General features: G+C 66.6%; 82 protein-coding genes and 1 pseudogene (1 of these 83 running past the window's edge). 50 read left to right on the forward strand and 33 right to left on the reverse strand.

Going from position 1 to position 84,380, the window contains the following annotated elements:
* On the reverse strand, positions 1 to 690 hold the 5' portion of the coding sequence (locus GRS48_RS11590; protein ID WP_159486652.1) for a PPC domain-containing protein. The gene continues 1,077 nt to the left of window position 1, outside the view; the window shows 690 of its 1,767 coding nt (coding positions 1–690); its start codon is at positions 688 to 690; the stop codon falls past the left edge of the window.
* 393 nt (positions 691 to 1,083) lie between these two features.
* Between GRS48_RS11590 and GRS48_RS15115 the strand changes: the two genes are divergently transcribed.
* The gene (locus GRS48_RS15115) at positions 1,084 to 2,082 is read left to right on the forward strand and encodes a DUF4397 domain-containing protein (protein ID WP_235028059.1); all 999 of its coding nucleotides are present in this window, start codon (positions 1,084 to 1,086) and stop codon (positions 2,080 to 2,082) included.
* A 14-nt stretch (positions 2,083 to 2,096) separates the two neighbouring features.
* Here GRS48_RS15115 and GRS48_RS11600 read toward each other — a convergent pair whose 3' ends face one another.
* The 4 genes from GRS48_RS11600 to GRS48_RS15120 all read right to left on the reverse strand — a co-directional run bounded on the left by GRS48_RS11600 (position 2,097) and on the right by GRS48_RS15120 (position 6,792).
* Positions 2,097 to 3,554, reverse strand: a complete 1,458-nt coding sequence (locus tag GRS48_RS11600; protein ID WP_159486654.1) for an alkaline phosphatase family protein — start codon at positions 3,552 to 3,554, stop codon at positions 2,097 to 2,099.
* Positions 3,555 to 3,594: 40 nt separating this feature from the next.
* Positions 3,595 to 4,980, reverse strand: coding sequence for an alkaline phosphatase family protein (locus GRS48_RS11605; protein WP_321168420.1), 1,386 nt, complete (start codon positions 4,978 to 4,980; stop codon positions 3,595 to 3,597).
* A 121-nt stretch (positions 4,981 to 5,101) separates the two neighbouring features.
* Positions 5,102 to 6,385 (reverse strand): UDP-glucose/GDP-mannose dehydrogenase family protein, encoded by a 1,284-nt coding sequence (locus tag GRS48_RS11610; RefSeq protein ID WP_159486656.1) that lies wholly within the window; start codon positions 6,383 to 6,385, stop codon positions 5,102 to 5,104.
* Between the two features lie 260 nt (positions 6,386 to 6,645).
* Entirely contained in the window at positions 6,646 to 6,792 is a 147-nt protein-coding gene (locus GRS48_RS15120) for a hypothetical protein (RefSeq protein ID WP_200840265.1), read from the reverse strand.
* Positions 6,793 to 7,137: 345 nt separating this feature from the next.
* Between GRS48_RS15120 and GRS48_RS11615 the strand changes: the two genes are divergently transcribed.
* Positions 7,138 to 7,779, forward strand: coding sequence for a helix-turn-helix domain-containing protein (locus GRS48_RS11615; RefSeq protein WP_159486658.1), 642 nt, complete (start codon positions 7,138 to 7,140; stop codon positions 7,777 to 7,779).
* Between the two features lie 30 nt (positions 7,780 to 7,809).
* On the opposite strand, the gene GRS48_RS11620 is transcribed toward GRS48_RS11615, so the two are convergent.
* Positions 7,810 to 7,989 carry a hypothetical protein gene (locus GRS48_RS11620; protein WP_159486660.1) on the reverse strand — a complete coding sequence of 60 codons (180 nt, stop codon included), beginning with the start codon at positions 7,987 to 7,989 and terminating at the stop codon, positions 7,810 to 7,812.
* A gap of 211 nt (positions 7,990 to 8,200) precedes the next feature.
* Here GRS48_RS11620 and glmU point away from each other — a divergent pair, with 211 nt between their 5' ends.
* The 5 genes from glmU to GRS48_RS15330 all read left to right on the forward strand — a co-directional run bounded on the left by glmU (position 8,201) and on the right by GRS48_RS15330 (position 13,940).
* Positions 8,201 to 9,385, forward strand: coding sequence for a bifunctional sugar-1-phosphate nucleotidylyltransferase/acetyltransferase (gene glmU, locus GRS48_RS11625; protein ID WP_159486662.1), 1,185 nt, complete (start codon positions 8,201 to 8,203; stop codon positions 9,383 to 9,385).
* A gap of 152 nt (positions 9,386 to 9,537) precedes the next feature.
* Positions 9,538 to 9,852 (forward strand): winged helix-turn-helix domain-containing protein, encoded by a 315-nt coding sequence (locus GRS48_RS11630; RefSeq protein ID WP_159486664.1) that lies wholly within the window; start codon positions 9,538 to 9,540, stop codon positions 9,850 to 9,852.
* Positions 9,849 to 11,204 (forward strand): hypothetical protein, encoded by a 1,356-nt coding sequence (locus GRS48_RS11635; protein WP_159486666.1) that lies wholly within the window; start codon positions 9,849 to 9,851, stop codon positions 11,202 to 11,204. The genes GRS48_RS11630 and GRS48_RS11635 overlap by 4 nt, the downstream gene beginning before the upstream one ends.
* Before the next feature lie 205 nt (positions 11,205 to 11,409).
* On the forward strand, positions 11,410 to 13,320 hold the full coding sequence (locus GRS48_RS15390) for a phosphotransferase (RefSeq protein WP_159486668.1): 1,911 nt from the start codon (positions 11,410 to 11,412) through the stop codon (positions 13,318 to 13,320).
* A 110-nt stretch (positions 13,321 to 13,430) separates the two neighbouring features.
* Positions 13,431 to 13,940 (forward strand): acyltransferase, encoded by a 510-nt coding sequence (locus GRS48_RS15330; protein ID WP_159486670.1) that lies wholly within the window; start codon positions 13,431 to 13,433, stop codon positions 13,938 to 13,940.
* Here the strand turns inward: GRS48_RS15330 and GRS48_RS11650 are convergent.
* Positions 13,928 to 14,947: a Gfo/Idh/MocA family protein gene (locus GRS48_RS11650; RefSeq protein WP_159486672.1), complete on the reverse strand. Its 1,020-nt coding sequence runs from the start codon at positions 14,945 to 14,947 to the stop codon at positions 13,928 to 13,930. The genes GRS48_RS15330 and GRS48_RS11650 overlap by 13 nt on opposite strands.
* Positions 14,944 to 16,041 (reverse strand): DegT/DnrJ/EryC1/StrS aminotransferase family protein, encoded by a 1,098-nt coding sequence (locus tag GRS48_RS11655; protein WP_159486674.1) that lies wholly within the window; start codon positions 16,039 to 16,041, stop codon positions 14,944 to 14,946. The genes GRS48_RS11650 and GRS48_RS11655 overlap by 4 nt, the downstream gene beginning before the upstream one ends.
* Before the next feature lie 349 nt (positions 16,042 to 16,390).
* Between GRS48_RS11655 and aglF the strand changes: the two genes are divergently transcribed.
* The 3 genes from aglF (at position 16,391) to GRS48_RS15335 (ending at position 17,795) form a co-directional block, all read left to right on the forward strand.
* Positions 16,391 to 17,149, forward strand: a complete 759-nt coding sequence (gene aglF / locus GRS48_RS11660; protein ID WP_159486676.1) for a UTP--glucose-1-phosphate uridylyltransferase AglF — start codon at positions 16,391 to 16,393, stop codon at positions 17,147 to 17,149.
* A 146-nt stretch (positions 17,150 to 17,295) separates the two neighbouring features.
* A complete protein-coding gene (locus GRS48_RS11665) occupies positions 17,296 to 17,595 on the forward strand; it encodes a HalOD1 output domain-containing protein (protein WP_235028064.1) in 300 nt (99 codons plus the stop codon).
* A gap of 77 nt (positions 17,596 to 17,672) precedes the next feature.
* Positions 17,673 to 17,795: a hypothetical protein gene (locus GRS48_RS15335; RefSeq protein WP_255473106.1), complete on the forward strand. Its 123-nt coding sequence runs from the start codon at positions 17,673 to 17,675 to the stop codon at positions 17,793 to 17,795.
* Between the two features lie 315 nt (positions 17,796 to 18,110).
* On the opposite strand, the gene GRS48_RS11670 is transcribed toward GRS48_RS15335, so the two are convergent.
* Complete coding sequence (locus tag GRS48_RS11670; protein ID WP_321168421.1) at positions 18,111 to 18,392, reverse strand: winged helix-turn-helix domain-containing protein; 282 nt, start codon at positions 18,390 to 18,392, stop codon at positions 18,111 to 18,113.
* Between the two features lie 9 nt (positions 18,393 to 18,401).
* Positions 18,402 to 18,947 carry a hypothetical protein gene (locus GRS48_RS11675; protein WP_159486680.1) on the reverse strand — a complete coding sequence of 182 codons (546 nt, stop codon included), beginning with the start codon at positions 18,945 to 18,947 and terminating at the stop codon, positions 18,402 to 18,404.
* A gap of 214 nt (positions 18,948 to 19,161) precedes the next feature.
* Between GRS48_RS11675 and GRS48_RS11680 the strand changes: the two genes are divergently transcribed.
* The 3 genes from GRS48_RS11680 to GRS48_RS11690 all read left to right on the forward strand — a co-directional run bounded on the left by GRS48_RS11680 (position 19,162) and on the right by GRS48_RS11690 (position 22,025).
* Positions 19,162 to 19,758, forward strand: a complete 597-nt coding sequence (locus GRS48_RS11680; protein WP_159486681.1) for a metal-dependent hydrolase — start codon at positions 19,162 to 19,164, stop codon at positions 19,756 to 19,758.
* A 243-nt stretch (positions 19,759 to 20,001) separates the two neighbouring features.
* Positions 20,002 to 21,078 carry a DegT/DnrJ/EryC1/StrS aminotransferase family protein gene (locus GRS48_RS11685; protein WP_159486683.1) on the forward strand — a complete coding sequence of 359 codons (1,077 nt, stop codon included), beginning with the start codon at positions 20,002 to 20,004 and terminating at the stop codon, positions 21,076 to 21,078.
* Positions 21,075 to 22,025 (forward strand): Gfo/Idh/MocA family protein, encoded by a 951-nt coding sequence (locus GRS48_RS11690; protein WP_159486685.1) that lies wholly within the window; start codon positions 21,075 to 21,077, stop codon positions 22,023 to 22,025. Before GRS48_RS11685 ends, GRS48_RS11690 begins: the two co-directional genes overlap by 4 nt.
* Positions 22,026 to 22,210: 185 nt before the next feature.
* On the opposite strand, the gene GRS48_RS11695 is transcribed toward GRS48_RS11690, so the two are convergent.
* The 3 genes from GRS48_RS11695 to GRS48_RS11705 form a co-directional block, all read right to left on the reverse strand.
* Entirely contained in the window at positions 22,211 to 25,297 is a 3,087-nt protein-coding gene (locus GRS48_RS11695) for a hypothetical protein (protein ID WP_159486687.1), read from the reverse strand.
* A 445-nt stretch (positions 25,298 to 25,742) separates the two neighbouring features.
* Positions 25,743 to 26,753, reverse strand: a complete 1,011-nt coding sequence (locus GRS48_RS11700; RefSeq protein WP_159486689.1) for a GNAT family N-acetyltransferase — start codon at positions 26,751 to 26,753, stop codon at positions 25,743 to 25,745.
* Entirely contained in the window at positions 26,750 to 28,390 is a 1,641-nt protein-coding gene (locus GRS48_RS11705) for an alkaline phosphatase family protein (RefSeq protein WP_159486691.1), read from the reverse strand. Before GRS48_RS11705 ends, GRS48_RS11700 begins: the two co-directional genes overlap by 4 nt.
* A 160-nt stretch (positions 28,391 to 28,550) precedes the next feature.
* Here GRS48_RS11705 and GRS48_RS11710 point away from each other — a divergent pair, with 160 nt between their 5' ends.
* The gene (locus tag GRS48_RS11710; RefSeq protein ID WP_159486693.1) at positions 28,551 to 29,648 is read left to right on the forward strand and encodes a GNAT family N-acetyltransferase; all 1,098 of its coding nucleotides are present in this window, start codon (positions 28,551 to 28,553) and stop codon (positions 29,646 to 29,648) included.
* A gap of 46 nt (positions 29,649 to 29,694) precedes the next feature.
* On the opposite strand, the gene GRS48_RS11715 is transcribed toward GRS48_RS11710, so the two are convergent.
* Positions 29,695 to 30,627 (reverse strand): polysaccharide deacetylase family protein, encoded by a 933-nt coding sequence (locus GRS48_RS11715; protein ID WP_200840266.1) that lies wholly within the window; start codon positions 30,625 to 30,627, stop codon positions 29,695 to 29,697.
* Between the two features lie 493 nt (positions 30,628 to 31,120).
* Here GRS48_RS11715 and GRS48_RS11720 point away from each other — a divergent pair, with 493 nt between their 5' ends.
* The 8 genes from GRS48_RS11720 (at position 31,121) to GRS48_RS11755 (ending at position 39,110) form a co-directional block, all read left to right on the forward strand.
* Positions 31,121 to 31,714: an acyltransferase gene (locus tag GRS48_RS11720; RefSeq protein ID WP_159486695.1), complete on the forward strand. Its 594-nt coding sequence runs from the start codon at positions 31,121 to 31,123 to the stop codon at positions 31,712 to 31,714.
* Positions 31,711 to 33,090, forward strand: coding sequence for a nucleotide sugar dehydrogenase (locus tag GRS48_RS11725; protein ID WP_159486697.1), 1,380 nt, complete (start codon positions 31,711 to 31,713; stop codon positions 33,088 to 33,090). Before GRS48_RS11720 ends, GRS48_RS11725 begins: the two co-directional genes overlap by 4 nt.
* Positions 33,080 to 33,850 carry a hypothetical protein gene (locus GRS48_RS11730; RefSeq protein ID WP_159486699.1) on the forward strand — a complete coding sequence of 257 codons (771 nt, stop codon included), beginning with the start codon at positions 33,080 to 33,082 and terminating at the stop codon, positions 33,848 to 33,850. The genes GRS48_RS11725 and GRS48_RS11730 overlap by 11 nt, the downstream gene beginning before the upstream one ends.
* A gap of 37 nt (positions 33,851 to 33,887) precedes the next feature.
* Positions 33,888 to 34,859: a polysaccharide deacetylase family protein gene (locus GRS48_RS11735; RefSeq protein ID WP_200840267.1), complete on the forward strand. Its 972-nt coding sequence runs from the start codon at positions 33,888 to 33,890 to the stop codon at positions 34,857 to 34,859.
* 40 nt (positions 34,860 to 34,899) lie between these two features.
* A complete protein-coding gene (locus GRS48_RS11740) occupies positions 34,900 to 35,904 on the forward strand; it encodes a GNAT family N-acetyltransferase (RefSeq protein ID WP_159486701.1) in 1,005 nt (334 codons plus the stop codon).
* 3 nt (positions 35,905 to 35,907) lie between these two features.
* Positions 35,908 to 36,849: a glycosyltransferase family 4 protein gene (locus GRS48_RS15395; protein ID WP_321168423.1), complete on the forward strand. Its 942-nt coding sequence runs from the start codon at positions 35,908 to 35,910 to the stop codon at positions 36,847 to 36,849.
* Positions 36,850 to 37,028: 179 nt separating this feature from the next.
* Complete coding sequence (locus tag GRS48_RS11750; RefSeq protein WP_159486703.1) at positions 37,029 to 37,985, forward strand: NAD-dependent epimerase/dehydratase family protein; 957 nt, start codon at positions 37,029 to 37,031, stop codon at positions 37,983 to 37,985.
* A gap of 12 nt (positions 37,986 to 37,997) precedes the next feature.
* Positions 37,998 to 39,110 carry a DegT/DnrJ/EryC1/StrS family aminotransferase gene (locus GRS48_RS11755; RefSeq protein WP_159486705.1) on the forward strand — a complete coding sequence of 371 codons (1,113 nt, stop codon included), beginning with the start codon at positions 37,998 to 38,000 and terminating at the stop codon, positions 39,108 to 39,110.
* A 96-nt stretch (positions 39,111 to 39,206) separates the two neighbouring features.
* On the opposite strand, the gene GRS48_RS11760 is transcribed toward GRS48_RS11755, so the two are convergent.
* The 3 genes from GRS48_RS11760 to GRS48_RS15340 form a co-directional block, all read right to left on the reverse strand.
* The gene (locus tag GRS48_RS11760; RefSeq protein WP_159486707.1) at positions 39,207 to 40,076 is read right to left on the reverse strand and encodes a hypothetical protein; all 870 of its coding nucleotides are present in this window, start codon (positions 40,074 to 40,076) and stop codon (positions 39,207 to 39,209) included.
* 57 nt (positions 40,077 to 40,133) lie between these two features.
* The gene (locus GRS48_RS11765) at positions 40,134 to 40,970 is read right to left on the reverse strand and encodes a 3-keto-5-aminohexanoate cleavage protein (RefSeq protein WP_159486710.1); all 837 of its coding nucleotides are present in this window, start codon (positions 40,968 to 40,970) and stop codon (positions 40,134 to 40,136) included.
* 96 nt (positions 40,971 to 41,066) lie between these two features.
* The gene (locus GRS48_RS15340) at positions 41,067 to 41,198 is read right to left on the reverse strand and encodes a hypothetical protein (RefSeq protein WP_255473107.1); all 132 of its coding nucleotides are present in this window, start codon (positions 41,196 to 41,198) and stop codon (positions 41,067 to 41,069) included.
* Between the two features lie 450 nt (positions 41,199 to 41,648).
* Between GRS48_RS15340 and GRS48_RS11775 the strand changes: the two genes are divergently transcribed.
* Together GRS48_RS11775 and glmS are read left to right on the forward strand one after the other, a co-directional pair.
* Positions 41,649 to 42,233, forward strand: a complete 585-nt coding sequence (locus GRS48_RS11775) for a hypothetical protein (RefSeq protein ID WP_159486714.1) — start codon at positions 41,649 to 41,651, stop codon at positions 42,231 to 42,233.
* Positions 42,234 to 42,438: 205 nt separating this feature from the next.
* Entirely contained in the window at positions 42,439 to 44,271 is a 1,833-nt protein-coding gene (gene glmS / locus GRS48_RS11780) for a glutamine--fructose-6-phosphate transaminase (isomerizing) (RefSeq protein WP_159486716.1), read from the forward strand.
* Positions 44,272 to 44,661: 390 nt separating this feature from the next.
* On the opposite strand, the gene GRS48_RS11785 is transcribed toward glmS, so the two are convergent.
* Positions 44,662 to 44,949 carry a HalOD1 output domain-containing protein gene (locus tag GRS48_RS11785; RefSeq protein WP_159486718.1) on the reverse strand — a complete coding sequence of 96 codons (288 nt, stop codon included), beginning with the start codon at positions 44,947 to 44,949 and terminating at the stop codon, positions 44,662 to 44,664.
* Between the two features lie 369 nt (positions 44,950 to 45,318).
* Positions 45,319 to 46,500 carry an alpha-D-ribose 1-methylphosphonate 5-triphosphate diphosphatase gene (locus GRS48_RS11790; protein WP_159486720.1) on the reverse strand — a complete coding sequence of 394 codons (1,182 nt, stop codon included), beginning with the start codon at positions 46,498 to 46,500 and terminating at the stop codon, positions 45,319 to 45,321.
* Positions 46,501 to 46,724: 224 nt separating this feature from the next.
* Between GRS48_RS11790 and GRS48_RS11795 the strand changes: the two genes are divergently transcribed.
* From GRS48_RS11795 to GRS48_RS11810, 4 genes are all read left to right on the forward strand, one after another.
* Positions 46,725 to 47,693: a phosphoadenosine phosphosulfate reductase family protein gene (locus GRS48_RS11795; protein ID WP_321168424.1), complete on the forward strand. Its 969-nt coding sequence runs from the start codon at positions 46,725 to 46,727 to the stop codon at positions 47,691 to 47,693.
* A gap of 152 nt (positions 47,694 to 47,845) precedes the next feature.
* On the forward strand, positions 47,846 to 48,184 hold the full coding sequence (locus GRS48_RS11800; protein ID WP_159486722.1) for a hypothetical protein: 339 nt from the start codon (positions 47,846 to 47,848) through the stop codon (positions 48,182 to 48,184).
* 154 nt (positions 48,185 to 48,338) lie between these two features.
* Positions 48,339 to 48,971: a phosphoribosyltransferase gene (locus GRS48_RS11805; protein ID WP_159486724.1), complete on the forward strand. Its 633-nt coding sequence runs from the start codon at positions 48,339 to 48,341 to the stop codon at positions 48,969 to 48,971.
* Positions 48,972 to 49,404: 433 nt separating this feature from the next.
* The gene (locus GRS48_RS11810) at positions 49,405 to 50,325 is read left to right on the forward strand and encodes a glycosyltransferase (RefSeq protein ID WP_321168425.1); all 921 of its coding nucleotides are present in this window, start codon (positions 49,405 to 49,407) and stop codon (positions 50,323 to 50,325) included.
* A 75-nt stretch (positions 50,326 to 50,400) separates the two neighbouring features.
* Here the strand turns inward: GRS48_RS11810 and GRS48_RS11815 are convergent, their stop codons facing one another.
* Positions 50,401 to 51,585, reverse strand: a complete 1,185-nt coding sequence (locus GRS48_RS11815) for a hypothetical protein (protein ID WP_159486726.1) — start codon at positions 51,583 to 51,585, stop codon at positions 50,401 to 50,403.
* A 253-nt stretch (positions 51,586 to 51,838) separates the two neighbouring features.
* Here GRS48_RS11815 and GRS48_RS11820 point away from each other — a divergent pair, with 253 nt between their 5' ends.
* Entirely contained in the window at positions 51,839 to 52,021 is a 183-nt protein-coding gene (locus GRS48_RS11820; protein WP_159486728.1) for a hypothetical protein, read from the forward strand.
* On the opposite strand, the gene GRS48_RS11825 is transcribed toward GRS48_RS11820, so the two are convergent.
* Positions 51,991 to 53,601, reverse strand: a complete 1,611-nt coding sequence (locus tag GRS48_RS11825) for a DASS family sodium-coupled anion symporter (protein WP_321168426.1) — start codon at positions 53,599 to 53,601, stop codon at positions 51,991 to 51,993. The genes GRS48_RS11820 and GRS48_RS11825 overlap by 31 nt on opposite strands.
* Positions 53,602 to 53,724: 123 nt before the next feature.
* Here GRS48_RS11825 and GRS48_RS11830 point away from each other — a divergent pair, with 123 nt between their 5' ends.
* Positions 53,725 to 56,418, forward strand: coding sequence for an HAD-IC family P-type ATPase (locus GRS48_RS11830; RefSeq protein WP_159486730.1), 2,694 nt, complete (start codon positions 53,725 to 53,727; stop codon positions 56,416 to 56,418).
* A gap of 68 nt (positions 56,419 to 56,486) precedes the next feature.
* Entirely contained in the window at positions 56,487 to 56,921 is a 435-nt protein-coding gene (locus tag GRS48_RS11835) for a universal stress protein (protein WP_159486732.1), read from the forward strand.
* 3 nt (positions 56,922 to 56,924) lie between these two features.
* Here GRS48_RS11835 and GRS48_RS11840 read toward each other — a convergent pair whose 3' ends face one another.
* The gene (locus GRS48_RS11840; RefSeq protein WP_159486734.1) at positions 56,925 to 57,374 is read right to left on the reverse strand and encodes a DUF2267 domain-containing protein; all 450 of its coding nucleotides are present in this window, start codon (positions 57,372 to 57,374) and stop codon (positions 56,925 to 56,927) included.
* Between the two features lie 253 nt (positions 57,375 to 57,627).
* On the opposite strand from GRS48_RS11840, the gene GRS48_RS11845 reads away from it, so the two are divergent.
* Positions 57,628 to 58,035: a helix-turn-helix domain-containing protein gene (locus GRS48_RS11845; protein ID WP_159486736.1), complete on the forward strand. Its 408-nt coding sequence runs from the start codon at positions 57,628 to 57,630 to the stop codon at positions 58,033 to 58,035.
* Between the two features lie 30 nt (positions 58,036 to 58,065).
* Here the strand turns inward: GRS48_RS11845 and GRS48_RS11850 are convergent, their stop codons facing one another.
* The 5 genes from GRS48_RS11850 to GRS48_RS11865 form a co-directional block, all read right to left on the reverse strand.
* Complete coding sequence (locus GRS48_RS11850) at positions 58,066 to 58,485, reverse strand: universal stress protein (RefSeq protein ID WP_159486738.1); 420 nt, start codon at positions 58,483 to 58,485, stop codon at positions 58,066 to 58,068.
* A 346-nt stretch (positions 58,486 to 58,831) separates the two neighbouring features.
* Positions 58,832 to 58,975 carry a hypothetical protein gene (locus tag GRS48_RS15125; protein ID WP_200840269.1) on the reverse strand — a complete coding sequence of 48 codons (144 nt, stop codon included), beginning with the start codon at positions 58,973 to 58,975 and terminating at the stop codon, positions 58,832 to 58,834.
* Between the two features lie 116 nt (positions 58,976 to 59,091).
* Positions 59,092 to 59,550: an acyl-CoA dehydrogenase gene (locus GRS48_RS11855; protein WP_159486740.1), complete on the reverse strand. Its 459-nt coding sequence runs from the start codon at positions 59,548 to 59,550 to the stop codon at positions 59,092 to 59,094.
* Positions 59,547 to 60,542, reverse strand: a complete 996-nt coding sequence (locus tag GRS48_RS11860) for a ParA family protein (RefSeq protein ID WP_159486742.1) — start codon at positions 60,540 to 60,542, stop codon at positions 59,547 to 59,549. Before GRS48_RS11860 ends, GRS48_RS11855 begins: the two co-directional genes overlap by 4 nt.
* Positions 60,543 to 60,856: 314 nt before the next feature.
* Positions 60,857 to 62,149 carry an FAD/NAD(P)-binding protein gene (locus GRS48_RS11865; protein WP_159486744.1) on the reverse strand — a complete coding sequence of 431 codons (1,293 nt, stop codon included), beginning with the start codon at positions 62,147 to 62,149 and terminating at the stop codon, positions 60,857 to 60,859.
* 103 nt (positions 62,150 to 62,252) lie between these two features.
* Between GRS48_RS11865 and GRS48_RS11870 the strand changes: the two genes are divergently transcribed.
* The 5 genes from GRS48_RS11870 (at position 62,253) to GRS48_RS11890 (ending at position 65,999) form a co-directional block, all read left to right on the forward strand.
* On the forward strand, positions 62,253 to 63,524 hold the full coding sequence (locus GRS48_RS11870; protein ID WP_159486746.1) for a GTP-binding protein: 1,272 nt from the start codon (positions 62,253 to 62,255) through the stop codon (positions 63,522 to 63,524).
* A gap of 248 nt (positions 63,525 to 63,772) precedes the next feature.
* Positions 63,773 to 64,030, forward strand: a complete 258-nt coding sequence (locus GRS48_RS11875) for a hypothetical protein (protein WP_159486748.1) — start codon at positions 63,773 to 63,775, stop codon at positions 64,028 to 64,030.
* On the forward strand, positions 64,027 to 64,245 hold the full coding sequence (locus GRS48_RS15440) for a 30S ribosomal protein S14 (RefSeq protein WP_394351202.1): 219 nt from the start codon (positions 64,027 to 64,029) through the stop codon (positions 64,243 to 64,245). The genes GRS48_RS11875 and GRS48_RS15440 overlap by 4 nt, the downstream gene beginning before the upstream one ends.
* A 308-nt stretch (positions 64,246 to 64,553) precedes the next feature.
* A complete protein-coding gene (locus GRS48_RS11885) occupies positions 64,554 to 64,787 on the forward strand; it encodes a hypothetical protein (RefSeq protein ID WP_159486750.1) in 234 nt (77 codons plus the stop codon).
* Between the two features lie 63 nt (positions 64,788 to 64,850).
* A complete protein-coding gene (locus GRS48_RS11890; protein ID WP_159486752.1) occupies positions 64,851 to 65,999 on the forward strand; it encodes an MBL fold metallo-hydrolase in 1,149 nt (382 codons plus the stop codon).
* A 337-nt stretch (positions 66,000 to 66,336) separates the two neighbouring features.
* Here GRS48_RS11890 and GRS48_RS11895 read toward each other — a convergent pair whose 3' ends face one another.
* On the reverse strand, positions 66,337 to 67,146 hold the full coding sequence (locus tag GRS48_RS11895) for a mechanosensitive ion channel domain-containing protein (RefSeq protein WP_321168427.1): 810 nt from the start codon (positions 67,144 to 67,146) through the stop codon (positions 66,337 to 66,339).
* On the reverse strand, positions 67,143 to 68,138 hold the full coding sequence (locus tag GRS48_RS11900; RefSeq protein WP_159486754.1) for a hypothetical protein: 996 nt from the start codon (positions 68,136 to 68,138) through the stop codon (positions 67,143 to 67,145). Before GRS48_RS11900 ends, GRS48_RS11895 begins: the two co-directional genes overlap by 4 nt.
* Before the next feature lie 271 nt (positions 68,139 to 68,409).
* On the opposite strand from GRS48_RS11900, the gene GRS48_RS15350 reads away from it, so the two are divergent.
* The 8 genes from GRS48_RS15350 to GRS48_RS11935 all read left to right on the forward strand — a co-directional run bounded on the left by GRS48_RS15350 (position 68,410) and on the right by GRS48_RS11935 (position 75,268).
* On the forward strand, positions 68,410 to 68,535 hold the full coding sequence (locus tag GRS48_RS15350; RefSeq protein ID WP_255473113.1) for a hypothetical protein: 126 nt from the start codon (positions 68,410 to 68,412) through the stop codon (positions 68,533 to 68,535).
* A 10-nt stretch (positions 68,536 to 68,545) separates the two neighbouring features.
* Complete coding sequence (locus GRS48_RS11905; RefSeq protein WP_159486756.1) at positions 68,546 to 69,367, forward strand: hypothetical protein; 822 nt, start codon at positions 68,546 to 68,548, stop codon at positions 69,365 to 69,367.
* The gene (locus GRS48_RS11910) at positions 69,364 to 69,879 is read left to right on the forward strand and encodes a hypothetical protein (RefSeq protein ID WP_159486758.1); all 516 of its coding nucleotides are present in this window, start codon (positions 69,364 to 69,366) and stop codon (positions 69,877 to 69,879) included. Before GRS48_RS11905 ends, GRS48_RS11910 begins: the two co-directional genes overlap by 4 nt.
* 535 nt (positions 69,880 to 70,414) lie before the next feature.
* On the forward strand, positions 70,415 to 71,287 hold the full coding sequence (locus GRS48_RS11915) for a hypothetical protein (protein WP_159486760.1): 873 nt from the start codon (positions 70,415 to 70,417) through the stop codon (positions 71,285 to 71,287).
* On the forward strand, positions 71,287 to 72,006 hold the full coding sequence (locus GRS48_RS11920; RefSeq protein ID WP_159486762.1) for a hypothetical protein: 720 nt from the start codon (positions 71,287 to 71,289) through the stop codon (positions 72,004 to 72,006). The genes GRS48_RS11915 and GRS48_RS11920 overlap by 1 nt, the downstream gene beginning before the upstream one ends.
* A 37-nt stretch (positions 72,007 to 72,043) precedes the next feature.
* On the forward strand, positions 72,044 to 72,913 hold the full coding sequence (locus GRS48_RS11925) for an ABC transporter ATP-binding protein (protein WP_159486764.1): 870 nt from the start codon (positions 72,044 to 72,046) through the stop codon (positions 72,911 to 72,913).
* Positions 72,910 to 74,523, forward strand: coding sequence for a hypothetical protein (locus GRS48_RS11930; protein ID WP_159486766.1), 1,614 nt, complete (start codon positions 72,910 to 72,912; stop codon positions 74,521 to 74,523). Before GRS48_RS11925 ends, GRS48_RS11930 begins: the two co-directional genes overlap by 4 nt.
* A 181-nt stretch (positions 74,524 to 74,704) precedes the next feature.
* On the forward strand, positions 74,705 to 75,268 hold the full coding sequence (locus tag GRS48_RS11935; protein WP_159486768.1) for an OsmC family protein: 564 nt from the start codon (positions 74,705 to 74,707) through the stop codon (positions 75,266 to 75,268).
* Between the two features lie 197 nt (positions 75,269 to 75,465).
* Here GRS48_RS11935 and GRS48_RS11940 read toward each other — a convergent pair whose 3' ends face one another.
* Positions 75,466 to 75,831, reverse strand: a complete 366-nt coding sequence (locus GRS48_RS11940) for a hypothetical protein (protein WP_200840270.1) — start codon at positions 75,829 to 75,831, stop codon at positions 75,466 to 75,468.
* A 452-nt stretch (positions 75,832 to 76,283) separates the two neighbouring features.
* On the opposite strand from GRS48_RS11940, the gene GRS48_RS11945 reads away from it, so the two are divergent.
* Positions 76,284 to 76,805, forward strand: coding sequence for a small multi-drug export protein (locus GRS48_RS11945; protein WP_159486772.1), 522 nt, complete (start codon positions 76,284 to 76,286; stop codon positions 76,803 to 76,805).
* A gap of 99 nt (positions 76,806 to 76,904) precedes the next feature.
* Here GRS48_RS11945 and GRS48_RS11950 read toward each other — a convergent pair whose 3' ends face one another.
* From GRS48_RS11950 to GRS48_RS11960, 3 genes are all read right to left on the reverse strand, one after another.
* The gene (locus GRS48_RS11950; RefSeq protein WP_159486774.1) at positions 76,905 to 78,491 is read right to left on the reverse strand and encodes an acetolactate synthase large subunit; all 1,587 of its coding nucleotides are present in this window, start codon (positions 78,489 to 78,491) and stop codon (positions 76,905 to 76,907) included.
* A complete protein-coding gene (locus GRS48_RS11955) occupies positions 78,488 to 79,888 on the reverse strand; it encodes an NAD-dependent succinate-semialdehyde dehydrogenase (RefSeq protein ID WP_159486776.1) in 1,401 nt (466 codons plus the stop codon). Before GRS48_RS11955 ends, GRS48_RS11950 begins: the two co-directional genes overlap by 4 nt.
* Before the next feature lie 485 nt (positions 79,889 to 80,373).
* Positions 80,374 to 82,311, reverse strand: coding sequence for an ABC transporter ATP-binding protein (locus GRS48_RS11960; RefSeq protein WP_159486778.1), 1,938 nt, complete (start codon positions 82,309 to 82,311; stop codon positions 80,374 to 80,376).
* Positions 82,312 to 82,668: 357 nt separating this feature from the next.
* Between GRS48_RS11960 and GRS48_RS11965 the strand changes: the two genes are divergently transcribed.
* From GRS48_RS11965 to GRS48_RS11980, 4 genes and pseudogenes are all read left to right on the forward strand, one after another.
* On the forward strand, positions 82,669 to 82,971 hold the full coding sequence (locus GRS48_RS11965) for a hypothetical protein (protein ID WP_159486780.1): 303 nt from the start codon (positions 82,669 to 82,671) through the stop codon (positions 82,969 to 82,971).
* Positions 82,972 to 83,484: a hypothetical protein gene (locus tag GRS48_RS11970; protein ID WP_159486782.1), complete on the forward strand. Its 513-nt coding sequence runs from the start codon at positions 82,972 to 82,974 to the stop codon at positions 83,482 to 83,484.
* A 66-nt stretch (positions 83,485 to 83,550) separates the two neighbouring features.
* Positions 83,551 to 83,781, forward strand: a complete 231-nt coding sequence (locus GRS48_RS11975; RefSeq protein WP_159486784.1) for a hypothetical protein — start codon at positions 83,551 to 83,553, stop codon at positions 83,779 to 83,781.
* Between the two features lie 49 nt (positions 83,782 to 83,830).
* Positions 83,831 to 84,380, forward strand: a pseudogene (locus GRS48_RS11980) (RNA-guided endonuclease TnpB family protein); the annotation flags it as partial.

An 84,380-nucleotide genomic window follows, 5' to 3' on the forward strand; every position in this document is an offset into this window, starting at 1 on the left:
CCCCTCGTTACCGTTCTCCTCGTTCGGATCGTCATCATCGACGGCGACTTCGACAGCGTCCATCGATATTTCCACGTAGGTGCCGGCGTTCCCCTCGAACCCGTACGTGTCGTAGGCGTGCCACTCACTGATGTATCCGGTCGGATCGTCGGGCGTGAGTTCGCCGACGACCGTTTGGCCGCATTCGATGGGGAGCTGGTCGAACTCGACGTCACATTCGACGGCGAGCTCGTACTCGAAGCGGTCGTCCTCGCCCCAACTCGTCGCCAGTATCGTGTACGTCCCAGATTCGGGGAGGCTCGTCACGACGAGGTGAGCGTTCACACCGAAACCGCTGTCGTCGTCCTCGCCGAGGACCGCGCCGTCCGGGCCGAGCAGGTAGAGATAGGGATCGCCCGGTGGATCGTCCGGATCGACGTCTTCGACGTCGCCTTCGGGCGGGAGCGCAGTCATGGATATGGCGACGAGACCGCCCTCCTCCGCCTCGAACTCGTACTCGTCGTGGAAGTGTGCGTCGCTCCGGAACCCCGTCGCGTCGTCCTCGGTGAGCGCTCCGAGAACCGTTTCACCGCACGTTATCGTGTCGACGTCGGCGGATTCGTCGTCAGTCTCCCCGTCGTTCTCCTCGTCAGGTTCGTCCTCCTGGGCGGCCCCGGCCCCGGTCAGCAACGCACCGCCGGAGAGGACCATCCCCGCCTCGAGAACGCGCCGCCGGGTAAACGGAAGCGACGACCCCGGTATCCCTTTCGGTCGCTGACTCGATCGTTCGGATCGCTCGTTACCCGCCCGTTCCGGCTGCTGTCCCGACTGTCGCGGTCGTCTCGTCATTTCGACCTCCCGTTCGCGTTCGTCTGACTTCGTTAATGGCTCCGCCCGCAACGGTAGCCCGGTCAACATCAATGGTAACGTTACTCATGAATCATCGTGTGTTCCGTAAGCCGGGTTGAACGACCCACGTCGTCGAAACGGACCGCGCCTCCCTTCGATTCAGTACCGAGGATCGGTCACTAGGGGACAAGTAAATCAACGCAAACCCAAACATATGGAAAGAACTGCTTTGTATTGGTTGGATAACTGCCACGTATGGTTCGGATGCCGACCTCGAGACGGCGGTTCGTTGGTACCCTCGCGGGAGTAACCGTGATCGCGGCGGCGGGCTGTGCTGACGACCCGGACGAGGAACTCCCCGAGGACGACGGCCTCGACGAGGAGACGCCGGACGAGGAGGAAACGCCCGACGAAGAGGAAACTCCGGACGACGAAGAGACGCCGGACGAAGAAGAGACGCCGGACGACGAGGACGAGGGTGAGACCCTCGTTCGGGCGGTTCACGCGTCGCCGGACGCGCCGAACGTCGACGTGTACGTGGACGACGACCCCGTCCTAGAGGACGTCCCGTTCCGAACGGTCAGCGACTACCTCACCGTCCCGGGCGGGAGCTACGACGTGATGATCACCGCCGCGGACGATCCGGACACCGTCGTGTTCGAGGAGGAGGTCACCGTCGACGACGGCACGGCGACGTCGCTCGTCGCGCTGGGTGAACTCGAGGCCGACACGTTCGAGGTGGTGACGATCAGCGACGACGCCTCGGACGTCGGTGCGGACGACGCTCGGATCAAGGCGGTTCACGCGTCGCCGGACGCCCCCGACGTGGACATCGCGGTTCGGACGGAAGCGAACGGGGGCGGCGATGAGGACGACGGTGAGAACGACGACAACGACGAAAACGGGAACGACGGTGAGGACGGGAACGGCGATGAGAACGATGACGAGGGGAACGGGGACGACGGTGAGGACGATGACGAGAACGGGGACGAGGGTGAGGACGACGACGAGAGCGGAGACCTCCTCTTTACCGACCTCGTGTTCGGAACCGCGAGCGAGGACACGACCGTGCCGGCCGGATCGTACACGCTCGACGTGTTACCAGCCGGCGAGTCCGACGTCGTTGCCTCCTTCGACGTCGACCTCGACAGTGGGACCGCGTACACGGCTTTCGCGATGGGGTACCTCGACCCGGACTCGGCGGCGGCCGACGAACCGTTCGACCTGACGATCGCCGTCGACGCCGAGCCGTAGGCGCTTCGTCCCCCCTACGGCGCTTCGACGCTGTCAGCGAACAACGACGTTCGTACGCGACCGTCCATGTCGTCCGGGACCGGTGCGCCGCGTAACGACAACAACGTCGGGGCGAGGTCGAGTATCGACAGGTCGTCGACGGTCCCCGTACGAAACGACGGTCCGATGGCGGCGAAGATCCCCCGCCTCGTGTTGACGCCGCTCCAGTTCGGGTCGACGGTGGGGAACACCTCGTCGCTTCCGAGCCCTTCCCGGACGTTCACGTGGTCGGACTTCTCGATCACGATGTCCGGTCCGCTCTCGACGTACGGCCCGTGGTACACCTCTTCGCCACGATGCACGGCGCTCGCGACCGGTCGACCGAGGGGATCGCGGAGCGACCCGAACGCTTCCATGAGCTCCTCACGAACCCGTTCGTACCGGGGGCTTTCGGGGTCGACGATCAGGTACACCGGCCCCTGGGCGCTGCCGACGGCCACAGATGCGTCCCAGTCGATCGCTTCGTGTTTGCTTCCCCCGAGCTCGCCGCTTTCGTTCGGCAGCCGGTTCAGGAACCACTGAGGCGCGAACCGCTCCGCGACGCCGCGGAGATCGGTTATCGGGACGACGTCGTCGGCACGGATGAGAACCCGTTTCAATCGATCGGCGTTGATCCCGGCGGAGTAGAGCGTGTCGGCGACCGCGCTGTCGTACTGTAGATAGCCCTGGCGCTCTAACCACGCGTTGACGTTGAACACGGTTTCTATCGGCGCGTGACCGTGGTCGCTCATCAACACGAGATCGACATCGGCGTCGAGCAGCGCCGACAGGTGGTCGTCGACGATCTCCCACCCACGCTTGGTGTCCGCGCCGTCCCAGAGGTGGTGGTGGAGGGAGTTGAGGTAGAACGTCGTCACTTGCAGAAAGGAGAGGTCGTACTCCTCGAACAGTTGCCGAGCCACGCGAAACCGGAGGTCGATCAGGTCGAGGACCTCCTCGTACGCCTCGGGGTTGCCGTCGTGAAGCATTCCACGCTTCCGCACCCGGTAGTCGAACTCCTCGTTCAGTCGGCGCTCGAGCGACGGGGGAGTCGCGTAGCCCTCGTTGTGTCCGTCCGGGGGGCCGGCGATCAGGAACTCACCGACGTCCTTCGGCGGGTACGTCGTCGGAACGTTTATGACGCCGACACGGTCCTGTTCGGCGAGGATCTCCCAGTACTCCGTCTGCTCGTGATACCGCTCCCGCGGGAGGTACACTCGGCGGTTCCGCACGTCGACGTTCTGCCACCAGTAGATCCCCAACTTGCCGGGGTTCTTCCCGGTCGCGTACGCCTTCCAGTTCGGCGAGGTCACGGGCGGTAACACGGACTGCAACTCGCCGTGGATCCCTCCGTCGACGATCCGGCGAAGCGCCGGGAGGTCACCGCGTTCCATCCAGGGACCGATCAGATCGAACGTCGCACCGTCGAGTCCGACGACAACGGTTGGAGGCATGTCTATCATAACCATACCCGCTGGTTTCATTATGCGGACCTTACCGCCGGTCCGTTCCTCGTCGCTCCAGCAGGCTCGCTCCGTCGAAGGTAACGGTCCCCCTAGGGACGTCGAGCAGGTCGAGCAGCGTGGGGGCGATGTCGTATAGATCCGCGCCGTCTGCGACGATCCGGTCGTCATCGGTGATCAGACACGCGTTCGAGAACTTGTGCATCCCGTTTCGTGGCCCGCTGGTGAACACCGCGTCCTTCCGCCCGAACCCCGACTTGAGGTCGAACCCGTCCTCGGGGACGACGACGACGTCGGGCGCGATGTCCGTGGTCGGCCCGTCGAACACCTCCTCGCCCTTATAAACCGTCGCACAGACGGGGGAGCCGTCCGGACCCGTCAACGCCTCGAGGTCCGCGATGAGTCGGCTCCGAACCGCCTCGTACGCGGCCGCCCCGTCGACGTCGACGAAGAACCGACCGGGAATGAGCGAGTACACCTCGGTCTCGTCGCCGAGGTCGCCGATCCCGTCCGGATCGTCGGTCCCGTAGGTCAGGTACCCCTGCCGGGCGAGCCATTCGTTGCAGCTCACCTCGTACACGAGGTCGGTGAACCCGTGATCGGAGGCGATTACGAGCGTCGTGTCGTCGTCCAGTCGGTCGTACAGTCGCCCCACGTACCGGTCGAGGGTCCGATAGAACTCGAGGAACCCTTCGGTCTCGGGTCGGTCGTTCGCGTAGTCCCCGAACAGGAAGTGATTGACCCGATCGGTCGTCATGAACACCCCGAAGAACAGGTCCCAGTCGTCCTCGGCGAGGTAGTGGTCGAACGTCCGATACCGGGCTTCGAGCGTCTCCCGCGCGTTCTCGAGGAAGGCGTCGGTGTCGTCGCCGTGTCCGAGGCTCGTGTCGACGTCGATCGCGTAGCCGTATCGGTCGAGGACGTCGGCGACGGCGGGGTCGCTGGAGGCGTCCCGGATCGACGGCGAGAGGAACCCCGACACCATCCGCTGGACGTCACGCTGTGGCGGGAACGTTACCGGAACGTTCAGCACCGTCGCGGCCTTTCCCGCGCGCGTTACGTGATCCCAGACGCGGTCGGCGCGGACGTCCTTCCCGGTCGGGATGTACGTCTCGTCGCTCCCGACCGCCCGGTCCTGGAAGCCGTACACGCCGGTCTTCCCCGGGTTGACTCCCGTCGTGAGACACGGCCAACACGCGCTCGACTCCGGCGGCACGACGCTCGACAGCCGCGAGAGCGTTCCGCCCTCGGCGATCCGGTGGAGGTTCTCGAACACGTCGGGATGGTCGACGACGAGGTCGTACGGGACTCCGTCGAGACCGAGGAAGACGACGCGTGGGTCGTCGTCGCTGTCGCCGTCGTCGCCATCGCCGCCATCCTGGCCCGTACCGCCGCGGAGCCGGTCGAACAGGCTCACGACCGCCCCCCACGAGGATCGCCCGGCTCTGGGACCCTGCCTACGCGGCGAACCGTTCGACGGACGCGGCGAACCGTCCGACGGACGCTGCGAACCGTTCGACGGACGCGCCGAACCGGCGTCACGCCGGCCATGTCAACCCCTCGTAAACGATCCCGTCGCGCCGTTCGATCACCCGTCGACCGTCGACGACGACCGGCCGGTCCATGCGGTCGAACGCGTCGTCGAGGGCGGCGAACTCGTCCCACCCGGTCACCACGACGGCTCCGTCCGCACGGTCGAGCGCCGCGGCGGCCGAGTCGGCGTACGTCACCTCGGGCAGCAGCTCCCGCATCGGCTCGGTCGCGACCGGGTCGTAGGCGACGACGTCGGCTCCCCGTGCGCGGAGTCCGCGTATCACGGGGATCGCACGGGAGTTCCGGACGTCGTCCGTCCCCGGCTTGAACGCGAGCCCGAGCACCGCGATCCGATCGTCGGCGACGTCGCCGTGCGCCTCCAGAAGCGACAGGAGCCGCTCCGGCTGCCGGTCGTTCACCTCGACCGCCGCCCGTAGCAGCGGCGCGTCGTATCCCTCCGCGTCGGCGGCCGCGATCAGCGCCGAGAGGTCCTTCGGGAAACAGGACCCGCCCCAACCCACCCCGGACCGGAGGAAGCGCTCGCTCACCCGGTCGTCGAGCCCCACCGCCGCGAGGACGGCGTACGCGTCGAGCCCGAACTCCTTACAGACGTTCCCGATCTCGTTCGCCAGCGACACCTTCGCGGCGAGGACCGCGTTGTTCGCGTACTTCACCATCATCGCCGTTTCGGGGTCGACGTCGACGATCGGAACGCGCTCGCCGTCCCGCAGTCGGTCGTACACCGACGCGAGGGTCTCGGTCGCCCAGGCCGACTCCGTCCCGAAAACCAGCTTGTCCGGCGAGAGGAAGTCGTCGACGGCGGTCCCCTCGCGGAGGAACTCGGGATTGGTTGCCAGCTCGACCGCGTCCCCGGCGCGGTCGTCGAGGATCGACCGGAGGCGATCGATCTCGGGCGGCGGGACCGTGCTCTTGACGACGACGAGCCGGCGGTCATCGACGTCGGCGAGCGCGTCGGCGGCGGCTCGCGTGGCGTCGGCGATCGGGGCCACGTCGACGCTTCCGTCGGGGGCGGAGGGGGTCCCGACGGCGAGGAAGACGACGTCGGCGTCGGCGACCGCGTCCGAACGTGTGGTGGCCCGGAGACGGTCGCCCGCGTGCGTCTCGACCAACTCGTCGAGCCCCGGCTCGTGAGCGGGAACCGATCCGGCGTTGATCGTCTCGACGACAGACTCGTCGATGTCGACGGCGGTGACTCGGTGTCCGAGATCGGCGAGACACGCCGCGAGCGTGGTTCCCACGTAGCCGCTCCCGACGACCGCGACCGTCATCCATTCCTCCCCGGACGTTTCGTCCGGAGCCGGGGACGTGACGGGGACCGTTTCCTCCCGCGAGGACGCAACCGATGACGTACCATCGGTTCCCGCTCGGCGGACTGCGTACATTGTTATACGTCGCCAACCGACCGAGGTTCTGACGACGTGACCGTCTCGATGTCGAGGTGTGTCGACGCGGTGGACGGTCGATTTGCGACCGACTGACCGATGCAGTCAGTGAAACGCTCGACCGACGGATCCCTCCGGAGACGGAACTACCCCGTTGGCTCTGCGGCTTCCCCGTCGATCAGGTTCGCGTGCGCCATGCAGTGGTGGCAGCCGTACACCTCGCTCTCGTTGTTCCCGAACACTCGCGTAAAGTTCGACGTGACGAACGACCCACATCTGTTACAGTCTGGCATGGATATGTGTCCACTCCGGGAGAGGGGTTACGTGTTGTACCTCGCGCTCGAACCCGTTTAAGCGCTCACGCCGACGAGGCTGCTCCCAGGGTGTCGATGAGGCTGATACCGGGGCTTTGACGGGAGTCGATCGAGGTGTCGACGGGGCTGGTTCCGAGTCGATCCGAGGCGCCGACGGGGCTGGTTCCGGGATCTCCGCGTGCCACGTCGTCGGGGGCTCGTGTGCGCCGCCGTCAGTGCACTGATCCGGTCCATAAATGCCGTATCGGCCAGTCACGGTACGGCTACCGACGGTATCTCGGATATAACAAGATAGGTCGCTGGTGTGGGGCGGAACATCCCTACATGACGGTCTGTACCAAGCTCACCGTCGCGGTCGACGACTTCCTGCTCCCACGGGTCCTCACGACACGGCCCGAAGTCAGGGTCGAACTCGAACGGATGGTCCCGTTCGGCGAAGGGATCAGCCCGTTCCTCTGGGTGTCGTCGACCGACGCGGGGTGGCTTCGGGAGACCGTCGATGCCGATCCGACGGCGGCGGGCATCTCGCGGCTCGATCCGGTCGACGGCGGCTCCCTGATCGCCGTCGGCTGGAACCGGGAGGCCGTCCCGGTGGCTTGCTCGATCACCGGACCGGGGGCGACGTGTCTCCGCGGGGTCGGACGCGCCGACGGTTGGAGCCTCGTCGTTCGGTTCGAGAGCCGCGACCGGCTCGGATCGTGTCATCGATACTGGGCCGAACGCGGCTTGGACGTCACGATAGAGCGTCTCCACGAAGGGGTTCGAACGACGGACCACGGGGCGGCCGCGGCGCTCACGAGCTGTCAACGCGAGACGCTCCGTGCCGCCCTCGACGCCGGCTACTTCGAGGTCCCTCGCCGGACCACCCTCCAGGAGCTGTCGAGCGAACTCGGCGTTTCGGACACCGCGACGTCCCAGCGGATCCGACGCGGGCTCCGCGAGCTCGTGGCTACCGAGGTCATCTGATGCCAGCCCGACGGGGGCAGCCTCCGCGACTCACCGCCAGGAGGCGAGCGAGACGTACGTCCCCTGCTTCGCCGTAAGCCACTCGGTAAGTCGTTGGGACTCGGTCGGGTCGGTCGGGTGAAGCGTACACTCGTCCGGGCCGTCGTCGTACTTCACGATCGTCGCCTCGATCGACGACTCGTGTTCCCTGGGTTCCCCGGTCGGGTTCATGGCTTATCAAGGGTGACGCCCATTCCCCTGTTTGTAATACGTTTCCTAACGCCCGACCGAAACCGCCGACCGTGGGACTATCGTCGTGAGGCCACCGTCGTACGTCGTCGTCGCGAGACTACCGTCGTGAGGCGGTCGGTGCGGGATCGGGTACACAATCGGGCGATGTAGCCGGTGTATACTAAACAACTGGGTTCGGGAACGGTGGGGCATGCAGGTCGTCATCCTCGCGGCGGGACAGGGCACACGAATGGGGCCGCTCACCGCGGCGCACCCGAAGCCGATGCTCCCGGTTGCCGGCCAGCCGTTGGTGGCTGGCGTGGCCGACGCGGCGATCGACGCCGGTGCCACCGAACTCGTCGTGACCGTCGGCTACCAGGGCTCGTCGATCGAGGAGTACCTCGGTTCCGAACGCCGCGGGGTCCCCGTCGCGTACGCGGAGCAGTCTGAACAGGTCGGGACGGCCGACGCCGTCGCGGCCGCGGCCGAGCGCATCGACGGCCCCTTCGCCGTACTGAACGGGGACACCTTATACGACGCGGCCGACTTGGCGGAGCTCTTCTCGGGCGTCCCGCGTATCGGGACGTATCGGGTCGACGACCCGACGTCGTACGGCGTCGTCCTCACCGACAACGGGATCGTCACGGGGATCGTGGAGAAGCCGGAGGATCCCCCGTCGCGGACGATCAACGCGGGGGCGTACACCTTTCCCGCGGACGCGGTCGACCTACTCGACGTCCCCGTGACCGAGCGGGGGGAGCGAGAACTGACCGACGTCCTCGACCGCCTGATCGACCAGCGATCGGTCCGCACCGTCCCCTTCACCGAGTGGATGGACGTCGGCCACCCGTGGGAGCTGCTCGAGGCGAACGAGCGACGGCTGCAGGCGATCGAGTCCCGTCAGGAGGGATCCGTTCACCCGAACGCGACGATCGAGGGGCCGGTCGTCGTCGAGGAGGGCGCCACCGTCGGCTCCGGGGTGGTGATCGAGGGACCGGCGCTCCTCGGTGCGGACAGCTCCATCGGCCCGAACGCGTACCTCCGCGGCCCGGTGGCGATCGGTCCCGGGGCGCACGTGGGCCACGCCGTCGAGGTCAAACGGAGCGTTCTCATGGCCGATGCGAGCGTCGGCCACCTCTCGTACGTCGGCGACAGCGTGCTCGGCCGGGGGGTCAACTTCGGTGCCGGAACGAACGTCGCGAACCTCAGGCACGACGGTGCCCCGGTGAGCGTCTCGGTCGGGGAGCGACGCGTCTCGACGGGGCGGCGCAAGTTCGGAGTCGTCGCCGGGCCGGACTCGAAAACAGGGATCGATACCAGCTTGAACGCGGGCGTGACGCTCGCCGCCGGGTCCAGGACAGCTCCCGGCGAGGCCGTGTTCTCGGACGTCGAGTGACCGGTAGCCACCGCCAACGGTAGTGACCGCCTACGTTCGATTAATTGTCTTTACGCACGTATGGGTGTAATCCCTTTCTCACCCGCCGGTAACACGGGGATAACGCCGGTATCGACTGTATAGTAAAGTCGTCCCCTCGGATCCTTCCGGTAATGGATCCCGACTGGGACGCGATCGGCTACGTCATTAGCTCGAAGTACCGGATCGCCGTCTGTGAGCGACTCGAAGGGGGTCCCTCTACGCCGACAGAGATCGCCGATCGAAAGGGCATGTCGATCACGCACGTCTCCCGGGCGCTTCGGAACCTCGAGGAGCGCTCGCTCGTCGAGCTCCTGGTCCCGGACGACCAGCGAAAACAACGGATATACGACCTCACCGAGCGCGGATCGGGCGTGTGGGGGGACATCCTTCGGACGGGGCTCGTCGAGACGGAGGCGATCCGCGCCGATCCGACCGACGGGCAATGAACCGACGGGAGGTGTTGTATCGTACCGGAGCCGGGCTCACCGCGACCGCCTTCGCGGGCTGTGGCGACGACGCCGAGAACTCGTCGCCGTCGACGCCGGCCCGGTCGACCCCGAACCCCCCGACAGAGCCGGAGGTGTTCGACCGGTTCGAGCGCGTCATCGACGTCACCGACCGTGGGGCGGACCCGTCGGGCGAGGACTCGCTGTTGTCCACGCTCGTCGACATCGATCCGGACGGGACGCTCGTTTACCTCCCCGAGGGACGGTACCGAATAGACGACTCGTGGTCCGTCGAGGGGTTCGAGCGCTTCGGGATCTACGGCCCGGAGGCGACGATCGTCCCGGATCCGGGAACCGACGCCCAGCTGTTCCAGCTCGACGGCCGCGACCGCGGAGAGGAGCTCCACCTCGAGGGGATCTCGTTCGATTACTCGAAGGACGGAGCGAGCGGTCGGATGTTCAACGCACAGGCCAGGGATGGCCTCCTCGTTCGTGACGTCTCCGCGGAGGGAACCGTCGACCGTGGGCCGAGCCTCGCTCGCGTCGACGTGACGACCGCCGACGGATCCGGCCTCGTCGACGAGCTTCGACTCCCGGACGGCGCGGAAGCGGGTACCGGGATAACCGGCTGTTACGTCGGCAACAACAGCCGCGGTTCGATCACGTTCAAGAACTGTCAAATATCTGGGTTTCCTGACAACGGGCTGTACGCAGACCCGCCCATGGGACGGATCGTCGTCGACGGCGGCTCGTTCCAGAACTCCGGGATCGCGAACGTACGGGTACGCGGTGGGTCGCTCGTCCAGAACGTCTACGTTCGCTGTGACGACCGACATCGGGAGTTCGACAACATGCGTGGGATCCGCTTGACGGATTACGAACCCCAACCCGACTCGGAGCCCGCGGTCGTCCGGAACTGCTACGTCGACATGCTCGACGCCACGTACAGTGACGGTGCCATCGAGCTTTCCTCCCAGCTCGCGAGGGGGATCGTTCGATCGACGACGGTCCGGGTCGACGCGGACGACGTGATCGCGGTCCGTGCGAAGTCGCCGTCGAGCGCTTTCCTCAAGGCGGGCGTCGACACGTCGCTGCAGGTCTCGGATCTCGTCGTCCGTGGCGACGCGACCGGGCTCGAAGCGATCCGCGTCGTCGAACGCGACGGCAGCCACCTCGACCGGATCGACGTTCGCCAGCCTGCTCGGGGCCGCGACGGCGTTGAGTTCCGCCGGTGTGTCGACGGGTCCCTCACGGACGCCCGCGTCGAGGTCGGCGGCCGCCCGCTCGTGCTCACGGAAAGCGACGTCGTGCGACGGAACGTCGATCTGTCGTTCCCGACCGACATGGTGTGAGGGTGGGCGCCGTGATGTGCCGGTGTGTGCCGGTGTGCCGATGGAAAATTGATGTACCGGTGTGCGACGACGTGTCGATGGACAACTGACGCGCCGATGTGCGCCGGCGCGTCGGCGCGGGCCCGTCAGGCTCGGTAGGGGACGGCTAACTAACGCGCCGGCAGCCGGGAACCCGACAATGAGCCGGCCTGTCGATGCCGATCCCGTGAGCGGACCCGATACGCGCCGCTTCGTCGACGAGCCCTCCGCGGTCCGCGACGGGGTCCCGAGCTGGACGTCCGTTGAGCGCGAGCCCCGCGGAATCGATGCCGAAACCCTCGACGCGCTCGCGGACGAGCTGGCGACGCGACCGATGCGTGCGGTGCTCGCCGACGCGTTCCCGGACGGCGGACGGGACGAACGGAACGCGCTGTTCGTCGACCCGGCCGGCGCGTGGCGGATCCCCGTCAGCTCGCACCTCCGCGGGCGGTGTCTCGACGTCAACACGGGCGTCGGCACGCGGGCGCTGCTGCTCGCCGAGGTGGTCGACTCCGTCGACGCCGCCGGGACGAGCCCCGAGGCGCTTCGGTTCCTCGCGGCCCGTGACGACTACGCGTGTCACGACCGCGTCACGCCCATCCACGCCGACCTCCGGACCCTGCCGGAGCCGACGGAACCGTACGACGTCGTCGTCGCCGACCTCCGTGGACGACACCGACCGGACTCGCTCGGAGACGCCGTCGACGCCCTCGCCGAACCGCTGGCGGCCGACGGCTCGTTGCTGCTCCTGATCGACGGCCCGACACGGTCCGCCGGCGTCACGACCGCCGCGGGACTGGGGACGCCCTTGGACGACTCGCCCTCGCCGGTCGATGCGACGCGGCAACTGCTGTCCGGGGTCATCGACCCCATCGACCGGGACCGGTTCCCGTCGGTCGATCGATACGCGATGGTTCCGGACGCCGTCGACCCCTCGTTCGTCCTCCGGGTCGGCGACACGGCGGCAACCGACCGACTGATCGCGGCCGGTGAGGGCGGCTCGCTCGGCGATCGGCTCGCGACGCGGACAGCGTCGCTCGCCGGACGACTCGGGGTGTTGGACCGGCTCTGGCCGGGGTTCCTCCTGGCCTGTTCACGCGACGGGACGCCAGGAGGTTCGGAGGCCACGGGCCGTGCTCGCCAGAATCCGGACCAGGACCGACACCCCGTCAGCGAGGGGTTGCTCACCCGCGGTGGCGGTCGATCGACCGTCCTCGTCGACGACGGCGCGGGCGGGCTCGACTCGGTCGTGAAGGTCCCCCACCGGCGCGCGCACGCGGAGTTCGCGTTCGACGAGTTTCGAACGACTCAGGCGCTTAGCGGGGATGACCCCGGATCCACGGGCGTTTCGGGTACGATCCCGTCCGGGACGCTGAGCATGACGTGGTTCGGGCCCACGTACGCCGAACGCCCCGCGCCGGGGACGCCGCTCTCGTCGTTCGTCAGCGCCGATCCGGACCGGTTCCGCTCCGTCCTCGAGCTCGGGATCGATTGGCTGATCCGTCTCCAACGCCCCCGCGCCACCTCCGTCGCGCCGCGCTCGCCAGACGCGGTGCGAGACGAGCTGTCGCTCCCCGAGATCGGTCTCGGCCCGCCGCCGGTCGAGAGCCCGATACGGCTGTTTCGCGCCCCGTGCCACGGCGACTTCCACCCGAAGAACGTGTTCGTCGATCCCGCCGGCGGGGCCGACGGCCCGGTCACCGCGGTCATCGACTGGGAGCTGGGCGGGCTCGACGACGACCCGATCGCGGACCCGGCGTTCTTCTGTCTCCAGACCGCCCGGCTCGCGTTCGGCGGGCTCGAAGCCGGCCTCGAGGCCGCGTTCACGTCGCCCGGCCCGCACGCGGACGCCGTCAGCGACTCGATATCGCGATACTGTGCCGCGATGGGGATCGACCGATCGACGTTCCTCCTCTACCTGCCGAGCGTGTGGATCCGCCGGCTCCGTCGGTGTTTAGAGCGCGGCGCGACGGCGAGCTACAGCGGCCGCGGCGTACGCCGTGCGGCGGACGTTCGGCTGCTGTGGGACCGCCACGATGAGATCGTCGCCACGCTCGGCGAGCCCGACGCAGGTGGGGCGTCGTCGTCGCAGTCGTAAGGCCCGATGCGATCGGGGCGTCGTCGACGCAGCCGTAAGGACCCGTCACGGCCTCTCCTCCGACCCGGTAGGAGGGGTATACCTTAGTGTCGACCGATGGTGTCGCCTCCATGAGCACGAACGGCTCCGAGTTACCGCGAGCGATCCGGGAGACTGATGTCGGCGAGGGGACGACGATCGCCCCGTTCAGCGTGATCGACGACTGCGAGTTCGGCCGCGACTGTCAGGTGTGGCGGTTCGTCAACTGTTACGGCGCGACCGTCGGCGACGAGGTGATGATCGGGTCGTTCGTCGAGATCCAGTCGGACGTCGTCGTCGGCGACCGGACCCGGATCCAGTCGCACGCGTTCGTCCCGTCCCTCTCGGAGATCGGCGACGACGTCTTCGTCAGTCACGGCGCGAAGTTCGTCAACGACGTCTACCCGCCGAGCGGCGACCCCGACCGCTGGGAGCCCACGGTCGTACACGACGGGGCGGCGATCGGGACGAACGCGACGCTCCTCCCGGTCGAGATCGGTGAAAACGCCCTCGTCGGTGCCGGCGCGGTCGTTACCGACGACGTCCCGCCGGACGCCATCGTCGCGGGCAATCCGGCGGAGATCGTCGGCTACCGCGACTGAATCGCGTCGTCGACGACGGGCGGATCGAGGTCGACGGTGTTACCGGTGGCGTCCGACCGCTGTGCGGACTCGAGCACTTCGACGGCCCGCGCGCCGACGGAACCGGGCGCGTGCAGCGTCGCCTCCCCGCGGGAGGCGGCGAGGAACTCCTCGACCTCGGCCCTGAGCGGCTCCCGCGACGGAGCCTCGTGGACCTGCTTCCCCTCCTCGAGCGATCGGAGCGTCCCCTCGCGCTCGACGACCCGACTGTCGTACACCTCGAGCACGTTGTCCTGCAGGTAGTCGATGTACGCCGACTTCTCGGATCCCACGACCACGAGGTCACGACGCTTCCCGAACACCGGGACCTGCCAGGACTCCCTGATGACGCTCGTCGCCCCGTCGTACTCCAACACGATCGTCGCGGTCTCGTCGACGTCCTCGCGGACGACGGCGTCCAGCGAGCAGTAGACGCGGTTCGGTTCCTCGCCCATGAGATACGAGGAGACGTCGACGTCGTGGACCGCGAGCGAGTACAGCGCGCCGGTCGTCGACCGGGGGACGCGGAACGAGAACCGGCTCGTCGTCAGGTACTTTATCCGGCCGAGTTCGCCCCTGTCGATCCGCCGTTTCAGCTCGCGCAGCGCCGGATGGTGCCGGAAGATGTGGCCGACCGCGAGCGTCCCGTCGTGTTCGTCGGCGACCGAGACGATGTCCCACGCGGCGTCGCTCTCGAGCGCCAGCGGCTTCTCCACCAACACGTCGACCCCCGAGCGCAGGAGGTACGTCGCGATCTCGTGATGCGTCGGCGACGGCGTCGAGATGGTCGCGGCGTCGACGCCCAAGTCGGGGAGCTGCTCGTAGCTCGTCGTCCCCTGGGCTCCGTACCGGTCGGCGAGCTCGGTGAGCCGCGCCTCGTCGACGTCACACAGCGTGAGCTCGTCGATGACCCCGTCCTCGGCCAGCTCCGCGGCGACGCGGGCGTGGTTGCTCCCCCAGTAGCCGGTGCCGATCACGGCGTAGTTCATTCGAGATACCCCGCGATCGCCTCACACACCGTGTCCACCTCGTCGTCCTCGATCCGTGGGTGCATCGGCAGCGACACGATGCGGTCGACGAGCCGCTCGGTCACCGGCAGCGTGTCGGGGTCCGTGCGGTCCTCGACGGCCGGGTGTCGGTGTGCGGGCGTCTCGTAGTGGATCCCGGTTCCGATGCCCCGGTCGTCCAGGTGTTCCCGGAGGCCGTCGCGGTCGTCCGTTTGGACCACGTAGAGGTGGTACACGTGGAACGCGTCGTCCGGCTCCGTCGGCGTTTCCACGCCGTCGACGTCGGCGAGACGCTCCGTGTAGCGCTGTGCCGCGGCGTTTCGCCGCTCGTTCCAGTCTCGGACCCGTTCGAGCTGGTCGATCCCGACGGCGGCGTTCGTCTCGTCCAGCCGGTAGTTCAGCCCGAGGTGCAGGTGGGTCCCGGCGTCGTCGCGACCGTGGTTACGGAGCTCGCGCATCTCGCGGGCGAGGTCCGGGTCGTCGGTCGTCACCATCCCGCCGTCGCCGGCGACGGTCATGTTCTTCGAAGGGTAGAAGCTGAACGCTCCGGCGTCGCCGGCGGCCCCCGCCACGTCCTCGCCCCGATCCCCGAAGTGCGCCTGGCAGGCGTCCTCGAGGACGAACAGGTCGTGCTCGTCCGCGATCGACCGGATCGCCCCCATCTCCGCGAGGCAGCCGTAGATGTGGACCGGGATCACGGCCGCCGGGTTCTCCGCGTCCGCGGCGGCGTCCGCGAGGGAATCGGGGTCCATCGTGTACGTTTCGGAGTCGACGTCGACGAACACGGGGTTCGCGCCGAGCGACAGGACGGGGCTCACCGTCGCGAAGAAGGTATGGCCCGGCACGAACACGTCGTCGCCCGGGCCGACGTCGGCCGCCTGTAACGCGAGTCGGAGCGCCGCGGTCCCGCTCGACACGCCGACGGCGTGATCGACGCCACACTCCTCCGCGAAGGCCGACTCGAACCGTTCGACGACCGGCCCCTTCACGTATCGGCCGCCCCGGAGCACGTCCTCAACGGCTTCGATCGCGTCCTCGCTGACGCGGATGTCGGTAAAATCGACGGTATCTGGCATCGTTCGAGCCTCCCGCCTCGAACTGTTTGTAATGCGTCGGGTACCGGCCCCCGAGCGCCGCGAAGCGGTCTCCGAGTCGGGGTAGCCGGCTGTTACCGTCCCGAACCGACCGCTATCGGCTCGTTCGGCGACTCACGATCGGCTTCCCGGGCCGTCGGATCGTCCCCATGATCGGGGTCGTGTTCGGGTCGTGGGTCGTGTTCGGGTCGTGGGTCATGCCCGCGTCGTGTCTTCGTCGCGTACGTTCCCGACGATAGCCGTTTGCTACCCCCGAACGATCCCGTGACGCCCGCCCACGGGCGGCGAAGCCGGGGCATAACAAAGCGTCGCGAGGCGGCCCGTTACAGCCATGCAGGCAGTCGTACTCGCCGCCGGCAAGGGAACGCGGCTCCGTCCGCTGACCGAGGAGAAACCGAAAGGCCTCGTCGAGGTGGACGGGAAGCCGATCCTCACGCACTGTTTCGAGCAGCTCGTCGACCTCGAGGCGTCCGAGCTGCTCGTCGTCATCGGCTACCGCGGGGAGGACGTCGTCGATCGGTACGGCGAGGAGTTCCGCGGCGTGCCGATCACGTACGCCACCCAGGAGGAGCAGCTCGGGCTGGCCCACGCGCTCAACACGGTCGAGGAACACGTCGACGACGACTTCATGTTGATGCTCGGGGACAACGTCTTCAGGGCGAACGTCGAGGACGTAGCCCAACGGCAGCGCGAGAGCCGCGTCGACGCGGCGTTCCTCGTCGAGGAGGTGCCGTGGGAGGAGGCGTCGCGATACGGCGTCTGCGCCACGAACGCGTACGGCGAGATCACCGAGGTGATCGAGAAGCCGGACGACCCGCCGTCGAACCTCGTGATGACGGGCTTTTACACGTTCTCGCCGGCGATCTTCCACGCGACGAACCTCGTCCAGCCCTCCGACCGCGGGGAGTACGAGCTCTCCGACGCCATCGACCTCCTCATCCAATCGGGACGCACCATCGACGCGGTCGAACTCGACGGCTGGCGGATCGACGTCGGCTACCCCGAGGACCGCGAGGAGGCCGAACGACGCCTCCAGGAGGCGTCGCCGGCGTCGCCGAGTCCCAGCGTCGGGAACGTCTCCAGCGAGTGACCCGATTCCGGGCCGACCCGTTGACGTGACGGTGACGCTCGATCCGTCGCGGTCCTCGTCGAGATGTAACTTTTCAGCGGGTTGTCTCCTTCACAACGACTTGTGAATGTTTATATAATACGTCGCCCTGTATCCCGACAGACGTGATGAACGCGACACAGCCGGATCACTATATATCGACCGAACCGTCTCCCGACGAAACGAGTTCTCAGTTCACGTTCGACCCAACGAACGGGGACTTCCTCGTCGACGTGGTCACGGCGGTTTCGACGGTCGCGGGCGTCGAACCGACCGAGCTCTCGCCGCCCCTCGCGGAAGTCGTCGACCCGGACGCACTGGCGGCAGTCGTTCAATCGGGCGGCTACGGCACCCAAGTGACGTTCCGCCTCGACGAGTACGTGGTGTCCGTCACCGGTGACGGCCTCATCGACGTATACACTGTGTAACACGATCTCATCCGATAAGCATCTCACTACTGTGGTGATCGACAGGTTTAACATGCTGTTCTTTGCATAGATAGCTGATGTCAGAGTGGTTCTCCGAGGAGGAACTGGACCGTATCGCTCGCTTCGCGCAGTCTCCCGGCTACTCCAGGGACCCGGCGATGTTGCTGCCGGAGGAGACGGAGGACGACGACGCGGCGTGACGTCCGGTCGATCGGCTGTCGTTCAATGACCCAGCATCGTCGCGGATAGCGGTCGCTTTACTGATAAATCCTAGTACGAACGTCAGTTAGTCCCGCACGAACGTCAGTTAACCCCGGACGAACTCCAGTTAACTCCGCTACAAAGGTCAGTTAACTCCGCTACGAAGGCCGGTTTATCCGTACGAACACTATTTAAATACGCTGCGAACGTCGCTCGTCGATGCGAGAGCCATAGGGTGCGCCAGCCAAGCGGTTCGTCGACCGATCGTGGCGTATCCCCTCGATCGATTCGGTGTTCGGGTCCGCCGCCCCTTGCTAATCCTCGAGCAGGCCCTCGTTCTCGATCGTCAGCCAGATCGCCTCGCCGTCGTCGGTGATCCCGTATACGCGGCCTTTCCGGCGGTCCTCGGGAACGAGCAGCTCGACGAACCCCCGGTCACGGAGGCTCGTCAGGGCGTGTGAGACCGCAGCGATGTCGATCCCCTCGTCGTCGGCGATCTGTGAGGGCGTCGACGGCCCCATCGCGAGCCGGCTGAGCACCGTTACGCGGTACTGTGAGCTGATAACGAAGCCGATGTCGTCCCAGTTTTCGGACACGTCAACCCCTCATTCGTCGTGTGCCGGGATGTTCGTTCGCTTTGCGCCCAAGCCGCCGTCCGTGTAGAGGTAGTGTACGACGCTCGTCACCGCCACCAGGAGGAGCCCACCGATCGCGACGTAGATCGGGTCCACGATCGGGACGCTGAGGAATACCGTGATCGCGTACAACAGGAGCCCGGCAACCGAGAGAGAGAAGTAAACGATCGTCCATCGACTGGAGGGTTCTTCGGATTCGAAGTATCGCGCGAGGTGATCGACCCGGTCGGTTGAGCTTACGACCCCGGTGTCGGCGTCATAGTCGACGACTCCCGCCTCCGCGAGCTTCGGGATGTGGGTCTGATATAGCGAGACGTACGTCCGTTTGCGTTGCTGGGAGCTCAACGCGTCCGGCTCGACGCCGTTTTCCCGGGCGGCGAGTTCGTTCGCCAGCTCCTTGAGCTCGATGCCTTCAGGCACCCCCTGAAGCCGCCGCAGGACGAACCGGCGTCGAGTGTTGCTTAGCAGATCGAACGCCGTGTCCTGTGGTAGTGGGTGGGTGTCCTGGTCTGACATTCGAAATCCTGTGTCATCACGACAACGTGTAGGGCATTCTGCAACTATCGGCTTTGTTAGCGATGTGTTTCGCCCCGAGAACGATAGGGTTTATGCCCGCGGTTTCGGTAGTAGCACCATTACAAACGCCCCGTATCGGTGATCGACTGCCGATGCACCCCGCCGCACAGCCCGATCGATACGCTTTCGCTCCGGCCCCTCCGTTTGCTTAAACATGTGGCCATGGGAACATGCGGTTATCGGGTATCTCGCGTTCTCCGTTGGGGTTCACCTCCTCGCCCGTCGCTCGCCGACGGGTCCCGAGGCCATCGTCGTCGTGTTCGCGTCGGTCCTGCCGGACCTCATCGACAAGCCGCTCGCGTGGGAGTTCGGCGTCTTCGCCTCGGGCTACGGGGTCGCCCACTCGGTGTTCTTCGCCGTCCCCCTCGCCGCCCTGGCCGTGGCCATCGGAACCGCTCGGGAACGCTTCGGTGAGGCCGCGGCGTTCGCCGTGGGCTACCTGCTCCACCTCCCGGCGGACCTCGCTCCGGCGTACGTCAGCCGGGGCCACGTCCCGTTCGAGCGCGTCCTGTGGCCGCTGCAGTCGGGTGAGACGGATTATCCCGGTGGCTTCTCGGGAACCTTCGCGGAGTACTTCGCCGGCTACGTCGCCGAGCTCACGTCGAGCGATCCGAGCGGATTCGTCGTCCTGACGTGGGTGCTCATCGCGGGGTGTGCCGCGCTATGGGTGTACGACGGGCTTCCGGGGCTTCGGGAGCCCGCGGCGTACCTGTACGCCGTCGTTCGACGGCCGTCCTCCGACGGTCGGTAACGACGCTTCCTCCCCAACGGTCGTCCTCTGCGTCCTCCGCGTTTCCTGCGACCTCTGCGTTCCCTGCGACCTCTGCGTCCCCGTCCGACGGTAGGTACGTGGTTACACTCGACAACCGATCCATAACAAAGCCCGGATCGCGCTACGCCGGAGACGAGCCTCGGATATCACGATGCATCCACTACACGTACCCAAACGGGCGGTTGTCGGCGGACGATCGCGATCCGCCGGGAGGGCACGACCATGATCCCGATCGCGGACCCCCAGATCGGCGTGCCGGAGTTGAGCGCCCTTCTCGACGTCGCGGAGCGAGGACAGCTCGCTGACGGGCCGCCGGTCCGGACCTTCGAACGCGAGTTCGCGTCGGCGTGCGGCGCTGCTCACGGCGTCGCAACGTCGAACGGGACGACCGCGCTCCACGCGGCGCTGCGAGCGCTCGAGATCGGTCCGGGGGACACGGTCCTGACGACGCCGTTCTCGTTCGTCGCGACCGCGAACGCGATCCGTCTCTGCGGTGCCACCCCGACGTTCGCCGACATCGACCCGGCGACGATGAACCTCGACCCCGACGCCGTTCGGACGACGCTTCGGGACCGCGAGGTGGACGCGATCCTCGCCGTGCACCTGTACGGCCGGCCGGCCCCGATGGACCGGTTGTGTCGGATCGCGGCGGAACACGACGTCCCCGTGATCGAGGACGCCGCACAGGCACACGGGGCACGGTTCCGCGGCGATTCGGTCGGGTCGCTGGGTGACGTCGCCTGCTTCTCGTTTTACCCGACGAAGAACATGACGACCGGCGAGGGCGGGATCGTGCTCACCGACGACGAGCGAGTCGCCGAACGGGCCGAGCGCTTCGTCAACCACGGCCGAACCGACACGTACCTCCACGACACCGTCGGGCACAACTTCCGGCTCACGAGCCTCGGCGCGGCGATCGGGCTCGCACAGCTCGACAGGCTCCACGACTTCGTGGCGGTCCGCCGACGAAACGCCGCCCGCTACGACGACGCCTTGGCCGACCAGCCGGCGATCGACGCGCCCGGCGACCCCGACCACCTGACCCACTCGTACCACCAGTACACCGTTCGTTGTGACCGCCGAGCGGCGCTCCGCGAGCACTTGGAGGCGGAAGGGATCGGGGCGGGGATCTACTACCCGCGACCGATCCACAAACAGCCGGCGTACGCCGACGTCGACGCGGACGCTCCCGCCGCCGAGACGGCGGCCGAGGAGGTGCTCTCCGTGCCCGTTCACCCCGCGCTCGACCGCGCCGAGGTGGGGCGTGTCGCGGACGCCTTGGAGGGGTTCAGTCCATGACGGTCCCGGTCGGCGTGATCGGTGTCGGGAGCATGGGGCGCCATCACGCGCGCGTGTATCGGGAGCTGCCCGACGCCCGTCTCGTCGGCGTCGCGGACGTGAACGCGGAGGCCGCCGAATCGGTCGCGAACGACTACGACACGGTCGTGCTTCCGCGCGAGGAGCTCCTGGAGGCGGCGGAGGCGGTTTCCGTCGTGGTGCCGAGTCGGTTCCACGAGTCGGTGGGGGTCGCGGCCATCGAGGCGGGCGTCCATACGTTGATCGAGAAGCCGATCGCGACGACGCTCGATGAGGCGGCGGCCATCGTTCGCGCAGCCGAAGAGGCGGGGGTCACCTTGCAGGTCGGTCACGTCGAACGGTTCAACCCGGCCGTGCGGACCGTCGCGGACTTCGTTGACGACCTCGATCTCGTCGCGGTCGAGGCGCGGCGGCTCGGTCCGCCGCTGGACGATACCCGAGCGGTCGGCGACGGCGTCGTCCTCGATCTCATGATCCACGACCTCGATATCGTTCGTGCGCTCGTCGACGCCGACGTGACGTCGGTCGGGGCCAGCGCGAGCCCCGAACGGGATTACGTCACCGCGTCGCTCTCGTTCGACAACGACGTCGTCGGGGGGCTCACCGCCAGCCGAGCGACCCAGCGGAAGGTCAGAGAGCTCACTCTGACGGCGCGAGATTGCTTCGTGACCGTCGACTACTTGGACAGCTCCGTGACCATCCATCGGCGGAACCGGCCGTCGTATCTCGTCGACGACGGCGACGTCCGCTATCGGAGCGAACGCGTCGTCGAGCGCCCGATCGTCGAGAACGGGGAACCACTTAAGAAGGAACTCGAGGCGTTCCTCGACGCGATCGCGGAGGGGACGGACCCGATCGTCGACGGGACGGACGGCTACGAGGCGCTCTCGCTGGCGACGCGGGTTAGCGACTCGATCCGGCCGAAATAGCGTGGACACGACTTCACTCCCGGGCGTCGGTCGTGGACTGCCGTTCGAACCGCCCGTTCTCTTTTAAACAATCGGTAGAACGCCGACCCGTGATCTCCGCTGCACGCTTTCTGACCGGCCGGTTCGAGGAGGGGAAGGAGGAGAAGGCGGAGAAGGCGGGGAAGGAGGAGAACGGCCCGGTCGTTCTACCGGCGCCTCCTCGCGACGACGGCCATCGCGACGACGCAGACGAGCGCGACGAGCGCGGCGACCACGCCCAGCCCGTGTACCTCGTCGCTCCCGGTCTCCGTGGCCGGAGTCCCGGTATCCGTCTCCGCGTCCGCTCCCGCGTCGCTCGCGACGGTCACGTCGAGCGTGTAGTCGTTCGCCGCCACCTGGAACGTGCCGTCGGTGTCGAACCGCTGTTCGAACGCGAGGTCGACCTGCTCGCCGGGCTCCACGGTCACCGTTTCGGTGGCCACCACGTCACCCTCGACGGCGAACGCGATCTCTCGGTCGCCGGTGGCGGTCCCGTCGTTCGCGACGGTCGCCTCGATCACGGCGGTGTCGCCGGTGGCGAGGTCGCCGTTCGCGACGCCGAGGTCGACGACCTCGACGTTCGCGGACGGCTCCTCGACGTGCATCGTCCGTTCGCCGACTGCGTCCCCGATATCGGTCCCGTCGATACCGATCGTCAGGTCGCCACGCTCGGTCGGGACCACCTCGATCGACTCGGTGACCGTCTCCCCCGCGGGGGCGGTCACGTCGACCGATCCCTGTTCGTCGCCGTCGACGAGCACGGGGACCGTCGCGGTTCCCTCGTCCGCCCCGTGGTTCCGCACGGTCACGTCCACGGTGACGGGGTGGTCGACGGCCGCGGAGCCGACGTCGATCCCCACGACCGACAGCGCCGCCTCACGCGTACCGACGACGACCGGCGAGAGGTCGTCGGTCTCCGCGGTCACCCGGTGAGCGTCGTCGTCGTCGACGGTCGTCTCGATCGCTTCCCAGCCGTCGGCGGACGTGTCGAGCAGCTCCCAGTCGTCGCCGTAGCGGTACAGCGTGAACTCGCCGATGCCCATGCGCTCCGCGTACTCCCGGTCGACGTCGAATCCGTACGTAACCGACTCGACGTCGGTGTCGGTCCGCAGTTCGACCGCGGACCCGTTTGCGGGAAGCGCCCCGATCGGCGTGTCGATGTCCGGGTATCGGACCGTGGCGGTGAACTCGTCCGCGTCGTCGTCGACTTCGACGGCGACCGTCGACAGCCGAACGTCCTCGTCGGCGTCGATCTCCGCCTCGACGACGTCCCCGGAACCGACGCCGGTCGCCGTGATCCGCGCGATCCCGTCGTCGGCGGACTCGACCGTCGCGTCAACCGTCGATGTCGTCGAGACCCCGCTCGATCCGCCGCTGGACCCGCCGCCGGAGCTACTGCTCGACCCGCCGGAGCCACCACTGGATCCCCCGGCGCTCCCGCTCGACCCTGAGCTCGACCCGCCGGACCCGCTGCTCGACTCCTGGTCGCTTTCGGATTCGTCGGTGTCGTCAGCGTCGTCGGCGTCATCGGGGCCTTCGGATCCCTCTTCGTCTGCATCGTCTGCATCATCAGCATCGTCAGCATCGTCGGCGTCATCGGCGTCATCAGTGTCATCAGACTCCTCGGAGCCCTCCGAGTCGTCGGAGTCGTCGGCATCACCGTTGTCGGTGTCGTCCGCGTCGTCGGACCCGTCCGTATCATCGGCGTTCTCGGACTCATCGGAGTCATCAGCGTCGTCGGAACCGTCCGCGTCATCAGCATCATCAGCATCGTCTGCGTCGTCTGCGTCATCAGCATCGCCTGCGTCATCGGAGTCGTCAGCGTCGTCGGACTCGTCTGTGTCTTCGGCGTCATCGGAGTCCTCGGACTCATCAGAATCACCCGAATCGTCTGCGTCATCGTCGCTTGCGTCCTCGGATTCATCTGCGTCGTCTGCGTCGTCAGCGTCGTCTGTATCGTCGGCATCATCAGCGTCGTCTGTATCGTCGGCATCGTCAGCGCCATCAGACTCATCGGCGTCGTCTGAGCTGTCGGAGTCGTCGGACTCATCGGCGTCGTCGGATCCATCCGTATCATCGGCGTCCTCGGATTCATCCGCATCGTCTGCGTCGTCAGTGTCGTCTGTATCGTCGGCATCGTCTGCGTCATCAGCGTCGTCGGCGTCATCGGATCCCTCCGAATCGTCGGAATCGTCGGCATCACCGCCGTCGTCGTCAGCATCGTCGGACCCACCCGTGTCATCGGCGTCCTCGGAATCATCGGAGTCATCGGAATCATCGGCGTCGTCTGCATCGTCGGCATCGTCAGCGTCGTCGGACTCGTCTGCGTCATCGGAATCATCGGCGTCGTCTGCATCGTCAGCGTCGTCGGACTCGTCTGCGTCATCGGAGTCGTCTGCGTCATCGGAGTCGTCAGCGTCGTCGGACTCGTCTGTGTCTTCGGCGTCCTCGGAGTCCTCGGACTCATCAGCATCGTCAGCGTCGTCGGGCTCCTCGTCGTCTGAGCCGTCGGAGTCATCGGGCTCCTCGGCGTCGTCTGGCGCGCAGTCGCCGCGCCGGATCGTCAGCGGATCGCTCAGGTTGGGCAGCGAGACACGGTCGAAGCTCCCGTCCTCGTTGGCGTCGATCACCTGCCAGTCCGTCACGACGCCGTCCTCGCGCGGGTCGTCGCTCTCGAACCGGGCGTCGTCGTTGAACCGCGGATCGATCGTGATCTCGGCGTCGTCCGTGATCCCGCTGAACACCGCGCCGTCGGTCCGCCCGGTCGACCACACCCAGTGCATCTCGCTCTCCGATCCGTCGTGGATGAACTCGTCCGTCTGGCCGTCGTAGTCGTCGTCCTCGACGACCCACTCGCCGTCCTCGGGCAGCCCGCTCACGTCGAACGAGGCGAACCCGCCGGGCGTCCCGTCCATCCGAGCGTCCTCGTACAGCTCGTCGTGGACGATGACGAGGCTCGTCCCGTCGGGCCCTTCGTGCAGGATCAGGACGCTCGCGTCGTCCTGCTGGTACTCCACGGTCCCGTGTGAACTGTACGTGTACGCGTGCGGCTCGGTTTCGGGCGCACGGTAGTCGTAGAACTCCGCCCCGGTTCTGTCCTCGCTGACCACCGCCTCGATCACGTAGCACTCGCCGTCCTGCTCGACGACGTACTCGTCGTGGTCGTCGCCGACGACGCCACCGGACAGCAGCGCCGCGACGACGAGCGCCCCGAGGAACGCCCCGACCCCCACCTGGATCCACCGACGGTTCATCTGCCACCCCACCTCTCGGGGCTCTCGACGGTTTCCGGAGCTACGACGCCGGTCCGTCGGTGCGTCCTGCCCCGCCGATGCGGGAGGCGTTCCGTGCTCGAACCGCTGTCCGTCCGTGGGGTACGCAAGCGTTGTGTGTTGGCGTCTGTCATGTCTGTGGCCGCGATGTCGGGCGGGTCCGTGCCGATCGCTAACGTCTCGTCTCTCCGTCCGTTCACGCTTTGTTATGGTCGGAAAAAACGACGGCACCGTCCGTAAGGTCCTCCTACAGTCCGTCCCGTTGTCGATCGACGCCGCCGCTCCGCGATCCACTACGGGCCGTGGCACCGATCGGGCGTGTCGATGATACGGCCCCGTTATCGCCCCGAAAGCTGCCCGTATCCGTCGACGGCCCATCCGGGGCCGATGGACCTCTCGACGATCGGATCGATCTCACCGCCCGACTTCAGCCCGAGACGACGTCCCGAACCCGTGAGTAGACGCTCGTCAACGCCCCCATCGCCGGCCCGCTCCGTTCGAGCCCGTAGTACGTCTCCACCTCGGGCGCGAACTTGGACTTGTACTTACACAGGCGACGGTTGTTGGCCCCGACGAGGTCGTACTGGGAGAGCCCTCGATCGATCCCTTCCGTGATGACGTGCCAGTCGACGAGGTCCTGTGCGGGGACCGGCGCGTCGAAGTCCGCGACGCTCTGCCAGCGGTAGACCGTGTCCTCGTCGAACAGGACGACGCCGCCGCCCGCGAACTCCCCGTTCGCGGTACAGACGTACGACTCCATCCGGTCCGGGATCGCTCGCGAGAGGTCGCGGACGAACCCCGGCGTGACGTCGTACGGGACGCCCTGTTCCTCGTGTCGACGCTTCGCCCTTCGCACGACTCGCTCCATCCCCGGACGGCCCTCCGATCGTATCTCGAACGCCTCCTCGTCCGTGTTGCGGACGTTCGACCGGAGATCGCTGCTCGCGGCGGCGAGGATCGTGTCCGGATCCCGGTCGAGGTCGACGTGGTACGTGTACCGCGGCGTGGCCGTGAACCCGTTCCAGAGGAACGGACGCGGGTCGCCGTACCCCGGAGCCGTGCGGACGTTGACGTAGCGTGCGCCGATCTCCTCGTCGACGTGCGACACCGCCTCGCCAACGAACCGACGGTGTCTCCGCTCCCGCGTGCGGCGTTTCATGTTCGGATCGGAGAGCAGCACGGGCCCCAGGTAGGTGATCTTCCGGTTCGGCGGCGGCGAGAAGGCGAGCGTCACGGGCCCCTTCGTCATCGAGAACACCGGGAGCAGTCCGACCGGCTCCTGCCCTTTATACCCGACCAACGGGTGGAGCTCCGTCCCGGTGTGGTCGGCGAACACCGACAACGCGCCGTGCCGGTGGAACGGTGTCGCGTCGGTCGCTCGGTCGACGAGTCCGTCCCACGACGACGGGTCGGTCTCGACGGCGATATCGATGCTCATTCGAGGTACCCCAGGTCCGCCAGCCGGTCCTCTATCGCGGCGTCGTCCGTCGACGTCGTCGCCCCTTGATACTCCGGATACGCGTCCGGTGGTCCGGCGTCGAAGGGAGCGAGTACCTCCCCGTCCATCCGGTCCGACGGGGGGAGGCCGAACGAGGCGAGGACCGTCGGCGCGACGTCGAGCAAGTGCGCGTCGTCGAACTCGCCCGCGTCGATCCCGTCGCCGGCGATCGCGAGCGTCCCGTGGAGCTTGTGGTTCCACGGCTCCCGCGGCGATCCGAACGTCTCCTCCCGCACCGACGCCGTGAGGTACTGGTCGAACGTCGTCGGCACGACCACGATGTCCGGCGCTTCGTCGACGTACGGTCCCTCGAAGACCTCCTCGCGTCGAACGACGTTCTCGAACGCGGGCGTCCCATCGGGGGTTCGAAGCGACGTCAAGAGGTCGATCAGCTCCGACCGGACGGCCTCGTACTCGTCCGGATCGACGATCCCGTCCGGCTCGCGACCGGCGAGGTTGATACGCACCCCCAATTCGATCCGATCGCGCATGTACGCGGTCGACCCCGCGAAGTCGACGTGTTCGCTCGCCGCCTTCACCATCCCGCTCGGCACGACCTTGAGGACGACGCCGTCCAGGCGGAGCCGCCGAAGCGCCGTCCCGATCCGCTGGCTCGTGAGCCCCACGGCCGCCATCGACGAGAGGACCCGTTCCGCCGCCGACGGACCGCCACCCCCGCTAGCGTCGGCGTCACCGTCCGAGGGGTCCGCTCGGATCTCCCGTTTCGAGAGCTCCGACCACGAGGGGAGCTCCGTCTCGGTCGACGTCTCGACGTAGCCGCGGTCCCGCAGGAGGCTGTTCGGCCGGACCTCGTACCCGTCGTACGGACCGATCCCGTGGTCGCTGACGAGCACGACCGTCTCGGGGTCGACCGCCTCGATCGTCTCCTCGATCTCGGCGTCGATGGCGGCGTACACCCGCTCGGTCGCGTCCGCGTCCTCCGGGAACTCGTGAAAGACGGTGTCGGACTGTTGGAACTGAATGAACCCGAAGTCGGGGTCCTCACGCTCGATCAGGAAGCGGAACGCGTCGCCACGCTGGGCGGTCACGGTCTCGTAGCCGTTCACGCGCTCGTCCCGCGTGGCCCCCTCGCTCAGCTGTCGGTTGTACAGGCGGTACTCGCCGATCTCCTCTCGAACCGTATCGAGAAGTCCCTCCGGGTGACAGTCGGGATCGGACGGGGCCGTGTATCCGGGTATCAACGCCCCGTCGAACGTCGCTGGCGGGTGTGTCACCGGCACGTTCACCACGACGCTGCGGAGCCCCTGCTCGGAGAGCAGCTCCCAGAGGGCGTGTTCCCTGACGTCGGTGGCGTTGACGACGTCCCAGTCGTACCCCGTGAACCGGAGGAACCCGTACACGCCGTGCTTTCCGGGGTTCACGCCGGTGTATATCGACGGCCACGCGCTCGGTGTCCACGGCGGGAGCTGTGACTCCAGCGGCCCGCTCGTTCCCTCCGCGATCAGCGACCGCATGGTCGGCGCGGTCCCGGGCGGGAGCCGCGAGAGTACCCCCTCACACAGCGCGTCGACGCCGAACACGAGGGTCCGACCGTCGGGACGGTTGGATTCGGTCATACAGCGAAGCCACCGACGATCCGACCTTAGTTATGCTCCGGATAGCTCCCCCCTCGCCCCGATCCGGGCGTCGACGACGCTCCCGCCGTCATCGGAACCAACGGCGTCGTCCGGCGGTACCCGACCCATAACAAAGCCGGCCCGCTCGGCGCGAAACGGTATGAGCGACGACGAGACGGAGTACACGATCCGGATGTACGAGCCGGGGGACCGTGAGGAGTTCTTGGACCTGTTCGAGACCGTGTTCGGCGGCGGCAGCGAGGAGTGGTTCCGGTGGAAGTACCCCGGGAACCCGTACGTCTCACACGTCCCGATGTTCGTCGCGGAGCACGACGGGGAGCTCGTCGGCGCGCGCCCCTACATGGCGTTCCGGCTCCGGATCGGCGGGGAGACGCCCCTCGGGCTCCAGACCGGGGACACGATGGTCCACCCCGACCATCAGCGCCGGGGCCTGTTCACGCGGATGACTCAACGGTCGTTCGACTACTACGGCGACCTCGACGACCGCGTGCTCACGTTCAGCGTCCCGAACGCGCTGTCGCGCCCAGGGTACCGAAAGCTCGGCTGCCACGAGGTCGGCCCGCTCCCGGCGCACTACCGCCCGGCGAACCCCGGGGCGCTCGCCGGCGGCAAGATCGGTTTGGTCGGCCGCGCGGCCGCCCCAGTCGTCCGACGCCTGCTGGACCGCCGGAGCGCCCGGGCACCGACGCCCGCGGACGTCGACGTGACTCGCCACGACTCGGTGCCCGAACGGGCGCTCGTCGACCTCTACGAGCGCACGATCCCGCGGGAGATCCACGCGCTTCGCGACGAGCGGTTCTACGGGTGGCGGTTCGACCGACCCGACTGGGAGTATCGGACGTACGTCGCCCACCAGGGGGAGGAGCCGGTCGCGGGGGCCGTCGTCGGACGCCAGCAGCGGGGCGGGGCGGACACCGTCGCGATCGCCGACGTCGTTCCGATGGTCGCCGACGACGCGCGGGACCGGGGACTCCGGGGGATCCTCGCCCGCGTCGTCGAGGATCACGCCGACGCGGACGCGATCGTGGCGAGCCGCTCCGTGATCCCCGCCGAACTGCTCTCCGAACACGGGTTCTTCGCCGACGACGCGCCGCCGCTGTCCGCGACGGCGACCCCGACGGTTCTCATCTCCCGCGTCTTCGACGGGACGGACGACCCGCCGTGGACGATCGCCGGACGCGACCTCCGGTCGCTCGAGGACTGGCGGCTGGCGCTCGCCGAACAGAACACGTTCTGAAGCCGGTCGTTCTCGTTGTCCGTCCGCCCGGTCCACGTGTCCGGCGTCACTGCGGGTCCGACGCCGGTACGGTCGGCGTCGTGAGTCGCTTTGCGACGTCCTGCATGGTCTCGATCCGGACGTCGCCGTCGTCCCGTCGCCGGGCGACCGCCTCGAGCACGCGCCGGAGCCGGACGATCTCGGCGTCCCCGACGAGGTTGTTCGGATGTAACCAGAGGTGGAACACGCCGTCCACGTCCGCGAGGGCGTCGAGGCCCCGCTCGACCGCACGGACGATCGGGTCGTCCCAGACGCGCTCGGCGAGGCGACGGGCGGGGCCCTCGAAGCCGTACAGGTACAGCGACGCCGGGACGTCGACCAAGCCGTACTCGTCGACTGACGGCGTCACGATCGGGGGCGTGTCAACGGTCGCACGGGTGATCTTGTGCAGACGGCCGCCGAGTGCGCCGTCGACCGTCGGGGCGGTCCCGCGGTAGCAGTCGAAACCCCACTCCGCGAGCACGTCTCGGTGTCCCACGCTGTTGCGCGGGAACACCACGGACCGCATCGGCGTGTCGACGTCGAGCGCCGCCGCCGCCCGGAGCGACGCCACGAGCTCCGCGCGGGCGACCTGATCGCTCGCGTGTCCGAACTCGACGTGTGAGAACGTGTGGCAGCCGATCTCGTGGTCGACGTCGGCGTTCGCGACCGCCTCGATCAACGACGGTCCGAATCGGAGATCCGGCCGCCCACGCCAGCGGTTCCGCTCGTGTTCGAACCAATCGCCGGCGAGCGGGTGGTCCGCGTGGTGGCCGTCGCAGTCGGCGAGGAACAGGTGTCCGACGACGGCCCACGTGGCGGGGATCTCGTACTCGTCGAGCGCGTCGACGAGCAGCCGCCAGCCGTCACGCCCCGCCTCGACCCGATCGGGGGGCGGGTCGTCGAGGTCGTGGTGCCCCCATCCGAGCTCGGCGTCGATGGAGAGTACGACCGATCCCACCGCTCACCGCCCCCGGTGGTGTCGTTCGTGCGTCGACAGTGTCATACCGGTCGACAGCCGTGTTTCGCCCTTAGTTATACGGTCGTAACCGTCGACGTAGCCGACCGTACCCGGCTGTAACTGCGGGCTGACCGCGCCCGACGGCCTCCCGAGCCGTGCCGCCGACTCGGCTGTCCACGTCGCTTCGGCGTCCTGTCCACGTCGCTTCGGCGTCCTGTCCACGTCGCTTCGGCGTCCTGTCCACGTCGCTTCCGCGTCACCTCCGTGGTGCATCCACGCTCGCCGTCGAGTCCTCGACCCGCTTTACCCGCCAGTCGCACCGCCCGTCCGGTTCACCCGAGAATGGGTCGCATAACAAAGCGGTCCGGACGGTGCTTCTCCGATCGAACCCGCCCGCACGGGACGGGACCTACACCATGTTACCGACGACCTCCGCGACCGCAGATCACGCTCCGGCGAACCGGACCGAACCGACGCGCCCGACGAGGCGTCCATGAGCGAGACGACGACGCTCGACCGATCCGTCCGGATCGGGGAGAACTCCCGGATCGACGACGACGTGACGTTCGAACCCGGGGACGAAGGCATACGGATCGGGTCCGACGCGCGGATCCGCTCCGGCTCGATCCTGTATTCCGACGTCGTCGTCGGCGACGGCCTGACCACCGGTCACGACGCGGTCCTCCGCGAGGGGACCCGGATCGGCGACGAGACGCTCGTCGGGACGAAAAGCGTCATCGACGGACACACCACGATCGGGAACCGCGTCAGCCTCCAGACCGGCGTCTACGTCCCGAGCGAGACGACGATCGGCGACGGGGCGTTCCTCGGCCCGAACGTCGTGTTGACGAACGACCCCTACCCGGTCAGGACCGCCGTCGAGCTGGAGGGGCCGACGATCGAGGCCGACGCCTCGATCGGCGCGAACGCCACGGTGCTCCCGGGCGTCACCGTCGGCGAGGGGGCGTTCGTCGCCGCCGGCGCGGTCGTCACCGAGGACGTCCCCGCGCGGACGCTCGCGCTCGGCGCGCCCGCCAGACACCGACCGCTTCCCGACAGGCTCACCGGGGGGAACGACCTGCCATGACCGGACCCTACGGTGCCGAAACGGACCGCGAGTCGCTTCGGGCCGCGATCCGGAACGGCGAGGTCCCCGTGGCCGTCTACGGGCTCGGGAAGATGGGGCTCCCGCTGGCGGCCGTGTTCGCGGACGTGACCGGCAACGTGATCGGCGCGGACATCGACGAGTCCGTCGTCGAGTCGATCGGCCGCGGGGAGTGTCACGTCGGCGGCGAGCCCGGCCTCCCGGAGCTCGTCGCCCAGACGGTCGCGGACGGGTCGCTGGAGACGGTCGCCGACCCGACGGTCGCCGCCGACCGGGCCGCCGTCCACGTCGTCATCGTCCCGACCCTTCTGACGGCCGGCCGGCGGCCGGACCTGAGCGCGGTCGAGGCCGTGATCGACGACGTGGCGACCGGGCTCGACCCGGGCGACCTGGTCTGTATCGAGTCGACGGTGCCGCCCCGGACGTGCGTCGACGAGGTCGTTCCGCGGCTCGCCGAGCGAAGCGCGGTCGACGAGGGCTCCTTCGGCGTCGCGTTCTGTCCGGAGCGGACCGCGAGCGGGCGCGCGCTCAGGGACATCCGTGAGGCGTACCCGAAGGTCGTGGGCGGGGTGGACGCCGACAGCACCCGGGCCGCCGCCGCGCTGTACGACGAGGTGACGCGAAACGAGGTGATCGAGGTGTCGGACGCGACGACCGCGGAGGCGATGAAGGTGTTCAGCGGCGTCTACCGCGACGTCAACATCGCCCTGGCGAACGAGTTCGCGCGATACGCCGACGACCTCGGGATCGACGTTCGCGAGGCGATCGACGCCGCCAACAGCCAACCGCTCGCGAACGTCCTCTCGCCCGGCCCGGGGGTGGGCGGCCACTGTATCCCGGTGTACCCGCACTTCCTGATCGACCACTTCGAGACCTCCAGCCCGCTGATACGGATCGCGCGCGCGGTCAACGACGGGATGCCGTCGTTCACCGTCGAACGGGTCCGCGACGCGCTGTACGACGCCGGCGTTCCGGTCGAAGAAGCGACGGTACTCGTTCTCGGGGCGACGTACCGGCCGGGGGTCAAGGAGCTGCGGAACAGCCCGTCCGACCGGATCGCCGAGCTGTTCTCGCGGTACGGGGCGTCGGTGTACTGGTCCGATCCGCTGATCGACGACCCCGACGCGATCCCGGGCGAGCGCCTGCCGCTCGCCGACGTCGCCGACGCGGATCCGGACGCCATCGTCGTCGCCACGCCACACGAGCCGTTCGTCGAGCTGGACTGGTCGGCGATCCCGCCGACGATCGTCGTCGACTGTCACGACGCGTTGGACCTCGCGGACACCCATCACGTCGAGTACACGATCGGGAGCCCGATCGGTGGCCCAGCCGGAAGGAGACGGATCGATGCCGCGTGACTTCACTCAGGGCGCGTACGCGGCCCTGCTCGACGCGGCGCTCGACGAGGGGTACGAGTTCCTCACCGTCAGGGACTACCTCCGGCGGACCGACCTCCCCGATCGGTTCCTCATCGTCCGGCACGACGTCGACCGGAAGCCGGGGAACGCGCTCTCGCTGGCCCGGATCGAGACGCTCCGGGGCGTCGAGACGACCTACTACGTTCGGACGGTCGACAGCGCGTGGGACCCGGCGATCGTCCGCCGGCTCGCCGAGCTGGGCCACGAGGTCGGCTACCACTACGAGGACCTCGATCGCGCGGACGGGGACCCGCGCGGCGCGCGCGAGTCGTTCGCTTCGAACCTCGCTCGCGTCCGGCGGCTCGTCGACGTCGACACCGTCTGTATGCACGGGAATCCCCTGACGTCACACGACAACCGCGACCTGTGGAACACCGCCGACCTCGACGCGTTCGGGCTGCTCGGCGAGGCGTACCTCTCGATGGACTTCACCGACGTGACGTACTTCTCGGACACCGGGCGTACGTGGGAGGACGGCGTCCTGAAGGTGAAAGACCACACGATGGGTGAGGGGGAAAAGCGGGTCTCGGCGACGTCGACGTGGGACCTGATCGGGCTGCTCCGCGGCGGCGAGGTCGATCGAGCGTGCCTCCTCGTCCACCCGGAACGCTGGACGGGGTCGTACCCCGAGTACCTCTCTCAGCGGACGAAGGACCTGGCGGTGAACGTCGCCAAGCACGGGATCCAGGCCGTCAGATGACCCGCCCTCTCACCGACGCCGAGCGGGGTGATCCCCGATGAGCGACCCGTTCGGGCCGGAGGTCGCGGACGCGGAGACCCGCCGTCGCGAGCAGATCCCGGGCGACGGCTCGTTCGCGCTCTGTCTCACGCACGACGTCGATCGGCCGTACAAGACGTATCAGTCCCTGTACTACGCCGTGACGGAGCGGGACCCGTCACACCTCAAGTCGCTCGCCCCCGGCCACAACCCGTACTGGTCGTTCGACCGGATCATGCGGCTGGAGGCGGATCTCGGGGTCCGGTCGGCGTTCTACTTCCTCGACGAACAGCACCTGTTCACGGACCGCCCGCGCCGCGAGATCGCGAGCCCGAGGGCGTGGTCGCTGTACACGGGGCGGTACGACGTCACCGACCCGCGTATCATCCGGGTGATCCGCGAGTTGGACGCCGGCGGGTGGGAGGTCGGCCTGCACGGCTCGTACCGGTCGTACCGGAGCCGTGACCGGCTCCGCGAGGAGAAGCGGACGCTCGAGTCGGTGCTCGGGCACGACGTCGCCGGGGTTCGGCAGCACCACCTCAACCTCTCGGTCCCGGAGACGTGGCGACACCACGCCGCGTTGGGGCTCTCGTACGACGCGAGCCCGGGCTCGTCCAGCCGCGTCGGGTTCGATCACGGCTACGGCGTTCGCCGCCCGTTCGACGACGCGTTCGCCGTCTTCCCGCTGACGGCGATGGAGCTCGCGCTCCCGATCGAGTCCGACCCGGACCGGGCGTGGGAGGTCTGCGATCGGCTGCTCAGGGAGGCCCGCGAGGAGGCGGCGGTGATGACCGTGCTCTGGCACCCGCGGTTCTTCTGTGCCGACACCCCCAACCACGAACCGATCTATCGACGGCTGATCGAGCGGGCCCAAGCGCTCGGTGCGTGGGTCGGCCCGCCGGGCGAGCTGTACGCCTCGCTCGATCACCCCGGCTCGCCGAACGAGGTCGCCGCCGACGGCGGGACGACACCCGGCGACCCCGGACGGTAAGCTCGGGTTTACAAAGCCGGTGTGTGCATACGTCCGACCGATGAGATTGGAACGGCTGTCGCTCGCGGAGTGGGAGAACGCCCTTCCGGAGACGGGGATCGAGGTGTTTCACGATCCGGACGCGCTGTCCGTCCTCGACGACCACGCGTCGGGGGACCTCGTCCTCCTCGGTGGGTTCAAAGGTGACCGCGCGACCGCGTTGCTCCCGCTTTTCGTCCGTGACATGGCGCTCGGCCGGGTAGTCACGTCCCCGCCGCCCGGCTTCGGCGTTCCGGGGCTCGGTCCGGTGTTGATGCCCGCGAGCCCGAAACGACGCAAACAGGAACAGGTCAACCGAACGTTCACCGAGAAGGTCGTCGACGAGCTCGACCTGGACGGGGCGCGTACCCTGTTCAAGATGACGTGCCAGCCCGGGTTCACCGACCCGCGCCCGTTCGTCTGGGACGGGTTCGACCTCGGGACCCGGTTCACCTATCGGATCGACCTGTCGACGACCACCCCGGACGAACAGCTGTCGGCCGCGAGCAAGAGCCTCCGCCGAGAGATCGGCGACGCCGAGGAGCTCGACGTCGACGTGACCCGCGGGGGGCTTCCGGCCGCGAAGCTCGTCTTCGAGGAGGCGCGGGCCCGATACGAACAACAGGGCGAGTCGTTCCCGATGACGTGGGCGTACGTCAGGGACCTCTTCACTGCGCTCGGCGACGACGCCCGAACGTACGCCGTCCGCTCGCCGGAGGGGGAGTTCCTCACCGGGGTGACCGCGCTGTACTCGCCGGACGCCGCGTACTTCTGGCAGGGGGGCGCGCGCACCGTCCACGAGGGGGTCGCGGTCAACAGCAACCTTCACTGGGAGATCCTCCGGGACGTCGTCACGGACCCGCCGACGGAAACCGTCACGGCCTACGACCTGTACGGTGCCAACACCGAGCGGCTCTGTCGCTACAAGAGCAAGTTCGGCGCGGAACTCGTCCCCTATCACGTGATCGATACGGGCGGGCTCCGAATGCGCCTCGCCGAACGGGCCTACAACGCGATGAGGGGATGACGCGTGCGGGTACTCAGCCTCGTCACCAACGACCGGGCCCGGTTCTATCGGCAACAGACCGCCGGCCTCCGGGACCGTGGCCACGTCGTCGACACCCTCGCCGTCCCGGGGTCCCGGGACGAGTCGGGCGACTCGGTCGACCACCGTCCGATGTCGGCGTACCTCAAGTACTACCCGCGGGCGGTCCGGGAGGCGTTCCGCGGGTACGACCTCGTCCACGCCAACTACGGGCTCACCGCCCCGCCGGCCGTCGTCCAACCCTCGTGTCCGGTCGTGCTCTCGCTGTGGGGCAGCGACCTCATGGGCGAGTACGGCTGGCTCTCGCGGGCGTGTTCCCGAGCCGCCGAGGAGGTGGTCGTCATGTCCGAGGAGATGGCCGGCTACCTCGACGGCGACTGTCACGTCGTTCCCCACGGGATCGACCTCCGTCGGTTCCGTCCGCTCCCCGCGGACGCGGCCCGCCGCGAGCTCGGCTGGCGCGACGACGCCGCCCACGTCCTGTTCCCGTATCCGTCATCCCGTGGCGTGAAGGACTTCCCACGCGCTCGGGGGATCGTCGACGACGTCGCCGCGGCCGACGAACTCGACCGGCCGGTGGAGATCCACACGGTGTCGGGCGTTCCCCACGACCGGATGCCCTGGTACATGAACGCGGCCGACGCGCTGTTGTTGACCTCGAAGCGGGAGGGATCGCCGAACTCGGTGAAGGAGGCGTTGGCCTGTGACCTCCCGGTGGTGTCGACCGACGTCGGCGACGTCCGGTCGCGGCTCCGCGGCGTGACGCCCTCGGCCGTCAGCGACGACGACGCCGAGCTGGTCGCGGCGTTGACTCGGATCCTGCACGCCGGCGAGCGGTCCGACGGGCGCGAATCGATCGCTCACCTCGGCCTCGAACACCAACTCACGCGGATCGAGCGGATCTATCGGTCGGCGCTCGACGCCTGAGGATCCCGGTCGACGATCGATGCCTGAGGATTCGGTCGGCGATCGATGCCTGATGGTACGGGCCATCGATCGAGGCGTGAAGCGTTCCCACCGTCTCGGAACGCTTCTTTTTCGCCCAACGACGCCCGCTGCTTCCGTAATCCGTCCATTACAAAACCCGCCTAGTCTCTCCGGACGGTATGGACGAGGTTACACCGCCGGCCGCGCCGTTCTCCGATCGTCGTGTCCTGGTAACGGGCGGGGCCGGGTTCATCGGTCACCACCTCGTCTCCGCGCTCGTGCCGGACAACGACGTTCGGGTCCTCGATAACTGCTCGACCGGGGACCCGGACACGGTCCCGCCGGAGGCGACGCTCGTTCGCGGGGACGTCACCGACGCCGAGGCCGTTCGCCGCGCGATGGACGGCGTCGACGTGGTGTTCCACCAGGCCGCCGTCGTCAGCGTGCAACGCGCGGCCGAGCAGCCCCACCACGCCCATCGAGTCAACGTCGACGGTACGCTGACGGTGCTCGAGGCCGCTCGCGACGAGGACGCACGCGCGGTCGTCGCGTCGAGCGCGGCCGTCTACGGCTCGCCGGACACGGTCCCCGTCGCCGAGGACGACCGGCTCATGCCCCGATCGACGTACGGCGTCGACAAGCTCGCGGCCGATTCGTACGCCCGCGTGTACAGCTCCACTTACGACGTGCCGACCGTCGCGTTGCGCTACTTCAACGTGTACGGACCGGGACAGCGAGGGCCGTACAGCGGCGTCGTCGACGCCTTCCTCGGGCGCGCGGCCGCCGGCGAGCCGCTCGTGATCCATGGGGACGGCGAACAGACGCGGGATTTCGTTCACGTGTACGACGTCGTCCGCGCCAACCTCGCGGCCGCGACCACGGACCACACCGGCCGCGCGTTCAACGTCGGCACCGGCGAGAGCGTCACGATACGCGAGCTGGCCGACGTGATCCGATCGGTCCTCGACGCCCCCGTCGACCTCCGATACGAGGAGCCGCGAACGGGCGACGTCAGACACAGCCGGGCGGCGACGGCCCGGCTGTTGGGCCTGCTCGACGTCCGTCCCCGCGTCGGGCTCGAGGCGGGCCTCGAACAGCTCGCGGCACATCGACGCCACGTGTCCCTTCAGGGGTGAATCACGTCCGACATGGACACGACACCGGTCGCGGGAACGCCACAGGTCCGTCTCCGATGGCTTCTCGACCCGTCGCCGTCGCGCCCCGCCTGGCTCGACGACGACGAGTGGATCCCGCGCGGGGAACGGCGGCTGTACAGCCGGGTAAAACACGGGCTGTACACCGTCCTCGAGTCGATGGAGCGGACCGGGACGGTGCTGCTTCCGGCGTACGTCCCCGGCGGGGTCACCTGGGCGGCGCTCGCGGCCGGCCACGACGTCCGGTACTATCCGGTTCGTGAGGACCTGTCACTCCCGGCGGACGCGGTCGCCGACCGCATCGCCGAGACGGACGCGGTCGCCGTCGTGTTCGTCCACTACTTCGGCTTCGTCGACGACGCGTTCACCGACCTCGTCGGCGCGGCGCGGGACCACGACGCGCTCGTGATCGAGGACTGCGCCCGGGGGCTCTTCGCGCGGGACCCGGACCACGGGCTGCTCGGGTCGACGGGGGACGTCGCGCTCTTCTGTCTGCACAAGACGCTGCCGACCCCGAACGGTGGGTTGACGGTCTCACGTGCCGGTACTCCGCCGGCCCCACACTACGACTTAGCGGAGTGGGACACGGTCCCGCGCGCGGCCGCCAAGGCGACCGCACACGGGCTCGGGCTCCGGATGTCGTCGTCGCCGGTGGTGAAGCGGCCGAACGACCGGCAGCCGAACGCGGTGTCGCCCGAGGGGTCACGCCCCGGGATCGGATCGGTCTCGCGCCGCGCGCTCTCGCGGTGTGACCCACGGGAGATCCGCACCGCCAGGCAGAGTCGGTATCGGGTGCTTCGAAACCTGCTTTCGGACAACGAGGCCGTCGACGTCGTCTCGCCGCCGGCGAGTGACGTGTCGGTCCCGTTCGGCGTGGCCGCGTTGGCCGAGTCGGACGAGGCCCGCCGGGCGTATCTCCACCGACTGTATCAGTGTGGACTCCCCTGTGAAGTGCTCACGTGGCCGCCGGTGTACCGGCACGAGGCCGCGATGGCCGATAAGGGGGCCGAAACCCTCCGCTCGCGGCTGTTCGTTCTGCCGACGCATCAACAGCTCGACCCGGGCGACGTCGGACGGATGGCGGCGTGCCTCCGCGATTCTCGGTGACCGTCATCCACACGGCTGATCGTCGTTTACACGTCCGGAGCGTCGCCACGTCCGGGCCATGCGCGCGGTTCCGGACCGTCGCTCCGCCCGGAACGTTTACTCCGCAGACGAGTCGTCGACGAACGCCAGGTCCGGATGTCCGGCGTACGGCTCGGGAACGCTCGCACCGCCCTCGACGTAGGCGGCGATCGCCTCCCGGGCGTCGACCCACTGGACGTGTCTCCGGAGGATCACGACCGGGAGGGTGTCGACGTCGAGGACCTTCGCCAACGCGAGCCGGTTCCGTCCGTCCGCGTAGAGGAGCTCGCCGTCGCGACCGACGTCTACGGCGACTTCGTCGTTGAGTATCCGGGCGGGAAGCGTCCCGCGGGCGCGCTCGAGCGGGTCGTCGACGTTCGACGCGGCCAGCTCGCGCTGTGTGAGGAACCCGTTGTCCCGAACCGACATCGCGAGACGGTCCAGCCGGGAGCATCGACGCTCGAACGCCGCGCGGGAGCGACAGCCCCACGGCTCCTCGCCGTCCTCGATCTCGGAGACCACGCGGTCGAAGAACGCCGTGTCCTCCCACGGTCGACCCTCCTGGAACCGCGCCTCGAACGCTCGGTAGACGTCGGCGTCCACGAAGGCGATCCGGCTACGGTCCCAGTCGCCGTCCATCACGCTTCCCGCCCGCCGGAAGCGCGGCAGGCCGGTCGGCTTCGAGACGTGCGTGATCGCGTCCGGGTCGACGCGATACACCTCGAAAGGGTCGATCGGGGCACGGTGAGCGCGGTTGTGTCGCCATCGGACCGCCCGCACGTACCGCTCCGCGTACATCCCCCGACAGGCTTGTAGCGGCCGTTCGAGGACGGGGATCGCGTTCAGGAGGGCACGACCCGCGCCGCGGACGATCGAATCGATCCGGTCGCCGACTCCGGATGCGCGTTCGGGTTCGTCGGCGTCGCGTGGGGCTCCCCGCGGAAGCACCACCGGACCGTCCGTCGACTCGTGGGGTCGATGCTCCCCGCTCGACCGGGACATCGGCTACCGCATACCCAACATCTCGCGTGCGTCGTCGGGCGTCGCGAGATCCGCGTCGAGCCGATCGATGATGGCGGCCGACCGCTCGACGAGCTGTGCGTTGCTTCGAACCGGCTCCCCGCGGCGGTAGTAGAGGTTGTCCTCCATGCCGACGCGAACGTGGCCGCCGAGGATCGGCGACAGCGTCGTCAGGGGGAGCTGGTGGCGTCCCGTCGCGAGCAGGTTGAACTCGCTGTTCTCAGGCAGGTTCCGAACCATGTTCATCACGTTCTCCGGCGACGGGATCGAGAAGGTCCCGCTCCCGAAGATGATGTTGATGTAGTACGGCTCCTCCAACAGGCCGGTCTCGATGAGTCGATACACCTCGTTTAAGTGTCCGTTATTGAACACCTCGAGCTCGGGTTTGATCCCTTGCTCTTTCATCTCCCGGGCGAGCAGTTCGATATTGTGCCGGTTGTGTTCGGTAATAATGTGTTGCCCGCGGTTGAACGGTCCCATGTCGAGCGAGGCCATCTCCGGCGTCGGGTCGGTTCTGATCCCCTCGATCCGTTCCTCCATGGTGCTTTGCCCGCCGGTCGTGTTCTGGATGATGATGTCGTCACAGCGGTCGCGGATCGCGTCGTTGACCTCCTGTAGCCGGCGGGCGTTGTTCTCGCCGTGTTCGTCCCGTCCGTGGACGTGGACGATCGCGGCACCGAGTTCCTCACATTCACGCACCTGTTCGGCGATCTCGTCCGGCTGTTCCGGGAGGTTCGGGTTCGCGTCCTTCCCGTGGACCCCCCCGGTCGTCGCAACCGTCAGTATGACCTTTTTGCCGTCGACGTACTCCTGATAGCTCATGTTCGGTCCCCGGTTCTACCCGGAGTCTCCGGATACGAACGGGCATGATTGCTTTGTATTACTCCGACTACTCCGTGTATCCGGCTCATACCGCGGTCAGTCATCGTCCGCCTCGATGGCCGTCGAGCTCTCGACCATCGACCGGTACACCTCACAGTCGGCGTCGTGACTGAACTCGAACCGGTCGTTACAGACGTCCGCACGCATCGGTGAGACGAACTCGTTCATCACCGTGCAGTACGGGCGTTCGTGATCGAAAGTGTGTTCTTCGTCGCTGGACCGGTACTCGAGACGTGGACACGTCATAGGATGATCCGACCCCTGCAGGACACTTTGTAACCCGACCGCTACGGCGGTCCCGATCGTCGGTCGAAACCCCGAAACCGGTACAGTTCCACACGCTACGTCCCGGTTCGAGCCGACGTCGTCGGTAGTCGACGCGTTCTACACGGCGGTAGAAATACCCTACCGATAATAGCACGTTAACTAACCTGTACCTTTATCTACCGTCACGGTAGAAAGAGACTAGTTAGGGAGACGAAATGATTCGAAACACATGGGGACGGACGACGACACACGGGACCGACGCTGATACCGCAACCAAGACCTCCGTTTGTCCCGGGGTGGGGGCTGTCTCGTCCCGACGGCCGACGGCGGCTCACGACACTTCCCCGAGCGATGAGTAGCGCCGAGACGGAGTCCCGAGCGCGGACGGACGTCGAGGACGACGGGCCCGAGCAAGGACCGAGCGTGCCGTCGGCGCCGTCGACGGAACTCACCCAGCCGAGCCTCTCGCTCGACGTCGTCTTCGACGTTCTGAAGAACCAGCGTCGGCGACACGTCATGTCGGTTCTCGAGGAGGGTGACGGATCGACGACGCTGAGCGACCTCGCGGAGCACATCGCCGGGATCGAGAACGACAAGCCGCCACACTCGCTGAACGCCCAGGAACGCAAACGGGTGTATGTCGGTCTCTACCAGTGTCACCTCCCCAAGATGGACGACGCGGAGGCGATCGTCTTCGACCAGAACCGCGGCACCGTCGAGCGCGGCCCGAAGGCCGACGTCTTCCACACCTACCTCGAACGCGACATCGAACCGGAGCGCTGCTGGTACCGGTACTACGGTGCGATCGCGGGGGCGAGCTGTCTCGCGCTCGCGGCCGCTCTCGTCTCCGGCGTCCCGTCGCCGGCCGTCGTCTTCGTCGGGTCGATGATCGCGATCGGTGGGCTCGCGGTCCACCACGCACGCTGTCAGCCGTAGCCGTCGGCTCACGGCACGTCAGCGAGTCCTTACTATACGTGTCACACGGTAGTCAGCCGCATAACAAAGCCGCCAACCGGGATGTGATCGGAGTAGTCTACCCCCGGCGTTTCCCCGGGGCGACGGTGAACACGTATGTACATGGATCGAACCCCCGTGAGCCCATACCGGTGCTCGCGGATCACTCCGACGGAGGCCCGCTGAGATGTGCGGGATCATTGCACGTATCGGCGAGAACGGCGCAGTCGACGAGCTGATGACCGGCCTCAGGAACCTGGAGTATCGCGGCTACGACTCCGCCGGCATCGCCGTCGCGAACGAACACGGGATCGAGGTCCGCAAGCGTGAGGGGGAGACCGACGCGCTCCACGCGCTCCTGTCCGAGAGCCCGATCGACGGCCCGATCGGGATCGGTCACACGCGATGGAGCACCCACGGACGGCCGTCGGACGCGAACGCCCATCCCCACACCGACGACGACGGCCGGGTCGCAGTCGTGCACAACGGTATCATCCGGAACCACGACCGCCTGCGGAACGAGCTGGTCGCGCGCGGCCACGAGTTCGAGAGCGAGACCGACACCGAGGTCGTCCCCCACCTCGTCGCCGCCTCCCTCGACGAGGGGTTGGACCCCGAGGACGCGTTCCGTGCCGCGATCGAGCGGCTGGAGGGGAGCTACGCGATCGCGATGATCGCCGAGGGTTACGACGCCGTCTACGCGGCGCGAAGCGGGTCCCCATTGGTGATCGGCCTCGACGACGACGCCACGTACCTCGCGAGCGACGTGCCGGCGTTCCTGGAGTTCACGGAACAGGTCGTCTACCTCGAGGACGACGACGTCGTGGTCATCACCGACGACGGCTACCGCGTGACCGACCTCGACGGGGCCGCGCTCGACCGATCCAGCGAGGTGGTCGACTGGGCCGCCGGCGACGCACAGAAGGGTGCGTACAACCACTTCATGCGGAAGGAGATCGACGAACAGCCCGTGGCGCTCAGGCAGGCGATCGAGGGCCGCATCGACGACGACGACCGCGTCGACCTCTCTGTGTTCCCGAACGGGGAGCTCGCCGAGATCGACGACGTGGTGTTCGTCGCGTGCGGCACCTCTTATCACGCCGCGATGTACGGGAGCCGACTGCTCCGGCGTCGGGGGATCCGCTCGACGGTGGCGCGGGCCAACGAGTTCGCTTACGACCCCCTGCCGGTCGACGAGGGGACGCTCATCGTCGCCGTCACCCAGAGCGGGGAGACGGCCGACACCCTCGCGTCGCTCCGGGCGGCCGTCGGCACCGACGCGCGGACGCTCGCGGTGACGAACGTCGTCGGATCGACCGCCGCCCGCGAGGCCGACGAGACGCTGTTCATCCGGGCGGGGCCGGAGATCGGGGTGGCCGCGACCAAGACGTTCTCCTCGCAGGTGGCGGCGCTCGCGCTGCTCGCGGAGCGGATCGCCGACGAGCAGGAAGCCGTGCCGTTGCCCGTCGCCGACGGCGGTCTCGATCGGTCTCAGCTCCTCGCGGACCTCCGTCGGCTTCCCGACGCGATCGAGTCGGTCGTCGCCTCGGACGATGCGCTGCGGCTGGCCGAGCGGTACCGCGACGCCGACTCGTACTTCTTCATCGGTCGCGGCGTCGGCTATCCCGTGGCGTTGGAGGGCGCGCTGAAGTTCAAGGAGATCACGTACGACCACGCCGAAGGGTTCGCCGCCGGGCAGCTCAAACACGGCCCGCTCGCGCTCGTGACGAGTAACACGGTCGTCATCGCGACGTTCACGGGCCGGAACGACGAGCAGACGATCCACAACGTCCAGGAGGCGAAGAGCCGCGGTGCGCCGGTTATCGGGATCGGCCCGGAGTCGTCCACGGCCGCCCGCGAGGCGGTCGACGAGTACCTCTCCGTTCCGGACGTCGTGCCGGAGCTCGCCGGCGTCCTCGCGAACGCACACCTCCAACTGCTCGCGTACCACGCCGCGGAGCTCCGCGACCGGGCGATCGACAAGCCTCGGAACCTGGCGAAGAGCGTCACCGTCGAATAGCGTCCCGAGGCGACCGGATCGTCCCCGTAGTCCCGGCTCCGTTCTTCTCGTCGTTTCGAGCTCCGTTCTTCCCGTCGTTTCGAGTTCCGTTTCCCGGTAATCCGACCTCCATTTCCCGGCGATCCGGGCTCCGTTTCCCAGTACCCCGGTCTCCAGTACGTCGGACCGACGGCCCGATCCGAACGCTTCGTTGCTCCCGTAGTCGATCCCTGTATTCCCACTCTCACGCACTGCAGCGGCGGGTAACGGACGTATAACGAAGTCCGAACCGGTCATCGAAACGGATACCCATCGATCCGACACGTCGTCGGTTTACCATCCCCCCCCTTACCCGACGCGACGGTCGATCGATGGGGCGTTTATCATCCGCCGAGCCTCGCCGATACGGCGCTACGCCCGAGCTTCGTCGACGGTGACCGTTCCCGATCCCGTGACCACGACCTCGTAGCGGGCGTATCGGAAGGAGACGACGATCCGGTCGATCGCCGTCGTCGGTGCGGTCGTCGTCGCACCGCTCCGGACCAGCTCGTCGAGCGCGTCGGGGTCGACGGATCGGGAAAGCGGCGGGAGCGCCGTAACGGAGCGCTCGTCGATCGATGCGACCGTTTCGATGACCGCGACGCTCGGGGACACCTCGTCCCAGTCGTATCGTTCCGAGGCGTCCGGGGACCCCGTCATTCCACCGCCGCCCCGGAGCCCCTCAGCCGCCCGACCGCCGTCCGAGCCACCGCTCGGGTCGTCGTCATGTCAGTTCGACTGCCCGTTCGGCCCGGCCGTCGCGTCGGCGAGTGTCGGTACGCGGTTGCGGGATTCATTATAGTCAGATCGAACGGCTCCATCCGTATATATACGTCGAGATACAGTCACGAAACGCGTCGACATCGATGGAGTAGGCCCCGCTGTGAGCCTCCTCGTCGCCCCTCATCGTCCGTTACCGCCGACCCGGTCCTCTTCCCGTTCACCACCGTCCGTCCTCTGTCGGCGTCCGTCGTCCTCTGTCAGCATCTGTCATTCTCTACCTGCGCCCGTTTCCGTTCGTCCCCACGCTCACGCGGCGGTCCGCCGACGAGGTCGTTCGACGGCCGACTTCCCACCATCGGTACGGACGACCTCCCGTCCGCCGACGTACACCCGATCCACCGTCGGCACCGGATCGGGGTCGACGACGAGCACGTCCGCCCTCGCACCCCGTTCGAGCCGGCCACGGTCGGGGAGGTTGACGGCGGCCGCCGGATTGGCGGTCACCCGCGCCACGCGGTCAGCCAGCGGCTCGCCCGTGTTCACGAACGGGGCCGCGAGCAGCGACGGGGGGTGGTAGTCGGCGCTGAGGACGCCGACGACTTCGGCGTCGATGGCCTCCCGCGCGCTCAGGTTGTCCCAGAGGCTCCCGCCACGAACGAGGTTCGGGGCCCCCATCACCGTCGTGAGCCCGCGCTCTGTCGCCCGCTCGGCCGCCGCCAGCGAGAGGGGGAACTCGCTGATCGTCGTCCCCAACTCGGCCATCCGATCGACCGTTCGCGGGTCCTCGTCGTCGTGCGACGCCAGCGGGATCCCCGACGCCGACACGAGCCGGGCGACCCGTTCGGCGGTCGTGTCCAACGTCTCCCCGGCCGTGTCGCATCGGTCGTTCGCAAGCTCGTCGACGTCTTCCCTCGAGAGATCGCGCTCGCCCATGTAGTGGTCACGGAACGACTCGTCGTCGAACTGGCCGTCGCCCGGTTGGTGGTGCATCATCGACAGGAGGTCGATCGACAGCTCCGCGTCGATCGCCTCGACGGCGTCGACGCTCTCCGGGGAGAGCTCACACCGGGCGTGGAGGCGGTTGTCGATCAGCGTCGATTCCGCCCGTTCGATCGCCCGGCTCAGTTCGATCGCCTCCGACAGGGTTCGGTTCTCCGCCGGCGTCTCCTCGAACGCCACGGCGTGGAACTTGGTCGTCACGCCGTTGAAGGCGTTGACCCGATCCGCCGTCGTCACCGCCAGGTCCGCGTCGACCCGTGCGCCCGACCGCGGGTACCGGTGGCGCTCGATGTCGTCCCCGTGGAGGTCGATCAACCCGGGCATCACGACCCGCCCGTCGGCGTCGACCGTCGCCGAACGGGAGAGCGTCCGGTCCGGGGTTCGGCCGATCTCCGCGATCCGCTCGCCGGTGATCACGACCCGCCCGTCCTCGATGACGCCGTCGGGGGTGACGACGCGTCCGTTCCGGATCTCGACGATCCCCGTCATCGCCACACCGAGCCGCTCGTGGTCGGGTGGGTCGCGTCGCTGTCCGCGGCGGCTCCCCGGTCGACGGCGAGTGGGTCATGGAGACGGACCGGTTCGTGTCGGAACATAGACCGTACCGTTTCGATCCGTTTTACTTAGTTACGGACCGACTCCGGTCCTCCCGGTCGCTTCGCACACGGAGTAAGCGGCTGCTACTAAAGATCCCGAAGCGGGAACGACGACCCGTGTCAGACCCTTTCCCCGATTACGTCGACGTAGATTACGAGGACGGTTCCGGTGCGGCGCCCGACGACTACGGGACGCTCGAAGAGAAGACGATGCGTGCGACCGACTGCGTCGGAGACGCCCTCGAACAGTACCGCGCCCCGGCGCTGATGTGGACCGGCGGGAAGGACTCCACGCTCGCGCTGTACGTCGCCATGCAGGTGGCGGAGGAGCGCGGGCTCGAGGTCCCTCCGGTCCTGTTCATCGACCACCTCCAGCACTTCCCCGAGGTCCGTCAGTTCGTCGAGCGTTGGACCGACCGCTGGGACCTCGACCTCCGCGTGGTCAGTAACGAGGACTTCGCGTCCGTCGTCGAGGCGCGCGGGGCCGAGCCCGGCGACGCGATCCCGGTCGACGCGTTGAACGAGCGGAACCGCAGGCACGTTCGCGACGTCTTGGAGTACGAGGAGGAGACGTTCCCGTTCCTGCTCGACACGTACGTCGGGAACCACCTCCTCAAAACCGTCGCGCTCAACGACGCGCTGGAGGCCGGCGGCTTCGACGCCGTGATCTCCGGCGTGCGGTGGGACGAACAGGCCGCCCGAGCCGACGAGACGTTCTTCTCGCCGCGCCACGACCCCGACCTGTACCCGCCACACGATCGGGTCCATCCGATCCTCCAGTTCACGGAACGCGACGTGTGGAACGCGTTCTTCCGTTACGTGCTCCCGGACACGGTTCCCGGGTATCCGGTCGATCACGTCCCGCGGTCGACGGCGGACCTTCCGGAGGGGATCGCCGCGGACGAGCTGCCGATCTCGCCGAAGTACTTCGAGGGGTTCCGGTCGCTCGGGAGCGAGGTCTCGACCGAGAGCTCGGGGGACACGCCGGCGTGGCTCCAGGACCTCGAGGGAACGACCGAGCGGGCGGGTCGCGCGCAGGACAAGGAGGACCTGATGGGGCGGCTCCGGGATCTCGGCTACATGTGACGCGCCGCCGTCGTCGATTCGAACCGCCGTCTTAGGAACTCGATACCCTGCGGTACCGGCTCCATACTTTTGCCCCTCCTGTCGATGTGTCGCTACATGTACGGATCGACCGGCCGATCGCCGGAGAGCGTGTTCGCACCGACGGTGGTCCAGTGACCGATCGCAACGAACCGCTCGCCGTCGACGACGCACTCGCGTTGCTCGCGGCGTCGCGACGCCGGGCACTGATCGGCTCGCTGATGGACGCCGACGACCCGCGGATCCACGTCGACGACCTGATCGACGACCTGATCGACGACCTGTCCGCTGACCCGAGGATCTCCGTCGACGATCGGGACCGGTTCTGCACGGAGCTGTATCACCGACACCTGCCGAAGCTCTGCTCGGAGGGAGTCATCGACTTCGACCGCGACGCCGGTGTCGTTCGGTACCGGTCCGATCCGACCGTCGAGGACCTCGCCGAGTTCCTCGCCGAGGAGCTGGAACGGTGACAGCCCCTACCGGGCGGCCACGCCCGCCGAACGATTCAATGGAGCGGCCGCCGAACGATTCAATGGGTTGGCTGCCGAACGATTCAATGGACTGGCCGCCGAACGGGTGGGTCGACGGTGTCAACTGACCCGGCCCGAACGGAGCTCAGACGTCATGTTTACCGATCGAACCGACGCCGGTCACCGGCTCGCCGACGTGCTCGACGGCCACGACATCGACGCCGATATCGTCCTCGCGATCCCCCGCGGCGGGCTGCCGGTCGGCCGCGCCGTCGCGGATCGGTTACGGATCCCGCTCGACGTCGTCGCGGCACGGAAGATCGGGGCACCGTGGAACCCCGAGCTCGCCGTCGGCGCCGTCGCCAGCGACGGCGCCGTCTGGCTCAACGACTCGCTGATCGACTCGTTCGGCGTCTCGGACGCCGACGTCGAGGCGGGGATCGCGCGGGAGCGCGAGGCCGCCCGCGAGAAGGTCGACCGATATCGTGCGGGACGGCCGCCGCTTGACCTCCGCGGGAAGACGGTGATCGTCGTCGACGACGGCGTCGCGACCGGTGCGACGATGATCGCGTGTCTCAGACAGGTCCGATCCGGTGGTGCAGCGCGTGTCGTCGCCGCCGTGCCGGTCGCGCCGCCGGACACGATCGAACGGCTCCGGCCCGAGGCCGACGACGTGATCTCCGCGGAGACGCCGCCACACTTCCGGGCGGTGGGACAGTTCTACCGCTCCTTCGAACAGATCCCCGACGAGCGGGCGGCCGCGTACCTCTCCGTCGACGAGGAGTGACGTCGCGATGCGACACGCCCGTCCGCTCAACATTTATAAGCGACGCCGTCCGTCTCGCCGAGGCCTCCGTTCCGTTTATAAGCTCATGGCGGCTCGGTGGCCCGTCGCCCAGAGCGTTTCCCCCTGCTGTGACGGACCGGTTCGTGGTCGGTGCCCGGGGCCAACGCTCCCCTGCCCATCGCAACCGGCCCATAACAATGCCGTCTCGACGGACACCCTCTCCGTACGCGACGTGCCGCCACGCGCCGGCCGATCGCACATCCATGGTCACCCATCTCCCACGAACGTTACTGAGTCGCGCCGGACGCTCCCCGATCGAACGGCGAGATCGCCCGGTGGGCGCCGTTCCGGTGCCCGATCGGTTCCCCGATCGACACGGGCGGGTATCGAACGAACGCCGCCGAACGCCTGTCCGAGCTAGTGGGGTAGCGGAGTGCGAATTCTGACGCTCGTAACGAACGACCACGCCGGATTCTTCCGCCAACAGGTCACGGGCATTCGAGCGCGTGGACACACGGTCGACGTGCTCGCCGTCCCCGGCTACTCGAAGGAGGTCGACCGGACGGTACTGACGCACGCCCGATACTGCCTTCGGTCGATCGGTGCTGCCCTCGGGCCGTACGACCTCGTCCACGCGAACTACGGGCTCACCGCGCCGCCGGCCGTGATCCAACCACGCCACCCCGTCGTCCTCACGTTGTGGGGATCGGACCTGATGGGGAAGTACGGGTCGGTGAGCCGACTCTGTTCGCGCTTCGTCGACGAGGTGGTCGTGATGTCCGCGGAGATGGCCGTTCAGTGTGACCGGGACTGTCACGTCATCCCGCACGGCATCGACGTCGACCTGTTCCGCCCGCTTCCACGGGAGACGGCGAGGCGGGAGCTCGAGTGGGACGACGAGCGACACCACGTGCTCTTTCCGTACGACCAGTCACGCGAGGTGAAGGACTTCCCCCGGGCCTCACGGATCGTCGATCGGCTCGGAACGGAGCTAGACGATCCGGTCGATCTACACAGCGTGTCGGGCATCGCTCACCGACGAATGCCGCTGTACATGAACGCGGCGGACGTCCTGCTGTTGACATCCAAGCGCGAAGGGATGCCGAACTCGGTGAAGGAGGCGCTGGCGTGTAATCTCCCCGTCGTCGCGACGGCGGTCTCCGATCTCCCGGCGTTGCTCGCCGACGTGTCCCACTCGACCACCGCCGAGACGGACGACGCGCTCGCGGATGCAGTTCAGGAAGTCCTGCTGTCGGGCGAGCGCTCGAACGGACGCTCGGCGATCGACAGTCTCGCCATCGACACGCAGATAGACAAACTCGAGCGCGTGTACCGGTCGGCTATCGACGAGTAGTCCGTTTCCGGAGGCGAATGACGCCGCCGTCCTCACGGATGTCTCTCCAACCGACGTCCTCCGAGATGCCCCCGTTCACTCGTCGACGAAGGGTGAAAGGATGGCCTTCGCGAGCTCGAGGGCGTGCGGAATCGGATCGGTGGGCTCCAGGTTCGATCGCGTGTTCGGGGAGATCAGATCCGACAGAACTGCGGGGGTTGCCGCGGGACGCCCTATCGCGTGCTGGAGGTCACCGGACAGCGGCCAGTGGTACCGACTCGGAGTGAAGGTGTATCTCGGGAGCTTCCCCGTGTGCATGTACTGAAGGAGCCCTTCCGGGAAGTTCAGTCCGGATTCGATGCCGAGGTCGAGCGAGCCCCATAGCTTGGGGTTGAGTTCGATGAGGTGTGGCGTCCCGCGGTCGTCGCGCTTGAACTCGACCATCGCCGGCCCGTTCCATTCGAGCGAGTCGAGAACCGTCGTTCCGATCGCCGCGAGTCGGCTGTCCCGATCCGACACCGCACACGCACTGATCCCTCCGGAGGCGGGGTACTCCCTGATCCGTGTATGTGAGTATCCTCCCGCACATCGCCCGTCCAGATACAGCGCGAAGAACCCACACCCCTCGCCACGGAGATATTCCTGTACGAGGGGATCGTCCCCGTAACGGTCCCGATATCGGCGGACAGTGCGCCGAAGCTCGCCGGTCGAGTCCGGATACTCGACGAACCGAGGTGCCGATTCGGTCGGCGCCTTCACCACGACGGGGAACTCGGAGCCCGGAAGCCTGTCAAGGTCCGCGTCCGCCGTCGCGCGGATCGTCTCCGGTACAGGCACGTCGAGGCGTTTGGCCAGGGAGTACGTCTCCCACTTCTCCTGTGCCGTCCGCATCGCCTCCCGTCCCGGTAAGACGACGTCCACAGCCGGCGTGAGCTCGGACCGATGGTTCGCGAGCGTGTTCGTCGTCCAGCCACCGACTGGGAGCAGGTAGTCGTAGTCGTGTCCGTCGATCACCGTAGTGAGGTCCGCGACGTACGCTGCAGGGTCGCTCCTGTCGATGTGGTGTTCCTGGTCCACGTAGCGCGAGACGCCGGCCATCGACGTACGGTACGATGATATGACGCCCGTACTCGTCGTAAGCGGGGCGATAGACCGTACGACTGCGAGCGATTTTTTCATAATACCGTCGGTTACCAGGACATCCATTACACAGCGTCTGGCGCCCGAGCCACTAAAGTAATCTTTACGTTGCCAACTCGCCCGCCGAGTAGGCTTCATCATTCCTCATACACGCCCGGTTGGGGCTCTGCTCCCGATCGAGGGGGAACGGGAACGCGCCGAACCAAGTCTCCGTAGGCGAACGGATCGCATCCGGTCGGAGCTGTACGCCGACCGTACCGCCACAACACACCGGCGTTCAGTCGAGCGATCGAAACCTGGTGGCTGGTCACCCGAACCGAGGCGATAAGCCACCCTCCTCAACGAGCGACCGAAGGGTGCGAGTAAGATGAGGATATCGCGCCCTCAGAACGCTTTGTACACCCTCTGCCGTCGATCCGTCGGCGACCTCGTCGCCGATCCGAGTGTCGCCGACCTGAATGTCGCCGACCTGACTGTCGCCGACCTGACTGTCGCCGACCTGACTGTCGCCGATCCGAGCGTCGCCACGCAGGCCGCGGCGTTCGGTCACCAGAACACGATCGGGAGCCAGAGGTAGGTCGCCGCGGTGGCCAGCAGGACCCCGAGGACGTTGAGCCGGACGCCGACCCGCGCCATCTGTGGCACGGTCATGTAGCCGCTCCCGAAGACGATCGCGTTCGGGGGCGTCGCGACGGGAAGCATGAACGCGTACGACGCCGTGAGGGCCGTGACCGCCATCAACGACAGCGGCGACACCCCGAGCGCGTATCCGACCCCGACCATGATCGGCAGGAACACCGAGGCCGTGGCTGTGTTCGAGTTCACCTCGGTTAGGAAGACGACCACGGTCCCCACCAACAGGAGCACGCCGAGGAGCCCGACCCCGCCCACCGCGAGGACGCGTTCGGCGATCCACCGGTCTAACCCACTTGCCTGGAAGGCGGCGGCGATCGAGAACCCCGCACCGAGCAGGATCAACACGCCCCACGGGAGCCGCGACGTCGTCTCCCAGTCGAGGAGGACCGTCCCCTCCTCGCGGTCGACGGGGACGACGAAAAGCAGGACCGCGCCGACGATCGCGATGACGGTGTCGGTCACGGCCGGGACGACCGGCTCCAGCAGGAACGGCCGGGTGACCCAGCCGACGACGACGAGCCCGAACACGGCCAACGTCCGGCGTTCCCCCCTGCTCATCGCCCCCAGCGCGTCGAGCCGTGCACGGATCAGGTCCCGACCGCCCTCGATCGTCTTCGCTTCCGGGGGGACGGTGGTCACCAACAACGCCCACGCCACGAGGAGGAACACCGTCGAGACGGGCAGCGCGAACAGCATCCAGTCGAGGAACCCGATCCGGACGTCGAGCGCCGAGGCCGCGACGCCGGCGAGGATCGCGTTCGGCGGGCTCCCGATCAGCGTCGCCGCGCCGCCGATGGACGCGCCGTACGCGATCCCGAGCATCACCGCGATCCCGAAGTTCGTCGACGGCAACGTCGAGGGGTCGACGTCGACGGCACGGACGAGGTCCGCGTTCGAATCCGGGACCGCCTCGCCGCCGTCGCTTCGTGCCCTGCCGTCACCGCTCCGTCCCTCGCCGTCATCGCTCCGTCCCTCGCCGTCATCGCTCCATACCTCGCCGTCGCTGTCCGCTTTCTCTCCCGTCAGCGCCGAGAGCTGGGCGATCACGGCGGTGCCGATCGGGACCATCATCATCGCGGTCGCGGTGTTCGAGATCCACATCGAGAGGAAGCCGGTCGCGACCATGAACCCGAGCACCAGCCGCCTCGAACCGAACCCGACGACGTCGATGACCACGAGCGCGAGCCGCTCGTGGAGGTTCCATCGCTCGACCGACAGCGCGAGCAGGAACCCGCCGAGCAGTAGGAACACGATCGGGTCGGCGTACGGGGTGGTCGCCCCGGCGACGGTCAACACGCCAGCGAGCGGGAACAAGACGATCGGCAACAGCGCGGTGACGGGTATCGGGACGGCCTCGGTCATCCACCAGATAGCGATCCACAGCGTCCCCGCCAAGACGGCCGCGGCCTCGGGCGGCATCGCGATCGGCGTGAACAGGTACTGGACGGCGAACACCGCTGGTCCGAGGACCAACCCACTCCGTTCGCGCGTGATCGTCGCGGGCACGGTCGATGCACTCACCTCGGACACTACTCGCCCCGATGCCAAATATGTTGTTCCACCGACATTCGTTGTCGTGTACGACGGTTGCTCCGCCTCGTCCCCTCGTTTTTTGGTGACACGTGCCGATGGATCGAACGGCCAATGGCGGAACGGACGTGGCACGACGTCCCGATCGAGGACGTGTTCGACGGACTCGACACGGACCGCGACGGGCTCGCGTCCGCGGCGGTCGACGAACGGCTCGCGATACATGGCCCGAACGCGATCGCGAAAGGCGAGACGACGAGCCCCCTCCGGATCCTGATCCACCAGTTCACCAGCCCGCTCATCTACGTTCTGCTCGTCGCCCTCGTCGTCACGGTCGCGATCGACCACCTCACGGACGCGATCGTGATCGCCGCGGTCCTCGTGATCAACGCCACGATCGGCTTCGTTCAGGAGTACCGCGCCGAGAACGCGATGGCGGCGCTGGCGAGCCTCGTCGCGCCGAAAGCGCGGGTCCGTCGCGACGGGACGGTTCGGGAGGTCGACGGGTCGTCGCTGGTCCCCGGCGACGTCGTCCTCCTCGAGTCCGGGGACCTCGTCCCAGCGGACGTCCGGCTCGTCGAGACGAACGCGCTCCGGATCGACAACGCGATCCTGACGGGGGAGTCGGTTCCCGTCTCGCTCGACGCCGCTCCGATCGGGACCGACGCCCCGGTCGGCGACCGGCGGAACACGGCCTACATGGGGACCTCCGTCGTCTCCGGGCGCGCGGTCGGCGTCGTCGTTGCGACCGGCGGGGACACCCAGATCGGGGCGATCGCCGGCGAGATGCGACGTACGGAACGGGCGGCGACCCCGCTGCAAACCCGTATGCACCGGTTCGGGAACGCGATCAGCGTCGGGATCCTCGGTGCCGGCCTCCTCGTTTTCCTGATCGGGCTCTCACAGGGGCTTGCCGTCGGCGACGTCTTCCTGTTGGCCGTGGCGCTCGCCGTCTCAGCCATTCCCGAGGGGCTCCCGGTCGTGATGACGGTCGCGCTGGCGGTCAGCGTGCGACGGATGGCCGGGCGGAACGCGATCATCCGGCGGCTGCCGGCGGTCGAGACCCTCGGGTCGTGTAGCGTCATCGTGTCGGACAAGACCGGGACGATCACCGAGAACCGCATGGCGGTCACGCGTGTGTGGACCGTAGACGGCCTCACGGAGGTGACCGGAACCGCCCCGTCGTCGGCCGGCGAGTTCCGGCGTGACGGCGAGTCAGTGTCGGTCGAGGCCGGCACCCCGCTGTACGAGGCCGTCCTCGCGGGCACCCTCGCCAACGAGGCGTCGCTCGGCACCGGTCCCGACGGCGACGTCGAGAGCGTCGGCGACCCGACGGAGACGGCGCTCCTGATCGCGGGACGAAAAGCAGGGATCGACCGTGAGGCCCTCCTCGAACTCCATCCGCAGGTCGGGAGCGTCCCGTTCGAGTCGGACCGCCGGTACGCCGCGTCGGCCCACCGGTTCGACGGGGCCGTCACGACGTACTTCAAGGGGGCTCCCGAGCGCATCGTCGAGCTGTGCGACGCCGTCGAGACCGGCGACGGTCGCGCCCCTATCGACGAGGCGGCCGTGCTCGAGCGGGCACGGGAGCTGGCCAACGAGGGGCTTCGCGTCCTCGGGACGGCGCGGACCGACGGCGACGTCACCGACCGTGAGGAGCCGTCGGGGCTCACGTTCCTCGGGTTCGTCGGGATGATCGACCCCCCTCGTGAGGGCGTTCGTGAGGCGGTCGCGTCCTGTAAGCGGGCGGGGATCCGCGTCCTGATGGTCACCGGCGACCACGCCGATACCGCACGCGCCATCGCCGCCGACGTCGGGATCGACGCCGACTCGGTGCTCACCGGGACGGAGGTCGGGACGCTCTCCGACGACCAGCTCTCCGAGCGGCTCGCCTCGACGTCGGTGCTCGCCCGGATCAGCCCGACACAGAAGCTTCGGATCGTCACTCGCCTCCAAGCGGACGGCGAGACCGTCGCGGTCACCGGCGACGGGGTGAACGACGCGCCCGCTCTCAAGGCGGCTCACATCGGCGCGGCGATGGGGATCACCGGCACCGACGTCGCCAAGGAAGCCAGCGAGATGGTCCTCACCGACGACGACTTCTCGACGATCTACGCCGCCGTCGAGGAGGGGCGGACGGTGTTTTCGAACATCCGGAAGGCGACGGCGTTCCTCCTCGCGACCGGCGTCGGGCTCGTGCTCGCGATCCTGGCCGCGTTCGGGCTCGCGATCCTCGGCGTCCTTCCCCGGGACGCCGTCGGGACGTTCCCGCTTCTCGTGTTGCCCGCACAGGCGCTGTGGCTCAACGTGGTGAATAACGGCATTCAGGACGTCGCGCTCGCGTTCGAGCCCGGAGAATCCGAGCAGTTCGAGCGCCCCCCCTACGACCCGGATGCGGGGCTGCTCTCCGCAGTCCTCCTCGAACGGACGGTTCTCGTCGGCGTGTTGCTCGCCGTCCTCGCCGTCGGGACGTTCTGGTGGGAGATCACCACGGACGCGACGCTGCCGTACGCACAGACGGCCGCGCTCACGATGATGGTGGTCTCGATGGCGATGTTCGTCGGGACGTGTCGGTCCGAGACGCGCTCGGTCCTCGCGAAGAACCCGCTGTCGAACCCCCTGCTGCTCGTCGGTACGGCAGTCGCGATCTCGATCCACGTCGGGGCGATGCATTTCGGGCCCACGCAGTTCCTGCTCGGGTTGGAACCGATCGCCGCCGACACGTGGGTCCGGATCGTCCTCGTCGCGCCGTCGGTGATCGTCCTCGTCGAACTCCACAAGCTGTTCCGGCGGCGTCGGGGCCGATAGTGGTGGGTCCCGTCGCCGGGGAACGACCGACCGGACTCAAGGGGATCGCCCCCGAACCTCGAACGGAGATGTACGACGACGTCCTGGTTCCGGTCGACGGGAGCGAGGTAGCCGAGCGCGCGGTCGATCACGCGCTCGATATCGCGGCGACGTACGGGTCGACGGTCCACGGGCTGTTCGTGGTCGAACCGGTCTACGCCCTCGATCCGGGCACCGATGAGGTCGTCGAAGCGATGCGGTCGGAGGCCCGCCGGGCTCTCGCGGACATCGCCGCCCGGGCCGAACCACGCGGGATCCGCGTGGTCACGACGGTCCGGGAGGGGACACCCCACCGAGAGATCCTCGCGTACGCTCGGGAGCACGGGATCGACCTCGTCGTGATGAGCACCCACGGTCGGACCGGAGTCCGGCGAGCCGCCCTCGGAAGCGTCGCTGAACGGGTCGTTCGGCTGTCCGACGCCCCCGTCCTCACGGTTCGCCGACCTCGGGAACGGACGGGGTGACCGCTACGTCGATCCGTCGGTCGACGCGTCGCCCTCGGGGTCGGCCCACCCGCCGGCGTCGACGACCTCGAACAGGTTCACCCACGCCTCGTCGTCCTCGCTCTCCGGGAGCTGGTTGCGGAGGTCCCGGAGGTCCGACGGCGGGACGAGCGTGCTCGCCAAATCGACGATGACGCGGGCGTGGTAGGCGGCCTCCGCCGGATCGACGCCCGAGATATCGCTGACCCGAGCGACGAACTCCCGCCAATCGAACCGTTGTCCGTGTTCGTGAACCGCTCCGGTCATGTACCAGTCGATCTCCATCGGAAGCGACGCCGCGAAGTCCTCGGCGGCCCCCTCGGGTATCCGCTCCCCGAGCGTCATGAGCGTGGCGCGGATCGACCGGACCGCCCTCCCCGTGTCGGACAGTCGTAGCCGGTGTTGTACCTGCCCCGTGAACTCGTCGAAATTCATACGTCATCCATCGGTTGAGAACCTCATAAACGTGCATGGTGTCACCGATACTGAACTTCAATGCCGGCCGGTGTGACCCGGGATCGACGCGGCACAGGCGACCGGTGCTGCGTCCACCACACGGATCGGTGTGGATATTTATATGTGAGACGCGTGTACTCCCTCCCGACCGGAAGCGAGGCACCGTCGCACGCCGTCGTCGCATCGAGCCGGCGTTCCGATCGACGTCCTCCTCCGCCCCACCGACTCACCGATGGTTGACCGTCACTCCCCGTCCGATTCGCCTGAAGAAGTGTTGAGCGCTCTCGCCGACGCGGACGCCCGCCGGATCCTCACCGTCGTCGGGACGGAGCCACGTTCCGTCGCGGAGATCACCGACGGCTGTGAGATCCCGTCGGCGACGGCGTACCGGAAGGTCGGACGGCTCGTCGACGCGGGCCTACTCGAGGAGCGCGTTCGGCTCTCGAACGGGGGACAGAACATCAGCGAGTACCTTCTCAGCGAGACGGACGTGACGTACACGATCGAGGGCCCGACGGGGATCGAAGTGACGTGCTCGGTCGCGGCGGGCATCCCCGATTCGGGACCTCAAAGGGACCGGAGCCGTTCCGACGGCGATCGCTCCGACGACATCGGAGATCCCAACGACCTGAGGGACTGAACGAGCGGTCGCTCCTCCCGTGGTCGACGATCATGCGATCAGCACCGACCGCCCCGCGTTCCGGACGACGCGATCGGCGACGCTGCCGATGTGGTCGGTGTCCGCGTGCGCGTACCCCTGGTAGCCGATCACGACGAGATCGGCATCGATGGCGTCCGCGTAGTTAATGATCTCTTTGGACGGCTTTCCGTGGCAACACCGGGTCACGACTTCCACCCCGAGCGATCGTCCCTGCTCTGTCACCTCCTCGAGGCGCTCGCTTCCCCACGCCTCTACCTCCCGCTTCGCCACGTCCGCGTCGCTCAGTAGGGGTTCGACGTACCGATCGATGTCTACCACGTACACGGCGTGGAGCGTCGCCCCGAACCGCTCGGCGTGCTCGAGCGCGGCCGTGATCGCCCGGTTGGCGGGATCGCTTCCATCGGTGGCCACCAGGATGACGTCGTACATGCCGGATCCGTCGTCGCTCCCCGACGTTAACACGTCGCCGGTTCCCACGGATCGATAATTCTCGGGCGGCTTCGGTGGGTTGCCGACTCGATAGCGGGCCGTAGGGGGCTTTTACTCGGAGCTGTCGTGTCGTATCGTCCGTGAGAGGTGCGCTCTACGCACGGTTATGAGGCTCCTACCGGATCGGTTATGGATCGATTACTGGCCAGTGTCTGAATTACGTATCTATGCGTGTAACGTTCCGTACGTCCCGGAGAGCGATCACCCCGTTTGCTTGACACCGACCGATCCCGATGGATTCCGGCCGTCGAACTTCGATGGCTTCCACGGGCTCCCGCCGATCGGATCAGATCCCCTCTTGGAGGAATCGCCCCTCCTGTTCGTATATCGACAACAGTTCCTCGATGAACTCTTCGGGCGTCTCCCCGTCCTCGAGGTGGCCGTCGATGCGTTCCGCGACGTCGTCACTGAGTTCGATCGTTTGTCCCATCGGTGGTACTGTCGCGCCCTGTCGTGATAATTGTTTTCACCCGACAAGCGAATCCGGCTCCCTCGGGGCGTAACGGTGTCGACCGAAGCCGTTCGCGTGTTCCGTGCGTTTCCTCCTCAGAGCGCGCCGAACCCTTCGTCCCGCATCAGCTCGGCGACTCGCTCCGGATGGCGGAACGCGGCCAATAGCGCGAACTCACGGGCGTCCGTTTTCGAGACCTCGTTCGTTTCCAATCGCTCGGCCAGCTCGTTGCGGAACGCCGCCTCCCCCTCCGCGACCTCGTCCCGGACGTGGATCTCGAGGCGTGTGTCGCGCTCGTCGCCGACGTTGCTCCGCCGAACGAAGTACGGATACTCGTGTCTCTCCGTTTCGGAGCCGGTCGCGTCGTCGGTCGCGGTGTCCGACGCCGTCCGCTCCGCGGTCGGCTCCGTGGTCGAATCCGCCGAGCCCTCTCTCGCGTCCTCGTTTACCCCGTCCGCGTCGTCCGCGTCGTCCGCCCCGTCCGCCTCGTCGTTCGATCGTTCCTTCTCCGCGCCGAAATCGAGGTTCCCCGACCCTGACTTGAAGTTGCTCATGCCGAGGTTACCCCCGTCGTGTCGGCGTCACGCGGATCGATGGTTCGCACGTTTTGGCCCTGGATATCGAGCCGCAACACCGGGTCGACCTCAGCGTCGAAGGTGTCGGTAGCGACGAACCGGGCGAGCTCGTAAAGGTCGACCAGCGTCTCGATCTCGCGGTCGCGTACCCGGCGTTGGCCGGGCTCGCTCACCATCTTGCCGTCGCGCTCGAAGGTTTTCCAGCGCTCCTCGACGACCTTGAACGCCGACCCTCGCGCTTCCCACATGGCGTCCATCAGGCTCTCCCGGTTCCCGATGGTGACGGGCGTCGCGAACGACGCCGTCTCCTCGAACCGACGCTGGTACTGTCGGTGTGCGTTCGTCTGGCCCACCCCAGACGGGACGACACAGGAGAGGCCGATCTCGATGTCGAGCTGTCGCTCCATGTTGCCGACGAGCTCCTCGAGGCCCTCCAGGCTCAAGTTCCCTTTTCCGGCCGGCTTCACGGGGGCGACGAGCGTCCGGAGGGCGAAGATAGCGTTGTAGAGGAGGTCTTCCGCGCGCGCGTTCGGATCGATGAGGACCGCGTCGTACTCTCGGTGCAGCTCCTGTCGGTCCCAGAGGAGGTCGTACAGGAGCTCGAAGCGCGGGTACTCCTCGCGGCTCATGTTCTTCATCCCGGTCTCGTAGGAGATCTTCTGTTCGAGGTTCGAGGTGAAGTCGCCGAGCATGTCGTGGCTCGGGACGACGTCGACGCCCTCGTCGCTCGTTTCCACGAGCTCGTCGAACGGCCCGTCCGGCATGTCGAGGACGTGTTTGACCAGGTTGTCCGCGTCGGGATCGCTCCGGCGTTCCCCGACGTCGAAGAGGCTCGTGAGGTTCCCCTCCTGTGGATCGAGGTCCAGGACGAGGGTGTTCAGCCCCATCCGCTCCAATGCGACGGCGAGGTTCGCCGTCATCGTCGTCTTGTACGTCCCGCCCGATTCGGAGTAGACTACGGCCGTTATCATACACCGTCGTTCCAGTCACTGTAGCATAAATCTGTGTCAGACACTCTGTACAGATTTCTATTACAGATGTCTGTTACAGATGTTTTATGCGTATGGTGAGTATCGCTTTCCGTCGGGAACGGTGTTCCGTCATCCCGTTTGCACCCTCGGTACGGCGTCGCTACTGGACGTCTGTCACCCGTCCTCGCCCTCTGTCTGTGGTTCACGTCCGCGACTTCTGTTCCTTTCATCTATTATATCTATCTGTGGTATATGTCTGTAATAGTTATCTGTAATGTCTGTCCGTTACGATTGTCTGTATATATTATCTATATTCAATGTCTGTACGTATCGTTTGCACCGTTCCCTGTCGCCACTCTCTGCACCTGCTCCCCGTGAGCGTCCCCCTTCGCCCGATCGAGGTCGTCTCGAATGGCCGCCGCGATGCGATCACCTGAGCGCCTGACCCCCGGTACGTTGGGCGCGTACGGACCGACGGATCCGAGCGCCAGCGCTCCGGAGGCGTACAGCGGCACGGATCGGCCGTCCTCGTCCTGCCAGGCGAGCGTATCGTCGTCGAGGATGGGCATCCCCCGATAGCCTCGAGCGAGGTCGAGTTCGCCGACGATACGCTCGACGAACGGGTGATCGAACACCGGCTCGAAGCCGGTCGTGAGGACGACACGGTCCGCACGGAGGTGCAAGCCGTGGTCCAACGAGAGCCGAATGGCTCCGTTCTCGACGATCGCCGAATCGACGTTCCCTTGTGTCAGCGTGACGGTCCCCTCGTCGATCCGGGCTTCGAACTCCGGATACAAGTACGGCGGGACGGTCGCGGTGTTTCGAGCCGCTGTGACCTCGTCGAACCGGTCCTTCGATCCCGGCGGGTGTCGGTGGAGGTTGCGTTTGATGTGCGACCAGTTGATCCACGGCGGGTCCGCCTCCGACACCTCCCACTCGAGCGGGTGACGCGAGAGGAGGACCACCGACTGGGTCGCGCTCAACTCACACGCGAGCTGTGCGGCGGTGATGCCTCCGCCGACGACGATCGTCCGATCGACGGACGCCTCGGGATCGAACCCCTCCCACACGTGCTCGACCCGTTCGGTGTCGGTGGCCCAGTCGGGCCATCGATACCGCCCCCCGTGACCGATCGCCAACACGCAGTAGTCGGTCTCGACGGGGCCGTCGGCCGTTTCCAAGCGAAAGCCCGTCGCATTGGGGAGGTCGTGGATCCCCTCGACTGAGGCCTGGTGATGTAGCGACTCGAGCCCTTTCCGTTCGATCACGTACTCCGCGAAATCCAAGAAGAGATCGAGGGAGGGACGTTGTGGGTAGTCGACGGTCGGAACGAGCTCGTCCTCCCGATCGTTCGCCTCCGCGAAGCTCTCGAGGGCGAACGGCTCGGTCCCGACGTGATGAACGAACGTCGATCGGAGCGTCTCCATCCCACAGGCCTTCGCCTTCTCGCGGAACGACGCCAGCAATCGGTCGTGTGGGTCGACGATGCGGACGTCCGACTCGTCGAAAGGGGTGTCTTCGAGGAGACGCTGTGCGAGATACGTTCCCTGGATCCCTCCGCCCACGACGGTGCAGCCGAACTTCCGGGTTGAGTCGTGTGTCTTCATGCGAGAGACGTCGCGTCGTACTCGTAGACAGCCGCCACTTGTTAATAAGAATTTTGGATAAGATAATAAGATATATTAGTAAACGCCACTCTGTTGATAACACATGGACGAGCAGACGATCCCTGTGACGGTCCTTTCCGGAATGCTCGGTGCTGGGAAGACGACGACGCTCAATCACCTGCTGCACGAGAGCGGCGACTTGGATCTCGCCGTGCTCGTCAACGACATGGGCGAAGTAAACGTCGACGCGGACCTCGTCGCCGAGTCCTCCGACATTTCGGCTGACGAAGAGGAGTTGATCGAGCTCTCGAACGGATGTATCTGCTGTGAACTGCGCGGCGACCTGTTGGATGCGATCGGCGGACTCACGCGCGACCGGGATTTCGACGCGATCGTGGTCGAATCGACGGGCGTCGCCGAACCTCTTCCCGTCGCACAGACGCTGACGCTCGGTTTCGACCAGTCGAACCTCGATCCGACGGAGTTCTACGAGGAGACGGGCATCGAGCCGCTCGAGAACTGTCACCTCGATACGGCGGTGACGGTCGTCGACGCCCACCAGTTCAACGAGGCGATGCAGTCCGACGAAATCCTCGACGACGACGGGACGAAAAAGCATCTCGGCGATCTACTCGTCGAACAGGTGGAGTTCTGTGACGTCTTGCTTTTGAACAAGTGTGACCTCGTCGACGAGGCGACGCTCGACGGGATCGAAGGGACGCTGGAGGTCCTCCAGCCACGCGCCGAGATCGTTCGGACGACGCATGGCCGGATCGATATCGACGAAGTGATCGACACCGGTCGGTTCGACTTCGAGGCGGCGAGCCGCTCGGCGGGCTGGATACGGGAGCTCCAGGAACCGCACGAATCGGCCGAGGAGGAACACGGCGTGACCTCGTTCGTCTTCGAGGCACGGCGGCCGTTCCACCCCGAACGCTTCGCCGACCTGCTCGACGCGTTCCCGGAGTCCGTCGTCAGATCGAAGGGTCACTTCTGGCTCGCCGGCCGCGAGGAACGGGCGCTCATGCTGAACGTCGCCGGGAAGTCGATCCGGGTTGCTCCCGCCGGGGCCTGGGTCGCGAGCCTCCCGCCCGAAGAACGCATGGAGCAGTTCGAGGCGTACCCTGAACTCGAAGAGACGTGGGACGACGAGTGGGGCGATCGCGGCACGCGGCTGGTCGTTATCGGAACCGACATCGACCACGGACCGATCCGGAACCACCTCGAGGCATCCCTCCTCACCAACGAGGAGATGGGGGCCGATTGGGGGGCGTTCGACGATCGGTTCCCGACGTTCGAGCCGTCCGAAGAAGCGGGCGGCGGGTCGGAAGACGTCGAGCACGACGGACGAGAGGAGATCGGGATCGCGGATTGACACACCAGCATCCGAACGACGACGTGCCTGAACCAGGACCGCCATCGGCCACGGAGCCCCCGACGCTAGCGTGTCGTTCGGTCATCGAACCGATGGAATCGGGATCGGACCTGTGTACGATCTACTCGATCGTGCCCGTGGACGACCCGGTGACCACCTGGATCTCCGCTCGGGAGGATTCGTACTGCTCGCTTGAGGATGCGCGATAACACCGCGAAGACCAACGAAATCAACGGAACCAACGAACGATGTCTACGACATTCCAAACCGCAGTCAAGAAGGACGTATCATCAACACGACGCTTCGAGGCGATCGAGACGCTCGTCCGCACGAACGAGACGACGAACCTCGCGCTTCTCGTCCGCATGGACGGTCTCGGAGGCGAGTTCCGTCGGCGCGCACTCGACGGCTTGGCCGACTGTCACGCCACGGCGGCGCTCGAGGAACTCGCCGACGACAAGACGATCGATCCGTCGCTGAGGCGGACCGCGGAGAGGCTGGCGTGACTCGCGAAACGCCGGCCTCGTCGTCGAACGGATCGAACGACGGGACCGACGCATCCGACGGGCAGGCCGAGACGAACGGGGAGCGCATCGACAACCGACACGTCTGTCGGGACACCGGTCGCGAACAGGGCCTGGTCGGCACGTACGACATCTGGCTCTGCCGGCAATCGTTTCGGGAGCTGGCTCGCGAGATCGGGTTTCGTAAGTACGACTGACCGAGCCGTCCCGTTGCCGTCGAACCGCGATCGGGTACTGCGTCGCCGACGAGTAGCCGATGGGCCTCTCGCGACCGTTGTGCCTCGGTGTCCGTCGTCGCCGTTCGACATCGCCGCTCGCCGGACGAACCGACTACTGATACAGATCTCTATTACAGATATCTATTACAGATGTCTGCTATGGCTGTCCGTACGACGATACAGGGCATGCAAGCACGTTACGACGGTTTCGTTCTCACTCGATAACAAGATAGAACCCGAGAACCGTGAACAGATCGACGACGTCCTCACGGATCTCGAAGAAGCGCATGGTTGATTTCATCGTCGAATATCCCGAGGGACACTCACCCGACGACTACGGGGTGATGGGACTGGTCGAAACCGCAGACGACGGCGGACGGACGCAGAAAACGTCCGTAGACCGACACTATCCGTTCAGCCAGCCCGACATCGACGACACGTCCGTCGAGGCGTACTGCGCGACGTCCATGATTTCACGCGGCAACACTTTCATTGAAGAAGGACGTACTCGAACGCGTTAGGCGGCGGCAGCGAACGCGACGGATCCGACGAACGGCAAACTCGACACGACACAGATGAGATAGATGGTCAAGAACACCACTCCGGAACAACTCGCGGACGGGATCGACGCCGACGAACAGTTCACGCTCATCGACACGCGCCCCGAAGACAGCTACGACGCTTGGCACGTGCGCGACGCGGAGAACGTCCCCTATGACCCGGACGAGGGACTGAGCGAGGACCAACTGAACGAAGTGAACGCGCTGGTCGACGACCGGCCGGTCGTCGTCATCTGTGGCAAGGGCCTGACGTCGACGCCGTTTGCGTTCGCACTCGACGAGCACGGCTACGAGGACGTCTCGGTCGTTACTGGCGGCATGGAAGACTGGAGCAAACTCTACGAGGTCGTCCCCATCGAGACAGCCAACGACGACCTCGTCGTCCGGCAGGTCCAGCGCCGAGCGAAGGGCTGTCTCGGCTACGTCGTCGGCTCCACGGAGGCAGAAGAGGCCGTCGTGGTCGATGCGACCCGACAAACCGACCAGTTCAAAATCGCCGCCCAGGACGCCGGGCTCTCCATTTCGCGCGTGCTCGATACGCACGTCCACGCCGACCACATCTCGGGCGGTTCGGCGCTCGCCGACGAGATCGGCGTGCCTTATCACCTCGGCGACACAGCCCGCGAGCGCGGCGTCGAGTACGAATACGACCCGCTGTCGGATGGGGACGTCATCGACGTTGGCGGCGTCGAGATCGAAGCATTGCACACGCCCGGGCACACCTCGGAGATGATGAACTACCTCGTCGACGGCGAACTCCTGTTGACGGGCGATACGCTGTTCGTCGACTCCGTCGGACGGACGGAACTCCAGTTCGGCGAAGACGACGCCTCGCGGGGAGCGGAACTGCTGTACGACTCGCTCCACGAGACGATCCTCGACCTTCCCGACGACACGACGGTCCTGCCGGGTCATCTCACCGTCACGAGCGACGGCCGGTACGAGAACGGCTCGCCGGGTGAGCCCCTCGAGGCTCGGCTCGGGGACCTCCGTGATGACCTCGACTTCCTCGGGCTCGATCGTGAAGCGTTCGTCGAGCGATTGACCGAGGATGCCCCGGAGAAGCCCCCGAACTACGAGGCGGTTATCGCTATCAACACCGGCAGAGACACCGTCGACGACGAGAGCGAGGCGACGGAGCTCGAACTGGGGCCGAACAACTGCGCCGCCTAGAGCACAGCCCCCGCTTCCCCGTTGCAGACTCCTCTGGCAGCCGCGTCGCGACCACCCTCGGTGCGCTCGCGGGTGTGTCAGTCCGCGACCGGGCACCGACGATGGTGGGGTCGTGAGGTGACGCTGCGCTCGACGATCACGTCTGACCGATCGAACTTGGTCGCATTTGCAGATGGTCCTGTACGAGATACGTTCCCTGTAGTCGTTTCAGATGATAACGCGTAAGGTAATTCGTTCCGACGAGCGGCATCTAGCCGGGCCTGAGCAGCGATCAGCTCCAGAATAGACTTCGAGATACTCGCTTCGGTCGGGCGAAACCAACTGGCGACACGCAGCGTCAGCAGTGCTCGGAGACGTGGACGGGCGCCTCGGGTATTTCGATCCCTTCGCTGGCGAAGGCGGCCATCGAGCGCTCTGTCACGTCCGAGGCGAACGCGAACTCGTCGCGCAGGTCGGCCACATACGCCTTGCCGCGAATCGTCCGATAGTAGGACTCGTCCTCGACCAGGACCGCGAACCGATGGTCGTCGTCGGCGTAGACGTACTTCGAGGTCACCATGGCTTCCTCGACGATCGCGCTCGCTCGCTCGACGTCGACAGAGGCGGTGACTGCGAGTTCGACGACGACCATCATCTCCGGCTGGCCGTCGTTGGCGTTCGAGACGTTCGCAGTGAACATCGTTGCGTTCGGGATACTTACGGCGCTGTCGTCGGGCGTCCTCAGCGTCGTCGCACGGAGGTCGATGTCGGTTACCTCGCCGTAGTCGCCGTCGATGGTGACCTTGTCGCCGACCTGGTAAGGTTGCTCGGTAACGAGCACCAGTCCACCGATTATCCCCGCGAAGAGGTCCTTCAGGCCGAACCCCAGAGCCGCCCCGAACAGCCCCGACACTGCGAGCAACTGTACGGCCGATAGTTGGAGCAACGGCCCTAGAACCAGATACGCCGCGGTTCCGTAGATGAGAACTCGCGCGATCGGAATGAAAATCTTGATGCTGATCCGTCGGTGAGGAATCCGCTCGACGACCGCCGTGAGCACGTATCCGACGAACCAGGCGGCTAGGTACGCGGCCACGAGCACGCCCACCATTCTCGTGAGCGTCTCCTGGCCTATCCCCAGGTCTACTAGCGCCTGGAGGATGGTCACAGTATCCGCCCCCGTTCGGTCGCCGTCACGGCGGCCGGCACTGCCGCCGATACCAGTTCCACGGTATCGTCCTCGACCGTGACGAGGCCGTCGCGCGCGAGACGCCCGAGAACCCGATCGAGTCTGTCAACGATTCCCGTGAGCTGTGCCCGGTTGACCCGCTCTTTTGCGAGCACGATCCGCAGACAGAACGCTTCCTCGCGGTCTAGGTCCCGGTCGGATGCGGGGACGGCCATGTCGCTCGGGCGTACCTCCGGCCCCTGTCGGGCCTCCCAGATAGCCGTGGCGACGCCGAGGTTCCCGTTCGAAACAGCAGCGAGCCGGCCGAACGTCACGTCCTTTGGACCCAGATTTCTATCCGAAAGCAGGTCTCTGACTGCGACTGGGCTCAGCATAGGGACCGGCACCGATACGGACCAGTCCCGCCAGCCGACCTCGTGGCGCGTCGTGACGACCAAGCCGTCCCGCTCGGGGTCGTCTGCGACGAACGCCGGCATCTCGTCGTACCGATCTCGCACGAGTTCCGCGATCCGTTCTGCGGGAAGGGGCTGGACCTCAACGGTGATGGGAAACTCCTGACCGAGGGCCTGCACCGCCGCGAGGTACGTCCACGCGTACCGGTTCCAGCCCGTCACCACCGTCGCATCGATGCTCGCCAGGTCGTCGAGAAACGCGGACAGCTCCTCGAAGCCGCCGATGCGACGCTCGTACAGGTGCTGGCAGTTCTCTATCACGATTGGCCCCCCGTTGATCCTCGCCCGGATTTGGTCGACCCCGTCGCCCGGGCCAAGGCTAACCCGGGTTGCGTCCAGATCCCGCACAGCACGGTCTAGAACGGATCCGCGTCCGGAGAACGGATCGCCGACGACGGCAACCGGCCCGGTCCCCTCGCCCGAGAGGACCGCCGTGAACGCCTCGTGGTCGTCTCCGAGGAGCGTGGAGACGTCGACGTCCGGCCCCCGGCGCCTCCTTTCGACGGCACTCTGCTTCATTATATCATTCTCTTTGTGTCCAGCCGGTTGATAATACCGGACAGGGGTCGACCCCGTCGGACGGTCTTCAGCGCCCTATCAATTCGTCTGGTTCGCGGCTTAACACGGCTGAGAGACGACCATTTGAGTCACTGATCGTTTATCCTCCCCGGTCCAGCCGGGGACTTTAGCGATATCGCCGCTGAACAGCCGCCAACCTCGTGTGTTTTGATAGTCGAAGCCCTCACCTTGGGAGCAAGAACCAAGAGTATTCGAGCGCAACTCGTTGCTGATGGCGGAGATACTGCTCGTGGTCGGCGTCGTCGCCCTCGGATTCATGATCACACGGTGGGTGACGTTCCCGGTGGGGGCCGTGAGAAGGATAGTGTACACCGCCGTCGTCGAGGAGTCCGTATGAGACGATCACGATGAGTACGCCCTCGCTTCGAACGCTTCTCGTCGCGACGATCGGCGGGTTCGCCCACCTCGGTGTCGTCGAGTTCCTGTTCCGCTTGCTCGGCCACGTTCCCGACTCCCTGTGGCCGCTTGCCTCGGTTGAGAACGCGGCATTCGTCTTCGCGTTCGGGTTCCTCGTCGTCCTCCTCACTGTGCACACCCGATTGCTCTCGCCGGTCGTCGGGCTCCCCGCGCTGCTCGCGTGGGCGACGTATCGGGACGTCGCCTCGCCGACGCCGGTGTGGTCGGAACTCGGCGGACACCTCGTCGTCGACGGTCCCGTCTCCCTCGCGAGGTACGTGTGGACGTGGGAGGTGTGGCTCGCGACGTTCGTCGTCCTCGCCGCCGTCGAGTACGGGCTTCGCCACCACTACGGAGTGGGTGACGAGCGGCTCCGCAACCTCCCACCGTTGCCGTCAAGTCGACGGGAGGTCGCCCTCGTGGCCGGTGCAGCCGGAGGCACGTTCGGCGTGGCCGTCGTGGCGTGGATGGCGGGAATCGGCGTGAATCCGGCCGGGATCCTTCCCCTCCTCGCCGTGACGACCGGGCTCGCTGCGGCGGTCCCCGTCGGTGCCGCCGTCGCCCGCGGGCTGGTCGCACCGACCGCGTGTTTCCTCGCGCTCGTCGTGCCGGTCCTCCTGGGCCAGACGTTCGCCGGCAGCGAAGGCGGACCGGTATTCCTCCTCTTTCTCGGGCCGATCGCGGTCGGATTCGCGATCGTCGGGCTCCTCGAGAACGTCATCCGATCGCGCCTTTCGGGACGGTTCGGCGGTTTCAGTGAGGGACCCGGATGACCCGAACGTCGCTCTCGCCGTCGGTTCGCCGACGAGCGGTGGAGCCGTCGCTCGCCGCGCTCACCGTGACACTCGCCGTCGTCTGGGTGACGGAGCCCGGATCCGTGTTCGACGGCGGGATCGTCGCGACGATCGTCGCCCCCGTGTTCGTCCCTGCAACGCTTCTCGCTCCGGGGCTCCTCGCGATGTCGGTACTGGATCGCGTGGTGCGACACGGCGTGCGACTCGCCTCGGCGTACGTCGGATCCGATGACCGAACGCAACGCAGCGATACGAGCCGCCGACGGATCGGAGCGTCTCTCGTTCTCGGCGTGCTCGCCGGCTACACGCTCTGGTGGGTGATCGCGAGCGTGTACGTCCTCACCGTCGCTGACGCCGGCGGCGTGCTGCTCGCCCCGCTGGTCGCGCTCGTCGCCGGCAGCGTGCTCGGCGTGCTCCTTCTCTGCCGAACCGTACTGAGGTGGCTCGGTCTCGGAGCAGATCGCGTTCACGCACAGAGCGACGCGGGCTAAGCCAAACTCCGGCTCCGTTGACCTCCCCTTCTTCAGGCACGTTCTCGTCCGAAACGGTCGGTCATTGAAAAGTCCGAGCCGCTCAGATCCGTCTCAGAGGCTCTCACAGCCGCCGTCAGGGCGAGTCGACGCTCGGGTACAGTACGACACGGTTATGACTGTCCGGAGAGAAGATAAGGGAATGACGCCCTCTACTTCCACTACTGAGCGACGGCCGGCCGACAAGGCGACGCTCTACTGTCCCGAGTGCGGCCACGACAGCCACATTACTGGTGACTGGATCGTCCACGTACTCGCCGATTCGCTTACCTACGAGTGTCCGAACTGTGAAGCGTCGATCGATACCCGCCGGAATCAAACGGAGTCGTCCGCAGGGAGCGGTGGATCGCTTCTATCCGCGGCCGAGAACTGATCCGTACGCAGCCACGGCAGCACGCGTCCCCCTGCTGAGGACTTCAACGGCGCCTCGAGCCTCCATCTTTTCGGCTGGGAACATACCAATGTTTTATAAATACTTCTCGAGATTACATCCGGTATGGCCCTCCTGAAAGCCCTCCGCGAAGCCCCGCGGCTCCTCCGTGAGCAACCGATACTGTTCGTTCCGATGGCGATCTTCGCCGTCCTCCAGACCCCACAGCTGTTCTTGGAGACGCTCGACCCGATGGTCTCGATCGTGGGCTCGTTGCTCCTGACGGGGCTATTCGTCTTCGTAACGCCCGTCTTCTACGCCGGCGCGATCGGCATGGCGAACGACGCGGCCGCCGGAACTCCGACCTCGCTCGGACGGTTCTGGAGCCACGCCAAGGAGTTCTACGTCTCCGTGTTGATCGCGTATCTGTTCATCACGGCCGTGACGTTCGGGTTCGGGTTCGCCGTCTCGATCGGAATACTCGTCGCGTTCGTCACCGTCGGGGTGGGAGGCGGTGGACTCCCGCTGATGCTCGGCGTCGGTGGCGTCATCGCGCTGATCGTCCTCGCGTTCCTGATCGCGCTGTTCGCCGTGCATTTCTACGCGCACGCGATCGTCATCGAGGGGAAGGGAGCCGTCGACGGACTCTCTCGAAGCGTGCACGTCGTTCGGCACAACCTCAAATCGGTCGTCGGCTACGGGCTCCTGTCGCTCGTGTTCGGGGCCGTGTTCGGCGGCGTGTTCGTACTCGTCAGCGCGTTCGCGTTCCCGTCCGCGTCGGCTCCCGGTGAACCCGCCCCGATGCCGGATCCCCTTCCAGCGTTGCTCGGATCCGGGGCATCCATCGTCGGAACGGCTCTGTTTGCAACGTTCTTCGTCGTCTTCTCCGTCGTCTTCTATCGAGCGCTCGTTGGCGTCGACGGGGAGCCGTCCCAAGCGGGTGCGGAGACGGTCGATCACGGATCTGATTCGTTCGACAGTCCGAACCCCACCGAGTGATGCTGCTCACGCTCGCCGGACTCGGCTTCGTCGCGCTCGGGGTCGCGATCGGCTGGTACGGACTTCGGCCGCTCGCGGTGGTTCCGAGCGTACTCCGTGCCAATATTCGAGACCCAAGCGAGGTGACGGACACCGGAGCATTCGTCGTCTGCGGTGGCGTCGGAACCGTTTCGAGCGAAACGGTGACGGCTCCGTTCACGGGCACACGCTGTCTCGGCTTCGAGTTCGAGGTCACCGAACGCCAGCCGCTCGGGATCGGCGTCCCGTGGTTCCAGGCGCATCTCGACGACGGCGTCGCGACGCGCCCGTTCACGCTCGACGGCCCGACCGGCACGCTCCACGTCGTCCCGGCCGCCAAGCGATTCGCGCTCGACACGGAGTCGACGGTCGTCACGGTCGGAGCGACCGAGGCCCCTCCCGAGCGTATCCAGCGGTTCGTCGACGTTCGCGACGGACTCGGTCCGGTCGCGGGGTGGGTGAAGGCAGTTCCCGGACTCGGATTGCGGCGCTACGTCGAACGCAGGATCGATCCCGGCGAGGAGTACCTCGTGGCGGGACGCACCGAACGGCGGCAGAACGAGACCGTTCTCGCGGGCGACCTCGTCATCACCGACCGCTCCCCGAGACGGTTCGCCATCGCCCGTCTCCGCATGGCGGCGTTCCCGACGCTGATCGCGGCGATATCCATCGTCGCTGGGGTCGGCGGTATCGTCCTCTGACCGACTGCGGTCCGCGACTGAGAACGAACGCTCTCCCATGACACGAAACACGCACGCGATCGAGGCACGCGACCTGACGAAGCGATTCGGGACCGAGACCGCCGTCGACGGCCTCGACCTACACGTCGAACGCGGGACGGTGTACGGCTTTCTCGGCCCGAACGGCGCCGGAAAGACGACGGCGATGCGGATGTTGACGTCGCTGACGCGGCCGACCGACGGCGAGGCGTGGATCGACGGGAACCCCGTCTCGGACCGCGACGCGATCAGGGCGTCGATCGGCTACCTCCCCGAGGAACCGCCGGTCTTCGACGAGCTCACCGGCCGCGAACAGCTCGAGTACTTCGGCCGGCTCCGTGACCTCCCCGCCGCCGAGATGACGACCCGGATCGAAGGCTGGCTGGATCGGTTCGATCTCGAAGGAGACGCGGACAAGCGGATCGAGGACTACTCGAAGGGGATGCGCCAGAAGGTCGGATTGATCCAGGCGCTCCTCCACGAACCGGACGTCGTGTTCCTCGACGAGCCGACCAGCGGGCTGGACCCGCGGGCGGCACGGACCGTCCTCGACGTCATCGCGGAGCTGACCGATGACGACCACACGGTGTTCCTCTCGACGCATATCCTCTCGGTCGTCGAGGAGCTCGCGGACGTCGTCGGCGTCCTCTACGAGGGCGATCTCGTCACCGAGGGCTCACCCGCGGCGCTGACGGCGCGGGTGGAGGCCGAGGAGGGAACGACCCTCGAGGACGTGTTCCTCTCCGTCACTGCCGAGCGCGGGCCGGTCGCCTCCGGGTCGGTCCCCGGACCGAATCTCGGATCGGACCCCGAGTCGGGTTCCGGATCGGATCCTCGGCACGCTGGAGATACCACCGACCGTCAGGACGAGCGGGCCGACGACCGATGACGCGGGGGACACGTCCGCGGCTGGTCGCTCGAATCGAGCTCCGGCGTCGCTGGCGAACGATAAAGGGGAACACGACGCAGCTGTTGGCGATCGCGTTCGTGGCCGTCATGCTGCTTCCGTTCTCGCTCGCCGGCGTGCTCGGGGCGTACCTCGCCGGCGGGTTCGTCGCCGGAAGCGAGACCGAGCCGCTGATCGACTGGGCGCGAATGGCGTTCGTTTACGGCTGGATCTTCGTGGTCGGGTTCGGCGGCTATCGCGCGTACGCCGTCGCGCTCCGCCCCGACAACCTCGACGGCCTGCTGACGACGGTCTCACACAGGGACGTGATCGGGGGCCTGATCCTCACCGAGCTCGCGCTCTGGTCCGCGTTCTTCCTCACGATCGGAAGCGCCGCCGCGGTCGCGTTCGCGGCCGGTGCCGGCTCGGTGCTTACGATACCTGCCCTGTTGCTCGCGCTGTGTCTCGTGCTCGTGACCGGGCTCCCGGCCGGCTTCCTCCTCGCGCTGGGCGTGCGAAACGCCGGCGTCCGATCACGGCTGCTCAGCCGCCTCCGAACGCTGTTTCTCGTGTTTCTCGGTGTCGGCTACTTCGCGCTGATCTCCACGAACGCGTTCGCGTCGGTCTTAGAACCGATCTACCGGGTGCTCGCGCCGACGCCGATCGACTGGTTCGGCGATCTCGCAGCAGTCGGGCTCGGTATCGGGGCGTCACCGTTCCGCGCGATCGGCGCGGTGGGATTCTCGATCGCGTTCGTCGTCGCAGCGGTCGCGTCGCTGTACCGACTCGCGGAGTGGCTCTGGTACGCCGACGGCGTGCACGTCACCCACGAGGTCGAGCGGTCGGCCGACGGCGCTTCGCGGTTCGGCGGCCTCTCACGAGTCCTCTCCCGGCCGGTCTTCGGCGTCGTCGCTGTCGATTGGAAACGCGCCCGCCGGTCGCCGATCTCCCTGTCGTTCGCGCTGTATCCGCTGATCGTTCTCGCCGGACCGATCGTCACGGCCGTCCAGACCGGCGAGGTCGGAACGGGGCTTCCGCTGTGGATCCTGGTCTGTGGGACGTGGGTCGCCGGGTCGTTGTTCGCGCTCAACGTGCTCGGCCAGGAGGGCGCGGCGCTCCCCGTCACGCTGCTCTCGGAGGCTCCCGAGCGCTCGCTGGTCGTCGGACACGTCGTTTCCGGTGCGCTCCTCATCGCGCCGGTGACCGTCGCGGCGACCGTTGTCGCGGGCCTTCTGAGTCCGCATTCGGCACCGGCCGTCGCGAGCCTCGGCGTGTCGGCGCTCGTCTTATCGGTCGGGTCGGGTGCGATCGGGACCGGGATCGGTGTCGGGTTCCCGCGCCTCGAGGCGGTCAGCGTCTCTCGAAGCACGAAGGCGATCGTTCCGAGCGTCTTCGCGTTCGTCATCTATTCGGCCGCGGTGCTCGTCGTCGCGCTCCCGACCGTTGTCGCGCACTCCGGCGTTGCCAGCCACGCCCTCGCGTCGATCGTCGGCGTCGACCGATTCGTGATCGGGCTGGTCGGGACCGTCGTTTCGGCCGTGATCGCGTGTTTCGTCGGCGTCGGGTCGATGTACGTCGCGCGGGATCGCGTTCGCGGTTACCGCCTCGGATGAGCGATCCCCACTCCCATCTCGGAACCGGATCGTGGAATCTCTGTCAGCGTCCCGGAACGCGTTCCAAACCACCGATACCGTCCGAATACGCCATATATTCCTCACAAAAGTCACGTATGTATAAAACATCCAGTGACATGGTTTATTCTCTCAGCTGCCCAACGGATACCGGTGATCCGAAATGGCAACCACCGAACGACAGGCAGTAAACGGTGTCGACGTCGCTGCTCTTGAAGGCGCGGTCGAAACGATCAGCGAGAATTCCGACGCCGGGATGTTCAGGTTCCGGGCCGAGACCGATTGGGAGGACGCACTCAAGTCCGTGACGAGGATCGACGAGTTCGACCAGGCGGGAGAGACCATCCACACCCGTGAGTTCACGCTTCAAGGTGACGAGCCCGAACAGATCCTCGGCGAGCGCACGGGACCGAACGCCGTCGAGCTCCTGCTCGGCGCGCTCGGGTCGTGCCTGAGCGTCGGCTACGCGGCGAACGCAGCTCACATGGGGATCGAGCTCGACGACCTCCGCTTCGAAATGGAGGGCGATGTCGACCTCCGTGGCTTCCTCGGCATCTCCGAGGACGTTCGCCCCGGCTACGGGTCGATCGACTGTACGGTCCACGTCGACGCCGACGCTTCCGAGGCCGAACTGACCGAACTGCGCGAGCGCGTCGAGAAGACTTCGCCGCTCATGGACGTGATCACGAACGAGGTCCCCCTCGAAACCCACCTCGTCACCAAGTGATCACGTCTCGTTTTTGCGCGTCGGTCTGTGGCCGTTTCGAGACGCCAAACACATCCGCCGTGTTCTGCAAGCGGTCTCCCGCCGGTTCTTAAGGGCTCCAATGGGGCCGTCACGTACGAAGTCCTCGCTTGGCCGGACGACTGACCTGTACACCGCTGAACGAGAGTCCTCTTCACTACGCACTCGTCTCCTTGATCTCACGGCAGGTTACCGTCAGCGTCGTAGCAGTTGAACCGGTACTCCGCGGTCGACAGTGCCGTCCCGTTCTCGTCGACGACCGAGACGGTGACGTCCCCGTGTTGCGGTGGCGGACCCAGCGGGACGGCGTACAGCTCCCCGTCGGAGCCGGAGAACTTCGGATCGACGTCGGTATCGAGGTCGCTCATGTCCCGGTTGTCCCGAAGCGGGACGTCGGCGACGAGCCCGCCGTCACGGTCGCGGACGACGACGGCGGCGAACCGATCGTCACGCGGAGCGTCCCGACTCACGACGACTCCGAGCGACACCAGTTCGTCGCCGTCGAGCGTCCCGGCCCGAATCAGCGGTCCGTCGTCCTCACCCATGGTCCCGTAGCCCGAGCAACGAGCGATTCGGCTCTCGTCGGAGAGACAGCCGGCGGCTCCCCCGGTGAGACAGGCTGCAGCGATTCCCAAGATCGATCGACGAGTCGGAGCGGAGGGCATCGGGCCGAATTCATCGACCGCTTACAAAATCACTTCGACGTCCTCCGCCACCAAATCACGCATACGAAGGACGACATCCATAACGCAGCGAGGAGCACGTACACCGCGTCGCCAGCGGGGTCGATCGAGTCGGTAAACGTCCCCGAAAGAACGTACCCGACGATAACACTGACACCTGGGATGCCGAGATAGGCAACGACATGTGGTTGCCAGTCGGCGTCCGGTGGCCTCCGCCGACGGCCTCGTCGTCGTGTTCGCGGCGATCTCCGTGGACGTCGTCGCCACTCTCGATGACGGAACGTATTTGGCCGACCGAGACCTCGCGACAAGCGATGGTCTCCCCTCACCCGACTCCCCTCCTCGTTGACGTCGGTACCGCCATCGGGGAGGCTGGCGGCGTGATCCAGTACGGTCTCGTTTTCCTGTTCGCCGCGCTCCCGTGGGTTGAGATCCTCGTCGTCATCCCGATCGCGATCGGCGTCGGGCTCAACCCCGTCCTCACCGGGATCGTGGCGTTCGCCGGCAACGCCGGGTCCGTCTACGTACTACTACTCTTTCATCGGCGGATCGCTCGATGGCGCAGACGCCGACGATCGAAACCGGAGGACGGTGACGAACCGACGGGTCGCCGCCATGAATGGGCACACGGCGTCTGGGATCGTTACGGACTTCCCGGACTCTCGCTCGCAGCACCCGTGCTCACGGGCGTCCATCTCGCCGCGCTCCTCGCACTCGCCGCTGGAAGCCGTACCCGGAGCGTCGGCGGCTGGATGACCCTGGGGATCGCTGCGTGGACGGTCGCGCTCGTCGTCGGTTCCGCGTTCGGCACCTCGCTCCTCGGAACCCTCGATTAGGCCTTCGAGACACCGGGACGAACGGGTGGACGCTGGCGGTGATCGGTGCCGGATGCGGTCTCGCGTGGCTGCAGCGACTCCAGGACGCGAGGGAGTGAACTACTCGAGTGGAATCTCGACGAGCGACATCTCGTCCGTTGTGAGTGCATCTCGTAACACCTCCTCGAGTTCGTCCCGCTCTTCGGGGCGATGTCCTTCGATACTGAAGCTCTCGGCGAGCTTCATGAAGTCGGGGTTCGTGAGTTCGGTTCCGAACGACTCGCCGCGATGCGTCTGCTGCTTCTCGGAAATGAGCCCGTAGTCGTCGTCGGTAAAGAGAAGGATAGTGTAGCCACAGCCCATCCGTGTCGCGGTCTCGATCTCGGCACCGTTCATCAGAAACCCGCCATCGCCGGTCGCCGCAACGACCGCCGCGTCGGTCGCGAGATCCGCCGCGATCCCCCCCGGTACCGAGATCCCCATCGACGCCAGCCCGTTCGAGATGATACACGTGTTGGGTTCGTAGGTGAGGAAGCTCTGTGCGATCTCTACTTTGTGGCTTCCGACATCGGAGATCAGTACGTCGTTATCACGCATGACGTCCCGTAATACCGGCAGTACCGCCCGGACGGTGAACGCACTCTCTTCCGATGCGTCGGTGGCGACGTCGTCGACGATGTGGTCCCTGAGATCGCGGTACCACGTCTCGTCGAACCGCGTCTCGCTTTCGTCCATCCGCTCGGTGAACCGCGCGAGTGCCGTCGAGAGATCGCAGACGAGTTCGAGGTTCGGGTTGTACGCCTCGTACACCTCTGCCGGCTCGCTGTCGATGTGTACGATGACTGTGTCTGCGCCCTTGTTCCAGCCAGCCGGGTCGTGCTCGGCGATGTCGTAGCCAACGGTGAGGATCAGGTCGGCCGTCTCGATCGCATCCGATGCCTCCTGGTGATCACCTGAATCCAGAGTCAGCAACGACTGTGGCGAACGATCCGAGATCGCCCCCTTTCCCATGTACGTCGACGCAACGGGGATACCCGTCGTCTGGACGAACTCGCGGAGCCGCGTCGTGGCGTCCGTCCGTACCGCTCCGTTCCCCGCGATGATCAGCGGTCGGTCGGCGTCTTCGAGGAACGCCTGGGCTCGTTGGAGCAGTTCCGGGTCCGGCGACGCGAGCCGGACACGCTCACGGGGGTCCATCGGGGTCGCGTCAGCCTCCGACCCGGCGACGTCCTCGGGGAATTCGAGGTGGGTCGCGCCGGGTTTCTCGTATTCGGCGAGTTTGAACGCCTTCCGGACGGACTCGGCGACGATGTCGGGATCGTTGAGCTGGGTGTTCCACTTCGTGATCGGCTCGAACAGCTGGACGATATCCAGCGCCTGGTGGCTCTCCTTGTGGAGTCGTTCCAATCCGCCCTGGCCAGTAATCGCGACGAGGGGGGCTTTGTCCAGGTTCGCGTCCGCGACACCGGTCATGAGGTTCGTCGCACCGGAACCGAGCGTCCCGAGACAGACGCCTGCCTCGCCCGTGAGCCGGCCGTGAACGTTAGCCATGAACGCGGCTCCCTGCTCGTGTCGAACGGGAATGAACTCGATACTCGAGTCCCGAATCGAGAACAGCAGGTCCTCGGTCTCTTCGCCGGGAACACCGAACACGTACTCGACGCCCTCCCCCTCGAGACAGGCCACGAGCAGATCCGACGCGTTCATTCGGTCGGCACCTCGTCTCCGTCGCTCTTCTCTGGCTGCTGTCGCCAGACGGTCTTGCGATTGACGAACTCCTTGATCCCGGCTTCGGAGAGTTCACGGCCGTAGCCGGATCCTTTTACCCCGCCGAATGGAACCCGCGGATCGGACTTCACCAGTTCGTTGATATACGTGCAGCCAGCGTCGATGCGGCCGGCTATCCGCTCGCCGCGCTCGAGGTCGTTCGTCCAGATGCTGGCTCCGAGGCCGAACTCCGTGTCGTTCGCTTTCTCGATGGCGGCCTCCTCATCGGAGACCCGGTAGACGGCTGCCACGGGACCGAACACCTCCTCGGCATCGACGGGACATCCCCGTGGAACGTCTGCGAGCACCGTCGGCGGGTAGTACGCCCCGTCACGGTCGAGTGGCTCACCGCCCGTGAGCGTCGTCGCGCCGGCGTCGACGCTCTCGGTCACCTGTTCGTGAACCCCCTCCATGAGGTCCTGTCGTGCCTGCGGTCCGATATCCGTGTCGCGGTCCATGGGGTCGCCGACGGTGAACGACTCGACCTCCGCGACGAACCGCTCGATAAACGCGTCGTAGACGGCGTCGTGGACGATGAACCGCTTGGCAGCGATACACGATTGGCCGCCGTTCAGGTTACGCGCCCAGGCACCGGTCGTCGCGGCGGCCTCGACGTCGGCGTCGTCGAGCACGACGTACGGGTCGCTCCCTCCGAGTTCGAGGACGGTCTTCTTGAGGTTCTCGCCGGCCGTCGAGGCGACCGCCTGTCCCGCCGAGCTGCTTCCGGTCAGCGTCGCCGCTTTGACGCGCGGATCCGAGAGGACCGCGTCGATGCGATCCGACGGAATCAGCAGCGTCTGGAACGCACCGCCGGGAAACCCGCCGTCGCGGAAGACGTCCTCGATAGCGAGTGCACACCCCGGCACGTTCGAAGCGTGTTTGAGGAGCCCGACGTTCCCCGCGGCCACGTAGGGGGCCGCGAACCGAAACACCTGCCAGAACGGGAAGTTCCACGGCATGATCGCGAGGACGGGCCCGAGCGGTTCGTGGACCGTCTTTACGGTCGATCCCGGCGGGCTCAGATGCTGCTCGTCCTGGAGGTAGCGTCCCGCGTGCTCGGCGTAGTGATCACAGACCGACGCACACTTTTCGACCTCGGCCTCGGACTGGGCGATCGGTTTCCCCATCTCACGGGTGATCAGTTCCGCGTACTCGGCCGTCCGATCACGAAGCAACGTCGCCACCTCCGCGAGTTTCGTTTCGCGCTCCGCCACGGACCAGTCTCGGAACGTTTCGAACGTCGATTCGGCCCTCGAAAGCCGGTCTTCGACCTGTTCGTCGTCGTGTTCGTCGTACGTTTCAGTCGCCTCTCCGGTCGCAGGATCGCTTCTTTCCATCAATGTGTCAGTCCTGTGTCGTTGACCGCTCCTAACCCTTCACACGGACCCACCCCCGTCCAGTATCCGTCAGCGTCTGTTACAGCCACTCACAGCACGTTTCAAACTCACTTAGTTACCAGCCCGTTACTCTCGGTAGCGGAGGTGTGGGCGACGAGCACTTCTGGACGACGAGCCGGAGGCGTCCGCCGTCAGCGACGGTGAGCGATTCGACGAGTTGTTCGAGTGCCTCGTCACGGTCGCGTTCGCTGGCGAACCCCACGAACTCCGATGATCGAGCGCTCCGTTCTTCGCACGTCTCTGCGGAGTGCGACGCGTCCCGAGCCGCCGCAGCCGCCGTGAGGGTTCTGCAGTCGGCTCCGTCGAATCCTTCAGCGTTTGATATGCTTCCACGCCTCACTCGTTCAGTACTGAGACCGCGGTGTTCATCAGTAGAAACGATCCAACGGAAAATCTCCTCTGCGGTTTCAACAGGGCCGGACTCGTTAGTCCGACCGATCTTCGGCTTCCGTGTCGTCGAGGTCGACGATCGCCTGTCGTCGGAGCGCGCGTTCGAGGAACTCCCGAGGAAGCGATGCGATGTCACCAGTCTGGACACGCCAGAAGTTCGCGTACAGTCCGTCCGTCTCGAGCAGCCCTTCATGCGTCCCGTCCTCTACCACCTCCCCGTCCTCGAGGACGAGGATCCGGTCGGCCGTCCTGACCGTCGACAGGCGGTGCGCGATGACGAAGGTGGTCCGGTCGGCGGCGAACTCGGTGAGTCGGTCTTGGATGAGTGCCTCCGTCTCGGTGTCGACCGCCGAGGTCGCCTCGTCCAACACGAGGATAGCGGGGTCTTTGAGCATCGTCCGTGCGAGCGCCAGCCGCTGGCGCTGACCGCCCGATAGCTTCACTCCCCGTTCGCCGACCAACGTCTCGTACCCGTTGGGCAGGTTCTCGATGAACTCGTGGGCCTGGGCCCGTCGGGCGGCACGTTCGACGTCGTCATCGGTCGCGTCGAAGGTGCCGTAGCGAACGTTCTCCCGAACCGTCCCGAAGAAGAGAAACGGCTCCTGACTGACGTAGCCGATCGACCGTCGGAGACTCCGTAGCGTCACGTCCCGGACGTCCTGCCCGTCGATCCGAACGGCACCGCCGTCGACGTCGTACAGGCGGGGCAGTAACTTCAACAGCGTCGACTTCCCCGCCCCGGTCGGCCCGACCACTCCGACGGTCGTCCCGCCCTCGACGTCGAAGTCGACGTCGCTGAGCACGGTCTCCCCCGAATAGGCGAACTGAACCCCGTCATAGGTGACGGCGCCCTCCCCGACCTCGAGCGGGCTGGCGTCGGGCCGGTCTCGAACCGTGGGATCCCGAGAGAGCACGTCTTGGACCCGACTCCCGGCGGCCTTGGCCCGCTCGTAATCGTCGACGACGTCGCCGAACCTGATGATCGGCCAGAGGAACTGCTGGGCATAGATGACGAAGGTGACGAACGCCCCCGGGGTAAGCGTGCCCGTGAGGCCGAACGCCGGGCGGCCGAGTACCCACAGTCCGCCGACGAGGAAGGTGATCGCGAAACCGACCCCGGAGATGACGCTCAGCCCCGGAAAGTAGGTGATACGGACCTTGATCGCCGAGAGGTTGGCGGCGAGGTACTCGTTGGAGGCCTCGGCCACTCGCTCCGTCTCGAACCGTTCAGCTCCCTCGCTCTTGATGACCTCGATACCGCTGACGTTGTTCTCCAGTCGGGAGTTCAGATCCCCGATCTCCTCGCGGATCGAGAGATACCGCGGCTCGATCAGCCGGGTAAACAGGAGGGTGAACGCCGCGAGCAGCGGGATCGGCAACAGGGTGATCACGGTCAGCGGGACGTTCAAGCTGACGAGAATCAGCCCGATGCCGGCGACTGTCGCGAGGATCCACAGCGTTGCGCTCAGCCCGTCCTCGAGAAACGTCTCAAGGGCGTTGACGTCGTTGTTCAGGACACTCATCAGGTCGCCCGTACGGCGACTGGTGAAGTACGCGAGTTCCTGGTCTTGGAGGTGTTCGTAGGCGTCGACTCGAAGGTTGCGCTGGACGCGTTGGGCGAAGACGCTCCATCCCCAGTCTTCGACCCACGAGGCGACCGCGCCGACGACGGCCGCCCCCAAGAGGATCGCGATCGAGAAGTAGAGCTGCCCGACGTTGGTGGCCGGAACGAACCCTTCCGGCACGAGCGGAAGCGCGTACGGCCGCTCGGCGAAAAAGATGGCGTCGACGGCCAGTCCGATGACGAACGCAGGGATCAGCCCAAACCCCCGGCCGACGATCGTGGCGACGGCGCCGACGACAGCGTACCGATGACCCGTGCCGTATTCGGTGTACAGCCGCCAGATCGGATTCTCCGACCACGAGCCGGAGGTTTCCGGACGATCGGTGAGCCGTTCGCCGCCTGTGCCCATTGTTAATATCTGTCCCGCGTGAGACAAGAGCCTATGGATGGACTGTCCCCGATAACCAGCGGTTCGGTCCGCAGTCTGCTGGGGGCCTCACGCCGGGTCAACAGCCTGGGAGGGTCACACTCAACGCCCACTCGGGCGGGTTCGAGGCAGAGTCCATCGACAAGTCTCATCACCAGAAGTCACTGACTCCTCGTTAGCAGCCAGAACGCAAAGAGTGCTGTCGACGCCCACAACGAGCGAACCAGTCAGGGTAGGTGAAGTAGGGCGAATCGTTGACGCTGGCTCTCCTCGAGTCGATGGAAGCTCACATCAGACACACGAAAACGCCTAAGTGTGCTGGCTCACAATGTACACATGATGAGCACCAATAAAAAACGCGTCCAGTTTCGAGCGCCAAACCGTCTCATCGATCGGGCTGATGCACTCGCTGCGGTTTTCGGAGAAGACCGAACAGACGTCCTCGTGACTGCGCTTCGAGAGTACCTCCAAGACGCTGCTCACGACGACGTACTCATCCAAGAGATCGCTGCCGCCTATTACGACGACGAGATCTCCTACGAGCAGCTCAAAGCACTCGTCGGAGCCGAAGAAGCCGCCAACCTTCAGGTCCTGAAACAGCAGTTGGACGAAGGCTTCATTGACGAGGTCGCCGACGCATAGATGGTCGCGTTGGTCGCAGACACATCCGCACTCGTGAGTCAAGGTATCGTTTCGGACTCCGACCCGGATCCCCTCGTACGCTGTCTCAACGGCTATGATGTGTTCGTCCCGGAGGAGGTCATCAAAGAACTCCAAGAGATCGCCTCGTACGATGATGAGCATGGGCAAGCCGCAACCGGAGTCCTCGATCACACTACCGATCTAACGGTTCGGTCAGTACGTTTGTATGCCAAGTTCCCACTCGATGACGGCGAGAATGCCGCCGTGACACTCGCAAACGAAATCGACGCCGCCCTCTTCCTCTGTGATGAATTCAATCACCTTGGTCTCATTCACGCTTCACTGATCGATGCGAGACTCGTGACGACGCCGACACTGCTGTCGGTATTCGTCCGAACAGGCCAATTGACGTCCGTTGAGGCACTTGCCCTCCTCGATGACATCAGCACCGCTCGAAGTTGGGACGCGAACAGTTACGTCCACCGGGCACGCTCATTACTCGAAAACGCCTAGCGGCAAAACCATCATACCACGGTCACCGGACGCGACACGCAAGCGACGACCAGTACCAATCTCTCGGTGGCGGTCGACGAAGAAGTCCGCCGACTGTACGACCAGTATCAGGCGGCCGAGAGCGACGCCGAAAGCCACGAGATCACCCTCGCGTTGTTGCACGACGCCGACGGCAGCGAGTGTGCGAGACGTTTCAGCGTAATACGAGGTGGAGCCTCCGACCTCAAGGAGCGAGAGCAGCGAGCGAGTAGATCGGAGAGGAAACCGACAACGCACGACGCAACCGCACGATGGTAGCTACCTGACTCCCCCAGCATATAAGTACCGTTGGATAGTAATCTGAAACATGGAGGTGCGTCGAACTGCGCCGGTCAAACTTGTTGTTCCCGATGAGCGGTACGACGACCTCCACGAATCCGCGCGACAGTTCCTTCACTGTGCGAATCGTGCCGCTGAATTCTGTTGGGACGACGACTCCTACGCCAACTGCGTTACGGCAAACTCGACCGCACGGGACGCACTCTACGAACAACTGCGAGAGGAAACTGATCTTACTGCGAACCTCGTTCAAGAGGCTATCCGTCGTGCCGTCCAAGCGACGAAAGGGTGCGTTGAGCGGTGGAAACAGGGAAAGCGGGTGAGCCAGCCGGAGTTCACGTCGTGGAGTATGCTCTATGACAAGCGAAGCGCGACGTTCTACCGGAACGAAGTCTCGCTCTCAACCGTCAACGGGCGTGTTGAGTGTGAGTTTGAACTCCCGGCGGACAGCCCGACGCCCTACGAACAGTACGTTCTTTCGGAGGCGTACGAGTTCCGGGCGAGTACACTGCAATACGACAAGGCGACCGACGAGTTCTACTTCCACATTACAACCCGGAAGGACGATGACGACGAGT

The organism is Halorubrum sp. JWXQ-INN 858 (genome assembly GCF_009806985.1).
Classification (GTDB): domain Archaea; phylum Halobacteriota; class Halobacteria; order Halobacteriales; family Haloferacaceae; genus Halorubrum.

Coding starts and splice junctions, on each gene's coding strand:
- GRS48_RS11865 (WP_159486744.1), bottom strand. CDS start 62,149: ATGAAGACACACGACTCAACCCGGAAGTTCGGCTGCACCGTCGTGGGC.
- GRS48_RS11830 (WP_159486730.1), top strand. CDS start 53,725: ATGGCGGAACGGACGTGGCACGACGTCCCGATCGAGGACGTGTTCGAC.
- GRS48_RS11705 (WP_159486691.1), bottom strand. CDS start 28,390: ATGACCGAATCCAACCGTCCCGACGGTCGGACCCTCGTGTTCGGCGTC.
- GRS48_RS11690 (WP_159486685.1), top strand. CDS start 21,075: ATGACGGTCCCGGTCGGCGTGATCGGTGTCGGGAGCATGGGGCGCCAT.
- GRS48_RS15125 (WP_200840269.1), bottom strand. CDS start 58,975: ATGGGACAAACGATCGAACTCAGTGACGACGTCGCGGAACGCATCGAC.
- GRS48_RS11680 (WP_159486681.1), top strand. CDS start 19,162: ATGTGGCCATGGGAACATGCGGTTATCGGGTATCTCGCGTTCTCCGTT.
- GRS48_RS15335 (WP_255473106.1), top strand. CDS start 17,673: ATGTCAGAGTGGTTCTCCGAGGAGGAACTGGACCGTATCGCTCGCTTC.
- GRS48_RS11720 (WP_159486695.1), top strand. CDS start 31,121: ATGAGCGAGACGACGACGCTCGACCGATCCGTCCGGATCGGGGAGAAC.
- GRS48_RS11850 (WP_159486738.1), bottom strand. CDS start 58,485: ATGTACGACGTCATCCTGGTGGCCACCGATGGAAGCGATCCCGCCAAC.
- GRS48_RS11600 (WP_159486654.1), bottom strand. CDS start 3,554: ATGCCTCCAACCGTTGTCGTCGGACTCGACGGTGCGACGTTCGATCTG.
- GRS48_RS11970 (WP_159486782.1), top strand. CDS start 82,972: ATGGTCGCGTTGGTCGCAGACACATCCGCACTCGTGAGTCAAGGTATC.
- GRS48_RS11925 (WP_159486764.1), top strand. CDS start 72,044: ATGACACGAAACACGCACGCGATCGAGGCACGCGACCTGACGAAGCGA.
- GRS48_RS11630 (WP_159486664.1), top strand. CDS start 9,538: ATGGATCCCGACTGGGACGCGATCGGCTACGTCATTAGCTCGAAGTAC.
- GRS48_RS11875 (WP_159486748.1), top strand. CDS start 63,773: ATGTCTACGACATTCCAAACCGCAGTCAAGAAGGACGTATCATCAACA.
- GRS48_RS15340 (WP_255473107.1), bottom strand. CDS start 41,198: ATGAACGAGTTCGTCTCACCGATGCGTGCGGACGTCTGTAACGACCGG.
- GRS48_RS11950 (WP_159486774.1), bottom strand. CDS start 78,491: ATGAACGCGTCGGATCTGCTCGTGGCCTGTCTCGAGGGGGAGGGCGTC.
- GRS48_RS11840 (WP_159486734.1), bottom strand. CDS start 57,374: ATGAATTTCGACGAGTTCACGGGGCAGGTACAACACCGGCTACGACTG.
- GRS48_RS11835 (WP_159486732.1), top strand. CDS start 56,487: ATGTACGACGACGTCCTGGTTCCGGTCGACGGGAGCGAGGTAGCCGAG.
- GRS48_RS11905 (WP_159486756.1), top strand. CDS start 68,546: ATGAGTACGCCCTCGCTTCGAACGCTTCTCGTCGCGACGATCGGCGGG.
- GRS48_RS11685 (WP_159486683.1), top strand. CDS start 20,002: ATGATCCCGATCGCGGACCCCCAGATCGGCGTGCCGGAGTTGAGCGCC.
- GRS48_RS11740 (WP_159486701.1), top strand. CDS start 34,900: ATGAGATTGGAACGGCTGTCGCTCGCGGAGTGGGAGAACGCCCTTCCG.
- GRS48_RS11635 (WP_159486666.1), top strand. CDS start 9,849: ATGAACCGACGGGAGGTGTTGTATCGTACCGGAGCCGGGCTCACCGCG.
- GRS48_RS15115 (WP_235028059.1), top strand. CDS start 1,084: ATGGTTCGGATGCCGACCTCGAGACGGCGGTTCGTTGGTACCCTCGCG.
- glmU (WP_159486662.1), top strand. CDS start 8,201: ATGCAGGTCGTCATCCTCGCGGCGGGACAGGGCACACGAATGGGGCCG.
- GRS48_RS11675 (WP_159486680.1), bottom strand. CDS start 18,947: ATGTCAGACCAGGACACCCACCCACTACCACAGGACACGGCGTTCGAT.
- GRS48_RS11920 (WP_159486762.1), top strand. CDS start 71,287: ATGCTGCTCACGCTCGCCGGACTCGGCTTCGTCGCGCTCGGGGTCGCG.
- GRS48_RS11885 (WP_159486750.1), top strand. CDS start 64,554: ATGGTTGATTTCATCGTCGAATATCCCGAGGGACACTCACCCGACGAC.
- GRS48_RS11650 (WP_159486672.1), bottom strand. CDS start 14,947: ATGAACTACGCCGTGATCGGCACCGGCTACTGGGGGAGCAACCACGCC.
- GRS48_RS11945 (WP_159486772.1), top strand. CDS start 76,284: ATGGTCTCCCCTCACCCGACTCCCCTCCTCGTTGACGTCGGTACCGCC.
- GRS48_RS11915 (WP_159486760.1), top strand. CDS start 70,415: ATGGCCCTCCTGAAAGCCCTCCGCGAAGCCCCGCGGCTCCTCCGTGAG.
- GRS48_RS11755 (WP_159486705.1), top strand. CDS start 37,998: ATGGACACGACACCGGTCGCGGGAACGCCACAGGTCCGTCTCCGATGG.
- GRS48_RS11750 (WP_159486703.1), top strand. CDS start 37,029: ATGGACGAGGTTACACCGCCGGCCGCGCCGTTCTCCGATCGTCGTGTC.
- GRS48_RS11730 (WP_159486699.1), top strand. CDS start 33,080: ATGCCGCGTGACTTCACTCAGGGCGCGTACGCGGCCCTGCTCGACGCG.
- GRS48_RS11855 (WP_159486740.1), bottom strand. CDS start 59,550: ATGAGCAACTTCAAGTCAGGGTCGGGGAACCTCGATTTCGGCGCGGAG.
- GRS48_RS15350 (WP_255473113.1), top strand. CDS start 68,410: ATGGCGGAGATACTGCTCGTGGTCGGCGTCGTCGCCCTCGGATTCATG.
- GRS48_RS11805 (WP_159486724.1), top strand. CDS start 48,339: ATGTTTACCGATCGAACCGACGCCGGTCACCGGCTCGCCGACGTGCTC.
- GRS48_RS11765 (WP_159486710.1), bottom strand. CDS start 40,970: ATGAGCTATCAGGAGTACGTCGACGGCAAAAAGGTCATACTGACGGTT.
- GRS48_RS11695 (WP_159486687.1), bottom strand. CDS start 25,297: ATGAACCGTCGGTGGATCCAGGTGGGGGTCGGGGCGTTCCTCGGGGCG.
- GRS48_RS11935 (WP_159486768.1), top strand. CDS start 74,705: ATGGCAACCACCGAACGACAGGCAGTAAACGGTGTCGACGTCGCTGCT.
- GRS48_RS11815 (WP_159486726.1), bottom strand. CDS start 51,585: ATGATGAAGCCTACTCGGCGGGCGAGTTGGCAACGTAAAGATTACTTT.
- GRS48_RS11960 (WP_159486778.1), bottom strand. CDS start 82,311: ATGGGCACAGGCGGCGAACGGCTCACCGATCGTCCGGAAACCTCCGGC.
- GRS48_RS11910 (WP_159486758.1), top strand. CDS start 69,364: ATGACCCGAACGTCGCTCTCGCCGTCGGTTCGCCGACGAGCGGTGGAG.
- GRS48_RS11655 (WP_159486674.1), bottom strand. CDS start 16,041: ATGCCAGATACCGTCGATTTTACCGACATCCGCGTCAGCGAGGACGCG.
- GRS48_RS11845 (WP_159486736.1), top strand. CDS start 57,628: ATGGTTGACCGTCACTCCCCGTCCGATTCGCCTGAAGAAGTGTTGAGC.
- GRS48_RS11860 (WP_159486742.1), bottom strand. CDS start 60,542: ATGATAACGGCCGTAGTCTACTCCGAATCGGGCGGGACGTACAAGACG.
- GRS48_RS11870 (WP_159486746.1), top strand. CDS start 62,253: ATGGACGAGCAGACGATCCCTGTGACGGTCCTTTCCGGAATGCTCGGT.
- GRS48_RS11735 (WP_200840267.1), top strand. CDS start 33,888: ATGAGCGACCCGTTCGGGCCGGAGGTCGCGGACGCGGAGACCCGCCGT.
- GRS48_RS11700 (WP_159486689.1), bottom strand. CDS start 26,753: ATGAGCATCGATATCGCCGTCGAGACCGACCCGTCGTCGTGGGACGGA.
- GRS48_RS11610 (WP_159486656.1), bottom strand. CDS start 6,385: ATGACGGTCGCGGTCGTCGGGAGCGGCTACGTGGGAACCACGCTCGCG.
- GRS48_RS11665 (WP_235028064.1), top strand. CDS start 17,296: ATGAACGCGACACAGCCGGATCACTATATATCGACCGAACCGTCTCCC.
- GRS48_RS11615 (WP_159486658.1), top strand. CDS start 7,138: ATGACGGTCTGTACCAAGCTCACCGTCGCGGTCGACGACTTCCTGCTC.
- glmS (WP_159486716.1), top strand. CDS start 42,439: ATGTGCGGGATCATTGCACGTATCGGCGAGAACGGCGCAGTCGACGAG.
- GRS48_RS11710 (WP_159486693.1), top strand. CDS start 28,551: ATGAGCGACGACGAGACGGAGTACACGATCCGGATGTACGAGCCGGGG.
- GRS48_RS11940 (WP_200840270.1), bottom strand. CDS start 75,831: ATGGGTGAGGACGACGGACCGCTGATTCGGGCCGGGACGCTCGACGGC.
- GRS48_RS15120 (WP_200840265.1), bottom strand. CDS start 6,792: ATGCCAGACTGTAACAGATGTGGGTCGTTCGTCACGTCGAACTTTACG.
- GRS48_RS11785 (WP_159486718.1), bottom strand. CDS start 44,949: ATGACGGGGTCCCCGGACGCCTCGGAACGATACGACTGGGACGAGGTG.
- GRS48_RS11900 (WP_159486754.1), bottom strand. CDS start 68,138: ATGAAGCAGAGTGCCGTCGAAAGGAGGCGCCGGGGGCCGGACGTCGAC.
- GRS48_RS11725 (WP_159486697.1), top strand. CDS start 31,711: ATGACCGGACCCTACGGTGCCGAAACGGACCGCGAGTCGCTTCGGGCC.
- GRS48_RS11955 (WP_159486776.1), bottom strand. CDS start 79,888: ATGGAAAGAAGCGATCCTGCGACCGGAGAGGCGACTGAAACGTACGAC.
- GRS48_RS11965 (WP_159486780.1), top strand. CDS start 82,669: ATGAGCACCAATAAAAAACGCGTCCAGTTTCGAGCGCCAAACCGTCTC.
- GRS48_RS11890 (WP_159486752.1), top strand. CDS start 64,851: ATGGTCAAGAACACCACTCCGGAACAACTCGCGGACGGGATCGACGCC.
- GRS48_RS11930 (WP_159486766.1), top strand. CDS start 72,910: ATGACGCGGGGGACACGTCCGCGGCTGGTCGCTCGAATCGAGCTCCGG.
- GRS48_RS15330 (WP_159486670.1), top strand. CDS start 13,431: ATGAGCACGAACGGCTCCGAGTTACCGCGAGCGATCCGGGAGACTGAT.
- GRS48_RS11790 (WP_159486720.1), bottom strand. CDS start 46,500: ATGACGGGGATCGTCGAGATCCGGAACGGACGCGTCGTCACCCCCGAC.
- GRS48_RS11620 (WP_159486660.1), bottom strand. CDS start 7,989: ATGAACCCGACCGGGGAACCCAGGGAACACGAGTCGTCGATCGAGGCG.
- GRS48_RS11775 (WP_159486714.1), top strand. CDS start 41,649: ATGAGTAGCGCCGAGACGGAGTCCCGAGCGCGGACGGACGTCGAGGAC.
- aglF (WP_159486676.1), top strand. CDS start 16,391: ATGCAGGCAGTCGTACTCGCCGCCGGCAAGGGAACGCGGCTCCGTCCG.